Genomic DNA, 115,343 nt, shown 5'->3' on the forward strand with positions numbered 1-115,343 from the left:
TTCCCAAAGAATTTGCTTGACTTGATCAATATCGGAGCGGTAACTCACCCCGAAGACGAGATCAATGCGGCGGTAGGGTTTGCTGGAGTAGTTAATGATTTTTTCGTTGGTGAGTTTTGAGTTGGGAATGACGACGACGATATTTTGGAGGGTGCGAAGTTTGGTGGTGAGAATTTGGATTTCTTCGACGGTTCCTTCCACTTCGCCACCTTCGATATAGTCATTCACACGAAAGGGTCGAAAAATAATAATTAAAACCCCCGCCGCAAAGTTAGATAGAGAGCCTTGGAGGGCCAAGCCAACGGCAAAGAAGCCAGAGGTGAGGGCGGCAATAATGGCGGTGGTTTGGATGCCTAAATGGCCGAGGACGATGACGGCCACGAAGGTGAGGGAGCCAAAGTAGGTGAGGTGGACGGCAAAGGAAACGAGGGTTTCGTCAATGCCTGCTTTGCGCATCAGGTTTTGGGTGGTGTGCTGGAGGAGTCGCGCCCCACGAAAGCCGATAAAGGCAATGATGATCGCGACGAAGAGTTTCAACCCAAAGGTGGCGATGATTTCCTGAAGTTCAAAGAGAAGCTGCTGTAAATAGTTGATGCGGAGGAGTTGTTCAAGGTTGTCTAGGGTTAACTCTGGCGGCATGATTCAGTTACTATCCATGAACGAATAATAATAAATGAGGAGAGAGGAGTGATCTTACAAATGATCAGGATTGATTTTTAAATACTGGGTCTTGATTCAAAAAATAGGGGCGCGTTAATGCAGTTGCGGGGGCTGGGGAAATTGGCAGGATGTGAGGCCTGGGCTGAAGCGTTGACGCGATCGCAACCACATTTTCTCCCATGTCAGAATAGATGCGATCGCTAGCTTAAAGTTTGCTTAACTTTCATGACCAGCATCCGAGTATTTTTACTCAGTTTGCCGGTGAATCAACGTAAAGTTTTTTATGATCAACGGACTGCGTGGAAAGGCAACTGTTACGATAAGTTCGACTGATTAAACCGTTATTGATTCCGAATTGAACGCCCATGCCGACGATGAAACATTACAGTGATCACTGGATTACCGAATGGTGTGCTGACAATGGTTGGACGGAGCTTTTCCAAGAACGCCCCGGACACTATTGGGCATTTCCGCCCGGTGCTGTAATGCCAGAACCGATTCCCTCTTCTGTATTACGCTCGATCAAGGCGGCGAAAGGCTGGTGCGAAGAAGAACGCCTCGTGGTCTGGACGGGGGCGATCGCTGCCCTCGTATCCTTGTTTTTGAGCTATGTGACCCACTCACCGATGCCCCTTGTGTTTGCCTTTGCCTGCGGTGCGGTGATGAGTGCCTTGCTCGAAGTTGAAGAAGATTAAGCCACGCCCGTAACCAGAATTCGCCAATGGTATGGGCTGTGTCTCTGTCCAAACAAAACCCTCCCCAAGGATTGAGGAGGGCTTTTGATGCGTTGAGGCCATGAGCCATTCAGTCAAGATCTAGATGTCGCCCCCATTGAATGCAAGCAGGAAGACAACAACGGGCCCTGCGATCACAATGAGTCCTAAAAATCCTAGTTGAAAAATGACTTCGTAGTTGATTCCACCGAAAAAGCTAAATAAAGCATCCATAATTTTTTTTCTCGCCTACTTTCAACCCGATTAAGAGCTAAACAAAAATTCATCGTTAATAGTACCTGATTCTGGGGACGTGCTAAATCCCTTTCTCAGTAACGATACAAAAGTATACAAGAAATGATACCCAGGTGAAACCCTATGGCCCAATGGCTTTGCATTCAGAACTGTGGCGCGTGCTGCCATCTTGATCCGAGCGATCGCCCCGACTTAGCCGACTATCTCACCCCTGCTCAATTAGAGCAATATCTCGCCATGGTGGGGGAAAATGGCTGGTGTCAACATTACGATCACGAGGCTCGGATTTGCACGATCTACGCCGATCGCCCCTCCTTTTGTCGGGTGCGTCCGGATACCTTCGCAACCTTGTATGATGTGACGATTGAGGAATTTGATGCCTTTGCGATTGACTGTTGTGAACAGCAGATTACCGGTGTCTATGGGCCGAGTAGCCCTGAACTCGAACGCTACGAAGCGGCAACACAGGACGACGATTAGTCTGATTGCCGCCACCCGATGCCACCGCGATTTGTGTGAGGTGCGATCGCATCGTCCCATTACCAAAAGGAGAATGAGGGGATGAATTTCGGGAAATGGCTGGGATTTTGTTGTTTGGTGATTGCCCTCTATATCCTGTGGCAAATTCATCAACTGTTGCTGTTGATTTTTTCGGCGGTGGTGTTGGCAACGGCCCTGAATCGCTTGGTGCGGAAGGTGTTGGAGTGGGGTGTGCCGAAGCGGGGGACAGCGGTGGGGCTGACGCTGCTGATTGTGCTGGTGGCGACGGTGCTGTTTTTCTGGCTGGTGGTGCCGCCCTTTGTGGATCAGTTTCAAACTCTGATTGATTTGCTGCCCCGTGCCTTTAGTCAGGTGCGATCGCAAATCGTCCAACTCGAACGCTTCTCCGACCTCGCTGTTGACCCTCCCACCTGGCGCGACCTCCTCAACCAACTCCAGCCCCTCGGCTCGGTGCTGCTCAGTTTCTTTTCCAGTTCCGTTGCCACCCTCCTACAGTTGCTCTTGGTGCTCGTCCTCACCCTGATGATGCTGGCCAATCCCCCCGACTACCGCCAAGCCTTCATTCAACTGTTCCCCTCCTTCTATCGTCGCCGCACCGATGCCATCCTCACCCATTGCGAAACCGCCCTCGGCAGTTGGCTCGAAGGGATGGTAATTAATTGCCTGTTTATCGGGATTATGAGCGGTGTGGGTCTCTTAGTCTTGCGGGTTGATTTTGTCCTAGTTCACGCTTTGCTCGCGGGGGTGCTGAATTTTATTCCCAACATTGGCCCGGTGACGAGTGCCATTTTTCCGATGATGGTGGCGTTGCTTGATGCGCCGTGGAAAGTGTTGGCGGTGCTGATTTGGTATTTGGTGATTCAGAATATTGAGAGCTATTGGCTCTCACCAACGGTGATGGCCAAACAGGTGTCGCTCCTGCCGGCGGTGACGCTGACAGCGCAGATTTTCTTTGCGCGATCGTTTGGCCTGTTGGGGCTGATTTTGGCGTTGCCGTTAACGGTGGTAGTTAAGGTCTGGGTGGAAGATGTCTTGTTTGCGGATGTCCTCGATCGCTGGCAACTGTCGCCAGTGGTGGATGTTGATTCTACCGAACCCGCTGCTCTCACGCCCCCGGAGGATCTCCCCGCCCTGTTACCCGATGAAGGATGAGCGATCGGGCTAACTCCTGCGGAGACGCTTCGCGAACGACGACCCTCAGCCCTCGGCTATTCGCTCAGCCCTCAGTATGATCTCAGGGGCTTGTGGTTTCTCCGGCTATCAATCCGGTTTAAACTAAGAACGTGTTACAAAACACAACATCTCTCATTTTTCGCCCCCCACTCTCACGACTGAAACGCCATCTTGATTCACGCTGAAACCCTCGATCTCCTCGACTGGCCGCGCCTGTGCCAACACCTCGCCACCTTCACCGCGACGGAATTGGGTGCGATCGCAGCCCGCCATCTGCCCATCCCCACCACCCAGGCCGAAAGCCAAACCCTCCTCACCCAAACCCAAGAAGCCTACGCCCTCGAAGACCGCTTACCCCAGGGCATTCCGTTTAAAGGGATTCACGATTTTGGGGATGCCCTCGAACGGGCCGAACGCCAAGGGGTGCTCAAAGGAGATGAACTGCTGAAAATCGCCACGACCCTAGCCGGGGCGCGACAGTTGCGGCGGTTGATTGCCGACCAAGAGGATACGCCCAGCCTTGAAACCCTGGTGGCTGACCTGCGCACCTATCCGGAACTAGAACAGGCGATTCACCATTGCATTGATGAGCGGGGCGATGTGACCGATCGCGCCAGTGAAAAGCTCGTGGCGGTGCGGGGGCAGTTGAAAGGGGTGCGCGATCGCATCCAAGAAAAACTCCAGCGGATCATCCAACGTCAAGGCGGGGCCTTGCAACAAGCGGTGATCACCCAGCGGGGCGATCGCTTCGTCCTCGCCGTCAAAGCCCCCCAAAAAGACCACATCCCCGGCATCGTCCACGACACCTCCAGCACCGGATCGACCCTCTACATCGAACCCCACAGCATTGTGGAATGGGGTAACACACTCCGCCAACTCCAACGCCAAGAAGAGCGCGAAATTGAAATCATTCTGCGGCAACTCACGGAGCAAGTGGCCGAGGTGTTGGAGGATTTAGAACTACTGCTTGCGATCGTCACGGTGTTGGATCTGGCCACCGCCCGCGCCCGCTATGGTCTTTGGCTCGAAGCCAATCCCCCCCGCTTCATCGCTGCCACCGACGCGATCACCCTGCGACAACTGCGCCACCCCCTCCTCGTTTGGCAAGCCCAACGGGAACAGGGCGAAGCGGTGATCCCGATTAACGTCCAAATTCGCCCCGATATTCGCGTTGTGGCGATCACCGGGCCCAATACCGGCGGCAAAACCGTGACGCTCAAAACCATTGGGTTAATGGCGTTGATGGCGAAAGTGGGGATGTTCATTCCGGCGCGAGAGCCGGTGGAATTGCCGTGGTTTGATGGTGTCTTTGCGGATATTGGCGATGAGCAATCGTTAGAACAGAGCTTATCCACATTTTCCGGGCATATTCGCCGCATTAGCCGCATTTTCGACCAAATGAGTGATCAATCCTTGGTGTTGCTCGATGAGGTGGGGGCGGGCACTGATCCGACGGAGGGGAGCGCGTTGGCGACGGCGTTGCTGTACCATTTGGCGGATCGGGTGCGATTGGCGATCGCCACCACCCACTACGGCGAATTAAAGGCGTTGAAATATCAAGATGCCCGCTTTGAAAATGCCTCCGTGGAATTTGACGAAGCCACCCTCGCCCCCACCTATCGGCTCCTGTGGGGGATTCCGGGGCGCTCGAATGCCCTTTCCATTGCCCAACGCTTGGGCTTGAGTGAGGCGATTATTACCGCTGCCAAGGCGCAAATGGGCAACGAGTCCGAGGATGTCAATCAGGTGATTGCCGGACTCGAAGCCCAACGCCGCCAACAGGAGGAAAAAGCCCAGGAAGCGGAAAAACTCGTAGCCGAGGCGGAGCGGTTCTATCGGGAGGTGTCGGAGCGGGCGCAACTGTTGCAGGAACGGGAACAGGATTTGAAGCGATCGCAAGAACTGGCCGTCACTGCTGCGATCACCGAGGCTAAATCCGAAATTGCCCAGGTGATCCGCGACCTCCAACAGCGCCCGAAAAAAGGCCAAACCGCCCAAAAAGCCACCGACGCGATTAATGCGATCGCCCAGCGTCACCTCCCCAAAGCCGAACCGAAACGCAAACCCGGTTACTACCCCAAAGTCGGCGAAAAAATCCGCATTCCCCGCCTAGGTCAAACAGCGGAAGTCTTGGCCCTAGAGGAAAACGAGAAAGCGATCGTCCAGTTCGGCTTAATGAAAACCACGATCCCCCTCAGCGACATCGAATCCCTCGACGGCAAAACCGTCGAACCCCCCGAATCCCCGAAAGCCAAGACCCCACCACCGCCGAAAACCCCTGCCCCTCGCGCCATGGTCAGGAGCGATCGTAACACCCTCGACATTCGCGGCCATCGTGTCAGCCAAATGGAATCGGACGTAGAAACGGGCATCAAACACGCCACCGACCTCGGCATTCTCTGGATCATTCACGGCAAAGGCACGGGCAAACTCCGCCAAGGCGTTCACGATTTCCTCGCCACCCATCCCCAAGTGGAACGCTTTGAACTCGCCCCCCAAAACGAAGGCGGCAGCGGCGTAACGGTGGCCTATTTACTGTGAAACTGGAGGGGCGATCGTCGTGCTCAAATAGTGTATCTGTGACAGATTGAGCGATGCCAACAATGAATGTTAGGTATTCTCCTTGCTCACTGTTTCCGGTGAGACAGCCGTAATGCCATCAGGGGCATATCGTTTAAAGTCGTCACTGTTCAAGGTAAGAATATGCGATATGCCGTGAACTTTCATGGCTGCAACTAATCGAGCGTCGTGGACTTGAACCCCTAAAACACTGAATGTAGACACTAATCTGCGCCATTCTTGGTAAATTTCAGAGCGATCGGGTAATACTGGAAAAATTCGCTCAATGAGATGTAGTAACTGTTCAACTTCAGATGGAATTAAGCCAAATCCATTTTCTCCATCGGACGAGTTGCTACATTCCAAAACTCAATACAGTTTTGAGACGTGATGTGTAGTGAGTGTTCATTTTGGTGTAGGTGTCGAATGGCATTTCTAATGGTTAAATGCAGAGGATGGGAACGATCTACGAATCGCAACAGAATGTTGGTGTCTATCAGGTAACGCAAGATTAAGGATGCTCCTCATAGATGCCTGCTCGACTCACAGCATAATCGGATAATGCCGGTTGAGTCGCTCCAACATGGGTTTGAAATTCGTTGGCGATACGATCTGCGATCGCTTCAAATTCTTCAGGGTCTCGAAGTAAATGAGTACCGGATTTTGATGAATTTAGATATGCGTGATCCCACGATAACCGTTCAACAAAATCTAGAACTTCTAAAACTCTAGCTTCAGGTAAGTCATGAAGCGTTTGCATGATTTTTTCAATTGCTGTTTTCATTTTTACTAGGGCAGAGTGCGAGTAATTTGATTGTAAATTTCCTGTAGAGGGGTTTGCATCATTGTTCTGTTCTGATTTTTATCGGTAATCTGGATGAATCACACGGCAACAGCCTTGGTGAACTACCAATCGTCATACTCGCTGAGATCGATGACATCCCCTGACACAACATTTTCGACTTTGATTACAGTACCGAGTGTCGTGGGAGTGAAGGCGTATCGATACGCGCCACGAATAGCCCCGTAGTCTGGAAACGGTTGCCCTTGCTCCAGGCTATCTTGCATCCGTTTGATCTGTGCTGTTCCCAGTATTCTCTCTCCTAATCCTCGACCGGTCTCAATCTGCTGGGCTGCTATCCGGGTATCAATTTCTAAGACCCACTGTTCTAGGCGAATTTTTTGGGATTCTGGAATGTGAAATGTGAGACAGGGTGGATAACAACTCACCTTTTTAAGCTAGACAAGACACTAGGGTTAGGGTGAGTGTGGCGTAACTGCAATCATTGCCAAAATTCTAATCGCTACCGTCCTTTCAAACCGAGGTCTTGAACTCTTTTAAGCGGTGCAATCCTGAGGGAATCAGGCTGTTGGGCGCGGAATGGTGGATTTAACGGTTTTTCGCTGCACAACGATGGGAGTTGCCCAATATATCCGACAGTGATAGGTGAAGCAACCGTATCTCAGTATTTATACGGAGTGAGTAGAGCAAAGGGTAGGGGAAATGGCGGGTTTTGTCAAGATCAGCCTGGTGTGATCCGGGGATGATCTTTCATGATCAGTAAAGCAGTCTGTACCGTGAAGATGTTCTTTGACAAGGGAGTGCTCGTTCATGACTCTGATTCACCGGTCAACCGAGATCATCAAAACACCGCGACCCCAGTTCCGGATTACTCCACAACAGTTACGCACGACGGTCTTCGCGCTCACGGTTTCAGTCTTGAGCATCGTGACGCTGGCCTTAGTGTCCGTGGTGTTTAGCTTGGCGGCTTTGGCACGTACTAATAAAGAACAAACCTTGATCACCCTCCAGGCTACGCGAATGTGCCGGGAGTGTGATTTGTCCCAGGTCAATCTTGCCGGACAGCATTTGGTGGGGGCGGATCTCCGTGATGCGGATCTGAGGGGGGCAGATTTAACTGGAGCAAATTTGGAAGGGGCTGATTTGACGGGCGCAAATTTACAGGGGGCGACTCTCACCCTGGCGATGCTGACAGGGGCAGAGTTGACGGATGCAAACTTGTCCCAGACAACCCTGCACAATACGATTCTCAATAATGCGATTTTGCGGGGGGTGGATTTCACGGCTGCCACGCTCCATAATGTCCAACTGATTGGTGCGGTGATGGATGGCCTGATTTTGACGGATGCCCGTGTTTTCAATACCAATATGTGATCGATGTGCACAGAAGTGTTTGATGACTGCGATCGCGTCAACAGGGCAAACCTAAAGAACGCGCCCCAAGACAATTGGAAGGGTGAGACTTGTAACCCATTGGTTTGGGTCAAGCCCCGGTGGGGAATGGAGATTAGGCAGAGATTAATTGGGGTGCAGTGTGGGCAGCAGGCGAGAGATTGGGGACGGCTTCGAGATGGGTGGGGGCAACGGGTAAGACAATTTGAAATTCAGTTCCTTGCCCAAATTGCGAGGTGCATTGGAGATGACCGTGGTGCTTGTCAACGATGATTTGATAACTAATGGATAGCCCTAAGCCCGTGCCACGACCAACGGGTTTGGTGGTGTAGAAGGGATCAAAGACCTTTGTTAAGGTTTGGGAGTTCATGCCAAGGCCATTGTCTTTGATGCGGATCGTGATCCACTGATCCGTTTGTTCTGTGGAAATTGCGATCGTGGGTTGGTCGGGTTGGTGTTCTTCGAGGGCATCGATCGCATTGGCCAACAAGTTCATAAACACTTGATTGAGTTGACCGGGATAACATTCGAGGGCGGGTAGCTGATCGTACTGTTTAATAATCTTGATTTCGGGGCGATCGCTGCCGGCTTTGAGACGGTGGTTGAGAATCATCAGGGTGGAATCTAGACCATCGTGCAGATCGGCATACTTGCGTTCGGCTTCGTCAAGGCGGGAGAAATTACGGAGCGATCGCACAATGTCACAAATCCGACTCGTGCCTACATCCATGGATTGGAGAATGCGGGAAAAATCAGCTTGGATAAACTCCCACTCTTCAAGATCGCAGATCTGACTAATCTGATCGTCAAGTTCAGGATGGTAGGTTCGATAGAGGGTCAAAATCGTGGCTAACGTCGTGGCGTATTCTTGGAGATGGCTGAGATTGCCGTAGATGAAGTTGACGGGATTATTGATTTCGTGGGCAATGCCTGCCACCATTTGCCCCAGACTCGACATTTTTTCGCTCTGGACTAACTGGGCTTGGGTGGCTCGCAGTTCTCGCACCGTGGCTTCGAGTTGGGTGTTGCGATCGATTAAGGTGGCTTCAGAGGTGCGGAGAGCCGCTTCGGCTTCGTGACGCTCTAGCATTTCTAACTGGAGTTTTTGGAGCGTGCTTTGGAGGGCACGGGTGCGCTGTTCAACCCGCATTTCCAGTTCTTCGTTTAATTGTTTGAGGGTGGCTTCAGCCTGTTTGCGTTCATTGATTTCCCGCTGCATGACTTGATTCACGAGCACCAACTGATTGGCGCTGGGGAGAGAGAGGATCTTCTCAAATCGAGGCAAGAGCATCAAGAGCAAGTCCAGCCCACAGATGACGGTGATCCACAGGAGCGCGATCGCCCCCATGGAATGGGGATGAAACCATTGCCACGTTTCGCCGAGCAAGGAGAGGCTCAGGAACGTTGCCGTCAACACAATCATCAAGGTGAGGCGATTGCAGGGAACATGACGACGGTTTGCGACTAAATACGCGAGGGTTCCGGGCACTGCACTAAAGAGCAGCGCGAGGCACAGTAAGCCCAAAACATGAGCGAGGCTGGTTACGGACTGTCGAGAGAATCCACTATCGACTAAAACGGTTGCGATCGCGACATGACTGACACCATTAAGACTCATCACTGCTCCTTTCCTACTCTAGTCGGTGCTTATGCTTGAGCATAAAAGAGAACGTGTGAAAAACTTGTGAAAACCTTATCTGGATTACCTGATAATTGCGCACGCTGTGGACATTAAGCTTTGTCCTCAGCGTGCGCCTGATTTCGATTAAAATCGGTGGAACATCTTGCTAGACTTGATGCTCAGGCATTTCTAAACTGTTAATGATTGCAAGATTTGCCTACTATTTTGTAAACAAAATTACAGTTTCGTTTTTAGTTGTTACTTGACGCACTGTATTCACTGCAAATTTTTGTTATCCTATCTGGATATTTTTGTTACAAAAGTACATGGTTCGAGTCAGATTAACAACATCCAAAAAACAAATGTCATCAGCATGGTTGGGGCACGTGTTGGGGTCAGGATGGACGGATCAGGAGGGCAGCAAGACCAAACAATGGGGTAGGGAGGGATTCGGGCGGGGGGAGTCGTTGGCCGCGATGATTTTTCCCAAGAAACCCTGCCCAGTCGCCCATCGGCTTGTAGGAAGAGTATATGTCGGTTCAGACCTGTGCTAATTTAGCCAGAGATCCGATCCTGCACTATGATGCTGTTGCCGAATTCAACCCTATGGTTCTGGGTGTGATCCAACCTGTGATGTTCAGGTTTCCGGTGCATCAGGATTGTTGTTCTTAAACTGTTGAGTTGCCCCCCTGCTTCAATTACGCCTATGGTTTCCGCTGTGATGATGCGTTCAATCTTAACCACAACTGTGCTTGGGTTGGGATTGAGTTATGGATATCCCCATTGGTTCGGGGCAGGTGCGATCGCCAGTGTTCCACCGCCGGATTTCGTGGCCCAGGCCGCTACGCCGGATGTGGAGGGGTTGTTGGACTTGATTAATCAGGCGCGATCGCAGGCGGGCCTGCCTCCCTTAACCCTTAACGAACAATTGACCGCAGCGGCTCAAGCCCACGCCCAAGCGATGGCGGTGGACAACTTTTTTTCCCAAACCGATCAAACCGGTCTCTACACCGATGAACGGGTGGTCAACTTTGGCTATGGGGGCCGCGTCGGGGAAAACATCGCCGCTGGCCGGGCTAATATTCGCTGGGTTTTGGAAAAATGGCTCGATAGTCCCGGCTACCGGATGAATTTGCTCGATCCAGAGTTCACGGATGTGGGCTTGGGGTATGGGTTCAATCGCACCTCGGACTTTAATCACTATTGGTCGATCGTGTTGGGGGCGGGCCGTGACTCAACGCCCAATGTGCCGTTGCGATCGCAGGCTGTGGCCCCTGACCCCGATGGGTCAGTCTTAACGGTGATCAATACAGTCCGACAACAGGCCTGTGTGCCCACGTTGCGCTTGAATGCGGCATTAACGACCGTGGCTCAGGACTATGTGGGGGACGTTGCCGCCACCGGAACCACGGATTGGCAAGGAATGCCGGCGGATCTCCTCGATACCCAACTGGCGCAACAGGCTAGTTATGAGGCGATGAATGTGGTGCAACTGATTGGACAGCAGGCCCAAGCCCCGGATCTGGTGGCAGCATGGCAGCGGGATCAGGTCAATCGGGAGGCATTACTGCGACCGGAATATGTGGATGTGGGGATTGGCTATGCGGTGCAGGGGGATCAAGGCGCGTCCCGCTACTGGACTGCGATTTTGGCGGAGCCACGTTATCCTGCGCCCTTAGACTTGACGATTGATCCCCTCCGTCGCGAGGCTGGCAGTTTAGACGATACCGATGCGACGCTGCCCGCTGACGGCAGTGTGTACGATATCTACAGTTTTACCGGGCAAGCAGGTCAAAGGGTAGCGATCGATCTCGAAAGTGAGGCGTTTGATACCTATCTTTTTCTGTTCAATCCCCGTGATGCTCAGATTGCGGACAATGACGATAGGAGCGATCGCAGTAGTAATTCGCGAATTGTGGTGGATCTGCCCTGCAATGGCACCTATCGGGTGATGGTGAATAGTTACAACGCCAACAGCCGCGGCCGCTATACCTTAAGCATCTACGAATTGGGTTTGTAGGCTTGGACTACTTGTAAACTGCCGCCGGCGTAAAGGGTGCGATCGCACTGTTCAAACCCCACCGCCTGCAACGTTGTTGCTAAATCCGTGCGCAGTAATTGCCACGCCGTTTCCGTTTCAAACAGCCAGAGAAACATCGCCACCCCTGGCCAAAAGAGCGGATTCGTCGGCGGATGGAAATCCACCAGGGCAAACACGCCCCCCGGTCGTAGCACCCGATACACCTCCTGGAGAATCTGCTGTAACTGTTCCGGCTTCATTTCATGTAATGCCGCTGAGGTGTGGACGAGATCAAACTGAGCATCGGGCAGAGGTATCTGCTCGGCAAAGGCTTCGACGTAGGTGGCTTGGGGGGCGCGGGCTTGGGCGCGGGCGATCGCCTGCGGGGACGCATCCAACGCCGTCACCTGCTCCGACTGCTGCACCAAAATTTGCGTCACCGGGGCCGCACCACAACATAAATCGAGCACGCGGGTCTCAGGGGTAATCTCTAAGCCTTGGAACGGTAAGCGGCGAAATCGCTCTTCTCCCCCCACGGCCAAGGATGCGATCGCCGACACCGTGTCATAAATCCATTGATATCGGTAACTCCATGCCCGTAAAACTGTCGCCATTTAGTCCCCGCTGCGCTGATAAACTTGAATGATACTCCCCCAAACCGATCGAGGGGGGGAATATATTGTTAAACTTAGTCAAGAATCTAACAATTAACAAAAGCTATTATCACAATGGATCGGATAGGAGTCCTGTTATTAAATCTTGGGGGGCCCGACACCCTAGAAGATGTACGCCCCTTCTTGTTTAATCTCTTTGCAGATCCAGAAATCATTCGGCTCCCAGTGCCGTGGTTGCAAAAACCCCTGGCCTGGTTCATCTCCAGTCGTCGCGTCTCCGTCTCCCAAGATAACTATCGCCAAATTGGGGGCGGCTCGCCGCTGCGCCAAATCACCGAAGCCCAAGGCGAAGCCCTTGCCCAACAACTCAAAGACCAAGGCACAGACACCAAGGTCTACATCGGCATGCGCTACTGGCATCCCTTCACCGAAGAAGCGATCGCCCGCATCAAAGCCGACAACATCACCAAACTCGTCATCCTCCCCCTCTATCCCCAGTTCTCAATCAGCACCACCGGCTCCTCATTCCGCCTCCTCGAACAACTGTGGCAAGACGACCCCGAACTCCGCCAACTCAACTACACCGTCGTCCCCTCCTGGTACAAACACCCCCACTATCTCAACGCCATGGCCCAACTGATCGCCCAAGAACTCGATCAGTTTGAAAACCCCGACCCCGTCCATATTTTCTTCAGCGCCCACGGTGTCCCCCTCAGCTACGTCGAAGAAGCCGGCGACCCCTACCAAAAAGAAATCGAAGACTGCACCCGGCAAATCATGGCCACCCTCAGCCGTCCTAACCCCTACACCCTCGCCTATCAAAGTCGCGTTGGCCCGGTGGAATGGCTCAAACCCTACACCGAAGATGCCCTCGTCGAACTCGGCCAATCCGGCATCAAACAGATCGTCGTCGTCCCCATTAGTTTCGTCTCCGAGCACATCGAAACCCTCCAAGAAATCGACATCGAATACCGCGAAATTGCCGAAGAAGCCGGCATTCACGAATTTCGCCGCGTCCCCGCCCTCAACACCCACCCCGAATTTATCAACGCCCTCACCGACCTCGTTTACACCGCCCTCGACCAACCCCCCAAAACCTTTGCCCAAGTCGTCCAAGTGGGCAAAACCAAAATCTACCCCCCCGAACGCTGGGAATGGGGCATGACCACCGCCGCCGAAATCTGGAACGGTCGCCTGGCCATGCTTGGCTTCCTCGCCCTGATTGTGGAACTGATCAGCGGGAAAGGGTTACTCCATTTCGTAGGCTTACTCTAAATTTAAGCCCGTGGCGCGACAAGCCACCCCACCGGGGATTGAAATCCCCGGCTCAGAGCACAAGTAGGTTAATGGAGGTTAAGTATTTAATCCGGTAATTGAAAAAGGTTCTAAACCTCTAGCGAGCAAGATGCTCGCATTACGGAGTTACTGGATTATTTCCTTAAGTTTCATTCCCGAACCCGTTAAAACGGGTTTTCGCTGTGAGCCAAGAACTTAAGTTCTTGGCGGCAGTATCGTGGCACATTCAAAAAGGTGAGTTACGAAGGATTACTAGATTGCTGTGATAGCGAGAGTTTACTTCGCTTAACCCATCCTATAGTAAGACCTTATTTTAACTGTGCCACAACAGGAGTGGGCTGCTAGATCTTGACTTGACAGCATTCCGCGTCCGGGCACTGCCCATCCGCCACAGGTTCCGACTGTCCCGCAATGTCTAACTTGCCGTTGATTGCATCAGGGCTTTTTTGCGGCTGTCGAACAGTTTCGACATACTGACCGTGATCGTTTCAACGATCGCAGGATCACAGGCCGCAAGAAAACTCTCGCCACTCAGTTCATCCTTAAAGAACGACTTGGCCTGACCGAGTAGCTCACAAATCCGGTCAAACCCCATCACCTTCACCATCAATGTTGTGAGGGGTGAATTTTTGATGTCGTAGGATGAACTGCTGTAACGTCCCTTTTCGAGGAGTTCTAGCACTTCGCGTTCGAGGATATTGCGCGGGGGGTGATGGTTGGGAAATTCCGGTAACAGGTCTTCGAGGGTTTCAATTTGCAGCCCCATCGGGTTGAGTTCCCCCATGATCGTCGAGAGGGGGATATTACGACCAAACCGCCGCGACAGGGCTTCGAGGACTGCCATGGTAAAGAGTTTGCTGCCGATGTAGAGACGGGCAATCTCAATATTCCGCTCGGCGCGTTCGAGGAGATTTTGGTAGGTGCTGTCGTTGGGTTCGTTGTGAAATTGTTGAAAGACAAGTTCGGGCCTGAGAAAATTCATGAACCCTTCCATTTTCTGGAGGGCAACCCGGTATTCGTTGACGGTGTAGGAACTGGGGTTTTTGAGGTTGTGGTTGGTTTCCGGCAGCAGGCTCCAGGTGTTGTCGAGGAACCGGGCGGAACTGGGGTTGGCGAAGCTGCCCACGTCCCGGTTGGCCATGCGGACGGCCTGTTGGACGGCTTGGATCAGTTCGTCGTCGGTAAGGTTCAGTTGATAGTCAGCATTGGCGGCCTTGAGACGGTCGTAGAGGTGTTCAGCGGGGGTGAGGCCGTCGGAGGCGGGGCGGAAGGGGATGGTGGTTTCAATACAGGCGATGATCTTCAGGATTAAGCCTTGGCTGAAGAAGGGTTCTAAGACTTTGGCACAGACGAGGGCGCTGAGAAATTCGTTTTGTCCGGTGAAGGGGGAAAGTTCTTGGTTGGGAGAGAAGCCAAAGACGCGCATGACCATGTCAAACATGGGGTCGTTGGGTAGATCTTCGGCGCTGCGGATGTAAAGGTGTTCTTTGACTTCTCGGATGAAGGGGACGATGTAGAAGGTGAGGTTGAAGTTGACGGTTTGATCGACTTGGACGTAGACGAGGTCGTGAAACAGGGCGGCGAGAACTTCGATCGCATTGGCGGAGCCGCCGACTTCAAAGATGTGGTCGGGGGTGTGGAAGTATCGCCAGGGGCCGGTCATGGTTTGGACGATGATTTCGGCGATTTTGGCGAGGTCGCGATCGCTGATGTCTACTTCCAGTTGGCGCGTGGCCCACAGGAGCTTGTCGAGGCAAAGTTGATGATCCTGTTCAAAATTCATCCGGACTTCTACTGCACCTTTACTGAACTTAACTGCTATTTTAGCCATCTCTGTCCAGAGATGAATGTTTTTTCTTTGGAGAAAATCGGAAGTAGGGATATTAAACCACCGCAAGTCTGATCAGACAAGAGTTTGAGGCAAATTGACTCATCCCGATTCCCCTCACCGCAGGGGACTATTCACCGCTCGCATTTCTTTGATCTCGCTTTCGTAGCTGTTGATCTTGCCGTTGAGTTCGCGAATCCGACGGGAGAGGGCGCGGGTGATGTTAATGGCAATTTCGGGGGTTTCTTCGATTGCGTCGATCAATTGGAGTTGATTGAGGGTGAGACAGTCGCAGGTTTCGGTGGTGGTGACGGAGGCGGAACGGGGTTCGGCATCGAAGAGGGCCATTTCGCCGAAAACCTTGCCGGCATCCATTCGGGCAAGTTCGCGATCGCCGGAATGAACTCGCACCCGACCGGAAATCACAATGTAGAGCGATCGCCCTTCTTCCCCTTGCTCAAAAATCGTGTGATCGCTGGGAAACGAGAGTTCATCCATGGCCGACGCAAGCTTGACGAGAAATTCGTCGCGTAATTCTTGGAAAATTGAAACACGCCGAATAAACAGAAGGCGTTCAAAACTGCTTAGCATGGCGATTTAAGGGAGGATTGCAGGTGAACTATTAAGGACTGGCTCTATGGTGTACTATTTAACTCCATTTTTAAGTGATCCACTTGAGCCGCGACGAGGGGATCGGGATCATTTTTTAAAATGGGGAGGAGTTCTAAGCAGGTGCGCGGACTGGCGGCTTTGAGATAGGCGAGGATGGACTCTCGCACAAAACTACTGGGATGGCGTAACCCGACGAGGGTAGCCTCACGACTCACGGCCCAGCGTTGTTCGCGGGCGAGGTGGAAGCAGCAGGCGAGCGTCCAGTCCGAGAGGAAGTGCCGGAGGTCGAGAAGCCGCCGCAGTCGTTCGTTGGGGGGCAGGGGTTCGTAGGGCATCAGGTCGTTGAGGTCGTTGAGGCGATCGCGGGTGGGGCGACGCTCCATGACCCGCAACAGGGCTTGTTTTTGGGGAATATCGAGGGTGTTATCGAGAATTTCTAACCCCAGGGCGATGCTCACCTCTGAATCGGAGTTGAGGTTGAGAATCGCGGCCTGAATGGCGCTGAAGGGGTAGAGCAGTTTCATCACCAAGAAGCAGCGATCGAGGATATCCGACTGCATCCCAATCAGGGAATCCCGCAGCAGATCAGCTTCGCGGCCGGCGATCGCTTCCGGGGAGAAATCCAACTCAGCACTCAAAATCTGGGTCAAGAGGAACAGTTCTTGCTCAATTAACGCTTCGACACCACTCCGGCCGATCTGCTCAAGCACTGCTTCAATGCCTTGATCGCCCGGAATTTTTAAAAGAATGCGCAGGAGGTTCCGGCGTGACGTGCCCCAACTGGTGAGCAGATGCTGCACGAGAGTTGCGATCGCTCCTTCTGTGCCGATTTCCGCCAAGGCTGACCAGGCTTGCTGACGAATAAAATCCGGTTTGTGAATATCCTCCGCCACCGCACCCAGGAGCAGAATCGCCCCATCTCCGAGCTTCACCAATGCCTGTTTCGCCGCATCACGGGTTGAGCGGTAATACAAGCCCTTCAGCAGGGAAGGATAGTAATCGGTGAGGGATTTCGCCGCGATCGCCTCCAACAACGCACAGCGCACCCGCGCCGACTCATCCTGCAACAGCACCGGAATATAAAACTGACTCAGATCCGACGCTTCATCGGCTTCTTGCAGTGCTTGCACGCCAATCACCCGATCTTTTTCTCGGTTCGAGGTGAGCATCCGTTCTAGGGTCGCCGTGGCTTCCTTGCGATCGTCCACCGTCCCCCGCCGCAAAATCAAGCCCGCCGCCGTACCCCGCACCATCGCATCCACCCGCTCATTTAAGTAGGGCTTGAGGGTATGGGTTTCCAACTCCGGCTGCGCCAACCAGATATACCGCAGAGCCAACGCCAACACATCCAAACTCGGCTTCGTTTCAATCAACCGCTGCACATAGTTGAGATAGTCCGGCTTCGGATAACTCAACATCGCCTTCATACTCAGCAATTGCAAACTCGGCGACAACTTCACCAAACGCGGCGCGAGCAATTCCCCCGCATTCGGCAAATCAATCCGTTCAAGCAGTTGAATACACGATCGCTTATCCTCATCTGGCGTTTCTTGATCCAACGAATCAATAATCGCCCGCTTAAACGCCTTCAGATCCACCGACCCAAACCCCAGGCGGCCATTTTCGGCACTCTGCACCAGCAAACTCACATAACTTTGCCGCAACAGCAACGCACTAGCCGCCCACACCATCGAAAAAATAACGATCGCCACTACAAAGATCCCCCCCTGGGTGACCCGCGCCGCCTCCTCCGACATCCCACCCAAAACCCGCTCCAAGATCCAGACCGTGGACAAAATCCCCAACCCCGTTAACCCTGTGGACAAGGGTTCAGCAATCCCCTGCACTTGGGTCTGCACATCACTGCGAATCTCAGCAGGCAGGGGCTGGAACAAAAACGGCTCAATCCCCGCAATCAGGGTATAGCGCAGCAGTTCATCAAAGAACTTGAGAACAATCACCCCGAAAAACAACACCTGGGCACTATCAATATCAAAGCCCCCCAGATTCGTCACATCAAAGAAGATGGTCATGAATCCCAAAATCGACAGAGACACCGGTAAAAACATCGCCGCCACGAACACCCCCAACCGTTCCACCGCCCGACTGGACACAAACCACTGGGTCGCCAATTCACAAATCCCTAAAAACCCGGAGAAAATCCCCAAAAATCCGGCAATTTCATCAGTGTTGGGATAAACCCGTTCCAGTTCGCCGAGGTATTGAAACTCGACGAGCAGAAAGAGCAATTCCCCCAAGATGAAAAACGAAAATAAAGGGATGATGTAGCGGCGCAGCGTGCCCCCGGTGCGGCGGGAAGAGTAGTTGGTTTGGAGTTCGTCGAGTTCGCGGACGGGGGTATCGGGGAAGGCTTGTTTGTAGCGATTGCTGAGGTAGAGGAGAACGCCGCCCCCCAGCAAAATCATCAGCGAAGCCGCGAAAATAACATTTTTCAAACCGATGAAGATAATCAAAATCGGCAGGGAGAACCCCGATACCACATCCCCCACGAGCAAACCACTGGAGATAATCGGATAGGTGCGCTTGATTTCGCGGATGTTAAAGAGTTGATTGGCGGCAACTTGGGAGTTGAGGTCGTTGAGAATTTCTTCGGCATCCATCCAGAGGCGGAGGGTGAAGACGGTGATCAAGACGAGAACGCCGTTGGTGGTTCCCAGTTCTAGGCCGGTGCGGAAGAGGAGGAGGGGCAGGGACATCAGCAGGGCGATGACGATGAAGACCTGCTTGAGGGGAAAGTTATTTTGCAGCCAGGAGTAGATAAATCCAAGACCTGACCCCATCAGGGCACTGGCGACGTAGATCAGGGGCAGGCCTTCGGCTCCGAAGCGTTCGAGGAAGAGGGCGATCGTGCATTGTTCGAGCCAGAGCAGCCCCACCGAGGTAATGGTGTAGAAGGCAAACATTAAAAAAGTGCGCTCTCCCTCCTCCGGTCGGAGGTTGACCACTTTGAGGAGTTGTTGTCGCCAATCTCCTTTGTTCCGAACGCCTTTGGACGATTTCATGGTGGGTTGCTCTGGTAGATCACAAAACGTAGACTGGCGATCGCAGTCTCCCGCTTTGACGAGGGGGTGATGCGATCGCGCTTATTTCTTAGGAGAAAGCAACATCATCATATTCCGTCCCTCCCGTTTTGGGGCTTGCTGGAGTTCGGCCACCGCTTCGAGGTCTTTGGCCATCCGGTTCAGCAGGGCTTCGGCTAGATTGGCATGTTGAATTTCTCGACCCCGGAAGGTGATCGTCGCTTTGACCTTATCCCCCGCCTTCAGGAAACGAATCGCGCTATTCACCCGCACTTGATAGTCATGCTCTTCGATTTTGTAGCGCATTTTGACTTCCTTCACATCTGCGGTGTGCTGCTTTTTCCGGGCTTCACGCGCTTTCTTTTCTTGCTCAAATTTATATTTGCCGTAGTCCATAATCCGGCACACCGGCGGATCGGATTTATCACTAACAAGCACTAAATCTAACTCTCGCTCTTCAGCAAGACGACGGCCTTCCTCGGAAGAAATGATTCCGACTTGGGCTCCGTCAGTGTCAATCACACGAATTTGGGGGTAGCGGATGCGCTCGTTGATTTGCGGCACATCTCGGCGGGTTCGTCTATCTTTCACAGGTTGTGTTTCAGGCTAGTTGACGGTCTGTAATGGGTAAATTTTTAGAATGTGAGTCTTCAGTTTACCCGCCATTGTACCGACTCTCTAGGGATTTCGTACCCTGTTAAGTTTTTGCAATGCTTGGGCCCTGGGAGCCGGATGCAAGGGAGGGCTGAGCATGATGGGGAGGGGATTCCATCGCTAGAATGGGGGCAATGGTTTGAGGGGATGAGCATGGGGTTGAACCGGACGTGGGATGAACAACGCTACTGGGATGCAAAACTGGGCCCGCAGCGGGATTGGATTTGGCGGGGCTGGCCGGTGCGTTATTCGGTGTCGCGGCCGAGTCAGGATCATGATCAGGGCCATGCGCCGCTGCTATTGATCCATGGCTTTGGGGCAGCGGTGGAACATTGGCGGCATAATGTGCCGGTGTTGGGGCGCGATCGCACCATCTACGCCCTCGATCTCCTCGGTTTCGGCGGCTCCCGCAAGGCAAGCACTCAATACACCCTCGATCTGTGGGTGGATCAGCTTTATCAGTTTTGGCGGCTCTTGATTCAACGCCCCATCGTGCTGGTGGGGAATTCCCTCGGCTCCCTGGTCTGTGCACGGGCGGCTCAACTCCATCCGGAGATGGTGGATGCGGTGGTCTTGATTAATCTGCCCGATGTCTCCCTGCGTCAAGCCGCGATTCCGGCTCCTCTCCGGCCGGTGGTGAATGCGATCGAATCCCTCTTTGCGCCGCCACCGTTGATTAAGCTGATTTTGCGGGTGGTGCGACGACCGGCGATGATCCGGCGGTGGGTGAAAATCGCCTATCCCGATCCCACAGCGGTGGATGATGAATTGGTGGCGCTGTTGTCCAACCCGGCCTACGACGTGGGGGCCGGGGATACCCTCGTGGCCCTGTCGAAATCCCTACGCCAACCCCAGTTTTCGCCCCCGATGCGTGAGGTAATCGCCGCGTTGACCCAGCCGATTTTGTTGCTCTGGGGGGAGTGCGATCGCATGGTTCCCTTTGCCCTCTCCCAACAGTTCACCGGACTGAATCCCCGCCTCACCTTCGTCCCCCTCCCCGGTGCCGGCCATTGCCCCCACGACGAATGCCCCGATCAATTCCATCACATCCTCTCGTCCTGGCTGGCCGCGCAACGCTCCGGCAAAGCTGCTCAGAGCTATGCCGAAGCAATTTGATTTCTTCTCAAATCAAGGTCGGCCTAACTTACCAACCCGATTCAGCCTGACTCAAAACATAGGCCGCCACGTTTTCGATATCCTCAGCACTGAGACGGCCCGTAAACGCAGGCATTGCGGCTTTACCCTTCATGATTTGGGTTTTAATCGCCTCAATGTTATCCATGCCGTATTTAACTAAATCCTCTTTCTTCAAGGTTTTAGCACCATTAACGACATTCTTTCCTCCGATATGGCACGCGGCACAGTTGGCACTAAACACCGCTGCACCTTTGCCTAAATCCGCAGCTTGGGCCGGACGTAAACCGATCATAAAGACGAAAGAGAGAGTTAAAACAAGGGTAGTAATAATGCGTCGCATGGGTATTGTTCTTCACTGAAACAGGATTCATGTCGTCATTGTTGAGAAAAGCTGCACCCCTGTCAAAAGACCGCTTGTCAAAGATTGCGAACTGTTACAATACTCCAAACCTGTCAATTCATTTGATCTTAAAATTGATGGGATAGGATCGTGAAATCCGTCAGTACGACTCGATTAACTCTATGGCTCCATTTCCAGCGCACCGCCCTCAACAGATGTCTCTCGGCCCCCTAGAGACGGAAATTGTCGAACTCCTTTGGGACTTTGAAACCGCCACCGTGAAGCAAATTCACGATCGCATCCTCAGCGATCCCCAGCGCGAACTCGCCTACACCTCCATCACCACGGTTCTCCAACGTTTGGCGGCCAAGGGCTGGGTGAAACGTCAAAAAGTGGGTCGCTCCTTCCGTTGGACTCCCCTCCTCAGCCGCACCGATGCCCAGGTATTCCGGGCGAATCACCATCTCCAACAGGTGCTAGGGGTGAATAATCCCGATGTGGTGGCCGCCTTTGCCGACAGTCTGGATCAAGCCAGTATGAATCAACTCGATGAACTGGCCCAACGCATTAAAGCCGCTCGTGCCGCTCGTTCGGAGTAAACCCCATGCATATTGTGATGGTGATTGGGGCGATCGCAATCTCCGTACTCTTGCGATCCACCCAGATTCCCGCGACGCTGCCCTGGCCCCAGCGTTGGACTCGCACCCTCGGTGCTTTTACCCTGCCCCCCGTCTTACTCCTGACCACGGCCCTGGCGATCGCCCTCATGGGCCCCAACGGGATGATGCTCGGCATGACCGTTGGCGGCGTGGGCTATGGCTTCAGTGTGCTGCTGTTGGGGGGTGCTTTCGGTTGGCTGCTGGTGTTGATGGTGCAGGGGATGCGGGCCAAAGCCGCAGCCCAAGCTTACCCCCTGATCACCCTCGGAACCGTCCAAGCCCGCCTCTTAAAAATGCCCGATTGTTTTGCGGGTCATGTGGGTTTGTGGCCGTCGGAATTGGTGATTAGTGAAGGCTTGATCGAACGGCTCACCGCTGAACAATTACAAGGTGTCCTTGCCCACGAGCAGGCTCATCACTACTATCAAGACACCCTCTGGTTTTGGATCTTGGGATGGTTGCGGCGTTTGACCGGCTGGTTGCCTCACACAGAAGCCCTCTGGCAAGAATTATTGCTGTTGCGGGAATTGCGGGCGGATCATTGGGCGGCAACCCAGGTAGACCCCTTGACCTTAGCGGAGGCCCTGTTGGTGGTGGTGCGATCGCCCTTCATCCCTCCCACCGCCCAAGTCATCCCCCTCCATGATCAACCGACTCGTGTTGAAACCCGAATCAATGCACTGTTAGCCGCAGATCTTCTCAGTGAGGAACGCTTAGGGCAACTCCTGGCCGAGCAGCAAAACCGATGGCTGAGCGGGGGTCTTGTTGCCCTGCTGGCCCCCTTGTTGCTCATGGCCTTGCACCATTAAAACGTCCACAGCAGCGGCAAGCGGATCAACGGTTTTGTTAAATCGTTGATCCGTTTGTGCAGCAATCAATCACGGACAGATCAGAAGCCCCTCGCCCCGTGGGTACTGCTTATCCATAACCCACGTTACGAATCTGGAGGGGATATGAGTGAGCCAGAGGCTCACACTACCTTGCCTGGAATCCTATGTAGTGCGAGCGTCTAGCTCACTGCCTTGACGACAGAAGGGGATTAAACGCAGGCGAGGTCAACCTTAGAACGTTGTGTATCAGCAGTAGCCCCGTGGGAGAGGGGTTTGGGGTGAGGGTCATGAGTGAACAAGCTGTAAGTTCTTTTAAGTTGTTAAGTTCCCTCGACAAAAACTATGGACGTAGGTGAAATTATCGATGTAGGATAGCGGAAAACTGGCAGTGAGATCTCTATGGAATCTTTGTCCTACCTCTATTACAGTTTAGTGTTTGAGGCTGACACCGATCCCCTCAGCTTTGAAATTTCATTGCCGAATTTTGTCCGTTCGGCTCAGTTGCGGCTGGTGTCCACCACCTGGATGATGGTGGCGATCGCCCTCTTTACCCTCAGTTTGCAAAACATGGCGATCGCGCTGCAAGTGGGCGATCGCGGCACCGAGATCAAAACCCTCCAAGCCACCCTGAAAAGCAAAGGTTACTTCAACGGCCCGATCACCGGCTACTACGGCCCGATCACCGCCGAAGCCGTCCAACAGTTCCAACGGGTCAACCAACTCGATATCGATGGTATTGCCGGCCCCACCACTCAAAACATTCTCTACGACAACGGGGCCGCCACCAATACAATCAACACGCCCCTCAACAGCGCCAGCCGCGGCCTGTTGAAATACGGTCAAAATAATGCCCATGTGCGGGAACTGCAAGCAGAACTAAAACAACTGGGGTATTTTAACGGCCCCATCAGCGGCTATTACGGAACCCTCACCGAAGCCGCTGTGCGCACCTTCCAGGCAACCCACGGTTTGCAGGTGGATGGTGTTGTCGGGCCCAACACCCGCGATCGCATCCAAAACGGGGCGCAACCCCAGCCCACCAGCAGCAACAACACCGCCAATTCCCCCTTTCAACTAGACGGCTTCACCGTCGGCGGCAATGGCTTCACCGACCTTGAACCCACCCCCGACAGTCAGCCCGCTCCCAGCAATGACGCAGCCAACCCAGCCGATGCGTTTCCCATTCAGGTAGACCCCGCTGCCAGTCCCGCAGACCCCAGCCTTGACCCCCTTCCTGACTCAGCGGCATCCGTCACCAATGATGATGATCCGCCCCCCGCTCCCATTGCCGCCCCATTTAGCCGCGCCACCCAACGCTTCATCGCCCAAATTGCCGACGAGCAGCCCAATATTGCCTTTGCGGTGTCCTTTGGCAATGGGAGCGATCGCTTCGTCACCGGCCAAAGTCGCGCCGTCGAAACCGTTTTCCGCGCAGACAGCTTCACCCGCAATGCGGCCCCCTTCGCCTCATCAACCGCCACCGAGCCATCGATGGAACTGCAAAAAACCATCTACGGCAACATCGCCCCCAAATCCATCGTCCACTCCGGGCGCGGTCTCTTCTTCGCCCAAAACATGATGTACAGCCACAGCATCACGGTGTACGATCGCGACTTCAACCTCGTCAAAACCATCGCCGATTCCGTCGATCTGCAAAAATTTGGCTATCCTCAATACGCCGGCATCTATCGCGGTTCCCCCGTCGAAGCCAGCTTTTCCCACAGCGGTCAATATGCCTGGGTGTCCAACTATCAAATGTATGGGGCGGGCTTTAACCATCCCGGCAGCGACAAATGCACCCCCACCCAAGGCACAGACGACAGTTTTCTCTACCGCATCAACACCGAAACCTTTGCCATCGACCAAGTGATCCGCGTCGGCTCCGTGCCAAAATTCGTCGCCACCACCCCCGACAATCGCTATGTCTTGGTAACCAACTGGTGTACTGATGATCTCAGCATCGTCGATGTGCAGCAGGGGCGCGAGATTCAGCGGGTGGAGTTGGGGCGCTATCCCAGGGGGATTGTGGTGGATCAACAGTCCCGCACGGCCTATGTGGCGATCATGGGGTCGCAAAATATCGCCCAAGTGGATCTCGCCACCTTTCAAGTTGATTGGATCGAAAACGTGGGGCGATCGCCCCGCCATCTCAACCTAGACCCCAGCGGCCGCTATCTCTACACCAGCCTCAACGGTGAAAGCCAAGTGGCAAAAATTGACCTCGAAACCCGGCGCGTCGTCACCAAAACCGCCACGGGCAACGCCCCCCGCAGCATGATTCTCTCCGACGATGGCGACTTCCTCTATGTGGTTAATTACCATTCCAACACCATGGCCAAAGTGCGCACCGCCACCATGGAAGTGGTCAAAACCGTCGATGTGAACGATAAACCCATCGGCATCACCTACGACCCCGAAACCCATCAGGTGTGGGTGTCGTGCTATTCCGGCAGCATCATGGTATTTTCAGCCTAGTTTTGATGGGATTCGGGGTTGCGATCGCCCACCGTGACCACCAGAACACCTCTGCTCAATCCTGTCCAAGAACTTAAGGTGAGTTAAAGGAAATTTGAACCCGCCGGATGTAGTTGTATAGTGCAGACAAGGCTAACAATGCTCTCAGCTATGGGTTTCATCGCCCAATAGAGCAAGCATCATTCTGTTTAAAACGACCATTGTTGCCCGTCTTTCACCCATGATTCAATGAGGCTAACCCGATGATCAACCCCAAAGAACCCAACTTAAGCGATGCCAACAGCAAGAAAATCGCTGCCGGGATCTGTGGTATTCTCCTTGGCGCACTCGGAATTCATAAATTCATTCTGGGCTACCAAACTGAAGGTCTCGTTATGATTCTCGTCTCGGTGCTGTCCTGCGGAATCCTCGCGTTTGTGATTGGCATCATCGGCTTAGTGGAGGGGATTATTTACCTGACCAAAACAGATGAAGAATTTTTAGAAACCTATCTGATTAACAAGCGGGGTTGGTTTTAGTGATTTCAGAGAAGATCTCGTGATTAATCCCACCACTCGCGCCCACAAAAAACCGCCGATCCATTGTTGAGACTAGAATTGGCGGTTTTTAATCGATCAAATTTTCAGGCAATCGAGCCGAAACCAAGACCCATGAGCACATCTGCTACTGTGGAACAAACCTGTGGAGATTCTGCGTGCGCTTCATCCTGCTGTCGCTTCCACCTAGACCCTAAGCCAAGGTTTCCGGACAATAGCCTAACCCACGGGTGAACTGACGGCGGAACGCTTCAATATCCGCCTTGTCCGGATCACCATGGGAAACGATCGCCACCTGATAGCGACGCATCACATCCACCGGCGGCTGCCCCGTCTCCAAACTCCACAACGCCATCTGGACATGAATATCAGGGGTGTAGGGAATCCCTAACTCATTCATATAGGCGACAAAGTCACCATGCTGTTGTGCCGAAACAGGGTCATTGAGTTTGACCCGGACAATCCAGCCATCTATTTGGTGAATCACCGAAATAAATGCCACAGAGAGCGATCGTTTTTGGATTAAGAATTCAGCGAGACGAAGCGTTAAACTCGCATTGGCAAAGAAGTATAGGTAATACATAATCAGCAGGCTCACGAACGAATGGGGATCGATTGGGGATTCTAGGTTCCTCTACTTAATAGTGTCCCTAATTATGTACTCCCTTGTGTAGGGGAGAGTTCCCCGATCTATAATGGGTGACTCTACCCAAAGTTCCCCATCGGTCTAGGCAAATAATCCCGTAGGATGGTGAGGCAAAATTCTCACCGTATTGCTACGCAAGGGACTCCTCGCATTACGATGATATAGACACTAACAAACCTGACACCTAACAATAGAAAGCGAATGGCCCTAACAGATCACATTCTCGCGAGTTATCAGTATGAACTACCTCCGGAGCGGATTGCTCAAAATCCCGTCACTCCTAGGGATCAATCGCGTCTGCTTGTGGTCGATTCTCCCGATAGTCATGTTCATAACCACTTTCACCAACTGACAGATTGGCTCAAGCCCAATGATTTACTGGTCTTGAATAACACTCGTGTCTTGCCAGCCCGTCTCTATGGTCGCAAATCCACCGGTGCGCCTGTGGAAATTTTGCTGTTAAGAGAAGTCCGCAAAAACTGCTGGCTGGCCTTGGTGAAACCCGGTAAACGGTTCAAGATGGGCACAGAAGTGTGCTTCACCGCACGAACCGAAGATGGTGATGATACACCGCTGTGGGGACGAGTAATCGAGCGCGACTTTACAACCGGTGGGCGGGTGCTGGAATTCACCCTGCCGCCCGGCAAAACCATGGAACAGATGCTCGCCAAGGTGGGCTATATTCCCTTTCCGCCCTATGTGACGGAAACCGAAGCCGATCCAGAACAATACCAAACCGTCTATGCCAAAGCATCAGGCTCGGCGGCTGCCCCGACGGCTGGCCTGCATTTTACACCAGAGCTTTTAGATGCTTTGACGGCCATGGGAGTGCAACGCACGGAGTTAACGCTCCATGTGGGGGTTGGTACATTTCGCCCAGTCGAAACTGAAGATATCCGTGACCACCGGATGCATGCTGAATGGGCATCGATCAGCGCAGAAACGATTGACAAAATCAAAGAAACCCGTGCCAAGGGTGGCCGCGTAATTGCGGTGGGCACTACCAGCGTACGGGCGTTAGAGGGTGCGGCTGCGCAACAAAAGGTGGGGGGTATCCGTGCCTTAAGTGAACCCTTTGAGGGGTTTTTGGATACGTTTATTTATCCCGGTCATCAATGGCAAATTATTGATGGGATGATTACCAACTTTCATCTACCCAAATCCAGTTTGTTGATCATGATTAGTGCTTTAGTGGGCCGGGAACGGCTGCTGAGTCTTTATCAAGATGCACTTGATCATGATTACCGATTTTATTCCTTTGGGGATGCCATGTTGATCTTACCGGATGCGATAATTTAACGCATTTTTGGTACTTTTTAACGAAAAAAAACGGGGGCATTGCTCCCGTTTTTTGATGGGTTTTAATGAATGGCCTAAACCTTGGTGGCGCGGTTTGCACTCCGTTCGGCTTCCCGGACTTTTTTGCCGCGCCAGGCGAAGCGAACGGGGGTTCCGGTGAAGTCGAGTTGTTCGCGGAATTGGCGATCGATGTAGCGTTTGTAGGATTCGTTGAAGCGTTTGGGGTCGTTGACGAAGAGGGCGATGACGGGGGGGGCGCTGCTGACTTGGGTGCCGTAGTAGATTTTGCCCTGTTTGCCTTGGCGGCTGGTGGGGGGGGAGTGCCAGCGGATCGCTTCTTGGAGGACTTCGTTGATGACGGCGGTGCTGATCCGGCGTTGGTGGGCGATCGCAGCTTTGTCGATGCTGCCGAAGAGCTTATCAACGCGGAGGCCGGTTTGGGCACTGATGAAGAGCATTTCGGCCCAGTCGAAGAAGTAGAGGCGATCGCGAATATGTTTCTCAAAGTCGTAGATCGTGTAGGAGTCTTTTTCGACGGCATCCCATTTGTTGACGACGATGATCGCGGCGCGACCTTCTTCAATGATGCGATCGGCCAGTTTTTGATCCTGCTCCGTCACCCCATCCACGGCATCGATCACCAGCAGCACCACATCGGCCCGCTTAATCGCCTTAAAGGCCCGGTTAATGCTGAAAAACTCCGCCCCATATTCCACATTTTTTTTGCGGCGAATCCCGGCGGTGTCAATGAGGCGGTAGTTGGTGCCGTTCCGCTCGATGTGCATATCGATGGTGTCGCGGGTGGTGCCGGAGATGGGGCTGACGATGGAGCGATTTTTACCCGTGAGGGCGTTCAACAGGGTGGATTTACCCACGTTGGGCCGACCGACGATCGCGACATTGGTTTCTTCAATTTCAGGGAGTTCGTCGATGGAAGGGAGTTCAGCGACGACGGCATCGAGTAAGTCCCCGGTGCCGTTGCCGTGGATCGAGGAGATGGGATAGGGTTCACCGAGGTTGAGTTCCCAAAATTGACTCGCCAGGATAATGCTTTGGTCGGGGGATTCGCATTTGTTGACGGCGAGGAAAATGGGGAGGTGTTGTTGGCGTAGCCAGCGGGCCAGTTCTTCGTCGGCGGGGGTGGGGCCGGCTTGGCCATCGACGACGAGGATGGCGGCGTTGGCTTCGCTGAGGGCGAGGTTGGCTTGTTCGCGGATCATCGGCAGGAATTCGGTGTCATCGTCAAAGACAATGCCGCCGGTATCAATGACGATGAAGTCACGGTCGAGCCAAAAGGCTTGTTGATAGGTGCGATCGCGGGTAATCCCCGGTTGATCATGGACGATCGCTTGGCGACTGGCAGCGAGGCGATTGACTAGGGTGGATTTTCCAACATTCGGGCGACCAACGATCGCAACGATAGGCAAAGACATAGATTCTGTAAGTCCTGAACAGGAAGGGTCGTTAAAAATAACACCCTCCTGCGATCGTCAACATACGCAATCTGTCATATACCAAGAGGGCCGATTCTTTATCCTAACGGTTTTCGCTGAGCCTGTTGAGAAACGATCCTGCTGAATCCCAGAGAATCCTGACGCGATCGCGCCGTCTCATGGTCGCAACGAATCGGACTCTGCCGAGGGGGGAAGGAGCCAGTTCATTTTGGCGTTAACGTCTGCCTCAGACCAGCCGGTATAGTGGGCGAGGGTTTCTGCTTCAAGCTGTTGGCGATCGCTCACTTCTCGGTAATAGCCCTCGGCAGCGGGACAGTCGAGGGAGCCACGATAGGGATGCTGGATGATGTAGCGGCCTTGGAAGTTTTGGGTGTTGCCGGTGGTTTGAAAACTGAGGTCTTCGGGGAAGCGATCGCGCTCATAGCGCACATGGAGCCGCGTCATAAACACCGGATTCGTCGGCCCACTCGCCTGGGCATTCACCCAAAACGCCCCCGCCTGCTGTAACTCCGTCGCCGTCAACGGCTCCGCCGCACAGGGGTCACACCACGACATATCCCAGGCATATTCCAAAAAACCCACCTCTCGATTCGCCTGCTCATAGCTCGTTTGAAACAGAGCATTGTAGAACCGGCCAAACTCATCCTGCACAAAGTCCGGCACGTTAAAATCGGACGGAATCTGGACGGTGCGATAGTTGGTCAACTCCACCTGTCCTGTTGGGGTGAGGATGTAAATCAGCAAATCCTGCGGCCCTTGGGCGTTGAGCATCCCCAAGCGAATCGGCAGCATAAACCGGGGCGATTCGTAGGCCATCATCAGCGGGCGGAGGCGTTGGCGTTGGTTGGCGCGAAATTCCGTCAGGTTGACTCTGGCAACGAAAAATTTAAAATTCTGGCGGATGTAGGGGGTGAGCACTTGAGCCGCCCCGGCCGGGATGTTGTAGTTGTTTTGACGCAGCCAGGTTTCAAGGCCGCTGGATTCTTGGGCACTGAGGAGGACAATGTCATATTCGCCGACGCTAAACTGAGCCTCGACGGTGACCCCATGGCTGCCAGCGGCGAGGGTGGCGTAGTCTGCATCGTCAAATTGGGCAGTATTCCCGCCCCGTGTCGCTCCTCGTACGGGGAGATCGCAGGGGTTTTCGTCGAAATATTCCACCAATCGGGGCGCACTGAATTGATCTAGGCGAGTGATGATCTCAGGGTTGCTCACTTGTACCTGGTCTTGGCGGATCAGGGTGGGCAGAGGAACCACCAAGGCGAAGTTACGCACGTCGCCTTGGTAGTCGTTGGCCATGGTGAGGACGGTGCGATCGCCATTGCGGGCAATGATCACCTGGGAGGCTTGGTTATATAAACTGGCGTTGGCTTGGGAGACATAAAACCCACAGAAGGCCAGGGCTGGTGGCGCGATCAGCAAACTCAGAAGACCGATCACCAAGGCGATCGCGCTGCGTGATTGCTGTGGGATTCCGGTCAGGGGCGATCGCCACCAGTGCCGCTGTTGTTTCATGGGTTTTTTTTATACTGTGTTGCTCTAGTTCCACAGATCTCGCCACCAAGGACGACGAGGAGACCGTTCTGTGAGCCAATCAATTTTGGAATACACCTCTGTTTTACTCCATCCGGTGAGTTCAGCGACGGTATTCCCGGCTTGTTCTTGGCGTTCCCGGACGGCTTTGCGGTATTGATCCGCCGCACTACAGGACAGTTCACCGCGATAGGGATGGCGAATCACGTAGCGACCTTGAAAATTATCCGTGTTGCCGGTGTTTTGAAAGGCGAGATCTTCCGGGAAGCGATCGCGACTATAGCGCACATGGAGCCGGGTGATATAGGCATTCACCGCCCCCGGTTGCGGAAATGGAGTCGGCGCGATCCGTTGCCCATCCCCGCGTCCCCCATTGAGCCAAAACACCCCCGCCTCACGCAGTTCGTCCGGCGTTAACGGATTCGCCGCGCAGGGGTCACACCAGGACATATCCCAGGCATATTCTAAAAACGCCACCTCCTTATTGGCCCGCTCGTAGGAGGTTTGGAACATCGCTTGATAAAACTCGCCAAACTCATCCTCAATAAAGGCCGGCACATCGGTGTTAGAGGGAATTTTCACGGTGCGATAGTTGGTCACTTCCACCTGACCACTGGGGGTAAGGATATAGACGATCAAGTCTTGATCCCCGTTGGCGTTCAGCATCCCTAACCGAATTGGCAGCATAAACCGGGGCGATTCATAGGCCATCATCAAGGGGCGCAACTGTTGGGATTCATCGGCGTTGACTTCTTCGAGATTCACCTTGGCCACGAAGAATTTAAAATCCTGGCGGATGTAGGGGCGGAGGACTTCGCTCGCGCCCGTGGGGAGGGTGTAGTCGTTTTGGCGCAGCCAGGTTTCCAGACCGCTGGATTCCTTGGCACTGAGGATCAAAATGTCGTATTCCCCGACGCTGAATTCGGCCTCAATCGTGACACCGAGGGCGGCATCGCTTTGGGGTGCTGCACGATCAGCCTCCATGACCGCCGCCGGAGCGGGCACAGCAGAGGGCATCCGCAACATCTGCGGCTCACAGGGGTTGCTGTCGAAATATTCCACCAAGCGCGGCGCACTAAATTCGTCCAACCGCTTCAAAATATCCGGGTTGCCCACATGGACTTGCTCTTCGGTGAGCAAGACCGGCACGGGAACCACCAGGGCGAAATCCTCTAACTCGCCTTCGTAATCATTGGCCATGGTGAGGACGGTGCGATCGCCATCCCGCGCAATAATCACCTGGGACGCTTGATTAAACAAATCCGCATCGGCCTGGGCCACATAAAATCCACAAAACGCCAACGCCGCCGGGGTCATCCCCACAAACATCACGATTGCCAACAGCGACGCGAGCAGCGATCGCCAACCCTTACGCATCAAAATCATCACAATTCCTATCTCCTAAAACAAATACAACAAGCCCACTCTTCTTCACTCTCGTGCCATGGCTCCGCCGTGGCACGCTACCGGGGTGGCTCTGCCACCACACTGAGAAGCCCAAGAACTTCTTGGCAGGGGGGCGACTACTCTACGCTGCCTAACCCATGGATCAACGATTGAGCAGTGGCGTGGCTTTCCGGCTCCTGCCATTGAAAGCGAGACCCTGTCCACACCCGATCCAGCAACGGCGTTAAGGGCGACAGGGCAAACAAGGCCCAAAACATCGCCGTACTGACAAAAAATTCCTCTTGCAATAAAAACGCCAACCAGGCCACCGCCGCCGCCCAAACAAAACGACCGTGCCGCGCATTGGGAATTGAGCGCGGATCGGTGACCATGAACAGGGCAAACAACAGCAAACTACCGCTCATCAACTTATGCAGATACACATCCGCCGTCCAACCGAGGGCAAACATCCGCACCGCTTCCAAGCCGGCATAGGTGGCGAGGAACACCGCTGAGGTTTCCCAACGACCCACCCAGCGCAACACCAAGCCCCCCGCCCCGACGAAGAGAATTAAATACCAAGCCTGCGTTCCCCATTGGCCGGGCGATACCCAAGCGTCGGGAGTGAGGAGTAAGGCGACAATAATGCCAAAATTGGCGGGGTTGAAAAAGTGTTTATCGCGGTATTGAAAGAGGGTTTTACTGGCGATCGCCGCCCCTCCCGCTAACGCCATCGTCGCCACACTATTGCCCCGCAGCAACAGGCACAGCCCCAACCCGGTAATCAGCGCACTTTCCCAGGAGGGGATCGCCCAGAGTTTCACCCCAGGCTGATGGCGGAGGGTGGGCAGGAGCGATCGCGTCACCCACTGCATCCCTAGGCAACTCGCTCCCAACACCGCCAACAGTTCCGGGCGCAATGTCCAGTCACGGGTGCCAATGCCTAACAATAAAAACAACGCCAGAAAACTAATCTGGGCAATCCGAGCGTCTTTGAACATAGTTTCAAATTCAACGTCAATTGGCTCTAGTATGAACGGTCATTTTGAAAAATCCCCGCTTGTTACCGTTTGTGAAACGGGCAGCATTTCACGGGCAGGGTTTTTGTGGGGGGACCAGGTGCGATCGCGCTGGGGGAGCAAGGGGCTAAATCCGCCTTGTCGGCGCTTTTCAAAATTCAAAAACAAGGTGGCTTCAGCCCCTTGCGGCCTCTTTTGTAGTATTCTGTGTTATTTTGTATTACAGTACAGCGGGATCAACGGGGATCACGCCACAACACTAATTAACGGTGCTGGAATTTAAGAACACACTAGATATGGGCAGGTGGGTGATTGCCTCGAAGAAAGTTGCCTACTTTGGGAAACAACGTTTTAGCATAGAGAGGTAAGCATCCCCGCGCTAAAGCGACGGGGCTTTCGGTAGCCCTGAAACAGCCTGCTCTAAAGAGCAAAACAATCCCGAACCTCTAGGCAGGCTTACCACTGCCCCAAGCTTAGAAATATTGATTGCACCATTCCAGTCAGCATCACCATGCCAGCCACAATGCCCACAATTAAAGCTCTTCCCAGACCACAGCCCCATATGGTTGCAGCGGTGGCAAGTTTGACTGGTGTCGGCAGGCGGCACAGCCACCAACTCAATGCCTTCCTTAATGGCTTTGTAGGCCAGGAATTGACGGAGTTGATAGAACGCCCAACTGTTAGACCGTCTCCGTTCGGTCTTGCTTCTCGGTTGTTGGTTCGTGCGCTCTCTGATGCCTGTCAAATCCTCAATGGCAACGGCAGCGTTAAGCTGCTTGGCCTCTCGGATGATGGCAGCACTGATGGAATGGTTCAACCATTGTTGAAAGCGCCTCTCCCTGCCCGACAGCCGTTGCAAGACCTGGCGGCATCGCCGCCGACTAGACCTTGTGCCTTTCGAGGCTTTCTTCTGAAGAGATGCTCTTACCCTAGAAAATCTGTCTCGAATCTGATTCAACGGCTTGCCGTCCCAACCCTGACCTGTGCTGGTCTTGGCAATTTTGCGCCTGCCAAAATCAACCCCGATCACTTTGTCGGGTTTGATGGGATCGGGCGCATCATCCGTCAGTTGAATGTGGATGTAGTAGAAGCCGTCCCGATGCTGGCACAACTGGGCAGAGGTGGGTTTACGTCCTTTCAGCTTGCCCCGCTGATAATTGCCCATATCGAGCCTGATGTGTTCCCTGCCATCCAAAAGCGTCAGGCTCACAGTCCAGTCCTTCTCCCTGAAGGCAAAAACGCGAGCGTCGTAATCAGCCGACGTTGGCCGAAAGGCTTTGACGGGCCTGTGCTTCAGCTTGGCAGTCTTGCGGTTAGCCCCGACTCTGGCACAAACCCTGACGGCCTGGTTAGCGCTCAGTCCAAACCGCGCCCGAATGTCCTGGTAAACCTGGCTTTGAATGGTGGTCTTGCGGGTGACAGAGGGCTTGACGGACTGATTGACAAAGTTGCAAGCGTCAGCAAACGCCTTGAGCAAAGCCTCAATCTTGAGGGCTTGTTCAGGCGTAGGTCGAAGCTTGCAAGTGATTGTCAGTGTTTGTTTCATGGGGCAATCGTATCACCCGTGAATAACTGGCAGCTAAAGCTGCCGTTCGTTTTTCCTCCCTGCGGCTTTAGCCCAGGGAGGAAAAACGTATCAAGGAGTTATCGTGAATAAATGTAACTCGCCTTTACACGCCATCGAAACAGGACAGTGGTTCAAGCTGATTTGCGGCGCAAGCTTTCAGCATTTACCGGCTGTGCGCAACCTTGCCCTTGCCTACACCTTGGCGGGTGCTGACTGTATTGATGTGGCTGCTGACCCGGCTGTCATTCAAGCCACTCAGGTTGCGTTGCGGGTTGCGGCCCAGTTGCGCGACCCAGTCCCTGGACAGAACGGTGCGGGACAGGCTCAACCCTGGTTGATGGTCAGCCTCAATGATGGGGTTGATCCCCACTTTCGCAAGGCGGAATTTGACCCGAACCTCTGCCCGGTAGACTGTCCGCGTCCCTGCGAGACGGTTTGTCCCACGGCTGCGATCGCACCCTCAACAGCAGGTGTAATCGATGCCCTGTGCTATGGCTGTGGGCGGTGTCTGTCCGTTTGTCCGAGCCAACTAATTGCAGCGCGATCCTATGTGTCTGCCCCGGAGGTGGTAGTGCCGCAACTCGTTGCCCTGGGCATTGATGCGGTGGAAATTCATACGCAGGTGGGCAACCTAGATGGGTTTAAGCGAGTCTGGCAGGTGTTGCGCCCTTGGTGCGATCACGGTAGTCACCCTCACGGTAGTCACCCTCACGGTAGTCACCCTCACGGTAGTCACCCTCACGGTAGTCACCCTCACATCAAACTCTTAGCCATTAGTTGTCCGGATCATCCCGATCTCTTGCCCTACTTGCGGAGTTTGGCCGATCTCCTTGATCCGTTGCCCTGTGCCTTGCTGTGGCAAACCGATGGCCGACCCATGAGCGGCGATATTGGCCCCGGCACGACCCACGCCAGCATCAAACTGGCGGCGAAAGTGCTGGGGGCAAACCTCCCCGGTCAGGTGCAACTGGCGGGGGGAACCAATGCCCAAACCGTGCCAAAACTGGCAGAGCGCGGTTTGCTGGCCCCTGGGTCAATGTTTGTGGCGGGGGTAGGCTATGGCGGCTATGCGCGTCAACTCCTGGCCCCGGTGCTGGAATCCTTGGCGCGGCGTTCCTCGTCCCGCCTTGAAGATCATCCCGATCTGCTCTGGGAGGCGGTGCGTCTGGCGGAAACACTCGTGCAGCCCCTGAAGGCTGGACAGTCTCAATCCCGGCGCGATTCCCATCCCTCCGATGGCCTCAGAATCGAACCGTCTGTCCGTTGCTTTTGATTGTTAAAAAAATTTTCTGATGGTCAACCCTAATAACAACGTGTCTTTAATCCCTCTAAATTCACCCAATCACGACCTCGATTCCGGGGCTAAAGGCCCTATGACCACGCGCACGGAAATTACGGACAACCTCGATCAACTGCTGGATATTTTTCCGCCGCCACTACGGGACGCGATCGCTAACCATCCCGAACACAACACCATGATCGAAGTGGTGATGGATTTAGGCCGCCTCCCGGAAGCTCGTTTTCCCAGCGGAGCCACGTTTTTAAGCGAAACCCCCATCTCCCGCCAAGATTTGGAATACAGCGTCCAGCACGTCGGGATGTTCAGCGGCGATAATCGCGCCGGGATTGAGCGCACCTTGCACCGGATCAGCGCAATGCGGAACCGTCAGGGCGAGATCGTCGGGCTGACCTGCCGCGTCGGGCGGGCGGTTTTTGGCACGATTGGCCTGATTCATGACCTGGTGGAAACGGGGCAATCGATTCTACTGTTAGGGCGGCCAGGGGTGGGCAAAACCACGGCTCTGCGGGAAATTACCCGCGTGCTAGCCGATGACCTCAATAAACGGGTGGTGGTGATTGACACCTCTAACGAAATTGCCGGGGATGGTGATATTCCCCATCCGGCGATCGGGCGAGCGCGACGGATGCAGGTGGCGCAACCGGAATTACAACACCGGGTGATGATCGAAGCGGTGGAAAACCATACCCCCGAAGTGATTGTCATTGATGAGATTGGCACGGAATTGGAAGCCCTCGCGGCCCGCACGATCGCAGAACGGGGCGTGCAACTGGTGGGCACCGCCCACGGGAACCAAATCGAAAACCTGATTAAAAATCCCACCCTCTCAGATCTGATCGGCGGCATCCAAGCCGTGACCCTCGGTGATGATGAAGCACGGCGACGGGGATCGCAAAAAACCGTCCTCGAACGCAAAGCGCCCCCCACCTTTGAAATTGCCGTGGAAATGTGGGAGCGGCAACGCTGGGCGATTCATCAGGATGTGTCTACAACGGTGGATCACCTGTTGCGGGGCGGTGAGCCGGTGCCGGAAGTGCGGGCGGTGAATCAATCCGGGGATGTGGAAGTGATTCAAGAGGCGGTGATCGCCCAGCCGAAACGCCCCAAAACCCCTGTGAATGCGCCGATCCAACTCCAGGGCTGGCGTGCGTCGGGACGGATGCAGCCGGTGCCGACGGCCAAGCCGAGCAGTTTTGATCAACTCTTGGATCAGTCTTTGGAAACAGAGGATCTGTTTGTGGCGAAGGAGCGGTTTCCGGGGCCCAATGGGGAGGAGTTTCCGGTCTATGTCTATTCCTATGGGATTGGCCGATCGCACCTCGAAAGCGCGATCGAGCGGCTCAATGTGCCGGTGGTGATCACGCGGGATCTCAGTGGGGCGGATGTGGTGCTGGCGTTGCGATCGCAAATTAAAAACCACACCAAACTCCGCCAAATCGCCAAATCCCGCCAAATCCCGATCCACGTCGTCAAATCCAGCGGCCTCCCCCAAATCACGAAGGCCCTACGGCGGATGCTGGGCATGGATGACTACGACTCCCCCGAAGCGATGGATCTGCGGCTATTCAGCTACAACGGCAGCGATGACGAACTCGAAGCCCTCGAAGAAGCCCGCCTTGCTGTGGAGCAAATCGTCCTCCCCAAGGGCCAACCCGTGGAACTCTTGCCGCGATCGCCCAAAGTCCGCAAAATGCAGCACGAACTCGTCGAACACTATCGCCTCCAATCCGACAGTTTCGGCGAAGAACCTAACCGCCGTCTCCGGATCTATCCGGCGTAGTGTATTGCCCTCACCCAACCCTCTCCCGTGGGCTAGCTACTGCTTATCCATAACCCAAGCTGCGAGTCTGGAGCTGGTAATACGTGAGCCAGAGGCTCACACTACCCTGCATGAAATCCTTTGTAGTGCGAGCTTCTAGCTCGCTGCCCTGATTGAGAGGGGGATCAAATTCAGGCTAGGTCAACATTAGAATGTTGTGTATAAGCGGTAGCCCACGGGAGAGGGCTTTGCACTCTCTTCTCCTGGGGCCGGGGATGAGGGCACAATACGGCTAGGGGGATTGATTCAATGGGCCTGTTAAGGAAATGTCTATGTCATCGATAACTGCTGCCGTGCCGCTTGGGGAGTTTTTGGCTCAAGGAAATCTTGAGGCATCACCCGCCTGGGAACTGATCGAGGGAATACCGACCCAAAAGCCGATGCCCACGCTGTTTCATTCGCGCTTGCAACGTAATTTGGTGAATCACATCAACGATCGCGCCGCTGGGTTTGAAGCCATTCAAGAATTGCGCTGTATTATCCCCCCCTATTCACCCGTGCCTAATATTGTGGCGATCGCTTCAGAGCGTCTTGGGGATCAGGATGGGCCATTTAATGGCGCTCCAGAGGTGGTGATTGAAATTCGTTCCCGCGACCAAAGCACCTTAGATTTACAAACGAAAATTCTCCATTGTCTCCGCTGTGGGACGCAATTGGCCTGGCTGATTGATTGCGATCGCCAACAAATTTGGGTGTGGGAAGGGGAAAACTTACCGCTGATCTATGGTGGGGGGGATGAGCTACCAGACTTTGGGTTAGGGCTTGAACTGACGGTGAATCAGGTGATGGCGATGACACAGCAACAACGCTAAATCTCACCCGGAAACCTGTAGAGAAAGGCTTAAGCTTGCCGGGGTTCGCCAGGGTTTCACGGTAGGCTAGACGCGATCTTGGCTTGAGATGAATTATGAATGCGATCGCCTGGAAAAAACTGCAAAATGGTTCCGATATTCGCGGCGTAGCCCTGGATGGGATACCCGATGAACCCGTCAACCTGACCCCGGAAGTGGTGGCGCGGATTGGTCAAGGGTTTGTCACCTGGCTCAGTGAGCAGCAGGGGAAAGGGTGCGAGGAATTAGCGATCGCGATCGGCCGCGATAGTCGCCTATCGGGCCCTGACCTGATGAGCCACATCACCACAGCGATCGCCGCCCTCGGAGTCACCGTCTACGATGTCGGCCTCGCCTCCACCCCCGCCATGTTCACCAGCACGATCGCCCCCCCGCTCCAGTGCGATGGCGCGATCATGCTCACCGCCAGCCATCTCCCCTTCAACCGCAACGGCTGCAAATTCTTCACCGCCCAAGGGGGACTCAACAAGCCCGACATCACCGCCATCCTCAGCCTGGCCGAGGCCAACGACATCACCCCTGCCCCCACCCCCGGCGAAATCCACAGCACCGACTTCATGGCCACCTACGCCGCCCAACTGGTGGAAATGATCCGCCAAGGGGTGAACCATCCCGATCACTATGATCAACCTCTCCACGGCCTCAAAATTGTCGTCGATGCAGGCAATGGCGGTGGTGGCTTCTACGTCAGCCAGGTGTTGCAGCCTTTGGGCGCGGACACCACGGGCAGCCAATTTTTAGACCCCGATGGGATGTTTCCCAACCACATCCCCAACCCCGAAGACGAAACCGCAATGGCCGCAATTTGCGAGGCCGTGACGGCGAATCAAGCCGATTTTGGGATTATTTTTGATACCGACGTAGACCGGGGCGCGGCGGTGGATGCCACGGGGCGCGAGTTGAATCGAAATCTGTTGATCGCGTTGATTGCAGCGATCGCCCTTCGGGAGCATCCCGGCTCAACGGTGGTCACAGATTCGATCACCTCAGACGGATTAACCCAGTTCATTGAGCAGGATTTAGGCGGGAAGCATCACCGTTTTAAACGGGGCTATAAAAATGTAATTAACGAAGCGATGCGGCTCAATGCAGCGGGGGAAGAGTCCTGGTTAGCGATCGAAACGTCGGGCCATGGGGCAATGCGGGAAAACCACTGGCTCGATGATGGGGCGTATTTGGTGAGTAAGGTGCTGGTGGAGTTGGCACGGGCTAGACTCGCCGATCGCACGGTGACAGATTTAATCGCCACCCTCCAAGAACCCGCCGAGAGCATGGAATTTCGCCTCAAGATTAAGACGGACGATTTTAAAACCTATGGCAATGAGGTGATCGCCGCACTGACGGCCCACGCAGAAGCCGAATCGGATTGGGCGATCGCACCGAAAAACTACGAAGGGGTGCGGGTCACTTGCACTGATGCCGCTGAATCGGGCTGGTTTCTCCTGCGTTTATCCCTCCATGACCCCGTAATTCCCCTCAATGTGGAAACCAATGTGGCGGGCGGCGTGGCGAAAATTCAGGCGCGATTGTTGGCATTCCTCCAACAGTTTGACGCGCTGGATTTAACCCCATTGCAACCCTAATGTATCGGGTGTATCCCACTTAGGAACTGTGAAAAGGGTTGACGATGTTTAGATTTTCAATTGTTGAATATCCAAAATCTTCTGTATAGATAGTTTCGATTTTGGCATCTAAACAAGCTGCAATAATCATTGCATCCCAATGTGACAGGCTAAAACGGCTCATTAAATTTTCAGCCCGATCAATCACAGCCCAATTTGGCAAAATAGTGTACCAAACTTGTTGCAAATCTCGAATATATTGATAGGATTTTTTTCTGTCATAACCCAGTGACTCTAATTTACGACTCGCTGCTAAATACTCACATGCAACTTGCCAGATCAAAGCACCATCTGTCAGGGAAGAAACCAAGGAAGCGGCGATCGCTTGTTTGGCAAGATCACGGGGATCATGAACATAAATCAGGATATTAGTATCAACGGCGTTCATGTAGCATATCTCTCGTGAATTTTGAAGCATGAGAGGGAAGGGAATTTTCTTGCATTCGCTTCACCAGTTGCGTTAAAAAGTGTTGCTTTGTGGCTTGATCCGTGATTTGAGGAGGGATGATTTGAGGTGTTTTAATCAGAATTTCAACTTCCGCCCCTTCAGGTAAATCACAGGCTGTTTGTAGAATAAATGTGCCTTGATGGTAAATCGCTTTCACGGTTTGAGGCATGGGATAAGCTCCATCGTTGAAGAGTTAAGGGTGAGTGGGTTTCGGTTTGGGGTGAGCAATCCCCATCCTATCGTTTACTGGGAGGGAGCGTGAGGGGTGGCGGGGCGATGGGCATTTGGGGCGGGGCGGTGCGCCACATCAGGGCGATTTCGTCGGGGGTGAGTTGGTAGGCTTGGTTGATTAGGTGGTTTAATAAAACCAGACATTTGAAACACCCACTCCAACTCAAGATTAACCTAAGCCCCTTGCTTGTGAAATCGCTGTCTTGGCTGTCCGAATACCACGCCCATCCAGGCTAATTCTGCACAAACAAATTATGGAAGCCCTCGAAATCGCGGCGATCGTTGACGATCACGGTAATCTCCAACTTGAAGAACCTCTAAAACTCGCGGCTCAACGTCGAGTTCGTGTGATTGTTCTGCTTGAGGATGATCCCGATGATGAACCGAAAACAGCCGTGTTAGATGATTTACGTCAAGGATGGCATGAAGCCAAAACCGGCCAAACGCTTCCTCTTTCTGAGTTGTGGGCTGAGGATGAATCTGGTGAGTGAGTCCTACCCTGTGGAGATTGAACTCTCAGCGATGTTTATTCGCCGTGTTCGTACTCTGCAAAAGCGTTATCGTAGTATTCGCCAAGATATCGAGCCAGTTATTCAGAAACTTCAAGCTGGAGAAGTCTTAGGCGAACAGATTCCTAATGTTGGTGATGCGGTCTTTAAAGTTCGGGTCAGAAATCGAGACATCCAAAAGGGAAAACGTGCCGGATACCGTCTGATCTACTACCTTAAAACCAATACAAAAATCATTCTCCTCACTCTTTATTCAAAATCTGATCAATCTGACATTACCGCCCAAGAAATCCGGGATATTTTGGCAGAGTAATGACTAACGATCGCGCTCTCTACTCATGCGGCGGCGTGATGGGCATTCGGGGCGGGGCGGTGCGCCACATCAGGGCGATTTCGTCGGGGGTGAGTTGGTAGGCTTGGTTGATCAGATCGTTTAATTCTTGTTCGAGATGCGCGATCGCACTATTGCGGGTTTGGATGGTAAGGGCGAGTTCGCTGCCTCACAGATCCATGATTTTCTGGTTCAATTTAGACAGGATTACTTTCTGATATAATAAAAATGTACTCCCAAAGGGGGTGATTATAATGTCTCACGATATCATTTTCAGCTTTAACGATATCAAAGCTACACAGGCTGCGGCTTTTTTAGTGAAGTTGCACGGTCAACCCTCTATGAGCTACTTAGGGCTGCTTAAGATGCTCTATGTTAGCGATCGCCGATCTCTGGAATCTAGTGGTTATCCGATCACTGGCGATGAATTTGTTTCCATGAAGTATGGCCCCGTTTTGACCCGCATCTATGATTATGTAAAGCCCCAAGGGGGACGTGTTTTTTCTGACTACTGGTCGAGCTATATCGCTACAGTTGCCTCTCCTCGAAATCCTCAAAAAAAAGTTTATATCACGTTAATTGATGATCCGGGTGATGATGAACTTTCACCGATAGAAGAGGACATCCTGAGAGCCGTATATCAAGAATTTGGACATCTTGATCCGTTTAAGGTTGCGGAATGGACTCACTCGCTGCCGGAATGGATCGATCCACAAACATTAGATCGAAAAGTTGTCAAGATCAGCATTCTTGAACTGCTCAATTATTTAAATATTTCCGATGAACAGATTCAAGAAATCCGAGAAACTGCTGAACGAGAACGCTATTTAGATGAGGTTCTCAATGGCTAGGTTTTCGATTAATCTGGGTGATATTTTCTTATTAAATACAGGAGCGACTAAACCGCATTGGTATATTGCGATCGCTCCTTTTTTATCGGAAGAATATATTTTTGTGAATGTTTCAACCTGGCGCGAGGGGAGCCAGAGTAATGATGAAACTTGTATTTTAAGACCAGCCCAACGAATGCCGAAATTCATCAGGCATAAATCATTTATCGCCTATCAATATGCTAGGAGTTTCACAGCGGATCAACTTGAAAAATTCATTATTCCAGATTCTCCAATTCCCTACGATACGCTTGATCCGATGAGTTTAAAACGGATTCAAAGAGAAAGTTTACAAGCAAAAAGACTCAAAAATAAATATCTCAAAGCACTTAAAGCCTATTTGGGTGTTGACTAGGATTATGGAGGCGGCGGGGCGATGGGCATTCGGGGCGGGGCGGTGCGCCACATCAGGGCGATTTCGTCGGGGGTGAGTTGATAGGCTTGGTTGATCAGGTCGTTTAATTCTTGTTCGAGATGCGCGATCGCACTATTGCGGGTTTGGATGGCGGGGGCGAGGTCGTTGTAGGCTTCGAGGGCGTGGCGGCGAGCGGTGGGGCCGAAGCTGCTGCCTTTGGGTTGACGTTTTTTCAGTTCTTTAATGAAGTCGTCTTCGCTGAGTTGGCTAAAGTCTTCGAGTTTGCGGCCAGGTTTCGCAATGTTGTGTTCTGTGCGAAACCAGTTGATCAGGTCGCGGTGGCTCTGTTGATTCTGTTGAGTAAGTTCGATCAATTCAGCGACGTGGGGTTCTACTTGGGCGCGAATTTCTGGGGTTGGAGGTGCGATCGGTAAGGTTTCAAATAAATATCCCATTGGACTAATCGAACCTGATAACATTCTTGTGAAATATCGATGGCTATACCACCAAATCAAAGGAGAGTTCAAACACGCGACTAAATAAAAATCACTACACGGCAAAATGAAAGTTTTATCATTTCCATAGCATCCTGACTCATCAAAAGCATACTGTGGAAGTGTTTGAATGACTTGGTAAAATAGCTTGGAATTCTCGAAACTATCATAATAAGCACACGCCCGAAGCTCCCACCAATACTTTCCTTGATCACTTCGTTTTTTGAGTTTCTTTTTGAACTGAATTAAGTGATCATATAGTTGGGGATAATTTCCTTTAAAAATTCCTTCTGCTTCTTCCAGCGATTTTGCACTACTCCATTTCCAAGATTTATTAGCACTTGATTGTATTAGAATTATCCAGAGATTTTGCCATTCTGGAGACCAGCGTTTAATATCTTGGCCGCGTAGATAGGGCTTAATGATTTCGGCGGATTTTGGATCGGCTTGAATTAGTTTATTTTTGGTGTCATTGTCGATTAAAAATGCTTCATTAAATCCGGTTAAAACACCTCGATAGGGTTTAACCCCAGCAAACTCTTTTAACGGCACACCCACAGCGCGGATTTTGTCCATGAGGTGATCCACATCTGGGGGTTCGAGGCTCCAGGCTTGCTCAGAAAAACGAGACCAAGGGACAGGATAGCCCGATTGGGTCACATATTGGGGGAGGTTAATTTGGGGCAAATCTTCGCGGGGAACCGGGCAAATTGTGACCGGATGATCAGGGTTTGGGGACTCCTCACGCCGCGCCACAATAATACAAGGAAACGTATCCGCATCAGGGAAAATTGGCGCGTGACCAAAATCGATAATTTCCTCCATCACCACCCGCTCCCGGAAAAAGCCCCGCAACCCCTCCCCATAGCCCGCCCGCATCCATTTATTCGTCACAATATAAGACAACATCCCCCCCGATTTGAGCAGATTCACCCCCTTTTCATAAAAATAAGTGTAGAGGTCTGCCACCCCATCATAGGTCGCGTAATGTTCCTGTAAATAAGGCTTAAACGGCGCGATATATTCCTGACGCACATAGGGCGGATTGCCAATCACCACATCAAACCCCCCCGCATTCATCACCCCCGGAAACGCCGCCCCCCAATCCAACGCCAACGGGTCAACCTTGCGGTCTGCAATTAACGAATTGCCTTGGCGAATATTGCCGTCTAAATCCGCTAACTTTTTTCCCTTTTGCGCCGTTTGTAACCAGAGCGATAACTTTGTGATTTCCACCGATTCCGATGACAGATCCACCCCGTACAAATTTCCCTGCAAAATCTGCCGATACACCCCCGCCTGATCAAACTCCTGATCTAAATAGAGATACGCTTGACGATAGTCCTGCACCAAAAAATCAAACGCCGCAATCAAAAACGCCCCCGACCCACAAGCCGGATCGCACACCGTCAACGGTTTTAAAACCTCATCTAAATAGGTCTGCCAATCCGCCGAACTCTCCAACTCAGACCGACCCAAAACGGCCACCTTACGCCGCTCCAAATAGCCCCCCACCGTCACCCCCACGATATACCGCGTAATGTAGGCCGGAGTGTAGAAAACCCCCTGCTTTTTGCGCTGGCCCTGCTTCGCGTTGTAGGTTTCATCTTGGGCGAGCGATCGCAACTCCTCCAAATCCGTCACCGACTGCTCAAAAATCCGCCCCAACACATCCACCGAAACCTCATCGGCATAATCGTATTGCGTCAACCCATTCATGGCACTACAGAGGGAATCATTGACCGTCAATTCCTCATCCAAAAGCGGATCATGACGGAACAAACCGCCGTTATATTCCGGAATCGGCGGGTCATCGGGGTTGCCCTCATTCACCCAGCGAAACACCGCTTTGTAGTTGTCCCAAATCGGGCGGGGATAGTAGGGATCATGGTGATCGTGGGCTTTGCGAATCGTTTGGCGCGGCAATAGTCCCCGGTCTTCACAAAAAGCGATAAACAGGATGCGATCTAACACCTTTTGGGCCTTTTCCACGAGGATCAGATCGCGGTTTTTGCGCCGTAGTTTGCTCACCCGTTGGAAATGTTGGGTGAGTTCAAGGCGCAGGGCTTTGTATTGGCGGTAAAGTTCTTCCGTGACGATCGCTTCCGTTGCGTCGGATTCTTGGAGGAGGCGATCGATTCGCGACTCTTGATCAGCGGTGCTGGGTAAAAAGTTTTTGCGATAGAGCAGAAAAAAGAACTGTTTAAACTGCTCTAGATCCGCGAGCTTTTCTAACTCGAACACTTGAGCAGAGGCGTAGGTTTTGTCCACATGATAGAGGCGCAATTCTCGATAATTCGAGACAATCACCCACTTGCAGCCAGCGGTATGGTTGGCATACCGCCAGCCCTGATCCACGGCGGATTCTTGGCGGCTGCCGGCTTTGTCGAGGTTGGTTTTAGATCCTTTCAGTTCGATGGGGGCAATGATCCGCCCCGTCAGTTTTTGACCGTCTGGCGGGTCGGAAAAAAAGCCGATCGCCGCATCCGCCGCGCCGCCCCTAGCGGCAATCGTCGCTTCGGCGTGAATATCCCAGGTCTCCCCCGAACCACTCATCACGGAACGATAGCCCAGGATGGTCTGAAAGATGTCGCGCAAAAAATCGCCGTGGAGGGAGACTTCTTTGATTTTGTCGAGGGTTCCGCTCTGGATGCGATCGCTCCAGCGGTTGAGGAGGGCGTGGCGATCGCTCAAATCCAGGGGAAAACTATAGGCTCGCACCGAGTTTTTGAGGAGCTTCGGTTGAAAGAGGGGGATGAGACGCGACATAATCAAACTCGCAGAAATACGCTGCTATCCTAGCGCGAGGGGCGTGGTTAATCCGTGGGGAGGGTGAGACGTTGCCAGTGGAGGGCGGCGGTGTGGGGGTCGCGTGACCAACGGAGAAAGGGGCCGGTTTGGCCGCGGGTGAGACCGGCTTGCACGATCGCACGGCGGGGGGCTTCGGTGGCGAGGGCGATCGCTCGTCCCGGTTCACACAATCCCCAACGCACCAGATTTTCCACCCCCGCCAAGAGGGGGAGGGTTGTCCCGGCCAGGGTTTCAGCATCGAGGCGGGCTGTGCCGTGGGTGACGGTGATCGTGCGATCGTCCCAGGGATAGTCGCCATCGGGTAAACCCATCGGGGCCAGGGCATCACTGACCAAAAACACCCCATCGTGCTCCATCCGCAGCAGCAGATCCAACATCAGCGGACAGATATGCTCCCCATCGGCAATCACCCCGCAGCGCACCGTTGCACGGGTGAGGGCGGCTCCGAGCAGACCGGGATCGCGGTGGTGCAAGGGGGGCATGGCGTTAAAGGCATGGGTGACCATCGTTGCGCCCTGGTCGAAGGCCTGGTGGGCTTCGGGGGCGGTGGCAAGGGAATGGCCGAGACTGACGATAATATTTTGCGCGGTGAGGAAGGCGATCGCGTCTCCGATGGGGTCGAGTTCCGGGGCGAGGGTGACGATTTTAACCAAGTCGCCATAGTCCCCGATGATCGCGGCCATGATCTCGCGGTTGAGGGGTTGTAAATGGGCGGCGGGATGTGCGCCGCGCTTGCTGGGGTTGAGGCAGGGGCCTTCGAGGTGAACCCCCAGGATTTGGGCGCGGTGGGGTTGGGGGTGACGCAGGGGAGAGGCGGCAATCACGGCGAGGGCTTGGTGAATCTTCTGGAGCGAGGTTGTAACAAGGGTGGGACAAAACCCGTCTACCCCTTGATCCCACAGATAGGCGGCGATGTTGTCCAGGTGGGGATGATCGTGATGTTGGAGATCCGGAAAGGCTAACCCTAGGCCGCCGTTAATTTGTAAATCAATTCCCCCCAAGGACAACCAATCACCATCAAAATCAAATTGGGGGACACGGGGCAGAGCTTCCGGGGCGGGACTGGCTAGGGTGATGGCGGCGATCGCGCCCCCTTCAACGTAAATATGGTGCAAACCGGAACGACCGGGTAAGCGAGCATCGGTGAGCAAACAGTCGGTCATCAATTCAGAACTCCGCCAGAATCCCCCCAGAATACCAAGGGGAACGCGCTCATTGATACAGTTGAGAAAGATATTCTCTTGGGACAATAAACCCTACGTCACCCCCAATCCATTGGTTTTAATCCATCTTCTAGCCCTGAGGAGCAACGTTCCATGACCTATGATCTCCCGCCCATTGGCATTATTATGGGCAGTGATTCCGACCTGCCCACCATGACCGCTGCGATCGCCATTTGTGAGCAGTTTGACATTCCCCACGACGTTGCGATCGTCTCCGCCCACCGCACCCCCGATCGGATGGTAGACTACGCCAAAACCGCCCATCAGCGCGGCCTAAAAGTGATCATCGCCGGAGCGGGTGGGGCGGCCCATCTGCCGGGCATGGTGGCCGCCTTGACCCCCTTACCAGTCATTGGTGTGCCTGTTACCACCCGCCAACTCAACGGCGTAGACTCTCTGTACTCGATTGTGCAAATGCCGAGGGGGATTCCCGTTGCCACCGTTGCGATCGGCAATGCCCAAAATGCCGGACTCTTAGCCGTGCAGATGTTAGCCGCCCATGATCCGGATCTCCTCGTCCAAGTGCAAGCCTATCGTCAATCCCTGACGGATCAAGTGCTAGAGAAACAAGCCCGCCTCGATCGTGTTGGCTCCGCAAACTACCTCGCAACCATGCAGTAGAGGGATTATGGGCTACGTGTTGGTGTGCAATCCGAAAACGGATCATGAAGCAATCTATCCCCTCAATCCGGGACGGAACACCATTGGCCGTGCGCCCACGAATCAAATTGTGATTAAACATAACAGTTTGTCGCGCCGCCATGCGGAAATTTTGATGGAGCGCGATCGCACCCATCCCGACCAATTTCGCTTTCTGCTGCGGGATCTAAAAAGCCTCAATGGCACTTTCGTCAATACCGTCAAAATTAAACAGCGGGAAATCACCCTCGACGATGGCATCACCCTCGGCATGGTGGCCCTAAAACTCTTCGACACCGACAGCGAGTTTGCCGACGAAAACGAAGACCCCACCGATGCCCCCCTGCCCATCGTCCACCACTATTCCCCCAAACAAACCCAAGTCGTCCTTGAAGACTTCATTGATAAAAATCAACGCTCCGGTTCCGCCCTGCGCCTCAAGGAAAAGGATAAAAATCAACGGGCCGTTGATAAATTAAAAATTCTCCTTGAAGTCAGCAAACAACTGGCCTCCTCTGCGGACCCCGATCAACTACTCGATAAAATTTTAGAATTGTTGCTCGAAATTATGAACGTGGATCGGGCCGCGTTATTACTTGTCGATGAACGCACCCAAAAGCTTGAACAAAAGGCCGTCAAGGCGCGATCGGGCCTCTCGGTGCGCTATCAGTTCTACAGCACCAAAATCACCAACTATGTGCGCCGCCATGGGGATGCGGTCTTAACCGATGATGCGGCCGAAGATCATCGCTTTGAGGGGTCGCATTCTATTTTGATTCAGGCGATTCGTGCCTCGATGTGTGCGCCGCTGCAACCCCGTGAGGAGGTGATTGGCGTGTTGTATGTGGATAATTTAACCTGCTCGAATGCCTATTCGGGCGAGGATTTAGAGTTTCTCACCGCCTTGGCCAATCAGGCAGCGATCGCGATCGAAACCACCCGCCTCGCCAACAAAATGCGCGAAAACGCGATCTGGAGGGACAAACTCGAACGATTTTTCCCCACCACCATTAGCCGCAAACTCCGCGAAGGGGGCGACCTCGGCATTATTGAAACCGAAGTCACCGCCCTCTTTGCCGACATCACCGACTTCACCAAAATGTCCTCGACCATGGAACCCCGCGCCGTGATCGAAATGCTCAACGACTATTTCAACGTCATGGTGGAAGAGATCATTTTCACCTACGAAGGCACGTTAGAAAAATACATCGGTGACGCTCTCCTGGCGATCTGGGGTGCGCCCTATTCCCGCCCCGACGATACCGATCGCGCCGTCCAAGTGGCGATCGAAATGCAACACGCCGTCCAACGCCTCAACCAAGACTGGCAAGACCAAGACCGCCAACCCATCGCCATCCATATCGGCCTCAACAGTGGCCCCGTCGCAGCGGGAAATATTGGCTCACGCCGCCTGATTCAATACGCGGCGATCGGTGACACCACCAACGTCACCAGCCGGATCTGTGATGTGGCCAAAGCCGGGGAAATCATTCTCGCCGCCAGCACCGTCCAACGCCTCAACTACAAAGACTACCCTTTGATCGAACTCCCCCCCACCCTCGTCAAGGGCAAGCAAGACCCGCTGCAACTCTACCGCCTCGAATGGCGTGAATTGCCCTCCCTCCATGAAGTGACAAGCCATTCCTCCCGCCCCAAACTTTAGCGTCCCCAAGCACAGCCAAAATCAAGCTGTAGGGTCACGACACGCTTTCATCAGTGGGGTTACTGCTGATCCATCACCCCAGCAGCGATACCCCTAGGCGGGGAGTTCAATCCCCGCCTCAGAGCGAAAACCCGTTCACACGGGTTCTGGAGTGGGCTTCAGCCCACTTTCGCTATGAGCCAAGCACTTCAGTGCTTGGCGGATCGGGGTTCGGCGCACTCATCTTCACAAATCTTGGGGTTTCCCGGACCGGATTTCGTATCCGTCGAGGATGGAAATCCTCTGGCAATACCTGCAATTCACCAATCCGCCGTAACCCATTGATTCAGGGGTGTTGCGATCGCGGCAGATGCGGTTGATGCAGATTTTTCGATAACGTTTAGATTAAGATGAATGGCTTTTATGAATGAGATTGATCATGTTCCGCCTCCTGCCTGCATGTTTTGCCGCTTCCTTCCCTGTGTCACGGTTGTTGTGGAGCGGGTGTTTGCTGTTCTTGTTGCTGACCCTCACCGCCTGTGGGGGGGGATCGCCCTCAGTGAGTCTTTCTCCGAACAGTGATACGATCAAAAAAGCGATTATCCTGCAAGTTAAGCATAGTCAAAGTGCCATTAGTCAACAGCTTAATGCGGCGAATCCAAACTTACGCATTTCTCATATTAAGGTTCGTCAATTAGACGCTCAATATCTGGCTAAGTTACCGACCTATCACCTCCAAGGTCGTTATGATCTAGACCTTGAATTACCGACCCAAACTGTCAAGCAGTCGGGGAATTCATTTGATATTTATTTGCAGCGGCAACGCGAGGGTAAAACCTGGCGATGGTTGCAACCGGAGTCTCAGGATTCAGAGGCAGCAGAGGGCATGGCGCAGCATTGGCGGACGTATCTGATTCATTAAGACTGAGGGGTATGTTTTGACGACTGAGGGCGGTGCGATCGCACTGGATTGAGGGTCTATCCTGGGCGGTGATACGAATGAATAATCAATATATTTCATTACATTAGCGGTTGACTTTAGTGTTTTTTCTTGTGTACTTTTCTGAAACGGTCTATCATTAAACACTGTGGGGACAAAAAGTTAAGATACAGCCTTGATCTAAACAATTGAGTACATTAATCCCGTTACATTTCCTGCTGTCTACCGGTGATGCTGTGCTGGGTTATCAAGGTTAGGGCTGTAGGCAGAATTGTGTTTATTCGCCATGGGTTCAGATCTGACAAGGAAATACTGGCACAGCCGTATGCTTCTTGAGCGTATCGCCTGAACTGGACTTTTGAATTGTCACTACACCCATTCAGGTACATCTACACTACCAGCACCCCTGCGTTATGATTAAGCGCTCATCGCGGATGCCATCGACTCCGACCCGATCGCACCCTTCCAGACTCTCTCGCCCTCGCCGCACGGCTGCGGAGATCCGCGCTTCGATTAAAACCCCTCCGCTCCATTCTCTCGCGACTCAAGGCGATCGCCAGGTAGTGCGATCGCCCCAACCCCCCAAACGGTCTCCGGATCATGCCTTGATCTATCGCCTCGTGGGGGTGGTGGGGGGTGGGGTCGCCATGGGGCTGATGATCGCGATTACCCTCCTGTCCCAATCGGAACGTCCCTCAACCTCGATTCAGATCGACAGGGTGCAGCCCAAAACAGCCCAAATGCAATTTGGCAGCCCTGATCCCCTCCGCGATCGCGCTCAGTTCTCCCTCGGTGCATCCATCCCGGTGCTGCAAACTCAGATTGATGCGGCGATCGCTGGGTATCCCGCTGGGCATGTGGGGCTGTTGGTGGTGGATTTGGATACGGGGGATTATGTCAACAGCAACGGCCTAGAATCGTTTTCGGCGGCCAGCACGATTAAACTGCCGATCCTCGTGGCGTTTTATCAGGATGTGGATCAGGGGGCGGTGAGTTTGGATGAATCTCTGACGATGACGGCGGAATTGGTGGCGGCGGAAGCGGGAACGATGAAATATAGCCCCGTCGGGACGCAGTTTTCGGCCTTGGAAACGGTGACGACAATGATCACGATTAGCGACAACACGGCCACAAATATGATCATTGCCCGTTTGGGGGGATATGACGCACTGAATCAGCGTTTTCAGGACTGGGGACTCCAGCAAACGGAGGTGAAGCAATGGTTGCCGGATTTGGGCGGTACGAATGTGATGAGTCCGGTGGATGTGGTGAATCTGTTGATCCGGTTGGAGCGGGGGGAACTGGTGTCGCTGCGATCGCGCGATCGCATTTTAAGCACCCTCACGGCGGTTAAGAATCGCCAACTCTTGCCCCAAGGCCTCGACGAAAAGGCAGTCATCGCCCATAAAACGGGGACGCTGGGCGGGGTGCTGGCGGATGTGGGGCTTGTGGATGTGCCCAACGGCAAACGCTATGCGATCGCCGTAATTACCAAACGCCCCCGCCATGATCCCCAAGCCCAAACCCTAATTCAAACCCTCTCTCGGCTGACCTATCAACATTTCAGCACACGGTAGCCTTGAACGGTTGGAGCGGCAAGAGGAACAAACGATGGTGTAGGTTTTAGAATAGGGCTGCAACTTATCGGATGGTGTTGATGTCAACCCAGAGGAGTTGTCCCATTGCTCTGTTGGCAAAATCTATGTCATCGTCGTTGCTTGAGTTTGTTGATCGCCATCCCCTGACCCTGCCGCCCCATTGTCGTTTTGGCGAGGCGATCGCTGCCTTGCACCAGGGCCAAAAAACCTGCGTGCTGGTGGTGGAATCGGGTCGCCTCCAGGGGATTTTTACCCAGCGGGATGCGGTGCGCTGCCTCGTCAATGTGACGGCACAGCAGAATCAAACCCTAGGGACGCTGATGACGGTAAATCCGATCACCCTCACGGCGGCGGATGTGGATGCGATCGCGATCGCTCAAATGTTTTACCGCCACCACATTCGCCATCTGCCCGTTGTCCATCCTGACGGCACGGTCCTCGGCCTGATCACCCCCCACCAGATCCGCCAAGTTTTGCAACCCGTCGATTTGCTCCGCCTCAAAGCCATTGAAGAAGTGATGACCTATCCCGTCATCCAAGCCAGCCCCGACACCGCCCTCGTTGCGATCGCCGCTCAAATGACCGAGCACCGCGTCAGTTGCGTCGTGATCACCACCCCCCACCCCTCCCAAGTCGGTCAGCAAGCCCTCGGCATCATCACCGAAGCCGACATGGTCACCCAAGCCGCCCAAGGCTTGAATTTCGACCATCTCCCTGCCCGCCGCGTCATGGCTACCCCCGTGCTCACCATTGCCCCCCATGCCACCATGTGGCAAGCCCATCAATTGATGAACCAGCATCGGGTGCGGCGGTTGGTGGTGGTGAACGAGCAAGAGCAACTCCAAGGCATCATCACCCAGACGAATGTATTGCAAGCGGTGGACTGTGTGGAAATCTACCAAACGATGACCACGTTGCAGCATGTCCTCGATGAGCAGCGGCAGGAATTGACCAAACTGAACGCGGAACTCAGTGCGCAGGTGGAAGAGCGTCAGTTAATTGCCCAACAGTTGGCCTCGTCGGAGGGCAGACTCCGGGGTATTTTGGAAGCGATGACCGATGTGGTGCTCGTGATTCGGATGTTGGCGGGGCGGATCGACAATATTGATATTGCGCCCACCCATCTCAGCACGCTCTACGATGCGGAACAGGATTGGCTCAATCAAACGATTTCGGCATTTTTTGACCCCGACCAAGGCCCCACGTGGGGACGGCGGATTGAGCAGGTTTTGACTCTGCAACAGGGGCGCGATTTTGACTATCGCTTAACGTTGTCGGGGCGAGAGGTGTGGTTTTCGGCGCGGATTTCCCCGTTGGATGACCAGACGGTGATTTGGGTGGCGCGGGATATTAGCGATCGCAAACGGGCCGAAGCGGAACTCTACGAAAAAAACCGCATCCTCAAAGCCACCCTCCAAGAATTGCGCGTCACCCAAGCTGAACTAATCCAATCAGAAAAAATGGCCGCCTTGGGGCAATTGGTGGCGAGCATTGCCCACGAAATTAATACACCCCTGGGGATCATTAGCTCAGCGGGACGGGTGATCGAGAATTTTTGGCAGGAGTCCCTAGGGTTACTGTTGCAAGCCTGGCAAGGGTTTAATGCCGCCCACCAAGAGCAGTTTCTTCACCTCTTAACCCAGATGCATCCCCCCTCGCCGCCCCTTTCGACACGGGAGCAACGCCAAATGCGCCGCCAATTGACGACCGCCCTCGAAGCGGAGGCGGTTCCCGATGCGCTAGCGGTGGCCCGGATCTTTAGCGAGATGGGGATGGTGGACTATCATCCCCATTTGCCCCTGCTGCGGAGTGAGAGGGGGTTAACGATCCTCCATTGGGTGCATCAATTGGTGACGATGCAGATGAGCACGCAGAATATTGCGATCGCCAGCAAACGCGCCGCGAAAATCGTCTTCGCCCTCAAAAGCTATTCCCATTCCGACCACAGCGAAGCCCGTTCCCCCGTTGATATTGCCGCTAGCCTTGAAACCGTCCTCACCCTTTACCACAATCAAATCAAGCAGGGCGTAACCCTAGAACGACGCTACACCGACGATCTTCCCCCCCTGAGTGGCTACCCCGATGAACTCAGTCAAGTGTGGGCGAACCTGATTCACAATGCCCTCCAAGCGATGGGGAATCAGGGGGCGCTGACGATTACCACTCAGGCGTGCGATCGCGCCATCGAAGTGCAGATCACCGATTCCGGGCCCGGGATTCCGGCGGCGGTGTTGCCCAATATTTTTAAGCCCTTTTTCACCACCAAAGTAGCGGGCGAAGGCAGCGGCCTAGGGCTGGATATTGTGCGAAAAATCATCGATCGCCACCACGGCACGATCGCCGTCAACAGTGAACCCGGCTGCACCACGTTTACCGTCTGTCTGCCCCTTGATATTCCTGATCCCGATCCTATAGTTTGAGAAACCACCCTTTGCGATACAGGCCGTAGAGGACGACATACCAGATCAAGATATTGGCGATCGCAAACAACAGCGACCCATTCAACGCCCCCGCCCAGGGCACAAACAGCGTTTCATAGAGCCAAGCATAGGTACTCGGAGCCTCCTCACCGCTGCCAATCTGGGTATAGTACAAAATCCGCACCCCAATCCCCGACGCGACAAACACAAAAATCGCATTCATCCCCATCACCTGCAACGGAAAACTCCAGCGCCGGATCTGGCGCACCTCGATCAACTCATAACAAGCTGCCAACAGCAACAGCGACCAGCCGCCGCTATAGAGCACATAGGAACTCGTCCACAATTGCTTGTTAATCGGAAACACCAGGCCCCACAACGCCCCCACAATCACCAACCCCAAGCCAAACATCACCAACCCCCCACTGGTGCGCGAGGTGCGCGGCTGATCCCGCAGCCAATTCCCGGTGAAATATCCCAGCAGGACGGTGGCGATCGAGGGTAGGGTGCTGAGGAGGCCTTCCGGGTCAAAGTTGGGGGTATAGAGATGGGACGCACCGAGAATGAGGCGATCCACGTAGCCCGCCACATTGCCTTCTGGGGTGAGTGATCCGATGCCCACACCGGGCACGGGAACCGCCATCAGGATCAACCAGTAGAGCAGCAAGATCCCCACTGTGGCGATCCACAGTCCCCGCCATTTGAGGTTCAACACCAAGAGCGACCCGCCTAGGTAGGCGAGGCTAATCCGTTGCAGCACGCCTAAAATGCGCAGATCACGAAAATCCGGGCTGGGCCAATTTTTCCAGATGAAGCCGAAACTGTTGAGGAAAAGTCCTAGGGTGAAGAGGAGGGCGCAGCGGCGCAGGATGCGAAGATATAGGGCGGTGTCGATCGCGGTGCCGGTGTGGTATTTGTGTAGGGAGAAGGCCATGGCGGCCCCGGCGATGAATAAGAAGGCGGGAAAGACGAGATCCGTGGGGGTGAAGCCGTGCCATTCCGCATGGAGAAGGGGCGGATAGACGTGGCTCCAACTGCCGGGGGTGTTGACGAGGATCATGCTGGCGATCGCTAACCCCCGAAACACATCTAACGACACCAAACGAGAGGAAGGGGAGGTCATAAGCAGGATTTTAGGAGGGGTTTGGGGGCGCAATGAGATCGAGGATGGCGGTGGCAGCGCGATCGCACACCCCCGGCTCACCTAAGCCTGCTTTCATGCGATCGTAATCGGCGTTAATCTGCGATCGTCGGGTCGGATTGGCCAAAATATCGAGGCTCTCCCGGCAAATATTCTCGACGGTGGCCTCTTCTTGCAAGAGTTCCGGCACTGCCAATTTCTTGAGCAGTAAATTCGGCGGCGCGACATAGGGAATGACAATCTTGAAGATGTAGCGAGCCACCGCCATGGTGAGCCAACTAATCCGATAGACCACCACTTGCGGAATTTTCAACAGGGCTAATTCTAACGACACCGTCCCGGACTTGGTAATGGCAAGATCTGCCGCCGCCAAGGTCGTGAGGCGCTTATTTTCGACAATCGTTGCCTGCACGCCCGCCCGTGCTAAGGCGGCTTCAATCTGGGGGCGGAAGTCCCGGACGGAGAGGGGCAGCCAAAATTGAGCGTTGGGGTATTGCTGCTGGATCTGCTGGGCGGCGGTGCAAATCATGGGCAGCAGGGTTTTGAGTTCCTGGGGACGGGAGGCGGGCAAGAGGGCGATCATCAGTTGATCGGCGGGGATGCCCAACTGAGCGCGGGCAGCGGCGCGACTGGGGGCGGCGTTGATGCGATCAATGAGGGGATGGCCGACCCAGTCCACGTTGCCCCCGGCATCCCCGAAGTATTGGGCTTCGTCGGGGAAGATGGCGAAGATGCGATCGCTAAAACCGACAATATCCCGCAGCTTGCTAGGAAACGGATTCCACACCCACAACTGCGGCGCAATGTAGTAGATAATGCGGGTTTGGGGAAAATGCTGCTTTACATAGCGTCCGAGGCTGATGTTGAATCCTTCATAGTCAATCAAAATGAGCAGATCCGGCGGTTCGGCTTGGATCGCTTGGCGCACCTGTTGATTGATTTTCAACGACGGCAGAATCATCGGCAGGACTTCTTGAATCCCAAACGCCGACATCTGGGTGCTATCGGCCACCAATTGCATCCCGGCGTTGGCCATCCGCTCCCCACCCAGGCCACGAAGGGCCAACGACATCCCCCGCGCCGCACCCTGACGGCGGAGGGCCTCGATCAACAGCGAACCTTGGAGATCTCCAGACACTTCTCCGGTGCTGATGAAAATTTGGCGGGTGGGGGCGGGAGCCGCGATCGCAGCAGACGCACTGCTAGAAAGTTGATGGGTCATACCGTTGTGTCAGAGGTCAAAGAATCAATCCAGTCCGGGGGTCTGGCTCGGAGGGCCTAGCGATTGCCGGGAATCACACCGCGCCGTTTTGCACTTAATGCCCCCACCAGAAAGCGATGTAAATGCACCAGTTGGGGCAGATCGCTGAGGGTTTCCAGTTGTTGGACAGCAGCACTAAACCGCAGATCCGAGCGATAGAGGAGGCGAAAGGCTTTCTTGAGCAGTTGGACATCCTGGGGGGCGAGGCCAGCGCGTTGGAGGCCGACGAGATTGAGCGATCGCACCCGCGCCGGATTGCCCTCCACCAACATATAGGGCGGCACATCACGGTCAATCCGGCTCATCCCCCCCAACATCGCCATCGTCCCCACATGGACAAACTGATGAATTCCCAAAATGCCCCCAATCACCACCCGCGACTCCAATTCCACATGGCCCGCCAAGGCGACCCCGTTGGCGATCACAATATTGTCCGCGAGGATGCAATTATGGGCCACATGCACATAGGCCATTAAGAGATTATGGTCGCCAATGATCGTTTCTTCACCGTCATTGGTGGCCCGGTTAATCGTCACATATTCCCGCAGCCGATTATAGTTCCCAATCCGCACCCGACTCAGCCCCCCTTGATATTTCAAATCTTGGGGTTCGAGGCCAATGGCAGACCCTGGGAAAATATGATTACCCACACCAATCTCCGTGGGGCCCTCAATCACAACATGGGCCCCAATCTTCGTCTCAGCACCAACGGTGACCCCAGCCCCAATGACGCTGTAGGGCCCCACTTCAACCGTGGGATGGAGATGGGCATCGGGGTCGATAATCGCTGTGGGATGAATTAAGGGTTTCAAGGAAATAGCTCCGGCAAGATTCATTCCACCAATGAGAAGAGCATCTCACCTTCGACGGCTAGCTCCCCCTCCACTTCGGCACGGCCTTGCATTTTGCCAAAGCGACCGCCTCGAAAGCGGAGGAGTTCGACGGTCATCACGAGGCGATCGCCCGGCACCACCGGCCGACGAAACCGAACTTTATCAATGCCCGCAAACACAAAGAGACTCTTTTCTTGACCGGGCATTTGCTTCAAAATAATGCCACCGACTTGGGCCATGGCTTCCACCATCAAAACCCCCGGCATAATCGGTCGCCCCGGAAAATGCCCCTGGAAAAACGGCTCATTCATCGTTACATTTTTAATCCCGACCGCATGTTTGCCGGGACTGTACTCAATGATGCGGTCAACCAAGGCGAAAGGATAGCGATGGGGCAAAATGTTTTGAATTTCTTCAATGCTGAAGACGGTTTTCGCGCCCCCTAGACTATCGACGATCGCAGGGTCGGTAGACTCTAACGCAGCATGTTGAGCATCGGTTCGATCAGTTACTATGGTCATCGGCTTACTTATAGTCGGTTCGCAAGATTATCCCATGGAAAACCCCAGAGCCTATCGAGGCCGGGCTGGAGCCGCCGCTGCAAGGGCTTGAGCCAATTGAAGGTGCAATTGGTGACTCGCTTTATACGCCACGATATGGGCACGGGGAAAAGGGCCCAATAAACTTAAGTCTCCCACTAAATCTAAAAGTTTATGACGTGCTGGCTCATTTGCAAATCGTAACGGGGGATTTAGCCAGCCGTCATGGTCACACACCAGGGCATTCTCAAGGCTGCCGCCTTGGATCAGGCCTTGGCGGCGCAAGTGGTCGATTTGATCGGCAAAGCCAAAGGTGCGAGCGGGGGCGATCGCCGTGGCAAAGTCCTCCTGATCCGGTTGCCAACTGTGCCACTGTTGCCCGATCGCCGCGTAGGGAAAATCAATGCCATAGGTAAATTTGATCTCAGGGGCAGGAATTGCGGTCACAAAAGCATCTTGGGCTTGGACGGTGATCGGATCGGGCAGATCCCACGGTGGGGGCACGGCGTGGTTGAGGGGTTGGCAACCGGCTTGGGCGATCGCCCTCACCCAGTCTTGAGCCGAACCATCGAGGAGCGGCAGTTCTGGCCCATCCACCTCAAGCCGCACATCGGTAATCCCCAACCCACTCAGGGCCGCGAGTAAATGCTCCACCGTCCGCACCGTCGCCCCATTTTGGCTTAACTCCGTGGAGAGCGTGGTGGCCCCCACTGCCGCCAGGGTGGCATCAATGCGCGGCTGGCCCGGCAAATCCACCCGGACAAAATAGCGGCCCTCCGGCTCTTCCACGGGGACAAGCTGCACCGTCGTTGAGTGGCCCAAATGAAGACCCACCCCCGTGCGCGTGGCCCGTTGTGTAAGGGTTACGCCGGAGCGTTGCCCCAGTCTTGCGGCAGGGCCTTGTCCCTGTGGCTGCTGCATAGTGTCTCTCCTGCGTCTACACCGCCCCCTTAGAACCGTTGACCAATGCCGAAGTGAATCCGGCTATCGCCTTGATCGTTGAGACCATAATCGATCCGAATCGGGCCGAGGGGGGATTGAATCCGTACCCCCACGCCATAGCCCAAGCCGTCACCGGGTTTTCCTCGCACCCCAGCCGGGTTACCCGGAACATTATCCCCTGTGCCTAAATCCGTACCATAGTCCACGAAAAAGGCTCCCCCCAGGAAGGATAAAATCGGGAATCGATATTCGGCGGTGGCTTGAATATAGGTGCGACCACTGCCCACGTCGCCTTCTTTGTAGCCGCGCACAGAGTTCGCACCGCCTAAACTAAAGGCTTCGTAAGGGGGAAGGTCGCCGATAATCGTGCCGCCTTGGAGGTTGAAGGCGAGGGCTTGGGGGGCTTCGGGGTCGTTGGTGAAGTTGAGCCAATCGACGGGGTAATAGGTGCTGTAGCTGGCGCGGAGGCGATTGAAGAGGATCGTTCCGGCTCCCACGGGGACGGTTTGCTCCATGCCGAGGCGGAGCAGGGAGCCTGCGGTGGGTTCGAGGAAGCTATTGCGGCGATCGCGCACGGCCCCCAAGCGCAGGGTGACGAGGGTATCTTGACCGTTGGGGGTGTGGGAGAGCAAATTCCCCAAACTATCGCGGGGGCTAATGTCGCCATCACTATCGCGCACGTCAATCCCTTGGTAGCTGAACCCAGCGGACACCGTCCATTCCGCACGGCTAAAGGGATCGGGGGAGAGGGGACGGTTGAAATCAATGCCGCCCCCGGTGCGAACAATGCGGGGGCGATCGCCATCCGGCAGGCGAATTTCGGGATCACCTTCATCAAAAATCAACGAAATCGACCGCCGCCGGAACATATTCACCGTATAGGAGGTGCGATAGGGGTCGCCCGCAATCCAGGGGTCTGTAAAACTCAGGTCAAACAACAGTTCCCGCGTTCCCACCTGAAGTTCTGCGCCGATCGTGTGATTATTGCCGCCGAGGTTTTGCTGTTGGTAGCTCGCTGTCCCGAAAAAGCCGCTGGCGGAACTGACCCCAGCCCCTGCCGCCAATGAGCCGGTATTACTTTCTTGCACATCTACATTCACCACCACCTTGGCCGGATCATCCGCTGGCTCAAAGGAGAGGCGCACATCTTCAAACAGACCTAAGCCAAACACCCGTTGGAGATCTTCTTGGGCCGTGGCCCGGTTGAAGACCCCACCTGATGCGAGTTTCATCTCGCGGGTGACGATGAAGTCACGGGTGCGCCCCTCGACAACTTCTTCCTCTTCATCAATGAAACGCACTTGAATCCGTTCGATTACCCCTTCGGCGAGGGTGAGGGTGACGCGACCATCGGGGCTAATTTGGGGATTACCTACCACTTGGGCGAGGTCATAGCCGTTTTCTTGGTACCACTCATTGATCCGAATGATGCCCAGTTGGAGGTCGCGCAGGTTGAGGACTTCGTTGTAGTCGTCGGCAAAGATGTCGTTGATTAAGGATGCCGGGATGACGCGATCGCTGTCATCAGCGGGCAAGGTTTGCACCACCACTTCACGCAGCACCGGGTTGACATCAACATTAAACGTCACCCGCACCCCCAAGGGGGTATCTTCGGGCTGTTGCGTCACATTGGCGAAGTAGCCCGTGGCGAAGATGGCGTTGACATCATCCTGGAGTTGGGTGCGCGTCGTGGTGAGACCCGGTTGGGTGTCGATGGTGTCGTACACCAGGTTTTCCAGTTCTGGCGTGAGGCCCGGCCCGGTGACGATCACTTCTGACACCAGCACTTGGGGTTCCGGGGCGGTGGGGGGTTCTTCCGGGGCGGGGCCTTCGAGGTTGAATTGGGCGAGTTCGAGGTCGGCGTGTTTGGTGAGATGACTGGGAAGCTCGATGTGTTCGCTGGGTTCGTAGGGGGGAATGGGCAGGGATTCGAGATCGGCGGCGGTGGGGCGTGGGGCGGTGGGGGCGGCGGCGATGGGGGAGGGATGCGCTGGGACTGGCGGGGGTGCGACGGGGGAAGCGATCGCCACGGGAGGCTGCGGCGTAGCGGGAATCATTTGCAAGGGTTCCGGCGTGACGCGAGCTTCGGGCACCGATGACTTTTGCACCACCTTGGGCTGCTGTTTATCGGGGGTGTCGGCGATCGCCTCTGACGGAACTGTTACCGCCGCAGACACGACCGATCTAGCCTGGGCATCCTCTGTTTCCGTAACAGGAGCGGTCACCGCCGGAGCCTCAACATTCCCCCAAGCCGGAGAGACCAACGACAACGTTGCAGAGGTTGCCAACAGCGTGAAAACAAAGGGAGATAAGCGCATATGAGTTTGATTGAGCACGTCCACACACCAACTAATAAACTAAATGAATAACTGAACTCGATGCATCACCGTTTTAACCCCTGTCCCTTAGGCCTCTGACAATGAGGTCACCGCCTGCAAGACTCGCGATCGCATGGTTTGATAGGCCCCTTCCACCTGACCGAGATCATGGCGAAAGCGGTCTTTATCCAGAATCCGTTTTTGAGGATCGGGTTCGGCCTTGTCCCAAAGGCGACAGGTATCAGGACTGATTTCATCAGCCAGGCGAATGTGACCGTGGGCATCAACACCGAACTCCAGTTTAAAATCAACCAACACAATGTCACATCGGTCGAAAAACGTCATCAGGTGTTGATTAATGCTCAGGGCATATTGTTGTAGTGCTGTGACTTGTTCTGGCGTTGCAAGTTCCAACAATCGGAGGCGATCGCCCGTTAACAGCGGATCACCGAGATCATCGTTCTTATAGTAGAACTCCACCAGGGGTTCTGGGATCGGTTGACCCACCGGTAACCCCGTTTCCCGCGCTAAACTGCCCGCCACAACGTTGCGCACCACCACTTCGAGGGGAATAATCGTTACCGATCGCACCCGCATCGAGGTGGGGTCAACGGTGCTGAGATAGTGGGTGGGGATGTTGTGGGTTTCGAGGTACTGCAATAAAGCCGCCGTAATCGTGCAGTTGACCTCACCCTTGCCGACAATCTGACCCCGTTTTTTGGCATTGAAGGCGGTGGCATCGTCCTTGAAGACACTGAGCAACACCTCCGGTTCATCCGTGGTGTAGAGGATTTTGGCTTTCCCTTCGTAGAGTTTTTCTGGCATGGATTGAGAGAGTAAAGAAGGATCAATACGCTGGGGTTAGGGGGTCACGGGGCCCCATGCTGAAGGCAGGGTGGGGTCGGATTGGGACTAAATCTCGGTGAGATCAAGACTGACTCATAATTTACCAGAGTCTTGGGAGTCTACTGCGATTAGTTCGAGGCGTTGCTGAAAACCACCGCGATCGCGCTGCCGTTGGGCTTTGATTTGGGCCAGGGTCTGGGGGTCAAGATCGTAGAAGGCGAGGAGGTGCTCGATCACTTCTTGTAGGTCGGCCAATTCCGTGAGTAGGTCGGCACGGGATGCGGCAGCGGCTTCGGCGGCTTCTTCTTGGAGTTTGGCCCGCAGCGCCTGATCATAGTCCGCCGACGACAGCACGCGGGTGATGCTGGTGCGACCGGCAGCGGTGATGATCTCAGGAATGCGATCGCGAATCAGTTTGGGCAGAGTTGAATCGATCATCGGGGTCAACGGTTAAGACTTCAGGGTTAGGGGGATTGGCCATCGTTCCGCCAGAATCGGGAAGGGCTACCGTATCCTAAGAAAGGGCGATCGCAGGGTTTGGCGATCGCCGTGCCTCAATGTTTCCCCGTGGCGATCGCTTCGGATTGGGTGACGCGGCTCCGGGTCAACGATGCGGACTGATTCGTCATCCCTGGGATTCAGGGGCGTTACCCCCCATCGCCAGGCATTGAGGCTCATTCTTGACGCTTCGCACCCATGACCCATTTCCCCACTGATATTCCGTCGTTCCTGGAACCGATTGTTGAGCAATTGTGGCAACCCAAAAACTGCCACACAGCCATACAACAGGCCCTCAATCGTCTCCATCAGGTCTGCCAGGTTCAGCGTTGTTTCCTGCTCCGTTCCCACTGCACCGGCGAATTTTTCCCCGTCCAACAGTCCGAAGCGACAATCCTGCCTGACCCCCACACAGCCGATCCCCTCGTGACCTACTACGCCTCTGCCCTGGGACGGGGTGAGATGATCTGCTGGTCGAAGCCTGATCCCCAGTGGCCGCCCCAGATCCAGTCCTACCTTGAAACCTGGACTATTCAAGCAGCCTGTTTAATGCCGTTGCGGTGGCGATCGCAGGATCTGGGGATTCTCAGCCTCCATGACGATCACCCCCGGCCGTGGCAGCGCGACGATCTCACCACCATTCACTGCATTGCCCACCACGGAGCGATCGCCCTCTACCGCGACACCCACCAGCCCCCCGACTGCCTCTATCCCCCCTCCCCTGAACCCCTCCTCCACCGCAGCCTCAGACTCCTCTGCCACAGCACGCCCCCCGTCCCCTTTGACACCCTCATCGCCCAGATTGGCCAATCCTTCAACGTCGATCGGGTCTGGCTCCTGATCGCCGTCGAGGATGAATTTTGGGTCAAGACCGAATGGTGCGCCCATGGCCAGATCCCCAAACAACAAGGGGCCAAAGTGCTGCAAGCCCACTTCCCCGCTGGCCGCCTCGACCCGACCCACTGGCCCACCGTCTCTTCGGTGCAAGGCGTTCCCCCCGCCACGCCCATCCCGGCTCCCACCTGCGTTTTAAATCTGCCCATCGGCGATCGCACCCAAATCTACGGCAGCCTGAGCCTGCACCAGTTTAAGCCCGTGCCCCCCCTAACCGCCGCAGCGGCGCAAACCCTCCGGGCGATCAGTGATGCGATCGCCCTGATCATCCTCCACGAGCAAACCCGCGAAACCTCCCGCCAACTCAGCCGCGAAAACCACCACAAAAGCGAACTGCTCTCCCTCATGAGCCACGAACTACGCACCCCATTAACGGGCATTTTGGGCTTTGCCAAGGCCCTCCTTGAACAAATCTACGGCCCCCTCAATGCCAAACAGCACCAATATCTCACTGCGATCGTGGAATCCGGCGACTACCTCCTCGCCCTGATTAATGACCTCCTCGATCTGTCCAAAATTGAGGCCAACCGCGAAGAACTGTATCTTGAACCCGTGGGGATTGCTGATCTCTGCCAAGGCGCGATCGCGATCGTCCAAGAACTCGCCCGGATCGCCAACCTCGATCTGCACCTCCACCTCGACCCCCATCTTCCCCCCTACATCGCCGACCCCCGCCGCCTCAAGCAAATCCTCGTGAACCTCCTCGCCAACGCGATCAAGTTCACCCCCCAAGGCTCCGTCACCCTCAGCGTCACCGTCTGCCCCCCGCACCTCTGCTTCGCCGTGCGCGACACCGGCATCGGCATCGCCGCCGCCGACCTCGACACCCTCTTTCAACCCTTCCGTCAACTCCACACCCCCTTCAACGCCACCCAAGCCGGTACGGGCCTCGGCCTCGCCCTCTCCCAAAAACTCGCCCACCTCCACCACGGCGATATCCAGGTCGAATCTACCCCCAACCAAGGAAGCTGCTTCACCCTCCGCCTTCCCCTTGATCAACCCTGAACGTTTTTCCGTACAATAATGAAGACCTGTAGATGCCTGTATGCTGGACTATGACTGAAGACGCAAAAGCCAACGCTTCCGCCCCCAAAGCCAAGAAAGCCAAACCTCCTGCCCCAGAAGACAAGCCCTTTACCGAATTCATGGAGCAAGAGTTTTTGCCGGCGTTGAAAACAGCCTTTAATGATGCAGGGCTAACGGATATGGAACTTGCCTTTGAGAAGAAACCCCTCAACCTGGCCGGGATCAGTGCCACGGATGACTATTGGCAAGTGGAAGGCCAGTGGCAACAGGGGGAACGCCAGTTTAATCTCTACTGCTTTGACGAAGACATTAAAGGGCAAAAGGGCTTCACCGCCACCACCTACGGCAGCAAGCCCAGCACCTTAGAATCGTTTATGATTGACGAGCGCAAAATTACCCGTGATTTGATGGTGCTGTATACCTTGCAGCGCATTAACAGCGAGAAGTGGCTTGGCCGCAACTAACGGCCCGCCGGGGTGAATCCCCCTGGGGAAACCGTCAGCCCCGCTAACTGTATTGAAGGAAACAAAGGAGGAGTGATGGGTGCAAGTGTCGCGGTGAGCGAGGCGAATTTTGCCGCTGAGGTGTTGGGGCCCTGTGCGGAAATGCCGATCATTGTGGATTTTTTTGCGACTTGGTGCGGGCCCTGTAAGGTGCTGAAGCCGACCTTGGAGCGGCTGGCGATGGAATATGGGGTGATGCTGGCGACGGTGGATATTGACCAAAACCCGGAGTTGGCCTCTCAGTATGGTGTGGAGGGGGTTCCGGATGTGCGGATTGCGACGGCGGGCCGGTTGCAGCCGGGGTTTGTGGGGGCGGTTCCGGAGGGTCAGATTCGGGAGATTCTGGCGCGGTATGAGTTGCGATCGGAGTTGGAAACGACGTTGGCGGCGGCCCAAGGGGCGATCGCAGCCCGTCAATTCCCTGAAGCCAAAGCCCTGTTTGATACGCTGTTTGAACGCTATCCCGATCATCCTGGCGTGACCCTCGAAGCGGCGCGGTTTCTCATTCTCCTCCAGCAGTTTGAAGATGCCGAACGCTTGTTAAACTCGATTCCGCCGGATCAAGCCGAGCATTACAAGCGGGCCCAAGGGGTGAAGAGTTTGATGCGCTTTCAACAATGGGCGGCGGATGATCCGAGTCAGGGCATTGGGGCGGCGGCCCAGGGTGTCTTGCAAGGGGAGTATGAAACCGCGTTGCAGCAGTTGTTAGCGATCGTGGAGGCGGGGACGCGGGAAAAAGACATCGCCCGCCAAGGGATGGTGGATGTGTTTGCGCTCCTCGGTAGTCAGCACCCCCTGACTCGTCAGTATCAACAGGCGTTGATGATGGCGTTGTATTGAGGCGGTGGCAGCGCGATCGCACCCCTTTGCCCTGGATTGATGGTGCTGTGTGCATGGGGCTGGGCTGCGATCGCGACCCCATTTCTCCGGTTCCGCATCGGTGGAGCCTGTGCCGCCATTCGCTCAATGCGGAGTCCCTATGTCAAAATATCAAAATATCTTTAATTCTGGGTCTTTGGCTGTTGTCCATGCCCTGATCTTCACGTCCTCTGAATGACCAAATCACCATGCTTTTAAAATCCACGACTCGCCATATTCGGATCTTCACGGCTGAAGTTCACAATAATGAGCTTGTGCCGAGCGAAACAGTCCTCGCCCTTGATATTGACCCCGATAAGGAATTTAACTGGACGGAGGAAACCCGCGAACAGGTGCGCCGTCGCTTTGATACCCTTGTGGAAGCTTACAATGGCGAGGAATTGAGTGAATATAACCTGCGGCGAATTGGCTCAGAGCTTGAGCATTACATCCGCGAACTGTTGCAGGCGGGTCAATTGAGCTACAACTTGCAGGGGCGTGTGCTCAACTACAGCATGGGCTTACCCCGTGTGGATACAGCACAGGGCAAGGGCAAATTTTATTAACCCCCCCGGCGATCGCCGGGAGGCCGGCGACGGCCAAGCTGCGGACGGGTCGCATCCAGACTGCACGGGCTTGCTCGTTTGAATGCGATCGCGGGTGAGCCGCCAAACCACAACTACACCGATGTTCTCGGTAGCCGATCGGGATTGATATGGACGGAGCAACAGGCCACCTTTACTGTGTAAATGGGGATTGTCAACAACCCAATCCTGCCCACAATCGCTTTTGTCAGGCGTGCCAAACGCCGTTAATGCGGCGCTATTTGTGGGCGATTGGGGAGCCGATCCCGATTTTTACGGTGGGGTCGGTGTTGGGCGATCGCTACCAAGCGATCACGCCCCGCATTGTCTTAGATCTCCATCCCTACCTGCCGCCCCAAATGCCGGAGGACAATATTCCCGGCCGGATGTTGCCCTATTTGAAGTTGATCGGGCAACAATTGCACCTCCCCCAGCTTTACGGGCAACTCACCGGCGAGCCGGAGGTGTGGCTGTTGGAGGTGGGGAACTTGCGCGATCCGGTGCATCCGGTGGGGGATCATCTTTTACCGCAGTTGCAAACCTGTTGGGCGCGGGCCAATGCCCTGCGGCAGGCTGCTTGGTTGTGGCAATTGGCGCGATTGTGGGACTCGTGCCAGGCCGAAGGGGTGGCGAGCACGTTGCTGACGGTGGATCTGTTGCAGGTGAATGGCCCGGTGGTGCGGTTGCGGGAATTGCAGTTTGATTCGGAGCCGGTGACGTTGGCGCAGTTGGGGCAACTGTGGGCAACCTGGGTGAGCTATGCGGCCACGCCCCTGCGGGATTTTTTACGATCGCTCTGTCAGCAATTACAAACGGGACAACTGGCCACGGCGGAGCAATTAGTCGAAACCCTGGATAAAGCCGTTGCCACCTTGGGCCAGGGGGGCGATCGCGCCTATCAAATTTTCGCCCAAACCGATGCGGGGCCGAGCCGCGACCACAACGAAGATGCCTGTTATCCGAACCAGTTAACCACGATTCAAAGCGGGGACAGCGAGACGCAGCCCCTGCTGATTGTTTGTGATGGCATTGGCGGCCATGAGGGGGGCGAGGTGGCCTCGGCGATCGCGATCGACACAATGCAAGACCATCTCCACACCGCCCTTGCCTCAAACCGCGATCGCCCCTGGGTAAATCACCTCCAAACCGCCCTAGAGCAAGCCATCTTGCAAGCCAATGACCAGATTTGCCAACGCAATGACGACGAAGAGCGCCACGAACGGCAACGGATGGGAACCACCTTGGTGAGTGTGATCACCCACGCTGCCCATCTCTACCTTGGCCATGTGGGGGATTCCCGGATCTATTGGATTACCCGTAGTGGGTGCTATCAGATCAGCCTCGATGATGATGTGGCGGCGCGGGAAGTGCGCTTAGGCTATGCCCTCTATCGGGATGCGGTATCATTTCCCGGCGGCGGGGCCTTGGTGCAGGCCTTGGGGATGGGGTCGCGCGATCGCCTCTACCCCACGGTGGATCGCCTGGTACTCGATGAAGACAGCCTCCTGCTCCTCTGTTCCGATGGCTTAAGCGACTACGATCGCGTCGAACAATATTGGCAAACGGAACTCCTCCCCGTCCTCCACCATCAACAGGAACTCCAAACCGCCGTCCAGCGCCTCGTTGCCCTCGCCAACCAAAAAAACGGCCACGATAACGTCACCGTCGGCCTGTTCCATTGCCAATTTCGACCCCATCCCCAGGGCAGCCCGATCCTCGCCCCCTTACCCGTTGATGTGGCTCCTGATCCCCTGTCCCAACCCACAGCCCTAAGCCGCCCCCGCCATGGGCCGCCCCTGATGGTGATCACCACCGTGACCGTGGCCCTGGTCGTGATGATTTTGGGCGGCCTCTCCTATTGGCTGTTTCCGGAACTGCGCCAGTGGACGGATCGCCTCACGGGGAACACCCCCGTTACCGCCGAATCCCCCCAAATCCCCCTCGATCAGTTGGAATTGGGGGTCGCCGCCGCCACCCTCCGCACCCTGGCCGTCCAACCCGACCCCCGCCCCGAAGCTGAAACCCTCGCCCTTTCCCCCCAAACCGTGATCATTGTCACCCGCCGTCAAGCCGCCCCCAATCAGCAGACCTGGCTTCAACTCCAACTCTGCAATCCGACGGTGAATCAACCGGCGGTGGTGTGGGTGGAGCGCGATCGCATTCAAGACACGTTGGTTGCCCCCCTCACGCCGCCGCCCCGGTGTGTTCCCGCCCCCGAAAACCTGATAGAGTGATTGTACTGACCCGTTCCGGAACTATGCGTCATGGTGATTGTCTGGACTTGAGCTTGGCTTTAGTCTGTCTAGAATCAGCCGGCCCCGAACATTTTGCCATTTGGGTAATTAAAGCTCCCTTTCCGGGGGGTTACGTTCACTATGACGGTAAGTGGTCGGTGGAACTGACCCAATGCTGGGTCGCTTGGCAGCAGATGTTTGCGTCCCATCCTCAGCCCCATCTGCCCGTGCTGCACGAACCGTTCAACATTAAAGATGCGTTCCAACTGTCGAATGCTGATGAGACCGTGCCCCAAAGCTATAGCGGTCGGTTGATGCAGGAACTAGGGGTGCAGTTGTGGCGGTGGCTGTTACAGGGGCCGGTGCGGAATACCTTTGCCCAAAGTTGGGGCATGGCCCAAGGCCAACGGGGGATTTTGCGGCTGCGGTTTGATATTCGTGATCCAAATTTGATCCCGCTGCCCTGGGAAGTGATGCAACCTGCGCCGGGAAAACCCGCGATCGCCCTCAATCAAAACATTCTTTTCAGCCGCACCACCAGCGATGTCGATCCCCTTAGTCTTGTCCCCACCCAAGATCAACTGCGGATTTTGTTGGTGTTGGGCCAGAGTAGTCATCCCCAAACGGGCGATCTCGAACCGTTGAACCTCCAGCAAGAAGCCGAACTCCTGGCCCAGGTGATTAATCCGACGGTGAAGGAGACGAGCCACGGGGACAACCGCAGCAGCGATCGCGTCGCCATTGAGATTAACACCCTGATCCAGCCCACCCCGGTGCAACTGATTCGCACCCTCGAATCCGGTCGCTACAATATTTTCTTCTATGCCGGCCATGGGATGCCGGGCCCCGATGGCGGGTTACTCTTTCTCCATCCCCAAGCCACGTTAAACGGTACGGAACTGGCTCAGGTCTTGGTGCGTACCCAGGTGACCCTGGCCCTGTTTAATGCCTGTTGGGGAGCCTACCCAGAACAGCAGGAGCAAACCGCGATCGCCCGCAGCAGTTTAGCCGAGGTGCTGATCCATCATGGTGTGCCGGCGGTGGTGGGAATGCGTGATGCGATCGCCGACCAAGAAGCCCTCACCTTTATTCAGCATTTCACCACCGCCCTCTCCAAACGCCTCACCGTAGACCATGCCATGGCGGTGGCGCGTCAACAACTCTTGACCTTATATAAATTCAACCAGCCCGCCTGGACATTGCCGATCCTTTATATGCACCCCGATTTTGATGGGGAACTGGTGAATCCGATCCCCGACGGCATCACCGAATTGCCCACCATCCTACCGGAGGGAGGCAAGCGGCAAGTGATGCCCCTGGCTATGGTGCGATCGGTTGTCGAGCGCGATCGCATCTGGTCGATCCAAGGCGGCCTAATGCGCGTCGGTCGCCGTCCCGATAATGATCTCGTCATTCAAGAACGGTGGGTCAGCCAAAACCACAGCGAAATCTTCTACCGCGACACCGCCACCCAAGCCACGGAAACCAACTATTTTCTCCGCGACTTTTCCCGCTTCGGCACCTTCATCGCCATTCCGAACCAAGACTGGATGCTGGTGCATCACCACGAAGTCCGCCTCATCCCCGGCACCAAGCTCAAATTTGGCAGCATCCAGGGACAAGAACTAGAATTTTGGATCGGCGATTAAGCCGAGTCCGGCCCCTGGGGAGAGTCTTGGGCCTGTTGATGGGCTTGGACAGCCTCGATCAGCGATCGCACCGCCGCCGTCCCCTCCGACGGCTCAAACATCAGCGGAAACTTACCCCGCGCCAACATCCGGAACCCCAGCGGCAACACACTCAGCAAGCCCTTCACATCCTGAAAATAATTCCCCACCACATAGATCCCAAACTTCCGCTCATCCACCCAGCCCCCTTCCTTAACCAAATCCACCAACACCTTCCGGTGGCGAATCGGGCGGCTACTGGTTTTGTCATGACGAGCTAACAGTTCATGCTTAATCTTGCTGATCTGATCCAGGGGAGCCACCTCCATCGGACAGACCGCATTGCATTGATAACAGCGCGTACAGCCCCAAACGCCATCCAAACTGTTATACTGCTCGATCCGGGCTTCAGTTTGGGTGTCGCGGGTATCCGTCACCAAGCGATTCGCCTTCGCCAGCGCATGGGGGCCTAAAAAGTCCGGATTAAACGCCTTACTATTACATTCAGAATAACAAGCCCCACAGAGAATACAATTCCCCATTTGATCCAGGCGCGATCGCTCCTCCGGCGTTTGCAAAAACTCCCGCTCCGGCACTGCCCGCCCCTGGGTACTCACATAGGGATCAACCGCTTCAAGATCATTCCAAAACTGCGCCATGTCCACCACCAAATCTCGCACCACCGGCAAATTTCCCAGCGGTGCGATCGTGATTTGAGGCGTTCCATCAGCCGCCTGGATGCCAAAACGATCCACCTCCTGACTCACATTCTCCTTACAGGCTAGGGTCGAACGTCCGTTAATTCGCATCGCACAACTGCCGCAAATGGTATTCCGACAATTCTTCCGAAACGTTAATGAACCATCCTGCTCCCATTTAATCCGATTCAAGCCGTCGAGAATGGTTTCGCCCGCTTCCACCTCTAGCCGATAACGGTGGGCATAGGGTGACCCCTGCGGTTGTTGGCGCAAAATATTGAAAGTGACTTGCATTGTTGACCGATTTTGTGATGAAAAAATGATGAAAGGAGCATCGCTCATCGCCTTCGTCCTTCTCCCCTGACCCAAGACGCTCTACTACCCTCAACCGCCCCAGAACCAAGGCCTCCAGCACCACCGATGCCTTCTAGCATGACTGATTAACGCCATCGTGCGAGCCATCCTCTCCCTTATCAGTTTAAGCGATACATTCCTCCCCCCTTACTGTTACATTAGAAATCTTTCTAAAGACCCTCGCGCCCGATCAACCGTGCTGGATTGACGCGATCCCCGCCATCTGTTGGCCGTAATATCATCGTTGCGAGTAACAGTCAACACCACACCACTAGGAACAATTTGCGCTGGCTCACCCCCTGACTTTGAAGCACAGTCAATATTAAGGTTTGGAGATAATTTAGTCATGGTCGTGATGATCGTGACCCACCGATTCAAGGCAACGTCTAAGGATGAGAATCTGAAGATCTGAAAAGAGTGCCAATCAAAATCAGTAAACGCCTTCGCCTCAGATGATTTTATTAGGCTTCTCACACCATTTTCCAAACTTTTTCTGAGAAATGATGTCACAATTACAGAGTTTAGCGATATAGTTTTTAGTATGACGAAAGTGATCAGTCATTACACACTGAAAGCATGACACTAAAGGAGATCTATTACGATCATGTCTGCCACTCCATTAACTGGAAAAGCTCTACTCCAAAAGGTCAAGGAACTCTCTGAAGCGCCTCGCCGTGAGACGGCCAAGCAATGCGGATACTTCACCAAAAGCAAAACCGGAAGTATCCGGGTTAACTTGACTGAATTTTATGACGCTGTCTTAGCCGCAAAAGGCGTTGCCCTTGATCCAGATGGTGCGAAAGATGGACGGGGTCGAGAACCGACCTATCGGGTGAGTGTTCATAAAAACGGTCAGATTGTCATTGGTTCGACGTATACCAATGCCATGGGATTACAACCCGGTGATGAATTTGAAATCAAGTTGGGCTATAAGCATATCAAGCTCAATAAGCTTGACGAAAATGGTACCGTCGCTGATAACGACGATAACTAAGATGCGATAGCGCATCAGCACAATAGCCGATTTGTTTGAGATGAAGGTGTTCTCCGGTTTGGGGAATGCCTTTTCCTGTGTAGTGCGAAGGGGCAAAATCTCGATGACGCGATCGCCCCCCAATCTATAGCCTAAAAATATCCCACCATGGGGGATATTCCCCTGGTTTGGGGTCGAGAATCTTGCCACTTTTTCCCCGTTTAACCGGAATTCTCCCCAGGAGAAGTACCGCAAAAACTGGCCAGGCGTGGGCATCTCCTCCCCCCAGAGGATGCTTTTGATTCGCCCGGCCAACCGATTAAAAACGCACCCTAAACTTTGACAAGCTGTCAAAGTTTAGGGTGCAGAAGATTATGATGCTGGCATCCTCCACAAAAGACACCCTGATCGCACCGCTGACCTCGTGCGATCGGGGTTTGTTGATCATCCTTAGATCACCCATAAATGTCGTTAGCGACAGCGTCCCCCAGACCCCGCCTCGACATCTGAACAGGGATGATCCGGAACCGCATCACCCGTATCGCGATAGGGGCGCACCTTCACATCCTGCACCTGACTCCGCGCTGTAATCGGGTAGCGAGTTCCCGATGGTGCATGGACATTGGCCACCCACTCGTACACCGAGGCATTGCCGCCCAAGGGTGCAGGGATGAAATCATTATTCCGGCGCTGCATTGTGCGGACATGGACGAGATGGGTGCAGTTTTCCACGGCAGGGGTTCCGGCGATATCTTTCTGGGAACAGTTGCGATCGAAAATCGAATTGCGCACAATCACATTCCGATGGCGCACATTTCCCCCATCAAAATCCGATGCCACATAGATTGCCCCAGAGGTTTCATTCCCCGCTGTGTTTTGGCTGAAGGTGGTGGCGTTGATCACCACCCGGCTGTTTAATCCGGTAGAGAGCACCATCGCACCGCCGGCGGTTTCGTTTTTGCGCGGATCGGGGACGCGCCCAGCGGCATTGCCCACAAAGGTAACCCGATTGAGGTTGAGGTTGAGGTTGGCATTGCGCCCCCCTGCCCACAGGGCCCCCCCTTCTTGATCGGCTCCATTGTTGGCAAAGACCACATCCGTGAGGCTGGCGGTAGACTGTCCCCCGGCATGGGCAAGGCGAATCGCGCCACCGCTGCCGATGCCGGTGCTGGGATTTAAGAGGGCTTCGTTATTGACGAAGGTGGAGTTGCGCACCGTCACATTGACCCCGTTGCCGTGGGAGAGGAATGCTGCGCCGCCTTCGTGTTCGGCTTGGTTCCCTGCAAAGCGACTGTCTTGAATCAGGATGGGGCTGCGTTTATTCAGGGTGTCGTAGGTATAGAGAGCGCCGCCGCTACCGTCTAGGCCATTGCCTCGGCGGGTGCGATTGTTGAGGAGGGTTGATCCGGTGAGGCGGAGATCGCTGGTGTTGGTGAGGATGGCTCCGCCTTGGGCGGCGGTGTTGCCTCGGAAGGTGCTGTTTTTGAGGTTGAGGGTGGCTTTGTAATTACCACAGATGGCCCCGCCACGCACGCCGGAGTTATTTTCAAAGGTGACATTGTCGGTGGTGAGGGTTCCGAAGGTGATGTGGACGGCTCCCCCTTCGCAACTCATGTTGTTTTGGCGGTTGCGGACGTTGCCGTTGGTGAGGGTGAGGTTTTCGAGGCTGAGGTTTTTGGTGGTGCGGAAGATGCGGGTGCGATCGCGACCGTCGAGGGTGAGGTTGGGGCTGTTCGCTCCGTTGAAGGTGAGGGCTTTGTTGAGTTGTAGCTCATTGCTGAGGGGGATGGTGCTGTTGGCGGGACAGTTGAAGGTGATGGTGCCGTTGTCGGGGGTGTCGGCGATCGCCGCTCGCAACCCGGCTTCATTACATTGGGTGACGGGAACGGCTTGGGCGGTGGCGAATGGATTAGCGATCGCTCCGATCACACCGGCACAAAGGAGGGCAAGGGAAACAGGAGGTTGTGGGTGGAGGCCGTTTAAAACGTGAAACATAGTCAAAAATAATCGGGTTGGAGCGGGATGAAAGACAGCACTTCATCATAGTCGTGTCTTCGGTCATTATGGAAGGAATTCGCGCTCCTCCCCTGGAGGCAGTCGGCCAATTTCTCAGCTGGGCTACAGAAGATTACGGAAAAAATAATTCAATTTAATGGAATTATCTTGCCAGCTTACGAGAAAATACGCAATTCACCGGAAGACCCTCGCCTTCAATTCCCTTGTGGATTTCCTCGTTATTGCCCCCGTTTCCCCCTGAATGGTGCTTTTTTTGGTAGTGCGTCAAAATGATGTGGGTTTGGTAAAGTAGAGGAATCGTTACCACTGCACTAAAACTATGGAATGTCGGCTCTGCGGTCATCCCAAAACCCACAAACACGGCAAAATGCCCAATGGTCATCAACGCTACTTCTGCCCTCACTGCCAGCAAACCTTTGCCGAGAGTTTTGACACCCTCTACTACTATCGCCATGTTACTCCGGAGCAGATTGAGCAAGTACTTCAAGCCCACAGTGAAGGCACTAGCTTGCGAGGAGTCAGCCGCATCAGCGGATTAGCCTATAACACCGTGGTCAGTATTATTCGTGCCGCCAGTGCTAAAGCTTTGCTGGTTCATAACGACCAAGTGCAGGGCGTGGAAACGGAGGACGTGAGTGCTGATGAGATGTGGTCATTCGTGAAAAAAAAACAAACAATGCTTGCCCGAAGAAGTTGAAGTAGGCGATTGCTGGATTGCGATGAGTTTGGCAGATTCGAGCGGGTTAATCTTGACAGCACGAGTGGGGAAACACACCGATGAACTGATTGAAGAACTGGTGGTGAGCACGGAGGGAAAGACCCATTGCCAGCAATGGAATAGTGACAACTGGGGAGGATATGAGCGGGTACTGCCGCTGGAAATTGAGCACTACATTGGCAAAGACCAAACGCAACGGTTGGAGCGTACCAATGGAATTATCAGGCAGCAGACGGGTAGGTGGCATCGACGACAGAACAAGTTTGGCAAACTGTGGCAGCAGACAAAGGTGACGGTGCGTTTAGTGGTGAGTTATTTCAACTGGATCTGGCAGCACAGTCGCTACAAGAGCACGGCGGCACAACGAGCAGGATTGACTGACCATCGCTGGAGTTGGCAGGATATCCTCTCCTTCCCCACAATAATCTAATGCACTACCCTTTTTTTCGAGGGGTGGCATTCCTAGAGGATGGTTTGAATCGGTGTCGCCGCGCTGATTGCTCTTTTTTTTACCTATTTTTAAAATGGGACGGCATCGGATTGACTGCTGTGGCAGGATTGCCGGGGTTTAAGACTTTATAACCAATGGCTGAGATAGGCACAGATAAAGGCACTGCCAAGGGGGACGGTGAGGTTATCAATCCCCAGTTGGGCGATCGCTTCAAGGCCGGTGGCGGCGATCGCAACTCCGAACGCCACCAGCCACACCGAGCCAGTCGCGCCATAGACTGCCGTGAGGATCAGACCAGTGACAAGGAGGCTCGCGATCGCCATCGTCCCCGTCCCTTCCATACTTTTACGATTGCCCCACAGGTGGTAGGGATGCCGTCCGAAGCGTTGACCGATAATCGCCGCCAGACCATCCCCCCAGGCCATGATTAAAATGCCGATCACGGCGAAATGGGCGCGATCGGGAAAAAAGCAGGCGGCAACCACGCCAATGCTCACCGCATAGAAGAAAGTGCCGAGACTTTTGCGCCCGACGCTATTAATACTGGGCAAAATTGGCAACACATAGGAAACCAAGGCGATGATACTGGCCACCACCGACGCACCGATAATCTCCCAGGCGGGGATCTGGAGCCACCAAGCCAAGAGGAGCACTTGACCCGCGCCGATGTGGACGATTTTGCGGGAGGTTTCCGGGCTGGTGTGGCGGAAGCGGTTGAGACTTTCGGCGATCGCAACCAACATGACAAGATAAAGAGCAACCCCACTCATGGGCATCAGATCAGCAGTCGGCATGGTCACGCATGGATAAACGACGGGTTGATTGTGGTTACTGCGAGTGATGGGGTAGTTACCCCGACCCTAGACCTATGAAAGCATTATTATTAACCTTAATTCGCGGCTATCGTCTGCTGCTCTCGCCCCTGTGGTTGCCCACCTGTCGCTTTCACCCCACCTGTTCCCAATATGCCCTGACGGCCATTGAACGCTTTGGACCGGGGCGGGGCGGGCTGTTGGCGGTGCGTCGCATTGCCCGCTGTCATCCCTTCCATCCGGGGGGTTATGATCCCGTCCCGCTAGCAGAAGATGTCTCTCATCCTCAGGATTCCCAACCATGAAACCCTATCAACAGATTGCGATCGCTGACTGTGGCGAACCCCTCGTGCCGATTCCCCGTGGTGGTCCCTATCACGGGAATCCCGATCAATTCTTCATGGAGTCACCCTCGCTCCATCCCTACGTGAAATTGGGAGCCGATTATGGAGGAAAATCGCCGTATTTTTTGCGCTCTGGAGTTTTAGCTGCGTTGCAGGTGGCCCAAGCTGAGTTATGTAGGGTTCGTCCTGATTTAATGTTTCAGATTTTTGATGCCTATCGCCCTGTGGCAGTGCAGCAATTCATGGTGGACTATACCTATCAGAAGTTGCTCAAGGCGCGATCGCTCTCAGCCGACCACCTCACCGCCGCCCAACAAGCCGAAATCTGGGACGAAGTCCATCAATTTTGGGCCGCCCCCAGCCTCGACCCCGCCACGCCGCCCCCCCACAGCACCGGGGCCGCCGTCGATCTCACCCTCGCGATTACGCGAGGCTGCAAGGTCGAAATGGGCGGCGCCATTGACGAAATCTCCCCCCGTTCCCACCCCGACTACTACGCCACCGCCACCACCCCAACAGAGCGCAGCTACCGCCGGCTCCGTACCCAGCTGCGCGATGTGATGGAGCGGGCGGGGTTTCGGCAACATCCGAATGAGTGGTGGCACTTTTGTTTAGGGGATCAAATGTGGGTCTGGTTGAATCAGCAGGATTCGCAACAGCCTAACCCACCCCAGCAGGCGCGATATGGCCGTTGTGAGTGAGCCAAAATTCACCCCATAAACCCCCGTTGATTGGCCCTCATCCCCGGCCCTTCTCCCCCAGGAGAAGGGAGTCCAACGCCCTCGCCTGGGGGAGAGGGTTGGGTGAGGGGTTTGAGGCAGGTGAGTGAGCGATCGCACAGATCCGATATTCTAGAAAGGATAGAGTCAAGAGTTAACGTTAACAGTCGCTATGCTTGCACCTAGACGAGTTTTTGTCCTCCTCATCAATGCGGGTACAGAAAATGAGGGCATCCACACCATCCAAATGGGAGGGCAAAATAAAATCTTGATGTTTGAAGATGAAGAAGACGCGGCCCGGTATGCCCTACTCTTAGAAGCCCAGGATTTTCCCACGCCCACGGTTGAAGAGTTTCCCGCCGAAGAAATTGAAGAGTTTTGTCAAGAAGCGGGCTATGAGTTTGAAGTCGTCGAGTCGGGGCGTTTAGAAATTCCCCCGGAAGCCAATGTGGATCATCCCCAAACGGTGCTCGACGAGACGACAAAACCGACCCCACCCACCGAGGATGTGCCAGAACGGGAGCGGGCCGGGGAGATGACCGATGCTGAACTCGAAGCCCAACGCCGTTTTTTAGAAGGACTGCTATAACCCCACCATGGAGAATTCAACCTCACGCGGGCATCTCCTCACGGAGCAAAACAACCCCAGGAGTCAAACCCTCGATCAACTCAGTGCGGCGGAATTGGTGGATTTGTTTAACGCAGAGGATGCCCGCACCCTAGAGGCGATCGCCGCTGCCCGCCTCGACCTCGCCGCCGCCATTGACCTCACTGCCGCTGCCCTGGCGGCGGGGGGTCGTTTGTTCTATGTGGGGGCGGGAACCAGTGGCCGCTTGGGGGTGTTGGATGCGGCGGAATGTCCCCCCACGTTTTGCACGCCGCCGGAGTTGGTGCAGGGGATTTTAGCCGGAGGGGCGGGGGCGATGTTTAAAAGCTCCGAGGCCTTGGAGGATCGTGCTGAGGATGGCGCAGCGGCGATCGCAGACCACGGCATTACCGCCCAGGATGTGGTGGTGGGGATCACCGCTGGGGGCACAACGCCCTACGTCCATGGGGCATTGGGCGCGGCGCGATCGCAGGGAGCCAAAACGATTTTTCTCGCCTGCGTCCCCGCTGAGCAAGTGCCCTGTGAGGCCGATGTAAATCTGCGCCTCCTGGTGGGGCCGGAAATTCTCGCCGGGTCAACGCGCCTCAAAGCCGGAACCGTGACGAAACTCGCCCTCAATATCCTTTCCACAGCGGTGATGGTGAAACTGGGCAAAGTCTACGGCAACCGGATGATCGACGTGGCAGTGACGAATACGAAACTGCGCGATCGCGCCCTGCGCATCCTCCAAGACCTGACGGAGTTGGATCGCCCTGCCGCCGAAACCCTCCTCGATGCCAGTGGCCAATGGGTGAAACTCGCCCTCCTCATGCATTGGGGCAACGTCGATGCTGAGCGGGGCCGCCACCTCCTCGCTGCCCACGACAATCACCTCCGCAACGCCCTGGCCGCTGCCTAACTTGTAGCCCTTTCCCATTCAACGCTAGGCTAGAGAAGCTTTCCGCACCCGCCCTCTAAATTTTATGTTTAGTCATTCAGAAGCGATCGCCACCCTTGCCATCATCGCCGTTGCCTCCGGATTCTTAATCTGGGGGTATAACCGCGCCAAGCCCTACGGCAAACTGGGCGTTCTCGCCTGGTTACAATCCGTCGTCCTGATCGCCCCGTGGCTTGTCTTTTTCGGCCTCGTTGCCTTGGGGGTTTATATCAACTTTGTGTTGATTATTCTGCTCCTCGTCGGGTCATCGGGGGTGTATATCTACCTCGGTAATCGACTCCGGGCCGAAGGTCAAGACGAAATCATCCGCCAACGCGCCGCCCAACGCCTTGCCGCCGAAGCGGGCGAAACCGCCGCCGATGACAGCACCGCCTCCACCGCTCTGAATCTTGAACCGGACACCTCCCCGATTCCCGTCGAAGACCTCCAAACCATCAAGGGCATTTTCGGGATTGACACCTTTTTTGCCACGGAAACCATCGCCTACCAAGACGGGGCGATTTTTCGCGGCAATCTGCGGGGGGAACCGGACAGGGTGCACGATCGCCTCTCGACTAAATTAACCGACCTCTGCGGCGAACAATACCGCCTCTTCCTCGTGGAAAGTCCCGACGGTAAACCCATCGTCATCGTCCTCCCCAGCCGCAACGACCCCCAACCGATGACCCTGGGCCAGAAAAATCTCGCGATCGTGCTGCTCGTCGCCACCCTCGCCACCAGCATCGAAGCCGCCAGCCTCCTGCTGGGCTTTGATTGGTTTAGCGATCTCGGTCGTTATTGGGAACCGATCCCCATTGCCCTGGGCTTGTGGATCATCCTTGGTGCCCATGAATTCGGCCATTGGTTCTACGCCCAACGCTACAACATCAAACTAAGCTGGCCCTTTTTCCTCCCCAGTTGGCAGATCGGCACGTTCGGCAGCATCACCCGTTTTGAATCCCTCGTGCCCCACCGTTCTGCTCTGTTTGATGTGGCGATCGCTGGCCCCGCCCTGGGGGGGTTGCTCTCGTTTTTGATGTTGATGACCGGCCTCGTCCTCTCCCATCCCGGCAGTCTGTTTAAACTTCCCACCCAATTTTTCCAAGGCTCGATCCTCGTCGGCACCTTGGCGAAAACGATTTTAGGGAGTCAGTTAGAAAATGCGATCGTTGATATCCATCCCCTCACGGTGATCGGTTGGCTCGGCCTCGTAATCACGGCCCTGAACCTGATGCCCGCCGGTCAACTGGACGGCGGCCGCATCGTCCAAGCCATCTATGGCCGCAAAACCGCCCGCCGCACGACGATCGCCACCCTTGTTGTCCTCGGCATCGTCGCCATCTTCAACGCCGCCAACCCGATCCCCCTCTATTGGGGCATCGTCATCCTCTTCGTCCAGCGCGACCTCGAACGCCCTAGCCTCAACGAACTCACCGAACCCAACGACGCTCGCGCTGCCCTCGGCCTCCTCGCCCTTTTCCTGATGTTGGCGACCCTGATCCCCCTCAGCCCCGGCCTTGCTGGTCGCCTGGGGATTGGGTAAGGGCGATCCAAGCGGGCCCGGTTGGTTAAGCTACTGCTTATACACAGCCCCCAAATACTGACCTAACGTGCGATTGATCCCCCTAAATCCCCCTTTTTAAGGGGGACTTTTTCTGATTCCCCCCTTAAAAAAGGAGGCTAGGGGGGATCACGATAGTGTTGGAACTTGAGATTGATTTATGTATAAGCAGTAGGTTGGTTAAGGGGGGCGCGGCAAAATTAATGATCGCGGCTGTGCTGGCCTTGATACGCTAGAAACTATCAACAGGCGCGATCGCTGGCAGCACTGGCAGCACAGGAATTGAACACAGAACAACTCAAGCAACTCGAACAGGATCTTTGGTCGGCGGCGGATAGTCTCCGTGCTAATTCTGACCTGAAGGCATCGGAATATGGCACGCCGGTTTTAGGGTTGATTTTCCTTAAGTTTGCGGATATTAACTATCGCCGCCACGAGGAGGCGATTAATCAAGAGTTTGAGAAATTCAAGGGGAAACGGCGCGAAAAGCCAATCCACGAAATCGCGATCGCTCGCTGTGGGTTTTATCTGCCGGATTTTGCCCGCTATCAGTATTTATTGAACCTGCCGGAAGATGGCCAGATTGCCACAGCGATCGAGCGGGCGATGGAAGCGATCGAGGAGTACAAGCCAGAATTGGCGGGCAGTTTGCCGAAGGACGAATATCACCGCCTGACGCGCACCCCGGAAACCCAACGGCTGCCGGTGGATTTACTCAAAAAGTTCGACAATATCCCGGATGATGCGACGGGGGATGTGTTCGGGCAGATTTACGAGTATTTTTTGGGTAAGTTTGCGTTGGCGGAAGGTCAGGGCGGGGGGGAGTTTTTCACGCCGCGATCGGTGGTGCGGTTGATGGTGGAGATTATCGAACCCCACGGCGGGACGGTGTTTGATCCGGCCTGCGGGTCGGGGGGAATGTTTGTGCAGTCGGCGGATTTTATCGCGAAGCATCGCCAGGAAATGGAGGCGCAGGGCAAGGATACGAGTGTGTATGTGTATGGTCAGGAGAAGCAGGGCGAGACGGTGAAGCTGGCGCGAATGAATTTGGCGGTGAACGGGTTACGGGGCGAGATTGCCCCAGCGATTACCTATTACACGGATGTGTTTGATTCGTTTGGTCGGTTTGATTATGTGTTGGCGAATCCGCCGTTTAATGTGGATGATGTGTCGCTGGAGGCGGTGAAGGACGATCGCCGCTTCAATACCTATGGTATTCCCCAGAATAAGACGAAAAAGAAGAAGTCGGAGCAGGCGAAGGAGACGGTTCCCAATGCGAATTATCTCTGGATTAATCTCTTTGCTACGTCGTTGAAGGAGCCGAACGATCGCACCTCTGGCGGGCGGGCGGCGTTGGTGATGGCGAATTCGGCTTCGGATGCGCGACATTCAGAGGCGGAGATTCGCCGGACGTTAATCGAGCAAAACCTGATTTACGGAATGTTAACGTTGCCGTCGAATATGTTCTACACGGTGACGCTCCCGGCGACGCTGTGGTTTTTCGACAAGGGCAAGACGGACGATCGCATCTTGTTTATCGATGCGCGAAATATTTTCACGCAGGTGGATCGGGCGCATCGGGTGTTTACGGAGGAGCAGATCCAAAATATCGCGATCATCAGTCGCTTACACAAGGGGCGGCGCGATGAGTTTCTGGGCTTAATCGATCGCTATTTTACGGCGGGGATGGAGCCGTTACGCCGCAACAAGGCGGAGGCGGCGAAGGTGGCGGTGAAGTTGGTGGATGCGTTGGCTGAGATGCTGGTGAAGAGGACGATCGCGGATTTGCTGTTGGTGTGGGATGGGTTGGATCGGTTGGAGTCGGAGTATGGGGATTATCGGGCGGCTTCTGTGGGGGCATCGGTGGAGGTTCGCAATGATTTACAGTGGCAGTTCCGGGCGGGGTTTGGGGCGTTTTTCGGACGGTTACACGGGGCGTTAAAAATGGTGGATTGGGCGGTGCGGGATTTGCCGGGGACAACGAAGTCATTAAAGGGGGAGTTGGAGGCGTTACACCAGGAGGTGAAGGCGGCGGAGGGGTTCTTTTTGCAGGTGGGCTGGTTACAGGATCGGTTCCCGGCGGCGCAATATGAGGATGTGGTGGGGTTGTGTAAGTTGGCGACTCTGGAGGAAATTAAGGAACAAGATTTTTCGTTGAATCCGGGGCGATATGTGGGGGTTGTGATTGAGGAAGACGGGAAGACTGAGGAGGAGTTTATTGATGAGTTAGCAGAAATGCATAATTCATTAGCTTTGCTTAGTTCAAACTCTTTACAATTAACCCAAACAATAAAAAAAAACATCAAGCTATTGATTGATGAATAATGAAAAAAGTACGTAAGGATTCAGGTACTTGAAACGCAGTCACAGCAAGGCTTTCAAAATCGAGGTGAGTTCTAAACTAACAGTTCATTCTCAATAATTACGCAAGACTAGGGGTTACAGCCTTATTTATTGAGAATAACAAAATAGCTCAAAATAGCTGAAACCCATACTGAGCAGTGCTTACAGCCAAATCCTCATGACCTGAATGCTTACAAAAGTACATTCTAAAAAACTGGGTGAATTATGCTCAATTATTGATTGTGAGCATAAAACTGCACCTACACAGGAAGAAGGAATACCCTTGATCAGAACTCCGAATATAGGTCAGGGCAGACTAATACTTGATAAGGTACAGCGAATATCTGAAAGCACGTTTTCTAAATGGACAAGACGAGGTGAGCCTATGCCAGGAGACCTCATTATGGCTAGGGAAGCACCCGTTGGAAACGTTGGGCTAATTGTTTCAGGACAGCGAGTTTGTCTTGGACAAAGAACCGTTTTAATTCGCGTGACTAGCGATGAGTTAGATCCTGCTTTTTTAGCTTATCTTCTCAATAGTCCTACTGTTAAAGGCTACATTGTCCTTCTTTCAACTGGTGCGACAGTTGGACATCTCAATGTCACTGATATCAGAAAGTTATCTTTACCGCCACTTCCACCGATCGCAACTCAACGAAAGATCGCGGCGATACTGACGGCTTATGATGACTTGATCGAGACGAATAAACGCCGCATCGCCCTACTCGAAAAGATGGCCGAGGAAATCTACCGCGAATGGTTCGTCCGGTTGCGCTTCCCCGGCTACCAAAACACCAAATTCGTTAAAGGCATCCCGGAAGGCTGGGAAGTTAAACGCTTGGATGCAATACTTGAACTTGCTTATGGAAAAGCACTAAAAGAAGCGGATAGAGAGGCGGGTAAATTTTATGTTTATGGATCTGGTGGGATTATAGGCTCACACTCAAAAGCACTCGTCGAAAATCCGGGAATTATTGTTGGAAGAAAAGGTAATGTCGGGGCTGTTTACTTTTCAGACCGTGGATTTTTCCCAATTGATACGGTTTTCTATGTTGTCTCTAAACTTCCATTGACTTATTTGTTTTTTCTACTGCGATCAATGAACTTCATCAATAATGATGCAGCAGTACCAGGATTAAATAGAAAGCAGGCTTATTCTAATCAGTTTTTCTATCCAGGTATTGAGCTAATAACTAAGTTTTCTAATCTCATCTCTCCGATTTTTGATCTAAAATATCAGCTCCAGCAGCAAAACGAAAACCTCACAAAAACCCGCGATCTTCTTTTGCCTCGGCTCATTTCTGGTAAACTTTCCGTCGAACATCTCGACATCCAAACCCCACCTAGCATGACCCCGTAAACCCATGCCCAACTTCATCAGCGAAGACGACATCGAACAAGCCACCCTCGATCGCCTCAAACACCACGGCTACCACACCCTCAACTGCTACACCCCAAAACCCGAAACCCTCAACGACCAATCCCACCGCACCGACAAACGCGACGTGATCTTCCGCGATCGCCTCCGAACCGCCGCGATCGCCCTGAACCCAGAAATTCCCCCAGAGGCGATCGACACCGCCCTGAAACAACTGTGCGATCGTCGCCAAACTCAGAATGCGATCGATGCAAACCGCGAACTTGATAACCTGATTCGTGACGGCATCCCAATTGAATATAAAAAAGATCGAAGCAGCGATCGGAGACGGACAAAACGCGATCGGGTGAGAGTGATTGACTTTGATCGCCCCGAAAATAATCAATTTCTCGCCGTTTCCCAACTCTGGATACAAAGCACCGGAACCGCCGCCACCGCCAGCTATCGCCGCCCCGATATTTTGATTTATATCAACGGCCTGCCCCTCGTGTTTATCGAACTCAAAAACGCCAACCGCCCACTCCGCACCGCCTACGACGACAACCTCATCAACTATAAACACGACATCCCCCAACTCTTTCTCACCAACGCCCTCTGTATTCTCAGTAATGCGATCGAAACCCGCCTGGGTAGCTATACCGCCACCTGGGAATACTTCTTTCAATGGTTGCGCCCCGAAGACGAAACCGAAAAAATCGATCGCCAACAGATCCGCGACACCGGCACCAGCCTCGATCGCCTCATTGACGGACTCCTCGCCCCCGCCAAACTCCTCGACTATCTCGAAAACTTTATTCTCTACAACGACAACCCAGGCAAAACCCAGAAAATCATCGCCCAAAATCACCAATTTATCGGCGTGAATAAAGGCTTTGAGAAATTCCAGCATCGCGCCGAATGTGCGGGCAAACTGGGAGTCTTTTGGCATACCCAAGGCTCCGGAAAAAGCTACTCGATGATTTTTTATGCCCGTAAAATTTTCCGCAAATGCACCGGGAACTATAGCTTTGTCGTCGTCACCGATCGCGAAGACCTCGACGGCCAGATTTATAAAACCTTCCTCCACACCAACACCGTCAGCAAAGCCAACGCCGCCCAACCCAAAGACAGCCAACAACTGCGGGACTTTCTCAGCCAAAACAAACGCCTGATCTTTACCCTGATTCATAAATTTCGCTACGACAAAGGCGAAAAATACCCGCTCCTGAGCGATCGCAACGACATCATCGTGATCGTCGATGAAGCCCACCGCACCCAATACAAAACCCTCGCTGAAAATATGCGCGCTGGCCTGCCCAATGCTCAATATCTCGCCTTCACGGGTACGCCATTGTTGGGGCGCGATCGTAAAACAAACGAATGGTTTGGGGATTATGTTTCGGAATATAACTTCAGCCAATCCATGGACGACGGCGCAACCGTGCCGCTGTTTTATAACAAGCGCGTCCCCGAAGTCACCAACCAAAACGAAGACCTCAGCGACGAATTTAACGAAATCATTGAAGACGAAAACCTCAGCGAGGCCCAACAGGAAAAACTCGAACGCCAATTTTCCACCACCCTCGCCATTATTAAACGTGATGATCGGTTAGAAGCGATCGCCCGCGATATTGTCTACCACTTCCCTCGGCGCGGCTACCTCGGTAAAGCAATGGCGATCGCTGTCGATAAATTCACCGCCGTGAAACTGTATGACAAAGTGCAGCGTCTCTGGAAAGCCGAACTCAAACAGCTACGCGGCCACATCAAACACAGCACCAACGACCTAGAAAAAAAACGACTCAAACACCGCCTCGACTATATGCGCGATGTTGAAATGGCCGTCGTCGTCAGCGCCGAAAATGGCGAAGCGGAAAAATTCACCGCCCAAGGTCTCGACATTCGCCCCCACCGCGATCGCATGATTCAGCGCGACATCGAAGCCGAATTTAAAGACCCCAACCACCCGCTGCAACTGGTTTTCGTCTGTGCCATGTGGCTGACGGGTTTTGATGCGCCCACCATCTCGACCCTGTATCTCGACAAACCCCAAAAAGGCCACACCCTGATGCAAACCATCGCCCGCGCCAACCGGGTCACCTCCCACCGCATCCACGGCATCGACAAGAAAAACGGCGAAATCGTCGATTATTACGGCGTTTTCGGACGACTCAAACAAGCCGTTAAGGATTACGGCCAAGGCAGCGACGGCCTTGATGCTGTTCCGGTGCAGGACAAAACCGCCCTGTTTGCGCTGCTCGATGAAGCGATCGCACGGGGGCGGGCCTTTTTAAGCGATCGTCATATCGATATTGATACCGTCCTCACTGCCGATAACATCTCCCAAAATCTCCACCTGTGCGACAGTTGGGCGAATACGATCATTGTCCCCGATGAATCGCGCCGCTCTTTTAAAGTATTCGAGAACACGATCACCGCGCTTTACGAAGCCTGCAAACCGGAAATTCTCGGTCGGCCCATCGTGCGTCAGGTGGCGCTGTTTCAATACCTACGCGGCATCCTCGATGGCCTCGCCCAACGCCAAGACATCGATCTCGCCACCCAAAAAATTAACGAACTGCTCGATGAAAGCATTGTGGTCAATAGCCAGCAGTTCGATCGCGCCAAAGCATTCACCGACAGCTATCAGATTCAAAAACGGGGCAAGGTGTGGGATCTGAGCCAAATCGATTTTGAAAAACTTCAGCAAGAATTTCGTCAGACCACCTATAAAAATATTGCGATCGCTGACCTTCGCGCCTTCCTCGAAGCCAAACTCGCGCAAATGCTCACCGAAAACCGCACCCGCCGCGCCTTTGCCGATCGACTCCAGAACATCATCGAAAACTACAACGCCCAAAGCAGCGATGCGGACACCAATTTTGAGGAACTCGTTAAATTTGCCGCAACTTTGCGCGAAGAAGGCGATCGCCACATCCGCCTCGGCCTCACTGAAGACGAACTCGAAATCTACGACCTCCTCTGCACGGATAAACTCACCAAAGCCGACGAAAAAAAAGTCCGCCTCGCGGCCAAAGCTCTCCTGCAACGTTTAACCGCAGCACAGCCCAAAATATTAGTGCAGGACTGGTACAAAGACAGTCAAACCCGAACCCAGGTTCGCAACGCAGTAGACGCGGTACTCGACGAGCATCTCCCGGAAGAGAGCTACGATCAAGCCCTCTTCTTTGAGAAGCGCGACAAGGTGTTTGACCTCACCCTAGACTTGGCAATCAATCGCCAGAAATGGGCGGCATGACCTCCCAAAGCAAAACTCCCCGCCGAGGCGAGGGAGAGGAAGAAACGTTCAGGGTGTATCTGTAACAGGTCTACGCGCTGCTGGGGAGCGATTCCGGACTACAGGGGGATTGATGGCGCGATCGCTGTTTAATCCGGTTGGATGGTGAGCGATCGCCAGCGATCGCTCAGACCGCAAGGAGGCACAATAGACCAGGGTTAACGGGCAGGTTCAGCCGGTTTTTGTTGTAGGTTCGGGAGTCCCGTGATCGCATTGTAGAGCCGTTCTGCGAGGGTTTGGTGTGCCACTGCTGTCAAATGAACCGTATCTTGAAACGCGCCGAGATTCGCCATCGAATCAAAGAGATCGTAGTAATTGAAGACGCGAATATTATTGGGGTAGGCGGATTCTAGAGACTTGTTCGCCTCATCGAGTTGCTGATAGGCAGCGGTAATCGTGGCTTGGTAGGTTGCATCTAGATTTTGGGTGATGCGGGTCGTTTCGACGTTCCCACTGCGTTTTTCGGGGGAAATGCCCGTAATTTCCGGTTGCAAGGCCACGATTAATGGCACTCGTGCCCCGGCAGAGAGTTGCACCATCTGCTTGATGTGGCTGCGGTAGCGTTCGACCCGTTGGCTCAATTCCTCGGTGTCATCGGGGCTGGGCAAATAGTCCGTCAACGAATCCTCGCCTTGACGCACGGGTAAACTACTCTCGGCGAGGTCGGGATTGGAGTTAAAGAAATAGTATTGCAGCACCCTAGCGAAGGTGGTGTTTTGAATGAAGCCGCGCACAGGCTGGGTGATAAAGAGGCCAAAATGGCGCACGGGTTGAGTGAGAAGCTGATTGCGCACGGGGATGCCAACGCTGTCTTCGCTAGAGTCAAGCATCAGGTCGTCATATCCGTTCAAGACGACGATCACATCGGGTTGATAGGGAAGAATTTTGAGGGCGAGTTGGGCGAGTTGATTGCCGGAGGCGTAGCCGGGAACGGCAGCGTTGATGATGCGATAGTTGCCAGACCGAATCCGGGGAGGCAGTTTGGCGACAGCTTGGCGTTGTTCGGCGGTGAAGGGTAAGGTGGCGGGTTGATATTTTTCGGGCGATCGCTGTTGCTGCTCAAGGCGTTCTTGCAAGCGTGTTTCTAGTTTTTCGCTCACTAGGGTGGTGGGGTCGCTGAGACCCTGACCAAAGGCGGTCGAACCGCCCAAGAGAAAGATCCGAATTTCACCCTGCGGTTTTTCCAGGGGTACGGGTTCGTTATCGCGAAAGCCTTGGGGGTTAATCGTCCAAATCTCGGTGCTTTGGTCGGAGACGAGTTCATACCCGACGGCAATACTGGATTTGGCTTTGAGTTGGCCCGCCTGGGGCATTCCGGTGAGAGACTCTCCTTCTTTGGAAATGAAGTTGAGGCGGTCAATGTTGCTGTTGGCGCTGGGGCCGATGTCGTTGATGCGATCGCCATTGCCCATCATCAAAACGAGGGCTTTCGCACCCAGTTCCAAGCCAACCAAGGCGACTATGAGCCAAAGCACCGTGGGCCAAAACTTAAACTTATTTTTTTTTCTGCGCAGAGTGTAAGGATTACGGTAGGTTCGGAACATAGGGAGAACTTGCCTCAACAGCACTAGGAATCTCGCAGAATACGTTAGCACAAAAGCACGTCTAGACCTATGATAGGGGGCGAGTGATGAAGCTACAGCTTGTTCAGAAATCATCATGTACAGATTTCAGAAGCCCCTCGCCCTGTGGGAGAGGGGTTTAGGGTGAGGGTAATGAGTGAAGACGCTGTAACACCGCACTGTGGTTATCGATCGAGTTCAATGACCCCCACCTCGGCGGATGCCAGGTGGGGGAGTGACCGGAGATAACCCGGTCGTAGCTGCGAATAGGCCACCAAGGTTAGTACGGCAACACTTCCGGTTGCTTCTCTAAATCGGATTATTTGTAAGGCCCTGGAATCTCAGGGAGTGGGTTCAGCCCAGAAACACCGTACTCACTGGCTGAAGAGACCTGTAGTTTTGGAATTATCTTCCATGCAACGCATCCCAGTCCAAAACCCTGATGGTACTCCTGCCATGCCCACCAAGAGTAGTCGCGCTCAACGGTGGGTAGCGCAGGGCAAGGCCCAATGGGTGAAAACCAATCTACGGATTAAGGTAGTGCGCCTGAAAGCGGAGCCATCGGGTCGTAATACCCAGCCCATCGTGGTCGGGGTCGATCCCGGCAAACTCTATTCAGGGATTGCCGTTCAATCCGCTCAAGCGACATTATTCCAGTCCCACCCTAGAACTCCCCTACCCCAGGGTGCGTGAACGGATGGATCATCGCAGAATGCTACGGCGTTCTCGCCGCAGTCGGCGGATTAATCGAGAGTTACCCTTCCAGCTACGAAATCATCGCCAAAAGCGATTTAACAACCGTAAACAGCAGAAAGTGCCCCCCAGTATCCGAGCCAACCGAGACCTAGAGTTTCGAGTTGTTCAGGGGTTGTCCCAACTATTCCCCATTGCCACCATTGGCTACGAGAAAGTTCGCGCCGACGTGGACTTAACCTCAGGTCGAAAGGGAGCAAAATCTGGGCAAGGTTTCTCTCCGGTCATGGTGGGGCAAGCCTACGCCATTGAGAAAATGGAGCAGATTGCCCCCGTNTACAGTCGCTACGGGTGCAGCAGGATGGCAATGGCACCGCTCAACTTCGCTCTGCTTTGGGATTAAAGAAGTCTCAGGACAAAGCAGAACAAATTCCCCAAACCCATGCGGTAGATGGTATCGCTTTAGCCTGTGGATACTTCATCGGGTATCGTCCCTTCCACCGGAAACGCAGTCACGGTTATCTTTGGTTTGGAGAGGTTAAGCTCACATCTGCCCCATTTGTGGTGATTAAACGGCCACCCATCAGTCGCAGGCAACTGCACCTCATGGTTCCCCGTAAAAAGGGTCTACGCCGCAAATATGGGGGCACAGTAACCCGCCATGGATTCCGGAAGGGCGATCTAGTGCGGGCTGAGATGGCAGGTCGTGTCTCGGTGGGCTATGTGAGTGGGGATACAACTCGGCAAGTTTCTGTTTCTGAGTTCACTTGGAAGCGTATTGGACAGTTTAGTGCTGCCAAGGTTGAGCTACTCTATCGCGCCACGGGTATTTTGGTCAGTTGCCCGCAGAGATTGTCAGTCAGTGGGGCATTTAACCCCGCTGCCTGACGCTTGTTTCCTCCCCCACCTGCGGTGCGAGGTGGGGGTTTCCACAAGGAGTTTTTGATGAAGTCATGACAAAACCCTATCGATTGCTATTTGTTTGTTTAGGTAATATCTGCCGTTCCCCGTCGGCGGAGAATATCATGCAGCATTTGATTGCTGAAGCGGGCTTATCCGATCGCATTCTCTGTGATTCGGCGGGAACGTCGAGTTATCATGTGGGGTCGTCCCCCGATCGCCGGATGCGAGCCGCTGCCTCCCAACGCGGGATTACCCTCCAAGGCTCCGCTCGCCAGTTCACCACGGCAGATTTTGAAGCGTTCGATCTGATCTTGGCGATGGACGAAGACAATTACCGCAACATTCTGGCGATGGATCGCCACGATCGCTACGGGGACAAGGTGCGTTTAATGTGTGACTATGCGGAGCATTTTCGCGATCGCGAAGTGCCCGACCCCTACTATGGCGGCCCCGATGGGTTTAACTACGTGATTGACCTCTTGATGGATGCCTGTCAGGGGTTACTCACCCAGATTCAACAGTCCGCCGAATTTACCGCCTAGGAAATGAGGTGATGTTCCACGGCAAAGCGGGAGAGGTTCGCCCGGTTGTTGGTTTCGGTTTTGCGAAGCAGATTGCTGACGTATTTTTCAATGGTGCGGGGGCTGAGATGGAGGCGGATACCAATATCACTATTGGAGAGGCCATGGGCGAGGAGTTCGAGGACTTGCTGTTCTCGTTCCGTGAGGTCATCGAGGTTAAAACGGGCCATGGTGTTGGATTCTGATTTGCTCGTCGGGGCAGTACGGGGGGAGGGGGTGACTTCCTCCTCTGACCGGGCGAAGCGCACTTCGTTGTGGATGATTTGCGATCGCTCCAATAAATTTCGCACCACCGCCAAAAGCTCATCCATTTCAAAGGGCTTCGGTAAATAGGCATCACAGCCCACCCGATACCCCTGAATCCGATCTTGGGTTTCGTTGCACTCCGTCAAAAAAATCACCGGAATCAGCCGATATTCGGGGCGTTGACGGACTTTTTTGATGAACTCATAGCCATTGAGTCGCGGCATTTTAATATCTGCCACGATCAGATGAGGGTGATAGGTGTCCACATTCTCTAGGGCCTCTTGACCGTCGGAGGCCGGCACGGCGCTGTAGCCCCCAAATTCTAGAGAATCACAAATGGCTTGGCGAATTCCCGGATTATCATCAGCGACAAGGATGAACAGTGGCATGGAATCACCTCAGATGAGCTTAGAGTTTACGCTGACCACGCCACTTTTAACGTTTGCGGTTCACCAAAACTGCCGATAATTGACAAGCTTCGATGATTCGCCGCTAAATGGCGCAGAATCTTATAGATTGTCTCGATTTGATCGGGTTGATTGATCGCGATGGCCAAGTCTGCGATCGCCAGCGGTTCTGGTGCCCCTTGGAGTGCCTGCACCAGTTGGGTTTGCAAGCTTAACACCGATGCCGCTGCTTTTTTACCGGCTTCCACTCCTGGCTGATGGTAGGCATTCACATTCACCAAACTGGCATACAATCCCACGGCTCGCTCATACAGCGCAATCAACGCGCCTACGGTGGTTTCGGTAACGGTGGTAATCGTGAGGGTAATGGAATCTCGCTGGTTGTCATAGAGGGCTTGGCGGGTTCCCTGTAACAAGCCCGAAAGATAGTCCCCGCTGGTGATGCCCGGTTCGACTTCGATCCCGTTCGGGTTGCCATCCTCTAGCACTTCGATGAAGGTGGCAAAGAAGTTCGGAACCCCTTCGCGGAGTTGCTGTACATAGGCATGCTGATCGGTCGAGCCTTTGTTCCCGTAGACGGCAATGCCTTGATAGACGGTCTTGCCGTCGAGATCCTGCTCTTTGCCGAGGGATTCCATCACCAACTGTTGCAGGTAGCGGCTAAAGAGGGCGAGGCTGTCTTTGTAGGGCAAGATCACCATGTCTTTGGAGCCTTTGCCATTGCCGGCGAAATACCAGGCGAGGGCGAGGAGGGCGGCGGGGTTGTGGTAGAGGTCGGGGGTGCGGGTGGCATCGTCCATGGTTTTGGCTCCGGCCAGCATGGCGTGAATGTCGATGCCTTGGAGGGCGGCGGCGACGAGGCCGACGGCGGACATTTCGGAGGTGCGTCCTCCCACCCAGTCGTGCATGGGAAAGGTGGTGAGCCAGTGGTTTTGCTGGGCGATCGCTGCTAATTTCGACCCGATCCCCGTAATTGCGACGGCGTAGTCGGGAAAGTTTAGCCCTTTGGCGGTGTAGACGGCTTCGATTTCTACCATGCCGTTGCGGGTTTCGGGTGTGCCGCCGGATTTGGAGATGACGAGGACGAGGGTGCTAGAGAGGCGATCGCCAATGTCCGCCACGGTGCGAGCAATCCCCGCCGGATCGGTATTGTCGATGAAGTGAAGGGTTAAGGGTGCATCAACGGGGGCTAGGGCTTGGGATACAAATTGCGGCCCCAGGGCAGATCCACCGATGCCAATGGACAGAATATCGGTGAAGCGGGGCGCGTTGGGGGGTTTAATCGTGCCGCTGTGGATTTTGGTTGTAAAGGCATCGATCGCGTCGAGGGTGTCGGTAATGGCGGCCTTAAGTTCCGGCGTGGGTGCAAGGTCAGGATTGCGCAGCCAGTAATGGCCCACCATCCGGTCTTCGTCGGGATTGGCGATCGCCCCTGCTTCTAATGTCTCCATCGCCTCAAACGCCTGCTCAAATTTCGGGAGCATCGCCTTGAGAAAAAACTCATCAAAGCGCATCCGACTGATATCGAGATACAAGCCGAGGTCGGCGTGAACATACAACCAATCTTGATAACGTTGCCACAGCACGGCCGAATCCATAATTACCTTACTCTTTCGCGTCCTTTCACAAGTTTAAGCTAATGCAGGCGATCCCCACGCATCAACCCCATGAATCTGATTGAACCGGAGCATCGCGGCGAATTGCTGGAGGCGATGCGTCAAAACCGCCGTGTTTTCTCAATGCCATAGAACACGCCCGTGCCAATCGAGAGCAACAGCAAAATCCACAGAATCCCCCCCGGCAAAAACGAGAACAGGCTCAGACCCCGCAGTAAATAGGTGACGACGGTGATACCCAGCACCGTAAAGAAGAGGGTGGATGCGATCGCCTCTGATTGGGGGGTTGCCATCCATGAAACTCCAACAAAATCTCTCTTTTGACTGTACCTTATTGGGCTTGGGGATTGGAAACTCAGCACTGTAACGAGAATTCGGCGAAAAATTAACCAATATTTACCGAAGCGGCGATCGCGTCTCTTTTCTGTCCCGCGCTTGCAGTGATGCGATCGCAACCCAATTTTGAGGCAAAATCCTACAGCCCTGATTCAGTCCGGTATTGAGAGCGATCGCCCCCCACCGCCTCAAGGAATGGGAGTGAGTACTTTTACTTTAAACAACAATCCAGTAGATTTAAGATTTGGGCATTTTGCTATTGTTTTGATTTATCTAAAACGAAACTACAAATTCTTGAAAACGCAAAGAAATCAATTTATCAGCAATGTAAATTCCAAAAAACGACCTAGAGCCATATTCAAGCCCAAACACTCCGAATCTCACCCATTTCTAAAATCCACCCCCCTTTAAACTCTCCATCGCTTCGTCAATAATGCGAAACAGCAGCGGAAATGCGATCGGCAATTGCCCCCCATTCCCGCCCATCACCCCACCCCAGAGGAGAAACCCATGAGACTATCGGTATACGGCAAAGGCGGCATCGGCAAATCCACCACCAGTTGCAACATCTCCGTCGCCCTCGCCAAACGCGGCAAAAAAGTCTTACAAATCGGCTGCGACCCCAAACATGACAGCACCTTCACCCTCACCGGGTTTCTCATCCCCACGATCATCGACACCCTCCAAGAAAAAGACTTCCACTACGAAGACATCTGGCCCGAAGATGTGATCTACAAAGGCTATGGCGGCGTGGACTGCGTCGAAGCCGGTGGCCCCCCCGCTGGGGCAGGCTGCGGCGGCTATGTGGTCGGCGAAACCGTCAAACTCCTCAAAGAACTCAACGCCTTTGATGAATACGATGTCATCCTCTTTGATGTGTTGGGTGACGTGGTGTGCGGTGGGTTTGCCGCACCGCTGAACTATTCCGACTACTGCATGATCGTCACCGATAACGGCTTTGATGCCCTTTTCGCCGCCAACCGGATCGCCGCCTCCGTCCGGGAAAAAGCCCGCACCCATCCTCTCCGCCTCGCCGGGCTGATTGGTAACCGCACCTCGAAGCGCGACCTGATTGAAAAATACATTGAAGCTGTGCCGATGCCCGTCCTTGAAGTGTTGCCCCTGATCGAAGACATCCGCGTCTCTCGTGTCAAAGGCAAGACGTTGTTTGAAATGGCCGAGCGCGATCCGTCGTTGAACTATGTCTGCGATTACTACCTCAGCATCGCGGATCAAATTCTCGCCAATCCCGAAGGCGTTGTCCCCAACGATGCCCAAGATCGCGACCTCTTCTCGCTCCTGTCGGACTATTACCTCAACCCGCCCGCCGATGCCCCGAAACAGTCGGCGGATTCGGAACTGGATTTGATGATGGTTTAAATGCCATCACCCCTGGCCCCTCTTCCAGCGGGAGAGGGGGATGGATTGGAGACAAGGGGCTTCAGCCCCTTGCCCGATCTCTGCACGGGAGGCGTAGGGTAGGCAATGCCCACCACCTCTCAAAAATTCCAATCACCCCCATTCACATTATTTCAAGGAGTTCACCCCCATGACCGTTGCTCAAGACCAACCCAACGCGCTGAATTTTGAATGCGAAACTGGGAATTACCATACGTTCTGCCCAATTAGCTGTGTGTCCTGGTTGTATCAAAAAATTGAGGATAGTTTTTTCTTGGTGATTGGGACGAAAACCTGTGGGTATTTTTTGCAAAATGCGATGGGGGTGATGATTTTCGCCGAGCCGCGCTATGCGATGGCGGAATTGGAAGAGGCGGATATTTCGGCGCAGTTGAATGATTATGAAGAATTGAAGCGGTTATGTGAGCAGATTAAGCGCGATCGCAACCCCAGCGTCATCGTCTGGATTGGCACTTGCACCACCGAAATCATCAAAATGGACATGGAAGGCATCGCCCCCAAACTTGAAGCCGAGATCGGGATTCCCATCGTCGTCGCCCGCGCCAATGGCCTAGACTACGCCTTCACCCAAGGCGAAGACACCGTTCTCGCCGCCATGGCCCAACGTTGCCCCACCGCCGCCCAAGTGAAAAGCGAAGATAAAGAAGACCGGAATGCGATCGCAAAACTCCTCAACTTCGGTCGCCAAAAAGAAGAAGTCACCCAAACCGATTCAGAATACGCCGATCATCCTCCCCTCGTTCTCTTCGGCTCCCTGCCCGACCCCGTGGTCACCAACCTCACCCTTGAACTGAAAAAACAAGGTGTCCAAGTCTCCGGCTGGCTCCCCGCCAAACGCTACACCGAACTGCCAGTAATCGAAGAAGGTTACTACACCTGCGGCGTTAACCCCTTCCTCTCCCGCACTGCCACCACCCTGATGCGTCGCCGCAAAACTAAACTAATTGGCGCACCCTTCCCCATCGGCCCCGACGGCACTCGCGCCTGGATCGAAAAAATCTGCTCCGTCTTCAACATCGAACCCCAAGGCCTCGAAGAGCGGGAAGCGAAAATTTGGGCCAGCCTTGAAGATTATCTGGAACTCGTGCGCGGCAAATCTGTCTTTTTCATGGGCGATAATCTTTTAGAAGTTTCCCTCGCCCGCTTCCTCATTCGTTGCGGCATGACCTGCCCGGAAATCGGCATTCCCTACATGGATAAACGCTATCAAAAAGCGGAACTGGATTTCCTCATACAGACCTGTTCTGAGATGGGCGTACCGATGCCGCGCATCGTTGAAAAACCCGATAACTACAACCAATTGCAGCGAATCAATGACCTACAACCGGACTTGGTGATCACCGGCATGGCCCACGCTAATCCCCTCGAAGCGCGTGGCATCAACACCAAATGGTCGGTGGAGTTCACCTTTGCCCAAATCCACGGTTTCACCAATGCCCGCGACATCCTTGAATTAGCGACCCGTCCCCTCCGTCGGAATAACAATCTCAAGGATTTGGGCTGGAATAAGTTGGTGAAAGAAACAGTCTAGATGAACCGTTTGGCGGACATGCCGTAGGTTATTCAATCCATAGCTCAATCAACGGTGTGTCAGCCGTTAAGCTGCTCTTTCACCCCATGAATTCATCAATCTGACGCACCCTACAATTCAACTGTAGGGTGCGTCAGACTGGATCAATATCGGATTGAATGTCCAATGCTCAAGGTGACGGTGCGTTACGCTTCGGTAACAGTGACAAGCATCCTAAGTCTTAGCATTGATGCTGTATTAGGGCGCGATCGCAATCTCTAACGTTATTAGGATTTAATCCAGCGGCAGTAGAGTTTGCCGGTTTCGTCTTTTTCCCAGTGGGCGATGAGTTGAGGCTTGGCTGGCTTTAACGCGGGATTCCAGCGGTTGGAGTATTGAATGAGGGTTAGGGTTTGGGCAGTGGTGGAAATCATTGCAACCTCCTAGGCTGTGCTAAATCACGGAATTACCGAGTTGTTTTATTAACGACTTATTAACGTTCTCTTAACCTAAGTATATCGGACAGGCCCCACGGGACTTTGTGATGATCATCACACTTGATAATTTGTAACGTTGCGATGCATGTTGCAATAAGATTTAGGGTGTTCTCAAGAGCATTACTGTACATTAGGGAAGCTAATCAGCATTCAAACTACACTGCGATACTCCCCCTAAAGCTCTCTTATCGAGAGACTCAGGAAAATTAAGGTGCAATTTAGCTGCCGATTAGCTCAACAAAAACTCTGGCGTTACCCAAGCTTGAGGAATTTCGCTTTCACTGGGTAGATAAACAGCACAATTGATGTCCATCTGAGCCAAAAAACTACACATCAATGGTCCAACAGTCTCCCATGACAGTCCCCCTAACCCACAACCCAGCGCAGGCATTGCCAAGGATTGAATTTCTTGATCTTTATAGTTATCGACAAGCCACTGCATACCTTGTTCAATATCTGTAAGCGATGATTGATTGCGCCAGTGATTTTTAGTTGGAAAGAGAAGGAACCAAGTCGGCAGATTTGAACCGGTACGATCATCACTTAGATCTTTGTCTCTCAAGTCATCAAATGCAGATATTTCTCTCTTGTATAAATAAGGCCGTCCCATTACGATCTCCTTCGATCTGCAAAGATCTTGGTAGGCAACATAAACATCGGGAAATCGATACTTAGCTGTTGAAGCCAACCCTTTACCCATTACTCCAACACAATTAACGCTAACTGTTAAAGTTTGCAACTGTGAGAAAAACATATCCCCTTGAACAATAGATATATTTTTAATCTTTGCTCTAGAGTTGGGCTTAAAAAATAGTTTTGGATCACTTGAAATTGTAATCCTATCGATAGAAACCCCAAGTTTCAATTGATCTTTTAATCGTTTTTTGACTTTTTCTAAAACTTTTGCAGTGGATACATAGATACCTTGGATATAATCAGGAGCAACCCGATCCGGCACTAAACATTCCGCCATTAGTTTTCGCTTAGAACCATCATGATCGTTCCACCATTCTTGATCAACCTGCTCTTTTAATTTTTGGAAATACTGCCTAGCTTCTCGAATAGGGAGGATGCGAGTCTCTTGGTGGGCCGCATTTCCATTAGAAATAAAGATATCATTGCGATCTAAAATACTTTTTTCGAGAAAAATAATAGCCAGATCTGAGTGTTCCAGACGAGAGCGAATCAAGGAGTAGAGCATAGCATTTCTGGGTTGAAAGTATAAGTTGGCAAAATACCATAAACTTTTCCCTTCTATCTCTTTTTTCTTTCTTTTATCAATAACGGAACTGTTATAGATAACACTTGGTTTGATGTCTTGAGCTTCTACTGCGGCGTGAGATAAGATTCCATGCTGTAAAATTGAAATAATATTATCAACATGAGTAATGTAATATAGTCCATCAATTTCTCTTTTTACCATATCGTTTACGCTGGATTTTAAGTGCAGCATTGTCAGACTCCATGAACCACGCTAAAACGTAAGTAGGTGGGTTATCTTAAATGTAAGATATAGTAACTTATGTAACCTATACTGGCTAATGGTTTTAGCATCCAAGAGCTTACGGAATCTTACAAATGATTAGTCCTTCCTGCTTATCACCACACTATCTCAGATTGCAACGATGCCGCCCTCTAGAGGGAACTGAGGAGGGGAGCCGCGCCGAGGAGGGTGCGGGTGTAGGGGTGTTGGGGTTGGGTGAAGATTTGCTCTGTGGGGCCGAGTTCGACGATTTGTCCGGCTTGCATGACGGCGATACGATCGCATAAAAATCGCGCCACCCAAAGATCATGGGTAATGAAGAGATAGGTGAGGTTAAATTCGTCCTTGAGCGATCGCATCAAGTCCAGGACCTGGGTTTGTACCGTTGCATCGAGCATACTCACCGGCTCATCACAGATCACAAGCTGCGGTTGGGTGATCAAGGCGCGGGCGATGGCCACCCGTTGCTGCTGACCGCCGGATAATTCGCGGGGGAAACGCTGGTAATAGTCTGCCGTGGGCGTGAGTCCCACCCGCTCTAACATCGCATTGACGCGGGGTTGCACCGTTTTCGGCGTGGCGAGTTTGTGGATCAAGAGTGGATCGGCGATGCTTTGGCCAATCGTCATCAGGGGGTTTAAACAGGCAAGGGGATCTTGGAAGATCATCTGCATCTGTCGCCGCAGGGGGCGCAGTTCCTCGGCGCTGAGGGTGGTTAACTCTTGGCCGTTCAGTTGCACCGATCCAGCGGTGGCGCGAACCAACTGCAAGATCGTCCGGGACAGGGTGCTTTTCCCGCAGCCCGATTCTCCCACGAGGCCGAACACTTCCCCAGCGGCGAGGCTAAAACTGACATCATCCACGGCTTTAATGACCGGGGGCGGGGTGCGGGAAATCCATTGCTGGATGAAGCTGGCTTCGAGGCTGTAGTGCTGTTTGAGGTGGGTGACGGTGAGGAGGGGCGTGGCGGGGGCGGTGGGGAGGGGGTCGGGGTCTTGAATGGCTTGGATGTGGAGGGCGGATTCGAGGAGGGCTTGGGTGTAGGGGTGTTGGGGATCGGTGAGGATGGCGCGGGCGTTGCCGGTTTCGACCATCTGACCGTTGTACATGACGGCGATGCGATCGCAATATTCCCCCACCAGGGCGAGATCGTGGGAAATCAAGAGCAGGGCGAGGTTGCGCTCTTGGCAGAGGCGGGTAAGTTCCTGGAGAATTTCCGAGGCAACGGTGACATCGAGACTGGTGGTGGGTTCGTCGGCGATGATTAACTGGGGTTCGAGGAGGAGGGCGAGGGCGATCGCCACCCGTTGCCGCATCCCGCCGCTAAATTCATGGGGATATTGCGACCAGCGATCCGCCGGAATGCGCACAGCCGCAAGGGTTTCGAGGGCGCGGTCTTTGGCTTGGGCTTTCGTGAGGTGGGGGCGGTGGGCTTGGAGGGTTTCAATGCAATGATCGCCAATCGTCATCAGGGGATCAAGGCGAGTCATCGGGTCTTGGAAAACAAGGGCGATCGCTTCACCGCGAAACCGGCGCAACTCGTCCCCGCTGAGGTCAAACAGCGATCGCCCCTCAACACGAATCGCCCCCTCCACCTGGGCCGTCCCCGGCAACAACCGCATCAACGCCCGCCCCAGGGTACTTTTCCCGCAGCCCGATTCCCCCACAAACCCCAGACGTTCCCCCGCCTTGAGGGTAAACGACAGATCATCGATCGCCCAGACCGTCTCACCGTAGGGGCTGGGATAGGCCACCCGGAGGTGATCCACACTGAGCAATTCTGTTAGGGAGTCCTGGGTCATCGCAGCCTGGGGGAATCGGGATTCTGCGGCTGACTCGATCGATCAGCATCGCAGGGATGATGGCTTAAATATCGTAGGCTTTTTTGACACTCATGTCCCGAATGTCCTGATTTTGGGCCGCTTTGCGAATCAGATAGGCCAGGGCAAAATCCCCGTGCTCATGGTGATTGAGGGTGTCGGCTAGGTCAAAAATATGCTGGGCCAGATCATCACCGAGCTTTTCGATCATGCCTTGCCGTTCGTTGGCGGCTGCCGCTTGTTCACGAATTTTCATTTGCCATTCCCGTTCAAAAAACTGTTCTAAAGACCCGCTCACTCCCAATTGCGTGAGCACATCCCATTCACCGCGATCGCACCAATAGCCCTCACATTCATTGCACCGCTCCAAATAAAACGGCGTGCGGCAATCGATCTTAGTGCGGGATAAATACCGACTACAACTCGGACAAAGACCCGCCCGTGCATCCACCTCAGACACATTGAAATCCGATGCAATGGGTTGGGCCAGGGTTTCAGGTGTTGCCGTTTGCAGCGGGTGGTGCTGTTGCCAGGCCTGGTACGCCATCGCTGCAACCCATTGGCCCTGACATTCGCTACACCGCTGCACCGTGATTCCTCCGGTGAGCGGGGCATCAAGCAGGGCAGTTTTCTTGCACTTGGGACAATCCACAACATTTGCTGAATCCGGTTTACGTTCCCAATTCTAAAGGGTGATGGCCGGTCTGTTAATGGGGAGCCTCAGCCAATCACCCCCCACTCCCCCCCCCTGTGCCCCTCATCCCCTGCTCGCGTCCAGAGTGCTACACCCCTGAGTGTGTCCCGAATCTTGATTTAGGGGGAGTCCGGTGGATTGGCGATGGTGAGGTTTAAGATGCGGTCAAAATCGTAGTTTTCGACGATGGTGAGGAGGGTGTGTTTGAGCAGTGCGGCATGGTCGGGCAGTTCAGTTAAAAGGAGGCGGATGGCCGGTTCACTGCATTGCTCGGCGGCAGCGTGGAGTTGCGATCGCCACTCTGCCGACATCAGATCAAGCATCGCCGGGGTCAGCCCCTCTAGGGAAGGCCGAGCCTGAACCTCATGGGGGTTGATGTAGTCGTAGGTGAGGCCGAGGGTTTCGCCCATCACCTGAAGCAACTGCTGACTGTTAAAGGGCTTACTAAAAAAGGCCGTGCAGCCCGCAGCTAAGGCCCGTTGGCGATCGCTGTCAAATGCAAACGCCGTCAAGGCAAAAATGGGTAGACCGGGGTCAGCTTGGCGAATCTGGCGCGTCACCGCCAAGCCATCTAGCCCCGGAATTTGAATATCAATCATGATTAACTGGGGTTGCCACTCTTGCCAGAGCGCGATCGCCCTCTCGCCATGGGTCGCCGCCTTCACCCGAAACCCAATCGACTCCAACAAATAGGTCAACAAAAATCGATTATCCGCCTCATCCTCCACAATCAAAATCCGAGGCGGAACCATCCCCGACGCTAGACCCACAATCTGCTGCACCTGCATTACCGGATCATGGCTTAACGAACAGGAGGAAGCAGACGCATAGTTCCACAACGGCAACTGAAAGAAAAACACTGACCCCTGCCCCTCGACACTCTCCACCTCAATCTTACCCCCCATCAACTGCACAAACTTCTGGCTAATCGGCAGCCCCAACCCAGTACCATCGGTTGTTTGCACCGCTTGAGGCTCTTGGGTAAAGGCTTCAAAGATCCGGTCTAGGGCCGATTCCGGGAGACCGCAGCCCGTATCCTGCACCTCAAACCGCAGTTCACACGGTTGAGCCATGGAAGACTGCACCAGGGTGACGACGAGTTTCACCTTGCCATTCACCGTAAACTTAATCGCATTCCCCACCAGATTGATCAGCACCTGACGCAGTTTGCGTTGATCTTCATAGATATATTGCGGCACATCCGGCGCAATCTCGATCTGAAACTGCGTGTCTTGGGTCTCGGCCTTCAGGTGCAACATGGCATAGAGCATATTGACCAGGTGATAGAGATCAAATTCGTGGCGCTCTAGGGCAAGCTGCCCCGCTTCGATTTTGGACAGTTCCAAGACATCATTAATCAACATCAGCAGATGTTCACCACTTTGGTTGATGATCTGGAGATAGTGTTTTTGGGTGGGGCTGAGGCTGAGATCACTATCTAAGAGTTGGGCAAACCCTAAAACCGCATTGAGGGGCGTGCGGAGTTCGTGGCTCATGTTGGCGAGAAATTGGCTTTTGGCTAGGCTGGCAGCGTCGGCGGCTTCTTTCGCTTTTTGGAGGTCATAGGCTTGATGTTGGGCGCGATCGAGGAGATAGGCCTGTTGGAGGGCGATGCTGAGTTGATGGCTGAGATGGAGCAGGATCGTGATTTCGGCAGATTGCCAATGGCGGGGGCCGCTGTTTTGATAGACCCCCACTAATCCCCACAGTTCTGTGCCGACAAAAATGGGCATGATCACATAGGCTTTGGCGTGGAAGGTGGCGAGGAAGTCGAGATAACAGGGGCTGAAGTTGGCTTGATTGACATCATGGACACACCGATAGTCCGACGCGCTTCGATAGTCTTTGCCTTGGGTGGTTTGCAGATAGGTGTCGTTGATGTAGGGGAGTGGGTCGGTTTGGATGAGGGCTTGGAGGGCGCAGCGGGAGTCCTGGAGCAGATTACTTTGTAGGTAACGCTGGGGGTTTGCTAGGGAGATCAGGGGCTGCCAGGGGTTAACCACGGCTTCGGCGACGATGGTGCCACTCCAATCGTTGTTAAAGCGATAGATGACGACGCGATCGCACTGGAGGCGATTCCGTAATTCTTGGCTCGTGGCGTTAAAAATCGTGTTTAAATCAAGACTTTGGCGAATGCGATTGATCGATTCATTAATTAAGCGATCGCTCTCAGCCGTGGCCTGAATCGCCAGTTCAGCCTCTTTTTGAACGGTAATATCCACTAAAATGCCATCCCACACCACTGTGCCGTCCGCCTGGTGTTGTGGCCGGGAACGCCCCTGCATCCAGTGCAATGCTGTGCCTTTAAACCACCGCCACACATGATGCCAAGGCGCAAGGGTACGAGCCGACTCATGGATCGACAACCACAACGGTTCGAGATCCTCCGGATGCACCCATTGAAAAATTTCATCCTGAAGCTGGGTCATCAGATCCAGGGCTGAGATGCCCAGCAACTCCTGACAACTCGGACTGACGTAGGGAAAGGTCACCACGCCGTCAGGGGACAGGGCCATTTGATAAATCATGCCCGGTACATTGGCTGCCAAGGTTTCATACCGCGCATGGCTTTGTTCGAGATCCTGTCGAGCTTGATGCCGATATTGATGGGCGGCCAAAAGTTCACCAAGGAGCACGAGCCAGTTTTGCTCTTCTTCGCTCCAATATTGAGGGATGGTGCAGGCTTCAATGCAGAGATAGCCCCTCGTTTGGTGGTCATGGTTGAGGGGAATCACCAGCAACGACTGGATATCGGCTTGGCGCATCAAGTCGCGATCGCCCGCCGCTTCTGGGGGCATAGCCTCCACCCAAGGCACATAAAATGCCTGATCTGGATTCGCCTGCAAGGCCGCCAGGGTATAGGTAAAGGGGGAAAGATCGAGGCGATCGGCCATGGGACAATGCCACTCCGGTTGCGTCCAACAGCGCAGAATACGCCAATCGGCGGGATTGTCAGAATCCAGCCAAAAAAGATAGGCGCGATCGGCCCGAATCTGTTCGGCCACCTGCGCCAAAATATCCCCTAAACTCTCTTGCAGCGGAGCATTCATCAATTGTCGGGAAATATTCGCCATCATCGCCGCTAAGGTGGCTTGATGGGCGAGGCGATCGGTCACTAATTGGCGTTCGAGTTCTAGGGCGATGCACGCTGCCCCCCTGCGGAGGCCGGCGATCTGAGCATCCGTGAGGATCAAGGGCCGCACATCCATCAGCACCAACGTCCCGATCACCTCCTGCGCCGAGTTGTGCAAGGGTAACCCCAGATACCCATTCCCTTGGGCTGCGACGAGATGCATCGCTTGGGGGAAATGGGTTTGCACATCCGCCGGTATGTAGCAGATCTCGCCTCGGATGACCTGCTGACAGGGTGAGTCATCAATGACATAGACTTGACCTTCGTTCCAGGTTGCACCATCCCAAAAGATCCGCGATCGCACCCGACTCGGTTGTGTCCCCCACACCTCACATATCGACACATACTGCACATTGAACCCATGGGCTAAATCCTGGGTACAGTCCTGAAAAAAAGAATTGCCCGTTTTTTGACTCCATTGCTTCAACAGCCGATCCATCATCCACACAATGCCATTCTGGATCTGATTCGGGATGATGCCCAGACGAGCATTGACCCGCACCACCAACTCCGCCGGGTCACAGGGCAAGGTGAGATAGTCCACCACCCCCCGCTGAAACGCTGCCACTTTTAAATCCGTGCGATCGCACCCGCTCACCATCAACACCGGCACACCCCAGCCCCACACCCCCTCATCGGGCAACCCCTCCCCCACCCACACCACCAACGCCCAATCCGCCGGCACAGACGGCAACTCCGGCAACGGAACAACCACAACACGATAACCCGCTCGCTCTAGTGCCAACATCTCCGCATGATGATCCTGGGCAACGGGATCAATCCACAGAATTGGCGCACACCAAGACGACGATTGCATGACAATATTACTCGTTGAAATAAATGAGGGGTTCGTTAATCATGGCACACAACTTTACGGGTTTAAGACTAGAACTCATGAATTAGACAGACAGCATCATCAATCAAGGCTGGAATGATAATCTATTCAAGGCAATCCAACATTTAGAAATACCCCAGTTTCATCAGCGAAATCACACATCTACACAACGGTTTCTGATCTCTATCCACGCTCCATAGTACAGAACCCTTCAACGCACCTCAACCCTTAGCTCAAATTCCATGAGGTTGAAAGAGGAACGGATATCTAGACTCAATCAATGATTCGCTGGCATATGTCATCCTCTGGTGTTTCCCTCGTGTCATGGCTCTGCCGTGACATGCGCCTTGAGCGGCTCCGCCGCCTGGAGAGGAGGCAGAGCCTCCAATTGGCATTACTTGGCAGAGCCAAGTAACGAGATCACCGTGAATACGTTAAAAACAGAGCAATAATTGGCTACTTGATAATAGCTTGAACCCATGTCCGGACTACATTATTTATGACGATATGTGAATTTTAAGCGTGATTCTTAAATCGCTATCGTTACAGTTTCCAGATTCAGGCTGCATAGATTGCAACAGCGGGCCGCCCAAACATATCGCGTACCTCGCAACGTTGGTCTGATGATCTCTACCCATGACCAGAGTAGTTTGCAAAACCAGGATTGCATTCTGAATCAAACGCATTAGGCCAAGCCCAAACGAGTTAGGGTTTTTTGCAAGGTTTGTAGCTCCACGGGTTTAGCTAGATATTCATCAGCCCCTAACATTGTCCCCCATGTTTTATCAACCTCAGTACCCTTGGTTGAGCAGATCACCACAGGAATTTTCTTGGTATCAGGACTGCCTTTGAGTTCTCGACAAAACTCAAAACCACTTTGCCCAGGTAAAATGACATCCAAAAAAATAATATTGGGTGATTCGTTGATTAGTTTATCTTTCGCTTCTTCAACGCTAGAGGTGCTAATGACATTAAATCCGGCAGCCATGAGCGAGCGGGCCATGTATTCACGATCTGTTAGGCTATCTTCGACAATTAATGCGCTTTTCATAGGTAACTTTTAAAATACGGGAATACTCAGACTGTGATGTACAGGTTATTTTAGCTTGAATAATTGTCCAAATTGACGAACTGAGACGACATGGGATCAAAATTCATCACTGGGCAGATCGGGCGTGCTCACTTCACGCAGCCAGGATTGGGACTGGGGCAGTCGAGATCTGAGGTGTGGGGGGATGACGTTTGGGGCGATCCCGCTTCAGGCGGCGGGGGTTGGGGCTAGGGGTAAAAAGAGTTGAGAGCGATGGTTCTGGCCGGAGTGGAGGGTGAGGGTGATGATTTGGGCGGTGGCGAGGGAGGGGTGGGCGGTGGGGTTGATCTGGCCGGTGTTCATGGGGTAGGCGGGGAAGTTGGCGAGGTTGATGCTGAGGCGGAGGCGATGGCCGGGGGGCAGTTGGGCGCAGGTGGCTTGGAGGGGGATACGGATCGGGGTGCTGGGGGTGTTGTGGAGGTGGATATAGCCTTGGCAGAGGTTGTAGACGGAGCCGTCGGGCTGGACTTCGGAGAGGATGGCGCAGAGGTCGTAGCTGGGGGTGCTGGCGGTGCAGTGGAGTTCGACGATCGCTTCTCCGGCAATGACTAAGGGGTCGGTGAGGGGGGCGGTGGTGTAGGTGAGGGTGTCGGTGCGGTCGTCGAGGTGCGATCGCTCCCGTGATCCGGCGGGTTGGCTGGCATGGCCGCCCCAACTGGGAACGGGTCGCCAGGGGTCATGGATCAGGATGTCCTGTTGGGCGGGAAGGGTTTCGGCGCTCTGGGGGGTGAGGTGGCCGGCATCGTCGCGGGTGCTGGCGAGGCCGTTGCTGGTGAGGGCGAGGAATTGATATTGGGCGGGGGGGAGGTCGGCGAAGGATTGCCAGGTGTTGCGGCCGATCATGAAGAGGCACAGGGGGTCGTTGGTGAGCAGGCCGGTGTCGTTGCCTTTGAGGAAGTGGTCAAACCAGCGGATTTGCAACTCATCGACAGGATTGTTAGCGGCGGGGCCATAGTTGCGATCGCCCACCCGCGGCCCCCAGGGGAGATGACCCCACGGGCCGATCAGCAGAAATTGTGGGGCTTGGCATTGCGATCGCATCTGCCGATAGAGGCGCAAATTACCCCGCAGGTAGGGATCAAACCAGCCGCCAATATGCAACATCGGCAAATCCACTTCGCCTAGTTGCGGCTGAAACCCATGCCAATAGTCATCATTATGGGGATGGTTGAGCCATTCAAAATAGAATGGCGCGTATTTTTGGAGGCTTTCGTAAAAATGGGTCGGGGCGTGGGTGATGGGTAACTGCCGCGCCGCTTGATAGAGGGTTTCAAAGGCGGACTGATCCCCTTGACGGCGGGCGGTTTCGGCCGCTAGTTGCACGGCCCAGCCGAGATTTCCTTGCAGACAAAAGGCTCCATTTTCATAGACCCAATCCTGATAGAGGTCATAGCCCACCATGGCAGGCGCGATCGCTTTCAACGGTTCCGGTTGCGTTTGCGCCGCGTAAAGCTGTGTCATCCCCTGATAGGAAAAGCCATACATCCCCACCGCGCCACTGCTACCGGGCAACGTTGCCGCCCAATTGACTGCATCGTAACCGTCCTCCACCTCATGGCGAAACAGGTCAAAATTCCCGTCCGACGTGCCACGACCGCGCACATCCTGAATCACGACGATATAACCCTGGCTCGCGTACCATTGGGGCGGCGCGTAGACGACGGTAGAGGCGATCGCCCGTCCGTAGGGTTGGCGCATCAACAACACCGGATAGGTTCCCTCATCCGCCGGACGATAGACATCCGCATCCAAGCGCACCCCATCCCGCGTGTGCATTGACCGAGTTTCGCAGCAAATGTTTAGGCTCAATGGTCTTGACTCCCCAAGTTTGACGAACTGTCTTTTGACAGGCGATCGCAATATCTCCACAATCGTACCGTTAAACATTCCCACCCCCCACCCCATGCACACCGATCACGATAAACCGAAACTCATCTCCATCGGCATCGCCCCCATCGGCATTATCTCCATCGGCATCGTCCCCATGGGCATCATCTCCATCGGAGCCGTTCCCATGGGTTTGCTTTCCCTCGGAGCCGTTGCCATGGGGGTCTTCTCCGCCGGCAGCGTCTCCATGGGCGTTGTCAGTGCCGGCATCCAATCCATGGGCGTTGTCAGTGCAGGCCCCATGGGCATGGGCAATATCCGCGCCCCCTTCCCCTTCATCTTTCCCGTTAACCGCGCCCATGATCCCATTCATGGTGATCACGGCGAAGATGCCATGGACGAAATGGACTCGATGGATGAGATGGACTCGATGGAACATGAGGGCCACAGTGAGGAATAGGGACTTTTTGGAGTGGTGCGATCGCATCCCCCCCAGCCATCCGCCTATAATAAAGGGCTAACCCCTAACCGGGTCAGCGTCGCACCAATGAACACGGCATGGCAAAATCCCAATCCGAAGGCATCAAAATCATTACCGACAACCGCAAAGCCCGGTTTCTCTACGAAATCCTCGAAACCTACGAAGCCGGCATCGCCCTCGTCGGCACGGAAGTGAAATCCATCCGCGCCGGTCGCGTCAACATCCGCGACGGCTACGGCCTAATGCGCAACGGTGAAGCTTGGCTCCTCAACGTCCACATCTCCCCCTACGATGCCAGCGCCGCCTACTTCAACCACGACCCCCGCCGCTCCCGGAAACTCCTCCTCAAAAAACAAGAAATCAACAAACTGGTCGGCAAACTCGAACAGCAAGGCCTCACCCTCGTTCCCCTCAAACTTTATTTCAAACGTGGCAAAGTCAAAGTCGCCCTCGGCCTCGGTCGCGGCAAAAAACTCCACGACAAACGCGAAACCGTCAAAAAACGCCAAGACGATCGCGACATCCGCCGCACCCTCAAACAATTTTGAGGTTTTTGCGATCGCATCGCTGAAAAAGGATCAGTTTTGGCATCGGCAGGGGGTGATTATGCGATCGCGAATTCAGTTAAAGCGCGTCGTTTAGGGCGCATAAAACCAAGAACAATCCGTTCTTTGGGAATTCCCACTTCCAGTAACTTTGAAGTGACACCGTCTTCAGTACCATCAATCTCAATCCAGATTTTTTCCTCAATAATCCGAGCATGAATCACAACGGCATGAACTCGCCCCGATTGACCCCAACCCAAATCAATCAGAAGATAGTTATCAGTGTGAGGGCTGGTTGACTGACAAAAGTTGAGAGGTAGAAGTCGAAGTCTTGACTGAGAGGGTTTTTCAGGGGTCGAGGTCATAACAGGGGAGCCAGCGTTCTAAGCTTAGATACCACTCAAAACAACGAACGCTGTGAAAAAAACTCCCCCCTCTACGATGCCTTAGCCCCTTGGCTGAGTCAATCGGTGTCCTGGGCACATCGGGCGCATCTGACCACCTGTGTGTGGATGGTAGCCGCCTTGATTCAGCGCGGTGAAGTCAACCTAACCCGCTGGCTACCCTACCTGCCTTGTCGTGGGCACCAAGCTCAAAGCAAGCAACGTCGGGTCAGCCGCTGGCTACACAACAGTCGCATCAATGTCCATCGGCTGTACAAACCGCTGATTCAAGCAGCGCTTGCCACTTGGAATGAGGACTGTTTGTATCTGAGCTTAGACACCTCAATGTACTGGGACAACTATTGCCTGGTGCGTTTGGCTGTGGTGCATCGAGGCCGAGCCTTAACCGTGGTGTGGCGAGTATTGGAACACAAAAGTGCCTCCATCCGCTTTCAGCGACTATCGAGAGCTGCTCTACCAAGGCGCGAACCGATTGCCCCAAGGGGTGAAGGTGGTGTTGCTGGCCGACCGAGGCTTTGTCCACCTCAAGGCGATGCAGATGCTCAGTCAAGAGTTGGGCTGGCACTATCGCATTCGTCTCAAGCGCAACACCTGGCTCTGGCGGGCTGGTAAAGGCTGGCAGCAATTGAAAGACTTCCATCTCCAACGGGGGGAAGCCCTTTGTCTACACACCGTCAAACTCCACAAGCAGGAGTGGTACGGACCGGTTCATGTTGCCCTTGGCTACAACAACATCAATGGTGAGTTTTGGGCAATCGTCAGTGATGAACCCACTAACCTACAGACGTTCCGCGAATATGGCTTGCGCTTTGATATCGAGGAAGCGTTTCTCGATGACCAATCTAGCGGTTGGAATCTCCAGAAAATCAGAACTGCGCTCCGTCTGCGCTCTGTCTCGCCTCTGGTTCCTCCTCGCGGTCGCGACGCTCTATGTCACGGCTCAAGGGGTCGTGGTGGTGGAGTCCGGAGACCGTCGCCGGGTAGACCCCCACTGGTTTCGTGGCAACAGCTATTTCCGCATCGGTTGGGACTGGATCAAAACCGCTTTGGAGCAAGGTTGGCAGCTCATTAGGACGGTCNGTTTTTCCCAGGCTCGTGACCCTGAACCCGCTATGGCTTCTCGAAAACAACACGACCGTCGCACCTATCAAATCGAGTTCAACATACGCACATACCAGTATGACCCTGACTAAGTTTTGTCAGTCAACCAGGTGTGAGGGTCACAAATCGCAACGGTTTGCAGTTCGTCATGGCTGGGCTGATATTGAGCGTGTTCTTGAATGATTTGCGTAAGAACTTGACGATATTTTATGAGTTTATCCATTTTAAAATTATCTCCTGTTCAGGCTCAAAGATGATGAATTTTATCTTTTGGTCGGGAGTATCCCACTTATGACATGAGTATTTATACTTGGTATTGACAGAGATGGGAAAGTAGAGAGAAACAGAACAATGAACTCAGCCCAAGAACGAAAACTCAAATACCATCTCAAAGAAGTTGCTAAGCTTCTCAAAGAAGACACCCCAGAGGCGCAACTGCAAGACTCTGAGAGCATCGAACTAGCGGCTCGTAAACACATGGTCGACACAGTTGGCCCAGAAATCGGGGAATTTTTTTGTCAGACGGCAACGAAAGCCAGAGTGGAAAATGGCGACAGGTGAAAACCTGCATCGGTCAACTCAAAGTGAAAAGCCGGAGGGCGAGGACGCTGGGATTGAAGCCAAGAACCCAAGTGAGTCCAGTCATGGAGAAATGCTGCCTAGCCGCCAGTGCCAAATCATCCTACCAGGAAGCAGAACAGGATATTGAGTTAATGATGGGGATGAAAGTAGGGCACAGTGTACTCCAGAGGATGGTGTTGCGCAGCGAGATTCCCGAAGCTCAAAGCCAACAGCCCGTTAAAGCCTTAAGCGTTGATGGGGGCAATATGCGTTTGAGAACGGCAGAAACTGGCCCTTGTGTTTGGCGCAATTACAAAGCGGTGAGTCTTCACGATACGGTCTGTGCAGCTTACTTCCAGGACAATCAGGCTCTAGTTGACTGGGTGCAATGGCAACCTCTCCGTTCCGTTGTCCTCTGCATCGGTGATGGTCATGATGGCATTTGGAACGTGATCAAACTCCTGGCTCCTGAGTATCAACGGCGTGAAATCCTCGACTGGTATCATCTGATGGAAAATCTCTACAAGATAGACCCCAAGCAATGCTGCTTAGAGCGACTGAAAGCTTTGCTCTGGTCTGGTTTTGTCGATGAGGTCTTAGCAATACTCAAACCCCTCCCACATCACCCTGCTCAGTGTTTTCGGGCTTATCTGCGCAAGCATCGTCGCCGTCTTGTCAATTATTGCTTATACCAGTCTTTGGGACTTGACATTGGTTCTGGGTCTGTTGAGTCTACCGTGAAGCGCATTGCTGCCCGTGTCAAACTGACTGGTGCTCAGTGGCTTTCTTCTTCTGCTCCTCACATTCTTCGCCTTCGTTGTGCCTATCTTAATGGTGCTTTTGTCCTAAGCAATAATACTTAGTTCTAAACTGGGATGCTCCCGACTAAACTTGCATTCAATTCGGTTGATCATCAGTGCAAACAGTCATCCCATACCACAGGAAAAGACTGTGAAATTAAAAATTTCCAAGCGAATTAAAGCTCTTTCATTGTTTTTTCCAAAGCAGCGGTTTCAAAATCCAACTTCACCCCCCGATGAAAATTCGGAGTCACCGTAATATCATCAATGGTGTAGACATTAATTAAGCCAAACTGCAACGCCTTAATCGCCACATTGCGCTGAATTACATCCACATATTTTCGCCAATATCCTGCACTTAAATTCAATTCCACATCAATTCGATGATAATTCCCCACATTCACAAAACCAAACATCTTCACATCAACGCTAGACTGATCTTGTCGGATCGAATCTTGGAGAGTAAGGGTAGCAACATCGATGATTTCTTCAATGTTTTCAGGGTTGGTGAGGTTATTTTTATACTGACGCAGGAGTTGCAGAAGGGTGCGATCGTCTTTACTTTCTAAGACCAGTTCTAGATCAACCCCTAAACGCTGCTCATTGACGGCATTTTTTAAATAAGCGATCACCCCTTGCCGAAAGCTTTTCGGCACCAAGGGATCTTGATTGCCCATGATTAACTGCTCTTCGTTCGTGGCTTCTAATAAACCAAAACGCAGCAGGAGTTTATCAAGGCCGAGGATTTGTTTTTGAATGGCAAGAATCAGAGTTGATTTTAAGTTTGAGCGGAATTCACCAAGGGGATTCAACAGCCACCAGGCTTTATTGAGGGGGGATTGTTTGGGTAAATGTTGACCCCGATTCCAGGCTTGGCGAAAGTCTTGATAGGTGAAGGGACGTTTTAAAACCCGTAGCCGCCAGACGGGAATTTGAATGATTAATTTACCGGCGCTGTAGTCCACTGTTAACCTGCCGTTTTTCTCGATCAAGATTTCAATTTCATACAGTTGAAACAGGGTGGTTCGTTGGCCGAGCACCCCAATTTGAAAGTCTCGCAAAAAGGCGGCAGCGGCCTCAATTTGGCGAATAATCAGGGGGCGAATGGGGCGAAGGGTGATGCCTGCGCCGAGTTTGACGAGGATGGTGTAGGTACTTTCGAGGCGGGGGACTTTTTGGGGGGGGATTTGGCGGCGGATTAGGGCTTCGCGGACTTCGATGTCTTGGGTGCGGAGGGCGTTGAGGGTGGATTCACGGCAAAAGTTATGAAACTCGTCGAGAATTTCGGTGAGGGAGGAGGTCGTAGTCATGGTTTTTTCGGATTTCGCAGGCAGGGCGATCGCACCATCACAACACGATCGCGGATCTTCCCCTCAGTGTGGCATATCCCTTCGATCTTGCTGCATTTGCAAACACTGCCCATGGGCCTAAAAAAAAGAGGTGCGATCGCACCTCTTCGAGAGACTAGATGATGGGAGTAACGGGACTACAGAGTAAAGGTCAGCCTAGGACTTGATTGCGGCGCTAGCGTAGGCATCCATTGCGTAAGCCGGGCGGCGATCGCTAAAGTCCGTTTCACGACCGGTCACGGAGCGGGCCACTTGTTCAAACCCGTCAGAATTCCAGTTGCGCTCATGGATAGGCTTGGATTGTTCGCCCCGGAAATAGACTTGAGTCCCAATGAGTGCGGCAGTGGCCCAGCCAACGATGAGGAGAGAGAACAGGATTGCGAGATAGCTCATAGGAACCTCCGAATTGCTTTTGTTTAGGTTTGTAACGTCTTATGTATATAAATGTAACGAAGTTTTGCGAAAATTGCAAACAAATGATATGTGATAGTGATCACAGCAAATCCGGATGGAGACTGATCAGAATTTTGTGTAAGCGGTCTAAAATCCCCAAAACGAAGGAGACCGCATCATGCCCAGACAGCAAAAAGGTAGTGCATTTTAGTAAGCTAATCAGCATTCAAACTACACTGCGCCACTCGCCCTAAAGCTCTCTTATAAAAAGACTCAGAAAAATCAGGATGCAATTTAGCTGCCGATCAGCTTAAAGGACAGAGAAAAAGATGGAATCTTCCTATGCTGACAGCTTCTCTCTGATGCAACGATTGTAGTCATGGATGAACATCCAGATTGCACCAATATGGTTCTCTAGCTTCTTTGAAAACGACAACGTCATCCCCCCCAACCTCCCCACCTTCACCACCGCTGAAGAGTGGCTTTAAGGCAGCAGAATCAGGAAACGCTCACACCAAAAGCCCTCTCCTCTGGGAAAAGGTTGGGTGAGGGCATGATCAGAGTATTACGCCACCTCGGACAGTTCCGCTTGTTGCGAGGCTTCAAGGGCAGCTTTTTGGGCGAGAAATTTCTGGAGTTGAGTTTCAATCTCGGCCTTGACGATATGGCGATAGTCCGCGAAGTGCTCAATATAGGCGCAGACATTGAGATAGCTCATCACTCCGCCAGGATTATGAATCGCAATATCGAGCAAATAGGGCCAGAACTTCCAGCGCGTCGGCCGCACCACCCCTTGTTTCCACAGGATCGTGAATAGTCCTTTGGCGGCAATTTTCCAGCGCACGGGTTTGGGGGCGCGTTTTTTCGTGGGGAAATTGGCTTGAGCCAGCATCCGGTAGCAGCGATGGGTACGCTCTAGGAAGAGGACAGGATCATACAGTTGCCAAAAGGTATCGATATATTCGCGGGTGATCTCTTCGACCGGGCGGGTGGGCACAAAG

At 53.9% G+C, this 115,343-nt stretch carries 102 protein-coding genes and 2 pseudogenes (2 of these 104 running past the window's edge); 52 read left to right on the top strand and 52 right to left on the bottom strand.

The annotated features are described in order from the left end of the window. A protein-coding gene (locus SPI6313_RS07195; protein WP_072620387.1) for a mechanosensitive ion channel family protein crosses the window boundary here: on the bottom strand, positions 1-639 show its 5' portion. The gene continues 225 nt to the left of window position 1, outside the view; only the first 639 of its 864 coding nucleotides appear in the window; it begins with the start codon at positions 637-639; its stop codon lies off the left edge, out of view. Between the two features lie 395 nt (positions 640-1,034). Here SPI6313_RS07195 and SPI6313_RS07200 point away from each other — a divergent pair, with 395 nt between their 5' ends. Further along, positions 1,035-1,355, top strand: coding sequence for a slr1957 family protein (locus SPI6313_RS07200; RefSeq protein ID WP_072623034.1), 321 nt, complete (start codon positions 1,035-1,037; stop codon positions 1,353-1,355). A 120-nt stretch (positions 1,356-1,475) separates the two neighbouring features. Here SPI6313_RS07200 and psb30 read toward each other — a convergent pair whose 3' ends face one another. Next, the gene (gene psb30, locus SPI6313_RS07205; protein ID WP_072620388.1) at positions 1,476-1,607 is read right to left on the bottom strand and encodes a photosystem II reaction center protein Ycf12/Psb30; all 132 of its coding nucleotides are present in this window, start codon (positions 1,605-1,607) and stop codon (positions 1,476-1,478) included. 144 nt (positions 1,608-1,751) lie between these two features. Between psb30 and SPI6313_RS07210 the strand changes: the two genes are divergently transcribed. From SPI6313_RS07210 to SPI6313_RS07220, 3 genes are all read left to right on the top strand, one after another. Continuing rightward, on the top strand, positions 1,752-2,108 hold the full coding sequence (locus tag SPI6313_RS07210) for a YkgJ family cysteine cluster protein (RefSeq protein ID WP_072620389.1): 357 nt from the start codon (positions 1,752-1,754) through the stop codon (positions 2,106-2,108). An 81-nt stretch (positions 2,109-2,189) separates the two neighbouring features. Next, positions 2,190-3,281 (top strand): AI-2E family transporter, encoded by a 1,092-nt coding sequence (locus SPI6313_RS07215; RefSeq protein ID WP_072620390.1) that lies wholly within the window; start codon positions 2,190-2,192, stop codon positions 3,279-3,281. A gap of 192 nt (positions 3,282-3,473) precedes the next feature. Beyond that, positions 3,474-5,843 carry an endonuclease MutS2 gene (locus tag SPI6313_RS07220; protein ID WP_072620391.1) on the top strand — a complete coding sequence of 790 codons (2,370 nt, stop codon included), beginning with the start codon at positions 3,474-3,476 and terminating at the stop codon, positions 5,841-5,843. 338 nt (positions 5,844-6,181) lie between these two features. On the opposite strand, the gene SPI6313_RS25045 is transcribed toward SPI6313_RS07220, so the two are convergent. From SPI6313_RS25045 to SPI6313_RS22815, 3 genes are all read right to left on the bottom strand, one after another. Next, entirely contained in the window at positions 6,182-6,370 is a 189-nt protein-coding gene (locus SPI6313_RS25045) for a type II toxin-antitoxin system VapC family toxin (protein ID WP_217650525.1), read from the bottom strand. A 2-nt stretch (positions 6,371-6,372) separates the two neighbouring features. Further along, a complete protein-coding gene (locus tag SPI6313_RS22810; protein ID WP_139276574.1) occupies positions 6,373-6,645 on the bottom strand; it encodes a hypothetical protein in 273 nt (90 codons plus the stop codon). A gap of 122 nt (positions 6,646-6,767) precedes the next feature. Beyond that, positions 6,768-7,091, bottom strand: coding sequence for a hypothetical protein (locus SPI6313_RS22815; RefSeq protein ID WP_139276575.1), 324 nt, complete (start codon positions 7,089-7,091; stop codon positions 6,768-6,770). A gap of 382 nt (positions 7,092-7,473) precedes the next feature. On the opposite strand from SPI6313_RS22815, the gene SPI6313_RS07230 reads away from it, so the two are divergent. Beyond that, positions 7,474-8,037 (top strand): pentapeptide repeat-containing protein, encoded by a 564-nt coding sequence (locus SPI6313_RS07230; protein WP_084668933.1) that lies wholly within the window; start codon positions 7,474-7,476, stop codon positions 8,035-8,037. A 133-nt stretch (positions 8,038-8,170) separates the two neighbouring features. Here the strand turns inward: SPI6313_RS07230 and SPI6313_RS07235 are convergent, their stop codons facing one another. Further along, the gene (locus SPI6313_RS07235; protein WP_084668934.1) at positions 8,171-9,673 is read right to left on the bottom strand and encodes a sensor histidine kinase; all 1,503 of its coding nucleotides are present in this window, start codon (positions 9,671-9,673) and stop codon (positions 8,171-8,173) included. A 709-nt stretch (positions 9,674-10,382) separates the two neighbouring features. On the opposite strand from SPI6313_RS07235, the gene SPI6313_RS07240 reads away from it, so the two are divergent. Next, entirely contained in the window at positions 10,383-11,696 is a 1,314-nt protein-coding gene (locus SPI6313_RS07240) for a CAP domain-containing protein (protein ID WP_072620392.1), read from the top strand. Here the strand turns inward: SPI6313_RS07240 and SPI6313_RS07245 are convergent. Continuing rightward, positions 11,678-12,310 (bottom strand): class I SAM-dependent methyltransferase, encoded by a 633-nt coding sequence (locus SPI6313_RS07245; protein ID WP_072620393.1) that lies wholly within the window; start codon positions 12,308-12,310, stop codon positions 11,678-11,680. The two genes, SPI6313_RS07240 and SPI6313_RS07245, sit on opposite strands and share 19 nt — an antisense overlap. A gap of 114 nt (positions 12,311-12,424) precedes the next feature. Between SPI6313_RS07245 and hemH the strand changes: the two genes are divergently transcribed. Further along, on the top strand, positions 12,425-13,585 hold the full coding sequence (hemH, locus tag SPI6313_RS07250; RefSeq protein ID WP_072620394.1) for a ferrochelatase: 1,161 nt from the start codon (positions 12,425-12,427) through the stop codon (positions 13,583-13,585). Between the two features lie 436 nt (positions 13,586-14,021). Here hemH and SPI6313_RS07255 read toward each other — a convergent pair whose 3' ends face one another. The 4 genes from SPI6313_RS07255 to infC form a co-directional block, all read right to left on the bottom strand. Then, entirely contained in the window at positions 14,022-15,389 is a 1,368-nt protein-coding gene (locus SPI6313_RS07255; protein ID WP_072620395.1) for a hypothetical protein, read from the bottom strand. A gap of 162 nt (positions 15,390-15,551) precedes the next feature. Next, on the bottom strand, positions 15,552-16,025 hold the full coding sequence (locus SPI6313_RS07260; protein WP_072620396.1) for a cyclic nucleotide-binding domain-containing protein: 474 nt from the start codon (positions 16,023-16,025) through the stop codon (positions 15,552-15,554). A gap of 44 nt (positions 16,026-16,069) precedes the next feature. Further along, complete coding sequence (locus SPI6313_RS07265) at positions 16,070-19,069, bottom strand: Npt1/Npt2 family nucleotide transporter (protein ID WP_072620397.1); 3,000 nt, start codon at positions 19,067-19,069, stop codon at positions 16,070-16,072. Between the two features lie 81 nt (positions 19,070-19,150). Further along, positions 19,151-19,678: a translation initiation factor IF-3 gene (infC, locus tag SPI6313_RS07270; RefSeq protein ID WP_072620398.1), complete on the bottom strand. Its 528-nt coding sequence runs from the start codon at positions 19,676-19,678 to the stop codon at positions 19,151-19,153. Positions 19,679-19,819: 141 nt separating this feature from the next. Here infC and SPI6313_RS07275 point away from each other — a divergent pair, with 141 nt between their 5' ends. Next, positions 19,820-20,857, top strand: coding sequence for an alpha/beta fold hydrolase (locus tag SPI6313_RS07275; RefSeq protein WP_245788640.1), 1,038 nt, complete (start codon positions 19,820-19,822; stop codon positions 20,855-20,857). 28 nt (positions 20,858-20,885) lie between these two features. Here SPI6313_RS07275 and petJ read toward each other — a convergent pair whose 3' ends face one another. Beyond that, entirely contained in the window at positions 20,886-21,218 is a 333-nt protein-coding gene (gene petJ, locus SPI6313_RS07280) for a cytochrome c6 PetJ (RefSeq protein ID WP_072620399.1), read from the bottom strand. A 182-nt stretch (positions 21,219-21,400) separates the two neighbouring features. Here petJ and SPI6313_RS07285 point away from each other — a divergent pair, with 182 nt between their 5' ends. The 4 genes from SPI6313_RS07285 (at position 21,401) to SPI6313_RS07300 (ending at position 25,700) form a co-directional block, all read left to right on the top strand. Next, positions 21,401-21,817 (top strand): BlaI/MecI/CopY family transcriptional regulator, encoded by a 417-nt coding sequence (locus SPI6313_RS07285; protein ID WP_072620400.1) that lies wholly within the window; start codon positions 21,401-21,403, stop codon positions 21,815-21,817. A 5-nt stretch (positions 21,818-21,822) separates the two neighbouring features. Next, entirely contained in the window at positions 21,823-22,686 is an 864-nt protein-coding gene (locus SPI6313_RS07290) for a M56 family metallopeptidase (protein WP_072620401.1), read from the top strand. A gap of 420 nt (positions 22,687-23,106) precedes the next feature. Further along, positions 23,107-25,182 (top strand): peptidoglycan-binding protein, encoded by a 2,076-nt coding sequence (locus SPI6313_RS07295; protein WP_072620402.1) that lies wholly within the window; start codon positions 23,107-23,109, stop codon positions 25,180-25,182. A gap of 242 nt (positions 25,183-25,424) precedes the next feature. Continuing rightward, entirely contained in the window at positions 25,425-25,700 is a 276-nt protein-coding gene (locus SPI6313_RS07300) for a TM2 domain-containing protein (protein ID WP_072620403.1), read from the top strand. Positions 25,701-25,911: 211 nt separating this feature from the next. Here the strand turns inward: SPI6313_RS07300 and SPI6313_RS07305 are convergent, their stop codons facing one another. Further along, positions 25,912-26,301, bottom strand: a complete 390-nt coding sequence (locus SPI6313_RS07305) for a hypothetical protein (RefSeq protein ID WP_072620404.1) — start codon at positions 26,299-26,301, stop codon at positions 25,912-25,914. 264 nt (positions 26,302-26,565) lie between these two features. Here SPI6313_RS07305 and queA point away from each other — a divergent pair, with 264 nt between their 5' ends. Beyond that, complete coding sequence (gene queA / locus SPI6313_RS07310) at positions 26,566-27,663, top strand: tRNA preQ1(34) S-adenosylmethionine ribosyltransferase-isomerase QueA (RefSeq protein ID WP_072620405.1); 1,098 nt, start codon at positions 26,566-26,568, stop codon at positions 27,661-27,663. 74 nt (positions 27,664-27,737) lie between these two features. On the opposite strand, the gene der is transcribed toward queA, so the two are convergent. From der to SPI6313_RS07335, 5 genes are all read right to left on the bottom strand, one after another. Then, positions 27,738-29,096: a ribosome biogenesis GTPase Der gene (gene der, locus SPI6313_RS07315; protein WP_072620406.1), complete on the bottom strand. Its 1,359-nt coding sequence runs from the start codon at positions 29,094-29,096 to the stop codon at positions 27,738-27,740. A gap of 177 nt (positions 29,097-29,273) precedes the next feature. Continuing rightward, positions 29,274-30,632, bottom strand: a complete 1,359-nt coding sequence (locus SPI6313_RS07320) for a DUF2330 domain-containing protein (protein ID WP_084668935.1) — start codon at positions 30,630-30,632, stop codon at positions 29,274-29,276. A gap of 24 nt (positions 30,633-30,656) precedes the next feature. Beyond that, positions 30,657-32,036: a DUF2330 domain-containing protein gene (locus tag SPI6313_RS07325; RefSeq protein ID WP_072620407.1), complete on the bottom strand. Its 1,380-nt coding sequence runs from the start codon at positions 32,034-32,036 to the stop codon at positions 30,657-30,659. Between the two features lie 137 nt (positions 32,037-32,173). After that, positions 32,174-33,037 (bottom strand): RnfABCDGE type electron transport complex subunit D, encoded by an 864-nt coding sequence (locus SPI6313_RS07330; RefSeq protein WP_072620408.1) that lies wholly within the window; start codon positions 33,035-33,037, stop codon positions 32,174-32,176. 397 nt (positions 33,038-33,434) lie between these two features. After that, entirely contained in the window at positions 33,435-34,601 is a 1,167-nt protein-coding gene (locus SPI6313_RS07335; RefSeq protein WP_072620409.1) for an RNA-guided endonuclease InsQ/TnpB family protein, read from the bottom strand. Between the two features lie 103 nt (positions 34,602-34,704). Here SPI6313_RS07335 and SPI6313_RS07340 point away from each other — a divergent pair, with 103 nt between their 5' ends. The 4 genes from SPI6313_RS07340 (at position 34,705) to SPI6313_RS07355 (ending at position 40,175) form a co-directional block, all read left to right on the top strand. Beyond that, positions 34,705-35,895, top strand: a complete 1,191-nt coding sequence (locus SPI6313_RS07340; RefSeq protein WP_072620410.1) for a Light dependent period protein LdpA domain-containing protein — start codon at positions 34,705-34,707, stop codon at positions 35,893-35,895. A gap of 100 nt (positions 35,896-35,995) precedes the next feature. Continuing rightward, positions 35,996-37,702 (top strand): R3H domain-containing nucleic acid-binding protein, encoded by a 1,707-nt coding sequence (locus tag SPI6313_RS07345; protein ID WP_245788642.1) that lies wholly within the window; start codon positions 35,996-35,998, stop codon positions 37,700-37,702. Between the two features lie 311 nt (positions 37,703-38,013). Beyond that, a complete protein-coding gene (locus tag SPI6313_RS07350; RefSeq protein ID WP_175551088.1) occupies positions 38,014-38,553 on the top strand; it encodes a Uma2 family endonuclease in 540 nt (179 codons plus the stop codon). A 95-nt stretch (positions 38,554-38,648) separates the two neighbouring features. Then, positions 38,649-40,175 (top strand): phosphomannomutase/phosphoglucomutase, encoded by a 1,527-nt coding sequence (locus tag SPI6313_RS07355; protein ID WP_072620412.1) that lies wholly within the window; start codon positions 38,649-38,651, stop codon positions 40,173-40,175. A gap of 19 nt (positions 40,176-40,194) precedes the next feature. Here SPI6313_RS07355 and SPI6313_RS07360 read toward each other — a convergent pair whose 3' ends face one another. The 3 genes from SPI6313_RS07360 to SPI6313_RS23400 all read right to left on the bottom strand — a co-directional run bounded on the left by SPI6313_RS07360 (position 40,195) and on the right by SPI6313_RS23400 (position 41,060). Next, on the bottom strand, positions 40,195-40,602 hold the full coding sequence (locus tag SPI6313_RS07360) for a PIN domain-containing protein (protein WP_072620413.1): 408 nt from the start codon (positions 40,600-40,602) through the stop codon (positions 40,195-40,197). After that, complete coding sequence (locus tag SPI6313_RS07365) at positions 40,589-40,831, bottom strand: antitoxin family protein (protein ID WP_072620414.1); 243 nt, start codon at positions 40,829-40,831, stop codon at positions 40,589-40,591. Before SPI6313_RS07365 ends, SPI6313_RS07360 begins: the two co-directional genes overlap by 14 nt. 67 nt (positions 40,832-40,898) lie before the next feature. Further along, positions 40,899-41,060, bottom strand: coding sequence for a hypothetical protein (locus tag SPI6313_RS23400; protein WP_175551089.1), 162 nt, complete (start codon positions 41,058-41,060; stop codon positions 40,899-40,901). Positions 41,061-41,147: 87 nt separating this feature from the next. Here SPI6313_RS23400 and SPI6313_RS07370 point away from each other — a divergent pair, with 87 nt between their 5' ends. From SPI6313_RS07370 to SPI6313_RS07385, 4 genes are all read left to right on the top strand, one after another. Then, positions 41,148-41,384, top strand: a complete 237-nt coding sequence (locus SPI6313_RS07370; RefSeq protein ID WP_072620415.1) for a type II toxin-antitoxin system RelN family antitoxin — start codon at positions 41,148-41,150, stop codon at positions 41,382-41,384. Positions 41,385-41,394: 10 nt separating this feature from the next. Then, the gene (locus SPI6313_RS07375; protein WP_245788644.1) at positions 41,395-41,715 is read left to right on the top strand and encodes a type II toxin-antitoxin system RelE/ParE family toxin; all 321 of its coding nucleotides are present in this window, start codon (positions 41,395-41,397) and stop codon (positions 41,713-41,715) included. A 272-nt stretch (positions 41,716-41,987) separates the two neighbouring features. Further along, on the top strand, positions 41,988-42,584 hold the full coding sequence (locus tag SPI6313_RS07380) for a Panacea domain-containing protein (RefSeq protein ID WP_072620416.1): 597 nt from the start codon (positions 41,988-41,990) through the stop codon (positions 42,582-42,584). Next, positions 42,577-42,978: a hypothetical protein gene (locus SPI6313_RS07385; protein WP_072620417.1), complete on the top strand. Its 402-nt coding sequence runs from the start codon at positions 42,577-42,579 to the stop codon at positions 42,976-42,978. The genes SPI6313_RS07380 and SPI6313_RS07385 overlap by 8 nt, the downstream gene beginning before the upstream one ends. 2 nt (positions 42,979-42,980) lie before the next feature. On the opposite strand, the gene SPI6313_RS07390 is transcribed toward SPI6313_RS07385, so the two are convergent. Together SPI6313_RS07390 and nagA are read right to left on the bottom strand one after the other, a co-directional pair. After that, the gene (locus tag SPI6313_RS07390; protein ID WP_072620418.1) at positions 42,981-46,241 is read right to left on the bottom strand and encodes an Eco57I restriction-modification methylase domain-containing protein; all 3,261 of its coding nucleotides are present in this window, start codon (positions 46,239-46,241) and stop codon (positions 42,981-42,983) included. A gap of 47 nt (positions 46,242-46,288) precedes the next feature. Further along, positions 46,289-47,446: an N-acetylglucosamine-6-phosphate deacetylase gene (gene nagA / locus SPI6313_RS07395; protein WP_072623041.1), complete on the bottom strand. Its 1,158-nt coding sequence runs from the start codon at positions 47,444-47,446 to the stop codon at positions 46,289-46,291. Between the two features lie 153 nt (positions 47,447-47,599). On the opposite strand from nagA, the gene purE reads away from it, so the two are divergent. From purE to SPI6313_RS07420, 5 genes are all read left to right on the top strand, one after another. Further along, complete coding sequence (gene purE, locus SPI6313_RS07400) at positions 47,600-48,127, top strand: 5-(carboxyamino)imidazole ribonucleotide mutase (protein ID WP_072620419.1); 528 nt, start codon at positions 47,600-47,602, stop codon at positions 48,125-48,127. A gap of 7 nt (positions 48,128-48,134) precedes the next feature. Beyond that, on the top strand, positions 48,135-49,808 hold the full coding sequence (locus SPI6313_RS07405; protein WP_072620420.1) for an adenylate/guanylate cyclase domain-containing protein: 1,674 nt from the start codon (positions 48,135-48,137) through the stop codon (positions 49,806-49,808). 460 nt (positions 49,809-50,268) lie between these two features. Further along, a complete protein-coding gene (locus SPI6313_RS07410; RefSeq protein WP_217650528.1) occupies positions 50,269-50,709 on the top strand; it encodes an OTU domain-containing protein in 441 nt (146 codons plus the stop codon). Positions 50,710-51,140: 431 nt separating this feature from the next. Continuing rightward, a complete protein-coding gene (locus SPI6313_RS07415) occupies positions 51,141-52,304 on the top strand; it encodes a serine hydrolase (protein ID WP_084668937.1) in 1,164 nt (387 codons plus the stop codon). Positions 52,305-52,429: 125 nt separating this feature from the next. Beyond that, entirely contained in the window at positions 52,430-54,745 is a 2,316-nt protein-coding gene (locus SPI6313_RS07420; RefSeq protein WP_175551090.1) for a CBS domain-containing protein, read from the top strand. On the opposite strand, the gene SPI6313_RS07425 is transcribed toward SPI6313_RS07420, so the two are convergent. The 9 genes from SPI6313_RS07425 to SPI6313_RS23405 all read right to left on the bottom strand — a co-directional run bounded on the left by SPI6313_RS07425 (position 54,735) and on the right by SPI6313_RS23405 (position 63,303). Continuing rightward, complete coding sequence (locus tag SPI6313_RS07425; protein ID WP_072620422.1) at positions 54,735-55,868, bottom strand: acyltransferase family protein; 1,134 nt, start codon at positions 55,866-55,868, stop codon at positions 54,735-54,737. The genes SPI6313_RS07420 and SPI6313_RS07425 overlap by 11 nt on opposite strands. 10 nt (positions 55,869-55,878) lie before the next feature. Next, positions 55,879-57,108 (bottom strand): lipid-A-disaccharide synthase, encoded by a 1,230-nt coding sequence (gene lpxB, locus SPI6313_RS07430; RefSeq protein ID WP_072620423.1) that lies wholly within the window; start codon positions 57,106-57,108, stop codon positions 55,879-55,881. Positions 57,109-57,164: 56 nt separating this feature from the next. Continuing rightward, positions 57,165-57,983, bottom strand: coding sequence for an acyl-ACP--UDP-N-acetylglucosamine O-acyltransferase (gene lpxA / locus SPI6313_RS07435; RefSeq protein ID WP_175551091.1), 819 nt, complete (start codon positions 57,981-57,983; stop codon positions 57,165-57,167). After that, entirely contained in the window at positions 57,980-58,501 is a 522-nt protein-coding gene (gene fabZ / locus SPI6313_RS07440) for a 3-hydroxyacyl-ACP dehydratase FabZ (RefSeq protein ID WP_072620424.1), read from the bottom strand. Before fabZ ends, lpxA begins: the two co-directional genes overlap by 4 nt. A gap of 51 nt (positions 58,502-58,552) precedes the next feature. After that, positions 58,553-59,440 carry a UDP-3-O-acyl-N-acetylglucosamine deacetylase gene (gene lpxC, locus SPI6313_RS07445; protein WP_072620425.1) on the bottom strand — a complete coding sequence of 296 codons (888 nt, stop codon included), beginning with the start codon at positions 59,438-59,440 and terminating at the stop codon, positions 58,553-58,555. A gap of 29 nt (positions 59,441-59,469) precedes the next feature. Beyond that, on the bottom strand, positions 59,470-61,779 hold the full coding sequence (locus SPI6313_RS07450; RefSeq protein ID WP_072620426.1) for a BamA/TamA family outer membrane protein: 2,310 nt from the start codon (positions 61,777-61,779) through the stop codon (positions 59,470-59,472). An 87-nt stretch (positions 61,780-61,866) separates the two neighbouring features. Then, positions 61,867-62,604 carry a phosphoribosylaminoimidazolesuccinocarboxamide synthase gene (gene purC, locus SPI6313_RS07455; protein WP_072620427.1) on the bottom strand — a complete coding sequence of 246 codons (738 nt, stop codon included), beginning with the start codon at positions 62,602-62,604 and terminating at the stop codon, positions 61,867-61,869. Between the two features lie 114 nt (positions 62,605-62,718). Further along, the gene (locus tag SPI6313_RS07460; protein ID WP_072620428.1) at positions 62,719-63,063 is read right to left on the bottom strand and encodes a nucleoside triphosphate pyrophosphohydrolase; all 345 of its coding nucleotides are present in this window, start codon (positions 63,061-63,063) and stop codon (positions 62,719-62,721) included. Positions 63,064-63,129: 66 nt separating this feature from the next. Next, a complete protein-coding gene (locus SPI6313_RS23405) occupies positions 63,130-63,303 on the bottom strand; it encodes a hypothetical protein (RefSeq protein ID WP_175551092.1) in 174 nt (57 codons plus the stop codon). A gap of 18 nt (positions 63,304-63,321) precedes the next feature. Between SPI6313_RS23405 and SPI6313_RS07465 the strand changes: the two genes are divergently transcribed. The 7 genes from SPI6313_RS07465 to SPI6313_RS07490 all read left to right on the top strand — a co-directional run bounded on the left by SPI6313_RS07465 (position 63,322) and on the right by SPI6313_RS07490 (position 70,871). Beyond that, a complete protein-coding gene (locus SPI6313_RS07465; RefSeq protein WP_072620429.1) occupies positions 63,322-65,022 on the top strand; it encodes a GAF domain-containing sensor histidine kinase in 1,701 nt (566 codons plus the stop codon). A 50-nt stretch (positions 65,023-65,072) separates the two neighbouring features. Further along, on the top strand, positions 65,073-65,507 hold the full coding sequence (locus tag SPI6313_RS07470) for a DUF2996 domain-containing protein (RefSeq protein ID WP_072620430.1): 435 nt from the start codon (positions 65,073-65,075) through the stop codon (positions 65,505-65,507). Between the two features lie 75 nt (positions 65,508-65,582). Then, complete coding sequence (locus tag SPI6313_RS07475; protein WP_072620431.1) at positions 65,583-66,386, top strand: tetratricopeptide repeat protein; 804 nt, start codon at positions 65,583-65,585, stop codon at positions 66,384-66,386. 39 nt (positions 66,387-66,425) lie between these two features. Beyond that, the gene (locus SPI6313_RS24720) at positions 66,426-66,551 is read left to right on the top strand and encodes a hypothetical protein (RefSeq protein ID WP_281248371.1); all 126 of its coding nucleotides are present in this window, start codon (positions 66,426-66,428) and stop codon (positions 66,549-66,551) included. Between the two features lie 62 nt (positions 66,552-66,613). Beyond that, the gene (ndhM, locus tag SPI6313_RS07480; protein ID WP_072620432.1) at positions 66,614-66,970 is read left to right on the top strand and encodes an NAD(P)H-quinone oxidoreductase subunit M; all 357 of its coding nucleotides are present in this window, start codon (positions 66,614-66,616) and stop codon (positions 66,968-66,970) included. A gap of 149 nt (positions 66,971-67,119) precedes the next feature. After that, positions 67,120-69,222 (top strand): PP2C family protein-serine/threonine phosphatase, encoded by a 2,103-nt coding sequence (locus SPI6313_RS07485; RefSeq protein WP_072620433.1) that lies wholly within the window; start codon positions 67,120-67,122, stop codon positions 69,220-69,222. Positions 69,223-69,245: 23 nt separating this feature from the next. Then, the gene (locus SPI6313_RS07490; RefSeq protein WP_072620434.1) at positions 69,246-70,871 is read left to right on the top strand and encodes a CHAT domain-containing protein; all 1,626 of its coding nucleotides are present in this window, start codon (positions 69,246-69,248) and stop codon (positions 70,869-70,871) included. Here the strand turns inward: SPI6313_RS07490 and SPI6313_RS07495 are convergent. After that, positions 70,868-71,881, bottom strand: coding sequence for a succinate dehydrogenase/fumarate reductase iron-sulfur subunit (locus SPI6313_RS07495; protein WP_072620435.1), 1,014 nt, complete (start codon positions 71,879-71,881; stop codon positions 70,868-70,870). The genes SPI6313_RS07490 and SPI6313_RS07495 overlap by 4 nt on opposite strands. Positions 71,882-72,545: 664 nt before the next feature. Here SPI6313_RS07495 and SPI6313_RS07500 point away from each other — a divergent pair. Continuing rightward, complete coding sequence (locus SPI6313_RS07500) at positions 72,546-72,935, top strand: AbrB family transcriptional regulator (protein WP_175551093.1); 390 nt, start codon at positions 72,546-72,548, stop codon at positions 72,933-72,935. A 450-nt stretch (positions 72,936-73,385) separates the two neighbouring features. On the opposite strand, the gene SPI6313_RS07505 is transcribed toward SPI6313_RS07500, so the two are convergent. Continuing rightward, positions 73,386-74,909, bottom strand: a complete 1,524-nt coding sequence (locus SPI6313_RS07505; protein WP_072620437.1) for a hypothetical protein — start codon at positions 74,907-74,909, stop codon at positions 73,386-73,388. A 340-nt stretch (positions 74,910-75,249) separates the two neighbouring features. Here SPI6313_RS07505 and SPI6313_RS22270 point away from each other — a divergent pair. Continuing rightward, a protein-coding gene (locus SPI6313_RS22270) for an IS1 family transposase (protein ID WP_139276489.1) occupies positions 75,250-76,078 on the top strand; the annotation gives its coding sequence in 2 pieces (ribosomal slippage) (positions 75,250-75,600 and positions 75,602-76,078; 828 coding nt in all). 146 nt (positions 76,079-76,224) lie between these two features. On the opposite strand, the gene SPI6313_RS07520 is transcribed toward SPI6313_RS22270, so the two are convergent. Beyond that, positions 76,225-76,893, bottom strand: a complete 669-nt coding sequence (locus tag SPI6313_RS07520; protein ID WP_072620438.1) for a diacylglycerol/polyprenol kinase family protein — start codon at positions 76,891-76,893, stop codon at positions 76,225-76,227. Positions 76,894-76,967: 74 nt separating this feature from the next. On the opposite strand from SPI6313_RS07520, the gene yidD reads away from it, so the two are divergent. The 8 genes from yidD (at position 76,968) to SPI6313_RS07560 (ending at position 88,017) form a co-directional block, all read left to right on the top strand. After that, positions 76,968-77,216: a membrane protein insertion efficiency factor YidD gene (gene yidD / locus SPI6313_RS07525; protein WP_072620439.1), complete on the top strand. Its 249-nt coding sequence runs from the start codon at positions 76,968-76,970 to the stop codon at positions 77,214-77,216. Continuing rightward, positions 77,213-77,956 (top strand): M15 family metallopeptidase, encoded by a 744-nt coding sequence (locus SPI6313_RS07530; protein ID WP_072620440.1) that lies wholly within the window; start codon positions 77,213-77,215, stop codon positions 77,954-77,956. The genes yidD and SPI6313_RS07530 overlap by 4 nt, the downstream gene beginning before the upstream one ends. A 190-nt stretch (positions 77,957-78,146) precedes the next feature. Further along, positions 78,147-78,563 (top strand): DUF3110 domain-containing protein, encoded by a 417-nt coding sequence (locus tag SPI6313_RS07535; RefSeq protein WP_072620441.1) that lies wholly within the window; start codon positions 78,147-78,149, stop codon positions 78,561-78,563. Positions 78,564-78,570: 7 nt separating this feature from the next. Next, entirely contained in the window at positions 78,571-79,479 is a 909-nt protein-coding gene (gene murQ, locus SPI6313_RS07540; RefSeq protein WP_072620442.1) for an N-acetylmuramic acid 6-phosphate etherase, read from the top strand. 64 nt (positions 79,480-79,543) lie between these two features. Further along, positions 79,544-81,040 (top strand): site-2 protease family protein, encoded by a 1,497-nt coding sequence (locus tag SPI6313_RS07545; protein WP_072620443.1) that lies wholly within the window; start codon positions 79,544-79,546, stop codon positions 81,038-81,040. A gap of 300 nt (positions 81,041-81,340) precedes the next feature. Continuing rightward, on the top strand, positions 81,341-83,383 hold the full coding sequence (locus SPI6313_RS07550; RefSeq protein WP_072620444.1) for a type I restriction-modification system subunit M: 2,043 nt from the start codon (positions 81,341-81,343) through the stop codon (positions 83,381-83,383). Between the two features lie 205 nt (positions 83,384-83,588). Continuing rightward, complete coding sequence (locus SPI6313_RS07555) at positions 83,589-84,761, top strand: restriction endonuclease subunit S (RefSeq protein ID WP_072620445.1); 1,173 nt, start codon at positions 83,589-83,591, stop codon at positions 84,759-84,761. 4 nt (positions 84,762-84,765) lie between these two features. After that, complete coding sequence (locus SPI6313_RS07560; protein ID WP_072620446.1) at positions 84,766-88,017, top strand: type I restriction endonuclease subunit R; 3,252 nt, start codon at positions 84,766-84,768, stop codon at positions 88,015-88,017. A gap of 197 nt (positions 88,018-88,214) precedes the next feature. Here the strand turns inward: SPI6313_RS07560 and SPI6313_RS07565 are convergent, their stop codons facing one another. Further along, complete coding sequence (locus SPI6313_RS07565; RefSeq protein WP_217650529.1) at positions 88,215-89,510, bottom strand: SGNH/GDSL hydrolase family protein; 1,296 nt, start codon at positions 89,508-89,510, stop codon at positions 88,215-88,217. Between the two features lie 522 nt (positions 89,511-90,032). Between SPI6313_RS07565 and SPI6313_RS25050 the strand changes: the two are divergent. Both SPI6313_RS25050 and SPI6313_RS07575 read left to right on the top strand, forming a co-directional pair. Continuing rightward, positions 90,033-91,199 (top strand): annotated as a pseudogene (locus SPI6313_RS25050) (RRXRR domain-containing protein). Between the two features lie 65 nt (positions 91,200-91,264). After that, the gene (locus tag SPI6313_RS07575; RefSeq protein ID WP_072620448.1) at positions 91,265-91,756 is read left to right on the top strand and encodes a low molecular weight protein-tyrosine-phosphatase; all 492 of its coding nucleotides are present in this window, start codon (positions 91,265-91,267) and stop codon (positions 91,754-91,756) included. Here SPI6313_RS07575 and SPI6313_RS07580 read toward each other — a convergent pair. The 3 genes from SPI6313_RS07580 to SPI6313_RS07590 form a co-directional block, all read right to left on the bottom strand. Then, positions 91,753-92,430: a response regulator transcription factor gene (locus SPI6313_RS07580; protein WP_072620449.1), complete on the bottom strand. Its 678-nt coding sequence runs from the start codon at positions 92,428-92,430 to the stop codon at positions 91,753-91,755. The genes SPI6313_RS07575 and SPI6313_RS07580 overlap by 4 nt on opposite strands. Positions 92,431-92,456: 26 nt before the next feature. Continuing rightward, the gene (locus SPI6313_RS07585) at positions 92,457-94,046 is read right to left on the bottom strand and encodes a glucose-6-phosphate isomerase (protein ID WP_072620450.1); all 1,590 of its coding nucleotides are present in this window, start codon (positions 94,044-94,046) and stop codon (positions 92,457-92,459) included. 119 nt (positions 94,047-94,165) lie between these two features. Beyond that, positions 94,166-94,357 carry a hypothetical protein gene (locus tag SPI6313_RS07590; protein ID WP_072620451.1) on the bottom strand — a complete coding sequence of 64 codons (192 nt, stop codon included), beginning with the start codon at positions 94,355-94,357 and terminating at the stop codon, positions 94,166-94,168. A 553-nt stretch (positions 94,358-94,910) separates the two neighbouring features. On the opposite strand from SPI6313_RS07590, the gene bchL reads away from it, so the two are divergent. Both bchL and SPI6313_RS07600 read left to right on the top strand, forming a co-directional pair. Then, positions 94,911-95,780 carry a ferredoxin:protochlorophyllide reductase (ATP-dependent) iron-sulfur ATP-binding protein gene (gene bchL / locus SPI6313_RS07595; protein WP_072623045.1) on the top strand — a complete coding sequence of 290 codons (870 nt, stop codon included), beginning with the start codon at positions 94,911-94,913 and terminating at the stop codon, positions 95,778-95,780. A 169-nt stretch (positions 95,781-95,949) separates the two neighbouring features. Then, positions 95,950-97,350 (top strand): ferredoxin:protochlorophyllide reductase (ATP-dependent) subunit N, encoded by a 1,401-nt coding sequence (locus SPI6313_RS07600; protein ID WP_072620452.1) that lies wholly within the window; start codon positions 95,950-95,952, stop codon positions 97,348-97,350. A 266-nt stretch (positions 97,351-97,616) separates the two neighbouring features. Here SPI6313_RS07600 and SPI6313_RS23410 read toward each other — a convergent pair whose 3' ends face one another. The 7 genes from SPI6313_RS23410 to SPI6313_RS07630 form a co-directional block, all read right to left on the bottom strand. Next, the gene (locus SPI6313_RS23410) at positions 97,617-97,763 is read right to left on the bottom strand and encodes a hypothetical protein (RefSeq protein WP_175551094.1); all 147 of its coding nucleotides are present in this window, start codon (positions 97,761-97,763) and stop codon (positions 97,617-97,619) included. Positions 97,764-98,055: 292 nt separating this feature from the next. Beyond that, positions 98,056-99,279: a DarT ssDNA thymidine ADP-ribosyltransferase family protein gene (locus SPI6313_RS07605; RefSeq protein ID WP_072620453.1), complete on the bottom strand. Its 1,224-nt coding sequence runs from the start codon at positions 99,277-99,279 to the stop codon at positions 98,056-98,058. A 182-nt stretch (positions 99,280-99,461) separates the two neighbouring features. After that, on the bottom strand, positions 99,462-101,111 hold the full coding sequence (locus tag SPI6313_RS07610; RefSeq protein WP_175551095.1) for a dipeptide ABC transporter ATP-binding protein: 1,650 nt from the start codon (positions 101,109-101,111) through the stop codon (positions 99,462-99,464). 64 nt (positions 101,112-101,175) lie between these two features. Then, positions 101,176-101,781, bottom strand: coding sequence for a zf-TFIIB domain-containing protein (locus SPI6313_RS07615; RefSeq protein WP_072620454.1), 606 nt, complete (start codon positions 101,779-101,781; stop codon positions 101,176-101,178). A 161-nt stretch (positions 101,782-101,942) separates the two neighbouring features. After that, positions 101,943-105,773: a GAF domain-containing protein gene (locus tag SPI6313_RS07620; protein WP_072620455.1), complete on the bottom strand. Its 3,831-nt coding sequence runs from the start codon at positions 105,771-105,773 to the stop codon at positions 101,943-101,945. 703 nt (positions 105,774-106,476) lie between these two features. Beyond that, the gene (locus SPI6313_RS07625; protein ID WP_072620456.1) at positions 106,477-106,842 is read right to left on the bottom strand and encodes a response regulator transcription factor; all 366 of its coding nucleotides are present in this window, start codon (positions 106,840-106,842) and stop codon (positions 106,477-106,479) included. A gap of 207 nt (positions 106,843-107,049) precedes the next feature. After that, positions 107,050-108,657: a CocE/NonD family hydrolase gene (locus tag SPI6313_RS07630; RefSeq protein ID WP_072620457.1), complete on the bottom strand. Its 1,608-nt coding sequence runs from the start codon at positions 108,655-108,657 to the stop codon at positions 107,050-107,052. A gap of 127 nt (positions 108,658-108,784) precedes the next feature. Here SPI6313_RS07630 and SPI6313_RS07635 point away from each other — a divergent pair, with 127 nt between their 5' ends. Further along, positions 108,785-109,168 (top strand): hypothetical protein, encoded by a 384-nt coding sequence (locus tag SPI6313_RS07635; RefSeq protein WP_084669187.1) that lies wholly within the window; start codon positions 108,785-108,787, stop codon positions 109,166-109,168. A gap of 98 nt (positions 109,169-109,266) precedes the next feature. Next, positions 109,267-109,737 (top strand): SsrA-binding protein SmpB, encoded by a 471-nt coding sequence (gene smpB, locus SPI6313_RS07640; protein ID WP_072620459.1) that lies wholly within the window; start codon positions 109,267-109,269, stop codon positions 109,735-109,737. Between the two features lie 56 nt (positions 109,738-109,793). Here smpB and SPI6313_RS07645 read toward each other — a convergent pair whose 3' ends face one another. Next, the gene (locus SPI6313_RS07645) at positions 109,794-110,099 is read right to left on the bottom strand and encodes an element excision factor XisI family protein (RefSeq protein ID WP_072620460.1); all 306 of its coding nucleotides are present in this window, start codon (positions 110,097-110,099) and stop codon (positions 109,794-109,796) included. Between the two features lie 454 nt (positions 110,100-110,553). Between SPI6313_RS07645 and SPI6313_RS23955 the strand changes: the two genes are divergently transcribed. Further along, entirely contained in the window at positions 110,554-111,210 is a 657-nt protein-coding gene (locus tag SPI6313_RS23955; protein ID WP_217650533.1) for a transposase, read from the top strand. A gap of 117 nt (positions 111,211-111,327) precedes the next feature. Here SPI6313_RS23955 and SPI6313_RS22825 read toward each other — a convergent pair whose 3' ends face one another. After that, on the bottom strand, positions 111,328-111,462 hold the full coding sequence (locus SPI6313_RS22825) for an element excision factor XisI family protein (protein WP_139276578.1): 135 nt from the start codon (positions 111,460-111,462) through the stop codon (positions 111,328-111,330). A gap of 128 nt (positions 111,463-111,590) precedes the next feature. Between SPI6313_RS22825 and SPI6313_RS07660 the strand changes: the two genes are divergently transcribed. After that, the gene (locus tag SPI6313_RS07660) at positions 111,591-111,800 is read left to right on the top strand and encodes a hypothetical protein (protein ID WP_072620461.1); all 210 of its coding nucleotides are present in this window, start codon (positions 111,591-111,593) and stop codon (positions 111,798-111,800) included. 23 nt (positions 111,801-111,823) lie between these two features. Further along, positions 111,824-112,663: an ISKra4 family transposase gene (locus tag SPI6313_RS07665; protein WP_245788978.1), complete on the top strand. Its 840-nt coding sequence runs from the start codon at positions 111,824-111,826 to the stop codon at positions 112,661-112,663. A gap of 113 nt (positions 112,664-112,776) precedes the next feature. Here the strand turns inward: SPI6313_RS07665 and SPI6313_RS07670 are convergent, their stop codons facing one another. From SPI6313_RS07670 to SPI6313_RS07680, 4 genes and pseudogenes are all read right to left on the bottom strand, one after another. Continuing rightward, entirely contained in the window at positions 112,777-113,910 is a 1,134-nt protein-coding gene (locus SPI6313_RS07670; RefSeq protein WP_072620463.1) for a hypothetical protein, read from the bottom strand. 195 nt (positions 113,911-114,105) lie between these two features. After that, on the bottom strand, positions 114,106-114,342 hold the full coding sequence (locus SPI6313_RS07675; RefSeq protein ID WP_072620464.1) for a photosystem II protein, Psb35-related: 237 nt from the start codon (positions 114,340-114,342) through the stop codon (positions 114,106-114,108). A gap of 340 nt (positions 114,343-114,682) precedes the next feature. Further along, positions 114,683-114,796 (bottom strand): annotated as a pseudogene (locus SPI6313_RS25055) (IS1 family transposase); the annotation flags it as partial. A gap of 111 nt (positions 114,797-114,907) precedes the next feature. After that, positions 114,908-115,343, bottom strand: the 3' end of a protein-coding gene (locus tag SPI6313_RS07680; protein ID WP_072620465.1) for a B12-binding domain-containing radical SAM protein. 1,157 nt of this gene lie beyond the right edge of the window; 436 of the gene's 1,593 nt are visible here — the last part of the coding sequence; its start codon lies beyond the right edge, outside the window; its stop codon occupies positions 114,908-114,910.

Origin of the sequence: Spirulina major PCC 6313 (assembly GCF_001890765.1) — a bacterium.
In the GTDB taxonomy this organism is placed as follows: domain Bacteria; phylum Cyanobacteriota; class Cyanobacteriia; order Cyanobacteriales; family Spirulinaceae; genus Spirulina; species Spirulina major.

Excerpts from the sequence above, each read along its gene's own strand:
- SPI6313_RS07200 (WP_072623034.1), top strand. The coding sequence starts at position 1,035 with ATGAAACATTACAGTGATCACTGGATTACCGAATGGTGTGCTGACAAT.
- psb30 (WP_072620388.1), bottom strand. The coding sequence starts at position 1,607 with ATGGATGCTTTATTTAGCTTTTTCGGTGGAATCAACTACGAAGTCATT.
- SPI6313_RS07210 (WP_072620389.1), top strand. The coding sequence starts at position 1,752 with ATGGCCCAATGGCTTTGCATTCAGAACTGTGGCGCGTGCTGCCATCTT.
- SPI6313_RS07215 (WP_072620390.1), top strand. The coding sequence starts at position 2,190 with ATGAATTTCGGGAAATGGCTGGGATTTTGTTGTTTGGTGATTGCCCTC.
- SPI6313_RS22810 (WP_139276574.1), bottom strand. The coding sequence starts at position 6,645 with ATGAAAACAGCAATTGAAAAAATCATGCAAACGCTTCATGACTTACCT.
- SPI6313_RS07230 (WP_084668933.1), top strand. The coding sequence starts at position 7,474 with ATGACTCTGATTCACCGGTCAACCGAGATCATCAAAACACCGCGACCC.
- SPI6313_RS07235 (WP_084668934.1), bottom strand. The coding sequence starts at position 9,673 with ATGAGTCTTAATGGTGTCAGTCATGTCGCGATCGCAACCGTTTTAGTC.
- SPI6313_RS07240 (WP_072620392.1), top strand. The coding sequence starts at position 10,383 with ATGGTTTCCGCTGTGATGATGCGTTCAATCTTAACCACAACTGTGCTT.
- SPI6313_RS07245 (WP_072620393.1), bottom strand. The coding sequence starts at position 12,310 with ATGGCGACAGTTTTACGGGCATGGAGTTACCGATATCAATGGATTTAT.
- hemH (WP_072620394.1), top strand. The coding sequence starts at position 12,425 with ATGGATCGGATAGGAGTCCTGTTATTAAATCTTGGGGGGCCCGACACC.
- SPI6313_RS07255 (WP_072620395.1), bottom strand. The coding sequence starts at position 15,389 with ATGAATTTTGAACAGGATCATCAACTTTGCCTCGACAAGCTCCTGTGG.
- SPI6313_RS07260 (WP_072620396.1), bottom strand. The coding sequence starts at position 16,025 with ATGCTAAGCAGTTTTGAACGCCTTCTGTTTATTCGGCGTGTTTCAATT.
- SPI6313_RS07265 (WP_072620397.1), bottom strand. The coding sequence starts at position 19,069 with ATGAAATCGTCCAAAGGCGTTCGGAACAAAGGAGATTGGCGACAACAA.
- SPI6313_RS07275 (WP_245788640.1), top strand. The coding sequence starts at position 19,820 with ATGCAAGGGAGGGCTGAGCATGATGGGGAGGGGATTCCATCGCTAGAA.
- petJ (WP_072620399.1), bottom strand. The coding sequence starts at position 21,218 with ATGCGACGCATTATTACTACCCTTGTTTTAACTCTCTCTTTCGTCTTT.
- SPI6313_RS07285 (WP_072620400.1), top strand. The coding sequence starts at position 21,401 with ATGGCTCCATTTCCAGCGCACCGCCCTCAACAGATGTCTCTCGGCCCC.
- SPI6313_RS07290 (WP_072620401.1), top strand. The coding sequence starts at position 21,823 with ATGCATATTGTGATGGTGATTGGGGCGATCGCAATCTCCGTACTCTTG.
- SPI6313_RS07295 (WP_072620402.1), top strand. The coding sequence starts at position 23,107 with ATGGAATCTTTGTCCTACCTCTATTACAGTTTAGTGTTTGAGGCTGAC.
- SPI6313_RS07300 (WP_072620403.1), top strand. The coding sequence starts at position 25,425 with ATGATCAACCCCAAAGAACCCAACTTAAGCGATGCCAACAGCAAGAAA.
- SPI6313_RS07305 (WP_072620404.1), bottom strand. The coding sequence starts at position 26,301 with ATGTATTACCTATACTTCTTTGCCAATGCGAGTTTAACGCTTCGTCTC.
- queA (WP_072620405.1), top strand. The coding sequence starts at position 26,566 with ATGGCCCTAACAGATCACATTCTCGCGAGTTATCAGTATGAACTACCT.
- der (WP_072620406.1), bottom strand. The coding sequence starts at position 29,096 with ATGTCTTTGCCTATCGTTGCGATCGTTGGTCGCCCGAATGTTGGAAAA.
- SPI6313_RS07320 (WP_084668935.1), bottom strand. The coding sequence starts at position 30,632 with ATGAAACAACAGCGGCACTGGTGGCGATCGCCCCTGACCGGAATCCCA.
- SPI6313_RS07325 (WP_072620407.1), bottom strand. The coding sequence starts at position 32,036 with ATGATTTTGATGCGTAAGGGTTGGCGATCGCTGCTCGCGTCGCTGTTG.
- SPI6313_RS07330 (WP_072620408.1), bottom strand. The coding sequence starts at position 33,037 with ATGTTCAAAGACGCTCGGATTGCCCAGATTAGTTTTCTGGCGTTGTTT.
- SPI6313_RS07335 (WP_072620409.1), bottom strand. The coding sequence starts at position 34,601 with ATGAAACAAACACTGACAATCACTTGCAAGCTTCGACCTACGCCTGAA.
- SPI6313_RS07345 (WP_245788642.1), top strand. The coding sequence starts at position 35,996 with ATGACCACGCGCACGGAAATTACGGACAACCTCGATCAACTGCTGGAT.
- SPI6313_RS07350 (WP_175551088.1), top strand. The coding sequence starts at position 38,014 with ATGTCATCGATAACTGCTGCCGTGCCGCTTGGGGAGTTTTTGGCTCAA.
- SPI6313_RS07355 (WP_072620412.1), top strand. The coding sequence starts at position 38,649 with ATGAATGCGATCGCCTGGAAAAAACTGCAAAATGGTTCCGATATTCGC.
- SPI6313_RS07360 (WP_072620413.1), bottom strand. The coding sequence starts at position 40,602 with ATGAACGCCGTTGATACTAATATCCTGATTTATGTTCATGATCCCCGT.
- SPI6313_RS07365 (WP_072620414.1), bottom strand. The coding sequence starts at position 40,831 with ATGCCTCAAACCGTGAAAGCGATTTACCATCAAGGCACATTTATTCTA.
- SPI6313_RS07370 (WP_072620415.1), top strand. The coding sequence starts at position 41,148 with ATGGAAGCCCTCGAAATCGCGGCGATCGTTGACGATCACGGTAATCTC.
- SPI6313_RS07380 (WP_072620416.1), top strand. The coding sequence starts at position 41,988 with ATGTCTCACGATATCATTTTCAGCTTTAACGATATCAAAGCTACACAG.
- SPI6313_RS07385 (WP_072620417.1), top strand. The coding sequence starts at position 42,577 with ATGGCTAGGTTTTCGATTAATCTGGGTGATATTTTCTTATTAAATACA.
- SPI6313_RS07390 (WP_072620418.1), bottom strand. The coding sequence starts at position 46,241 with ATGTCGCGTCTCATCCCCCTCTTTCAACCGAAGCTCCTCAAAAACTCG.
- nagA (WP_072623041.1), bottom strand. The coding sequence starts at position 47,446 with ATGACCGACTGTTTGCTCACCGATGCTCGCTTACCCGGTCGTTCCGGT.
- purE (WP_072620419.1), top strand. The coding sequence starts at position 47,600 with ATGACCTATGATCTCCCGCCCATTGGCATTATTATGGGCAGTGATTCC.
- SPI6313_RS07405 (WP_072620420.1), top strand. The coding sequence starts at position 48,135 with ATGGGCTACGTGTTGGTGTGCAATCCGAAAACGGATCATGAAGCAATC.
- SPI6313_RS07415 (WP_084668937.1), top strand. The coding sequence starts at position 51,141 with ATGATTAAGCGCTCATCGCGGATGCCATCGACTCCGACCCGATCGCAC.
- SPI6313_RS07420 (WP_175551090.1), top strand. The coding sequence starts at position 52,430 with ATGTCATCGTCGTTGCTTGAGTTTGTTGATCGCCATCCCCTGACCCTG.
- SPI6313_RS07425 (WP_072620422.1), bottom strand. The coding sequence starts at position 55,868 with ATGACCTCCCCTTCCTCTCGTTTGGTGTCGTTAGATGTGTTTCGGGGG.
- lpxB (WP_072620423.1), bottom strand. The coding sequence starts at position 57,108 with ATGACCCATCAACTTTCTAGCAGTGCGTCTGCTGCGATCGCGGCTCCC.
- lpxA (WP_175551091.1), bottom strand. The coding sequence starts at position 57,983 with ATGAATCTTGCCGGAGCTATTTCCTTGAAACCCTTAATTCATCCCACA.
- fabZ (WP_072620424.1), bottom strand. The coding sequence starts at position 58,501 with ATGACCATAGTAACTGATCGAACCGATGCTCAACATGCTGCGTTAGAG.
- lpxC (WP_072620425.1), bottom strand. The coding sequence starts at position 59,440 with ATGCAGCAGCCACAGGGACAAGGCCCTGCCGCAAGACTGGGGCAACGC.
- SPI6313_RS07450 (WP_072620426.1), bottom strand. The coding sequence starts at position 61,779 with ATGCGCTTATCTCCCTTTGTTTTCACGCTGTTGGCAACCTCTGCAACG.
- purC (WP_072620427.1), bottom strand. The coding sequence starts at position 62,604 with ATGCCAGAAAAACTCTACGAAGGGAAAGCCAAAATCCTCTACACCACG.
- SPI6313_RS07460 (WP_072620428.1), bottom strand. The coding sequence starts at position 63,063 with ATGATCGATTCAACTCTGCCCAAACTGATTCGCGATCGCATTCCTGAG.
- SPI6313_RS23405 (WP_175551092.1), bottom strand. The coding sequence starts at position 63,303 with ATGAGCCTCAATGCCTGGCGATGGGGGGTAACGCCCCTGAATCCCAGG.
- SPI6313_RS07465 (WP_072620429.1), top strand. The coding sequence starts at position 63,322 with ATGACCCATTTCCCCACTGATATTCCGTCGTTCCTGGAACCGATTGTT.
- SPI6313_RS07470 (WP_072620430.1), top strand. The coding sequence starts at position 65,073 with ATGACTGAAGACGCAAAAGCCAACGCTTCCGCCCCCAAAGCCAAGAAA.
- SPI6313_RS07475 (WP_072620431.1), top strand. The coding sequence starts at position 65,583 with ATGGGTGCAAGTGTCGCGGTGAGCGAGGCGAATTTTGCCGCTGAGGTG.
- SPI6313_RS24720 (WP_281248371.1), top strand. The coding sequence starts at position 66,426 with ATGGTGCTGTGTGCATGGGGCTGGGCTGCGATCGCGACCCCATTTCTC.
- ndhM (WP_072620432.1), top strand. The coding sequence starts at position 66,614 with ATGCTTTTAAAATCCACGACTCGCCATATTCGGATCTTCACGGCTGAA.
- SPI6313_RS07485 (WP_072620433.1), top strand. The coding sequence starts at position 67,120 with ATGGACGGAGCAACAGGCCACCTTTACTGTGTAAATGGGGATTGTCAA.
- SPI6313_RS07490 (WP_072620434.1), top strand. The coding sequence starts at position 69,246 with ATGCGTCATGGTGATTGTCTGGACTTGAGCTTGGCTTTAGTCTGTCTA.
- SPI6313_RS07495 (WP_072620435.1), bottom strand. The coding sequence starts at position 71,881 with ATGCAAGTCACTTTCAATATTTTGCGCCAACAACCGCAGGGGTCACCC.
- SPI6313_RS07500 (WP_175551093.1), top strand. The coding sequence starts at position 72,546 with ATGTCTGCCACTCCATTAACTGGAAAAGCTCTACTCCAAAAGGTCAAG.
- SPI6313_RS07505 (WP_072620437.1), bottom strand. The coding sequence starts at position 74,909 with ATGTTTCACGTTTTAAACGGCCTCCACCCACAACCTCCTGTTTCCCTT.
- SPI6313_RS07520 (WP_072620438.1), bottom strand. The coding sequence starts at position 76,893 with ATGCCGACTGCTGATCTGATGCCCATGAGTGGGGTTGCTCTTTATCTT.
- yidD (WP_072620439.1), top strand. The coding sequence starts at position 76,968 with ATGAAAGCATTATTATTAACCTTAATTCGCGGCTATCGTCTGCTGCTC.
- SPI6313_RS07530 (WP_072620440.1), top strand. The coding sequence starts at position 77,213 with ATGAAACCCTATCAACAGATTGCGATCGCTGACTGTGGCGAACCCCTC.
- SPI6313_RS07535 (WP_072620441.1), top strand. The coding sequence starts at position 78,147 with ATGCTTGCACCTAGACGAGTTTTTGTCCTCCTCATCAATGCGGGTACA.
- murQ (WP_072620442.1), top strand. The coding sequence starts at position 78,571 with ATGGAGAATTCAACCTCACGCGGGCATCTCCTCACGGAGCAAAACAAC.
- SPI6313_RS07545 (WP_072620443.1), top strand. The coding sequence starts at position 79,544 with ATGTTTAGTCATTCAGAAGCGATCGCCACCCTTGCCATCATCGCCGTT.
- SPI6313_RS07555 (WP_072620445.1), top strand. The coding sequence starts at position 83,589 with ATGCTTACAAAAGTACATTCTAAAAAACTGGGTGAATTATGCTCAATT.
- SPI6313_RS07560 (WP_072620446.1), top strand. The coding sequence starts at position 84,766 with ATGCCCAACTTCATCAGCGAAGACGACATCGAACAAGCCACCCTCGAT.
- SPI6313_RS07575 (WP_072620448.1), top strand. The coding sequence starts at position 91,265 with ATGACAAAACCCTATCGATTGCTATTTGTTTGTTTAGGTAATATCTGC.
- SPI6313_RS07580 (WP_072620449.1), bottom strand. The coding sequence starts at position 92,430 with ATGCCACTGTTCATCCTTGTCGCTGATGATAATCCGGGAATTCGCCAA.
- SPI6313_RS07585 (WP_072620450.1), bottom strand. The coding sequence starts at position 94,046 with ATGGATTCGGCCGTGCTGTGGCAACGTTATCAAGATTGGTTGTATGTT.
- SPI6313_RS07590 (WP_072620451.1), bottom strand. The coding sequence starts at position 94,357 with ATGGCAACCCCCCAATCAGAGGCGATCGCATCCACCCTCTTCTTTACG.
- bchL (WP_072623045.1), top strand. The coding sequence starts at position 94,911 with ATGAGACTATCGGTATACGGCAAAGGCGGCATCGGCAAATCCACCACC.
- SPI6313_RS07600 (WP_072620452.1), top strand. The coding sequence starts at position 95,950 with ATGACCGTTGCTCAAGACCAACCCAACGCGCTGAATTTTGAATGCGAA.
- SPI6313_RS23410 (WP_175551094.1), bottom strand. The coding sequence starts at position 97,763 with ATGATTTCCACCACTGCCCAAACCCTAACCCTCATTCAATACTCCAAC.
- SPI6313_RS07605 (WP_072620453.1), bottom strand. The coding sequence starts at position 99,279 with ATGCTGCACTTAAAATCCAGCGTAAACGATATGGTAAAAAGAGAAATT.
- SPI6313_RS07610 (WP_175551095.1), bottom strand. The coding sequence starts at position 101,111 with ATGACCCAGGACTCCCTAACAGAATTGCTCAGTGTGGATCACCTCCGG.
- SPI6313_RS07620 (WP_072620455.1), bottom strand. The coding sequence starts at position 105,773 with ATGCAATCGTCGTCTTGGTGTGCGCCAATTCTGTGGATTGATCCCGTT.
- SPI6313_RS07625 (WP_072620456.1), bottom strand. The coding sequence starts at position 106,842 with ATGAAAAGCGCATTAATTGTCGAAGATAGCCTAACAGATCGTGAATAC.
- SPI6313_RS07630 (WP_072620457.1), bottom strand. The coding sequence starts at position 108,657 with ATGCACACGCGGGATGGGGTGCGCTTGGATGCGGATGTCTATCGTCCG.
- SPI6313_RS07635 (WP_084669187.1), top strand. The coding sequence starts at position 108,785 with ATGCACACCGATCACGATAAACCGAAACTCATCTCCATCGGCATCGCC.
- smpB (WP_072620459.1), top strand. The coding sequence starts at position 109,267 with ATGGCAAAATCCCAATCCGAAGGCATCAAAATCATTACCGACAACCGC.
- SPI6313_RS07645 (WP_072620460.1), bottom strand. The coding sequence starts at position 110,099 with ATGACCTCGACCCCTGAAAAACCCTCTCAGTCAAGACTTCGACTTCTA.
- SPI6313_RS22825 (WP_139276578.1), bottom strand. The coding sequence starts at position 111,462 with ATGGATAAACTCATAAAATATCGTCAAGTTCTTACGCAAATCATTCAA.
- SPI6313_RS07660 (WP_072620461.1), top strand. The coding sequence starts at position 111,591 with ATGAACTCAGCCCAAGAACGAAAACTCAAATACCATCTCAAAGAAGTT.
- SPI6313_RS07670 (WP_072620463.1), bottom strand. The coding sequence starts at position 113,910 with ATGACTACGACCTCCTCCCTCACCGAAATTCTCGACGAGTTTCATAAC.
- SPI6313_RS07675 (WP_072620464.1), bottom strand. The coding sequence starts at position 114,342 with ATGAGCTATCTCGCAATCCTGTTCTCTCTCCTCATCGTTGGCTGGGCC.